The 113337-nt window shown below is 73.2% G+C and carries 107 protein-coding genes, 7 tRNA genes and 1 pseudogene (1 of these 115 only partly in view); 89 read left to right on the top strand and 26 right to left on the bottom strand.

What is annotated here, in order from left to right; translation table 11 throughout:
• From RM572_RS10380 to RM572_RS10370, 3 genes are all read left to right on the top strand, one after another.
• Positions 1-458: the 3' portion of an HlyD family efflux transporter periplasmic adaptor subunit gene (locus tag RM572_RS10380; protein WP_311672974.1), read on the top strand. It extends 349 nt beyond the left edge of the window; only the last 458 of its 807 coding nucleotides appear in the window; the start codon falls outside the window, past its left edge; it ends in the stop codon at positions 456-458.
• A 197-nt stretch (positions 459-655) separates the two neighbouring features.
• Positions 656-2773, top strand: coding sequence for an NHLP family bacteriocin export ABC transporter peptidase/permease/ATPase subunit (locus tag RM572_RS10375; RefSeq protein WP_394813579.1), 2118 nt, complete (start codon positions 656-658; stop codon positions 2771-2773).
• A 103-nt stretch (positions 2774-2876) separates the two neighbouring features.
• Positions 2877-5756 carry an NHLP bacteriocin export ABC transporter permease/ATPase subunit gene (locus RM572_RS10370; protein ID WP_311673084.1) on the top strand — a complete coding sequence of 960 codons (2880 nt, stop codon included), beginning with the start codon at positions 2877-2879 and terminating at the stop codon, positions 5754-5756.
• A gap of 84 nt (positions 5757-5840) precedes the next feature.
• Here the strand turns inward: RM572_RS10370 and RM572_RS10365 are convergent, their stop codons facing one another.
• Entirely contained in the window at positions 5841-7385 is a 1545-nt protein-coding gene (locus RM572_RS10365; RefSeq protein WP_311672972.1) for an MFS transporter, read from the bottom strand.
• Positions 7386-7515: 130 nt separating this feature from the next.
• Complete coding sequence (locus tag RM572_RS10360) at positions 7516-8376, bottom strand: 3-hydroxybutyryl-CoA dehydrogenase (RefSeq protein WP_311672971.1); 861 nt, start codon at positions 8374-8376, stop codon at positions 7516-7518.
• A gap of 274 nt (positions 8377-8650) precedes the next feature.
• On the opposite strand from RM572_RS10360, the gene RM572_RS10355 reads away from it, so the two are divergent.
• The gene (locus RM572_RS10355; protein ID WP_311672970.1) at positions 8651-9916 is read left to right on the top strand and encodes a glycoside hydrolase family 10 protein; all 1266 of its coding nucleotides are present in this window, start codon (positions 8651-8653) and stop codon (positions 9914-9916) included.
• A gap of 70 nt (positions 9917-9986) precedes the next feature.
• Here the strand turns inward: RM572_RS10355 and RM572_RS10350 are convergent, their stop codons facing one another.
• Positions 9987-10190: a DUF1918 domain-containing protein gene (locus tag RM572_RS10350; RefSeq protein WP_311672969.1), complete on the bottom strand. Its 204-nt coding sequence runs from the start codon at positions 10188-10190 to the stop codon at positions 9987-9989.
• A gap of 144 nt (positions 10191-10334) precedes the next feature.
• Here RM572_RS10350 and RM572_RS10345 point away from each other — a divergent pair, with 144 nt between their 5' ends.
• A complete protein-coding gene (locus RM572_RS10345; RefSeq protein ID WP_311672968.1) occupies positions 10335-10901 on the top strand; it encodes a histidine phosphatase family protein in 567 nt (188 codons plus the stop codon).
• A 24-nt stretch (positions 10902-10925) separates the two neighbouring features.
• On the opposite strand, the gene RM572_RS10340 is transcribed toward RM572_RS10345, so the two are convergent.
• On the bottom strand, positions 10926-11258 hold the full coding sequence (locus RM572_RS10340; RefSeq protein WP_311672967.1) for a hypothetical protein: 333 nt from the start codon (positions 11256-11258) through the stop codon (positions 10926-10928).
• A 120-nt stretch (positions 11259-11378) separates the two neighbouring features.
• Here RM572_RS10340 and argC point away from each other — a divergent pair, with 120 nt between their 5' ends.
• The 13 genes from argC (at position 11379) to RM572_RS10275 (ending at position 22792) form a co-directional block, all read left to right on the top strand.
• Positions 11379-12407, top strand: coding sequence for an N-acetyl-gamma-glutamyl-phosphate reductase (argC, locus tag RM572_RS10335; protein ID WP_311672966.1), 1029 nt, complete (start codon positions 11379-11381; stop codon positions 12405-12407).
• Positions 12404-13555 (top strand): bifunctional glutamate N-acetyltransferase/amino-acid acetyltransferase ArgJ, encoded by a 1152-nt coding sequence (gene argJ, locus RM572_RS10330; RefSeq protein ID WP_311672965.1) that lies wholly within the window; start codon positions 12404-12406, stop codon positions 13553-13555. Before argC ends, argJ begins: the two co-directional genes overlap by 4 nt.
• Positions 13552-14484, top strand: a complete 933-nt coding sequence (argB, locus tag RM572_RS10325; RefSeq protein ID WP_311672964.1) for an acetylglutamate kinase — start codon at positions 13552-13554, stop codon at positions 14482-14484. The genes argJ and argB overlap by 4 nt, the downstream gene beginning before the upstream one ends.
• Before the next feature lie 44 nt (positions 14485-14528).
• A complete protein-coding gene (locus RM572_RS10320) occupies positions 14529-15671 on the top strand; it encodes an acetylornithine transaminase (protein WP_394813578.1) in 1143 nt (380 codons plus the stop codon).
• A 29-nt stretch (positions 15672-15700) separates the two neighbouring features.
• The gene (locus tag RM572_RS10315) at positions 15701-16228 is read left to right on the top strand and encodes an arginine repressor (protein ID WP_027762691.1); all 528 of its coding nucleotides are present in this window, start codon (positions 15701-15703) and stop codon (positions 16226-16228) included.
• A 69-nt stretch (positions 16229-16297) separates the two neighbouring features.
• A complete protein-coding gene (locus tag RM572_RS10310) occupies positions 16298-16669 on the top strand; it encodes a DUF488 domain-containing protein (protein ID WP_311672962.1) in 372 nt (123 codons plus the stop codon).
• Positions 16670-16788: 119 nt separating this feature from the next.
• The gene (locus RM572_RS10305; RefSeq protein WP_311672961.1) at positions 16789-17988 is read left to right on the top strand and encodes an argininosuccinate synthase; all 1200 of its coding nucleotides are present in this window, start codon (positions 16789-16791) and stop codon (positions 17986-17988) included.
• A gap of 100 nt (positions 17989-18088) precedes the next feature.
• Positions 18089-19522, top strand: a complete 1434-nt coding sequence (argH, locus tag RM572_RS10300) for an argininosuccinate lyase (RefSeq protein ID WP_311672960.1) — start codon at positions 18089-18091, stop codon at positions 19520-19522.
• Between the two features lie 64 nt (positions 19523-19586).
• The gene (locus RM572_RS10295) at positions 19587-20138 is read left to right on the top strand and encodes a TetR/AcrR family transcriptional regulator (RefSeq protein ID WP_311672959.1); all 552 of its coding nucleotides are present in this window, start codon (positions 19587-19589) and stop codon (positions 20136-20138) included.
• The gene (locus tag RM572_RS10290) at positions 20135-21679 is read left to right on the top strand and encodes an MFS transporter (RefSeq protein WP_394813572.1); all 1545 of its coding nucleotides are present in this window, start codon (positions 20135-20137) and stop codon (positions 21677-21679) included. Before RM572_RS10295 ends, RM572_RS10290 begins: the two co-directional genes overlap by 4 nt.
• Positions 21680-21782: 103 nt before the next feature.
• Entirely contained in the window at positions 21783-22217 is a 435-nt protein-coding gene (locus tag RM572_RS10285) for a phage holin family protein (RefSeq protein WP_311672958.1), read from the top strand.
• Positions 22214-22513: a DUF3618 domain-containing protein gene (locus RM572_RS10280; RefSeq protein ID WP_311672957.1), complete on the top strand. Its 300-nt coding sequence runs from the start codon at positions 22214-22216 to the stop codon at positions 22511-22513. The genes RM572_RS10285 and RM572_RS10280 overlap by 4 nt, the downstream gene beginning before the upstream one ends.
• Before the next feature lie 12 nt (positions 22514-22525).
• Entirely contained in the window at positions 22526-22792 is a 267-nt protein-coding gene (locus RM572_RS10275; protein WP_311672956.1) for a DUF4235 domain-containing protein, read from the top strand.
• A gap of 84 nt (positions 22793-22876) precedes the next feature.
• Here RM572_RS10275 and RM572_RS10270 read toward each other — a convergent pair whose 3' ends face one another.
• Positions 22877-23557: a lysophospholipid acyltransferase family protein gene (locus RM572_RS10270; RefSeq protein ID WP_136184971.1), complete on the bottom strand. Its 681-nt coding sequence runs from the start codon at positions 23555-23557 to the stop codon at positions 22877-22879.
• A 246-nt stretch (positions 23558-23803) separates the two neighbouring features.
• On the opposite strand from RM572_RS10270, the gene RM572_RS10265 reads away from it, so the two are divergent.
• From RM572_RS10265 to RM572_RS10255, 3 genes are all read left to right on the top strand, one after another.
• Positions 23804-24958, top strand: a complete 1155-nt coding sequence (locus RM572_RS10265) for a glycerophosphodiester phosphodiesterase (protein WP_311672955.1) — start codon at positions 23804-23806, stop codon at positions 24956-24958.
• A gap of 168 nt (positions 24959-25126) precedes the next feature.
• Positions 25127-25696 (top strand): RNA polymerase sigma factor, encoded by a 570-nt coding sequence (locus tag RM572_RS10260; protein ID WP_311672954.1) that lies wholly within the window; start codon positions 25127-25129, stop codon positions 25694-25696.
• Between the two features lie 85 nt (positions 25697-25781).
• Positions 25782-26291 (top strand): GNAT family N-acetyltransferase, encoded by a 510-nt coding sequence (locus RM572_RS10255; protein WP_311672953.1) that lies wholly within the window; start codon positions 25782-25784, stop codon positions 26289-26291.
• Between the two features lie 51 nt (positions 26292-26342).
• Here the strand turns inward: RM572_RS10255 and RM572_RS10250 are convergent, their stop codons facing one another.
• Together RM572_RS10250 and RM572_RS10245 are read right to left on the bottom strand one after the other, a co-directional pair.
• The gene (locus tag RM572_RS10250) at positions 26343-26777 is read right to left on the bottom strand and encodes a hypothetical protein (RefSeq protein ID WP_311673082.1); all 435 of its coding nucleotides are present in this window, start codon (positions 26775-26777) and stop codon (positions 26343-26345) included.
• 31 nt (positions 26778-26808) lie between these two features.
• Complete coding sequence (locus tag RM572_RS10245) at positions 26809-27177, bottom strand: hypothetical protein (protein ID WP_027762680.1); 369 nt, start codon at positions 27175-27177, stop codon at positions 26809-26811.
• Positions 27178-27528: 351 nt separating this feature from the next.
• Between RM572_RS10245 and RM572_RS10240 the strand changes: the two genes are divergently transcribed.
• The 6 genes from RM572_RS10240 (at position 27529) to RM572_RS10215 (ending at position 36567) form a co-directional block, all read left to right on the top strand.
• Positions 27529-28167, top strand: coding sequence for a GNAT family N-acetyltransferase (locus tag RM572_RS10240; RefSeq protein WP_311672952.1), 639 nt, complete (start codon positions 27529-27531; stop codon positions 28165-28167).
• Positions 28168-28330: 163 nt separating this feature from the next.
• Positions 28331-29554, top strand: coding sequence for a precorrin-6y C5,15-methyltransferase (decarboxylating) subunit CbiE (gene cbiE / locus RM572_RS10235; protein WP_311672951.1), 1224 nt, complete (start codon positions 28331-28333; stop codon positions 29552-29554).
• Between the two features lie 281 nt (positions 29555-29835).
• Positions 29836-33102 (top strand): nicotinate-nucleotide--dimethylbenzimidazole phosphoribosyltransferase, encoded by a 3267-nt coding sequence (cobT, locus tag RM572_RS10230; RefSeq protein ID WP_311672950.1) that lies wholly within the window; start codon positions 29836-29838, stop codon positions 33100-33102.
• 238 nt (positions 33103-33340) lie between these two features.
• Positions 33341-34555 (top strand): uroporphyrinogen-III C-methyltransferase, encoded by a 1215-nt coding sequence (gene cobA / locus RM572_RS10225; protein WP_311672949.1) that lies wholly within the window; start codon positions 33341-33343, stop codon positions 34553-34555.
• Between the two features lie 7 nt (positions 34556-34562).
• Positions 34563-35381 (top strand): TrmH family RNA methyltransferase, encoded by an 819-nt coding sequence (locus tag RM572_RS10220; RefSeq protein WP_311672948.1) that lies wholly within the window; start codon positions 34563-34565, stop codon positions 35379-35381.
• A gap of 70 nt (positions 35382-35451) precedes the next feature.
• On the top strand, positions 35452-36567 hold the full coding sequence (locus tag RM572_RS10215; RefSeq protein ID WP_311672947.1) for a MerR family transcriptional regulator: 1116 nt from the start codon (positions 35452-35454) through the stop codon (positions 36565-36567).
• 90 nt (positions 36568-36657) lie between these two features.
• On the opposite strand, the gene RM572_RS10210 is transcribed toward RM572_RS10215, so the two are convergent.
• Positions 36658-37896 (bottom strand): serine/threonine-protein kinase, encoded by a 1239-nt coding sequence (locus tag RM572_RS10210; RefSeq protein ID WP_311672946.1) that lies wholly within the window; start codon positions 37894-37896, stop codon positions 36658-36660.
• 581 nt (positions 37897-38477) lie between these two features.
• Between RM572_RS10210 and RM572_RS10205 the strand changes: the two genes are divergently transcribed.
• The 3 genes from RM572_RS10205 to RM572_RS10195 all read left to right on the top strand — a co-directional run bounded on the left by RM572_RS10205 (position 38478) and on the right by RM572_RS10195 (position 40265).
• Entirely contained in the window at positions 38478-38690 is a 213-nt protein-coding gene (locus RM572_RS10205; RefSeq protein WP_027762673.1) for a hypothetical protein, read from the top strand.
• Between the two features lie 216 nt (positions 38691-38906).
• The gene (locus RM572_RS10200) at positions 38907-39947 is read left to right on the top strand and encodes a phosphotransferase (RefSeq protein WP_311672945.1); all 1041 of its coding nucleotides are present in this window, start codon (positions 38907-38909) and stop codon (positions 39945-39947) included.
• A gap of 45 nt (positions 39948-39992) precedes the next feature.
• Positions 39993-40265 carry a TFIIB-type zinc ribbon-containing protein gene (locus tag RM572_RS10195; RefSeq protein ID WP_311672944.1) on the top strand — a complete coding sequence of 91 codons (273 nt, stop codon included), beginning with the start codon at positions 39993-39995 and terminating at the stop codon, positions 40263-40265.
• A 55-nt stretch (positions 40266-40320) separates the two neighbouring features.
• Here RM572_RS10195 and RM572_RS10190 read toward each other — a convergent pair.
• The 5 genes from RM572_RS10190 to RM572_RS10170 all read right to left on the bottom strand — a co-directional run bounded on the left by RM572_RS10190 (position 40321) and on the right by RM572_RS10170 (position 40764).
• Positions 40321-40392, bottom strand: a tRNA-Val gene (locus RM572_RS10190).
• Positions 40393-40402: 10 nt separating this feature from the next.
• Positions 40403-40474: transfer RNA gene (locus RM572_RS10185), tRNA-Val, on the bottom strand.
• A 46-nt stretch (positions 40475-40520) separates the two neighbouring features.
• Positions 40521-40592: transfer RNA gene (locus RM572_RS10180), tRNA-Val, on the bottom strand.
• Position 40593: 1 nt separating this feature from the next.
• Positions 40594-40664 (bottom strand) — tRNA-Cys (locus RM572_RS10175).
• Positions 40665-40691: 27 nt separating this feature from the next.
• A tRNA-Gly gene (locus RM572_RS10170) sits at positions 40692-40764 on the bottom strand.
• A gap of 152 nt (positions 40765-40916) precedes the next feature.
• On the opposite strand from RM572_RS10170, the gene RM572_RS10165 reads away from it, so the two are divergent.
• From RM572_RS10165 to RM572_RS10155, 3 genes are read left to right on the top strand one after another with little or no spacing between them, the layout of a single operon-like run.
• A complete protein-coding gene (locus tag RM572_RS10165; RefSeq protein ID WP_311672943.1) occupies positions 40917-42020 on the top strand; it encodes a chorismate-binding protein in 1104 nt (367 codons plus the stop codon).
• Positions 42017-42838 carry an aminotransferase class IV gene (locus RM572_RS10160; RefSeq protein WP_311672942.1) on the top strand — a complete coding sequence of 274 codons (822 nt, stop codon included), beginning with the start codon at positions 42017-42019 and terminating at the stop codon, positions 42836-42838. Before RM572_RS10165 ends, RM572_RS10160 begins: the two co-directional genes overlap by 4 nt.
• A 4-nt stretch (positions 42839-42842) precedes the next feature.
• Positions 42843-43700, top strand: coding sequence for a GNAT family N-acetyltransferase (locus RM572_RS10155; protein ID WP_311672941.1), 858 nt, complete (start codon positions 42843-42845; stop codon positions 43698-43700).
• 28 nt (positions 43701-43728) lie between these two features.
• Here the strand turns inward: RM572_RS10155 and RM572_RS10150 are convergent, their stop codons facing one another.
• Positions 43729-44247, bottom strand: a complete 519-nt coding sequence (locus RM572_RS10150) for a DsbA family protein (RefSeq protein WP_311672940.1) — start codon at positions 44245-44247, stop codon at positions 43729-43731.
• A gap of 117 nt (positions 44248-44364) precedes the next feature.
• Here RM572_RS10150 and RM572_RS10145 point away from each other — a divergent pair, with 117 nt between their 5' ends.
• Positions 44365-44913 (top strand): hypothetical protein, encoded by a 549-nt coding sequence (locus RM572_RS10145; protein WP_311672939.1) that lies wholly within the window; start codon positions 44365-44367, stop codon positions 44911-44913.
• Positions 44914-44982: 69 nt separating this feature from the next.
• Positions 44983-45246 (top strand): hypothetical protein, encoded by a 264-nt coding sequence (locus tag RM572_RS10140; protein ID WP_311673090.1) that lies wholly within the window; start codon positions 44983-44985, stop codon positions 45244-45246.
• A gap of 40 nt (positions 45247-45286) precedes the next feature.
• Here RM572_RS10140 and RM572_RS10135 read toward each other — a convergent pair whose 3' ends face one another.
• Together RM572_RS10135 and RM572_RS10130 are read right to left on the bottom strand one after the other, a co-directional pair.
• Entirely contained in the window at positions 45287-45850 is a 564-nt protein-coding gene (locus tag RM572_RS10135; RefSeq protein WP_311672938.1) for a CGNR zinc finger domain-containing protein, read from the bottom strand.
• A gap of 175 nt (positions 45851-46025) precedes the next feature.
• The gene (locus tag RM572_RS10130) at positions 46026-46439 is read right to left on the bottom strand and encodes an SsgA family sporulation/cell division regulator (RefSeq protein WP_311672937.1); all 414 of its coding nucleotides are present in this window, start codon (positions 46437-46439) and stop codon (positions 46026-46028) included.
• Positions 46440-46635: 196 nt separating this feature from the next.
• Here RM572_RS10130 and RM572_RS10125 point away from each other — a divergent pair.
• The 6 genes and pseudogenes from RM572_RS10125 to RM572_RS10100 all read left to right on the top strand — a co-directional run.
• Positions 46636-46931: pseudogene (locus RM572_RS10125) on the top strand (TIGR02611 family protein); the annotation flags it as partial.
• A gap of 85 nt (positions 46932-47016) precedes the next feature.
• A tRNA-Val gene (locus RM572_RS10120) sits at positions 47017-47088 on the top strand.
• A 79-nt stretch (positions 47089-47167) separates the two neighbouring features.
• Positions 47168-47662 carry an SRPBCC family protein gene (locus RM572_RS10115; protein WP_311672936.1) on the top strand — a complete coding sequence of 165 codons (495 nt, stop codon included), beginning with the start codon at positions 47168-47170 and terminating at the stop codon, positions 47660-47662.
• A 60-nt stretch (positions 47663-47722) separates the two neighbouring features.
• A tRNA-Val gene (locus RM572_RS10110) sits at positions 47723-47794 on the top strand.
• A 181-nt stretch (positions 47795-47975) separates the two neighbouring features.
• Positions 47976-49949, top strand: a complete 1974-nt coding sequence (gene thrS, locus RM572_RS10105; protein WP_311672935.1) for a threonine--tRNA ligase — start codon at positions 47976-47978, stop codon at positions 49947-49949.
• Positions 49950-50031: 82 nt separating this feature from the next.
• A complete protein-coding gene (locus RM572_RS10100) occupies positions 50032-50595 on the top strand; it encodes an HIT family protein (protein ID WP_027762663.1) in 564 nt (187 codons plus the stop codon).
• A gap of 48 nt (positions 50596-50643) precedes the next feature.
• On the opposite strand, the gene RM572_RS10095 is transcribed toward RM572_RS10100, so the two are convergent.
• Positions 50644-52320 (bottom strand): hypothetical protein, encoded by a 1677-nt coding sequence (locus RM572_RS10095; RefSeq protein WP_311672934.1) that lies wholly within the window; start codon positions 52318-52320, stop codon positions 50644-50646.
• A gap of 140 nt (positions 52321-52460) precedes the next feature.
• Entirely contained in the window at positions 52461-54659 is a 2199-nt protein-coding gene (locus tag RM572_RS10090; protein WP_311672933.1) for an elongation factor G-like protein EF-G2, read from the bottom strand.
• Positions 54660-54892: 233 nt separating this feature from the next.
• Here RM572_RS10090 and pgsA point away from each other — a divergent pair, with 233 nt between their 5' ends.
• The 15 genes from pgsA to RM572_RS10015 all read left to right on the top strand — a co-directional run bounded on the left by pgsA (position 54893) and on the right by RM572_RS10015 (position 70263).
• The gene (gene pgsA / locus RM572_RS10085; protein WP_311672932.1) at positions 54893-55588 is read left to right on the top strand and encodes a phosphatidylinositol phosphate synthase; all 696 of its coding nucleotides are present in this window, start codon (positions 54893-54895) and stop codon (positions 55586-55588) included.
• Positions 55588-56577 (top strand): phosphatidylinositol mannoside acyltransferase, encoded by a 990-nt coding sequence (locus RM572_RS10080; protein WP_311672931.1) that lies wholly within the window; start codon positions 55588-55590, stop codon positions 56575-56577. The genes pgsA and RM572_RS10080 overlap by 1 nt, the downstream gene beginning before the upstream one ends.
• A complete protein-coding gene (locus tag RM572_RS10075) occupies positions 56574-57737 on the top strand; it encodes a glycosyltransferase family 4 protein (RefSeq protein ID WP_311672930.1) in 1164 nt (387 codons plus the stop codon). The genes RM572_RS10080 and RM572_RS10075 overlap by 4 nt, the downstream gene beginning before the upstream one ends.
• A gap of 7 nt (positions 57738-57744) precedes the next feature.
• Positions 57745-58302: a hypothetical protein gene (locus tag RM572_RS10070; protein WP_311672929.1), complete on the top strand. Its 558-nt coding sequence runs from the start codon at positions 57745-57747 to the stop codon at positions 58300-58302.
• Between the two features lie 154 nt (positions 58303-58456).
• On the top strand, positions 58457-59380 hold the full coding sequence (pdxS, locus tag RM572_RS10065) for a pyridoxal 5'-phosphate synthase lyase subunit PdxS (RefSeq protein WP_311672928.1): 924 nt from the start codon (positions 58457-58459) through the stop codon (positions 59378-59380).
• Between the two features lie 78 nt (positions 59381-59458).
• Positions 59459-60049: a pyridoxal 5'-phosphate synthase glutaminase subunit PdxT gene (pdxT, locus tag RM572_RS10060; RefSeq protein WP_311672927.1), complete on the top strand. Its 591-nt coding sequence runs from the start codon at positions 59459-59461 to the stop codon at positions 60047-60049.
• 59 nt (positions 60050-60108) lie between these two features.
• Positions 60109-60861, top strand: coding sequence for a YebC/PmpR family DNA-binding transcriptional regulator (locus RM572_RS10055; protein WP_311672926.1), 753 nt, complete (start codon positions 60109-60111; stop codon positions 60859-60861).
• Positions 60862-61022: 161 nt separating this feature from the next.
• Complete coding sequence (gene ruvC, locus RM572_RS10050; RefSeq protein ID WP_311672925.1) at positions 61023-61589, top strand: crossover junction endodeoxyribonuclease RuvC; 567 nt, start codon at positions 61023-61025, stop codon at positions 61587-61589.
• Positions 61586-62215, top strand: coding sequence for a Holliday junction branch migration protein RuvA (gene ruvA, locus RM572_RS10045; protein WP_311672924.1), 630 nt, complete (start codon positions 61586-61588; stop codon positions 62213-62215). Before ruvC ends, ruvA begins: the two co-directional genes overlap by 4 nt.
• A 72-nt stretch (positions 62216-62287) precedes the next feature.
• The gene (gene ruvB, locus RM572_RS10040; RefSeq protein ID WP_027762653.1) at positions 62288-63370 is read left to right on the top strand and encodes a Holliday junction branch migration DNA helicase RuvB; all 1083 of its coding nucleotides are present in this window, start codon (positions 62288-62290) and stop codon (positions 63368-63370) included.
• Between the two features lie 172 nt (positions 63371-63542).
• Positions 63543-64007: a preprotein translocase subunit YajC gene (gene yajC / locus RM572_RS10035; RefSeq protein WP_311672923.1), complete on the top strand. Its 465-nt coding sequence runs from the start codon at positions 63543-63545 to the stop codon at positions 64005-64007.
• A gap of 135 nt (positions 64008-64142) precedes the next feature.
• Positions 64143-65918, top strand: a complete 1776-nt coding sequence (gene secD, locus RM572_RS10030; RefSeq protein ID WP_311672922.1) for a protein translocase subunit SecD — start codon at positions 64143-64145, stop codon at positions 65916-65918.
• A complete protein-coding gene (gene secF, locus RM572_RS10025) occupies positions 65919-67031 on the top strand; it encodes a protein translocase subunit SecF (protein ID WP_311672921.1) in 1113 nt (370 codons plus the stop codon).
• A gap of 5 nt (positions 67032-67036) precedes the next feature.
• Positions 67037-67588, top strand: a complete 552-nt coding sequence (locus RM572_RS10020; RefSeq protein ID WP_311672920.1) for an adenine phosphoribosyltransferase — start codon at positions 67037-67039, stop codon at positions 67586-67588.
• A 143-nt stretch (positions 67589-67731) separates the two neighbouring features.
• Positions 67732-70263 carry a RelA/SpoT family protein gene (locus tag RM572_RS10015; RefSeq protein WP_311672919.1) on the top strand — a complete coding sequence of 844 codons (2532 nt, stop codon included), beginning with the start codon at positions 67732-67734 and terminating at the stop codon, positions 70261-70263.
• A 71-nt stretch (positions 70264-70334) separates the two neighbouring features.
• On the opposite strand, the gene RM572_RS10010 is transcribed toward RM572_RS10015, so the two are convergent.
• Together RM572_RS10010 and RM572_RS10005 are read right to left on the bottom strand one after the other, a co-directional pair.
• Positions 70335-71564 carry a DUF349 domain-containing protein gene (locus RM572_RS10010; protein ID WP_311672918.1) on the bottom strand — a complete coding sequence of 410 codons (1230 nt, stop codon included), beginning with the start codon at positions 71562-71564 and terminating at the stop codon, positions 70335-70337.
• Positions 71565-71763: 199 nt separating this feature from the next.
• The gene (locus RM572_RS10005) at positions 71764-72582 is read right to left on the bottom strand and encodes a peptidylprolyl isomerase (RefSeq protein ID WP_311672917.1); all 819 of its coding nucleotides are present in this window, start codon (positions 72580-72582) and stop codon (positions 71764-71766) included.
• Between the two features lie 146 nt (positions 72583-72728).
• On the opposite strand from RM572_RS10005, the gene RM572_RS10000 reads away from it, so the two are divergent.
• The 4 genes from RM572_RS10000 (at position 72729) to RM572_RS09985 (ending at position 76944) form a co-directional block, all read left to right on the top strand.
• Positions 72729-73445, top strand: coding sequence for an MBL fold metallo-hydrolase (locus RM572_RS10000; RefSeq protein ID WP_311672916.1), 717 nt, complete (start codon positions 72729-72731; stop codon positions 73443-73445).
• A 14-nt stretch (positions 73446-73459) separates the two neighbouring features.
• The gene (hisS, locus tag RM572_RS09995; RefSeq protein ID WP_311673081.1) at positions 73460-74719 is read left to right on the top strand and encodes a histidine--tRNA ligase; all 1260 of its coding nucleotides are present in this window, start codon (positions 73460-73462) and stop codon (positions 74717-74719) included.
• A gap of 76 nt (positions 74720-74795) precedes the next feature.
• Positions 74796-75443, top strand: a complete 648-nt coding sequence (locus RM572_RS09990) for a vitamin K epoxide reductase family protein (RefSeq protein WP_311672914.1) — start codon at positions 74796-74798, stop codon at positions 75441-75443.
• Positions 75444-75534: 91 nt separating this feature from the next.
• Positions 75535-76944: a replication-associated recombination protein A gene (locus RM572_RS09985; RefSeq protein ID WP_311672913.1), complete on the top strand. Its 1410-nt coding sequence runs from the start codon at positions 75535-75537 to the stop codon at positions 76942-76944.
• Positions 76945-76978: 34 nt separating this feature from the next.
• On the opposite strand, the gene RM572_RS09980 is transcribed toward RM572_RS09985, so the two are convergent.
• Positions 76979-77746 carry a DUF2470 domain-containing protein gene (locus RM572_RS09980; protein WP_394813571.1) on the bottom strand — a complete coding sequence of 256 codons (768 nt, stop codon included), beginning with the start codon at positions 77744-77746 and terminating at the stop codon, positions 76979-76981.
• A gap of 169 nt (positions 77747-77915) precedes the next feature.
• Between RM572_RS09980 and rpsD the strand changes: the two genes are divergently transcribed.
• A complete protein-coding gene (rpsD, locus tag RM572_RS09975) occupies positions 77916-78530 on the top strand; it encodes a 30S ribosomal protein S4 (protein WP_311672911.1) in 615 nt (204 codons plus the stop codon).
• A 119-nt stretch (positions 78531-78649) separates the two neighbouring features.
• Here rpsD and RM572_RS09970 read toward each other — a convergent pair whose 3' ends face one another.
• Genes RM572_RS09970 through ureA form a run of 4 tightly spaced genes read right to left on the bottom strand, consistent with a single transcriptional unit; the run spans position 78650 to position 83968 of the window.
• A complete protein-coding gene (locus RM572_RS09970) occupies positions 78650-79987 on the bottom strand; it encodes an MFS transporter (protein WP_311672910.1) in 1338 nt (445 codons plus the stop codon).
• Complete coding sequence (locus tag RM572_RS09965) at positions 79984-81687, bottom strand: amidohydrolase (RefSeq protein WP_311672909.1); 1704 nt, start codon at positions 81685-81687, stop codon at positions 79984-79986. Before RM572_RS09965 ends, RM572_RS09970 begins: the two co-directional genes overlap by 4 nt.
• A 17-nt stretch (positions 81688-81704) precedes the next feature.
• On the bottom strand, positions 81705-83393 hold the full coding sequence (locus RM572_RS09960; protein WP_311672908.1) for an urease subunit alpha: 1689 nt from the start codon (positions 83391-83393) through the stop codon (positions 81705-81707).
• The gene (gene ureA / locus RM572_RS09955) at positions 83390-83968 is read right to left on the bottom strand and encodes an urease subunit gamma (protein ID WP_311672907.1); all 579 of its coding nucleotides are present in this window, start codon (positions 83966-83968) and stop codon (positions 83390-83392) included. The genes RM572_RS09960 and ureA overlap by 4 nt, the downstream gene beginning before the upstream one ends.
• Positions 83969-84097: 129 nt before the next feature.
• On the opposite strand from ureA, the gene RM572_RS09950 reads away from it, so the two are divergent.
• From RM572_RS09950 to nusB, 15 genes are all read left to right on the top strand, one after another.
• Complete coding sequence (locus RM572_RS09950) at positions 84098-85333, top strand: PucR family transcriptional regulator (protein ID WP_311672906.1); 1236 nt, start codon at positions 84098-84100, stop codon at positions 85331-85333.
• A gap of 161 nt (positions 85334-85494) precedes the next feature.
• Positions 85495-85929, top strand: coding sequence for a DUF948 domain-containing protein (locus RM572_RS09945; RefSeq protein WP_311672905.1), 435 nt, complete (start codon positions 85495-85497; stop codon positions 85927-85929).
• 7 nt (positions 85930-85936) lie between these two features.
• Positions 85937-86272 carry a DUF6167 family protein gene (locus RM572_RS09940; protein ID WP_311672904.1) on the top strand — a complete coding sequence of 112 codons (336 nt, stop codon included), beginning with the start codon at positions 85937-85939 and terminating at the stop codon, positions 86270-86272.
• Positions 86272-88938 carry an alanine--tRNA ligase gene (gene alaS, locus RM572_RS09935; protein ID WP_311672903.1) on the top strand — a complete coding sequence of 889 codons (2667 nt, stop codon included), beginning with the start codon at positions 86272-86274 and terminating at the stop codon, positions 88936-88938. The genes RM572_RS09940 and alaS overlap by 1 nt, the downstream gene beginning before the upstream one ends.
• Positions 88938-89402, top strand: a complete 465-nt coding sequence (gene ruvX / locus RM572_RS09930) for a Holliday junction resolvase RuvX (protein WP_027762633.1) — start codon at positions 88938-88940, stop codon at positions 89400-89402. Before alaS ends, ruvX begins: the two co-directional genes overlap by 1 nt.
• Positions 89403-89527: 125 nt before the next feature.
• Positions 89528-91396: an endolytic transglycosylase MltG gene (gene mltG / locus RM572_RS09925; RefSeq protein WP_311672902.1), complete on the top strand. Its 1869-nt coding sequence runs from the start codon at positions 89528-89530 to the stop codon at positions 91394-91396.
• Positions 91393-92232 (top strand): shikimate dehydrogenase, encoded by an 840-nt coding sequence (locus RM572_RS09920; RefSeq protein WP_311672901.1) that lies wholly within the window; start codon positions 91393-91395, stop codon positions 92230-92232. The genes mltG and RM572_RS09920 overlap by 4 nt, the downstream gene beginning before the upstream one ends.
• Before the next feature lie 120 nt (positions 92233-92352).
• Positions 92353-93537: a chorismate synthase gene (gene aroC, locus RM572_RS09915; protein WP_311672899.1), complete on the top strand. Its 1185-nt coding sequence runs from the start codon at positions 92353-92355 to the stop codon at positions 93535-93537.
• Positions 93534-94049 carry a shikimate kinase gene (locus tag RM572_RS09910; RefSeq protein ID WP_311672898.1) on the top strand — a complete coding sequence of 172 codons (516 nt, stop codon included), beginning with the start codon at positions 93534-93536 and terminating at the stop codon, positions 94047-94049. Before aroC ends, RM572_RS09910 begins: the two co-directional genes overlap by 4 nt.
• Positions 94046-95140, top strand: a complete 1095-nt coding sequence (gene aroB, locus RM572_RS09905) for a 3-dehydroquinate synthase (RefSeq protein ID WP_311672897.1) — start codon at positions 94046-94048, stop codon at positions 95138-95140. Before RM572_RS09910 ends, aroB begins: the two co-directional genes overlap by 4 nt.
• A complete protein-coding gene (gene aroQ, locus RM572_RS09900) occupies positions 95137-95583 on the top strand; it encodes a type II 3-dehydroquinate dehydratase (protein ID WP_311672896.1) in 447 nt (148 codons plus the stop codon). Before aroB ends, aroQ begins: the two co-directional genes overlap by 4 nt.
• Before the next feature lie 138 nt (positions 95584-95721).
• Positions 95722-96549, top strand: coding sequence for an AAA family ATPase (locus tag RM572_RS09895; RefSeq protein ID WP_311672895.1), 828 nt, complete (start codon positions 95722-95724; stop codon positions 96547-96549).
• Between the two features lie 85 nt (positions 96550-96634).
• Positions 96635-97750, top strand: a complete 1116-nt coding sequence (locus RM572_RS09890) for a M24 family metallopeptidase (RefSeq protein ID WP_311672894.1) — start codon at positions 96635-96637, stop codon at positions 97748-97750.
• 52 nt (positions 97751-97802) lie between these two features.
• A complete protein-coding gene (efp, locus tag RM572_RS09885; RefSeq protein WP_027762624.1) occupies positions 97803-98369 on the top strand; it encodes an elongation factor P in 567 nt (188 codons plus the stop codon).
• 2 nt (positions 98370-98371) lie between these two features.
• Positions 98372-98797, top strand: a complete 426-nt coding sequence (gene nusB, locus RM572_RS09880; protein WP_311672893.1) for a transcription antitermination factor NusB — start codon at positions 98372-98374, stop codon at positions 98795-98797.
• Between the two features lie 85 nt (positions 98798-98882).
• Here the strand turns inward: nusB and bldD are convergent, their stop codons facing one another.
• Positions 98883-99383, bottom strand: coding sequence for a transcriptional regulator BldD (bldD, locus tag RM572_RS09875; RefSeq protein WP_015661809.1), 501 nt, complete (start codon positions 99381-99383; stop codon positions 98883-98885).
• A 210-nt stretch (positions 99384-99593) separates the two neighbouring features.
• Between bldD and pyrR the strand changes: the two genes are divergently transcribed.
• From pyrR to RM572_RS09810, 13 genes are all read left to right on the top strand, one after another.
• On the top strand, positions 99594-100208 hold the full coding sequence (gene pyrR, locus RM572_RS09870; protein ID WP_311672892.1) for a bifunctional pyr operon transcriptional regulator/uracil phosphoribosyltransferase PyrR: 615 nt from the start codon (positions 99594-99596) through the stop codon (positions 100206-100208).
• A 102-nt stretch (positions 100209-100310) separates the two neighbouring features.
• Positions 100311-101315, top strand: a complete 1005-nt coding sequence (locus tag RM572_RS09865; RefSeq protein ID WP_311672891.1) for an aspartate carbamoyltransferase catalytic subunit — start codon at positions 100311-100313, stop codon at positions 101313-101315.
• Positions 101312-102604 (top strand): dihydroorotase, encoded by a 1293-nt coding sequence (locus tag RM572_RS09860; protein WP_311672890.1) that lies wholly within the window; start codon positions 101312-101314, stop codon positions 102602-102604. The genes RM572_RS09865 and RM572_RS09860 overlap by 4 nt, the downstream gene beginning before the upstream one ends.
• Positions 102601-103200 carry a PH-like domain-containing protein gene (locus RM572_RS09855; protein WP_394813570.1) on the top strand — a complete coding sequence of 200 codons (600 nt, stop codon included), beginning with the start codon at positions 102601-102603 and terminating at the stop codon, positions 103198-103200. The genes RM572_RS09860 and RM572_RS09855 overlap by 4 nt, the downstream gene beginning before the upstream one ends.
• A complete protein-coding gene (gene carA, locus RM572_RS09850) occupies positions 103197-104357 on the top strand; it encodes a glutamine-hydrolyzing carbamoyl-phosphate synthase small subunit (protein WP_311672889.1) in 1161 nt (386 codons plus the stop codon). The genes RM572_RS09855 and carA overlap by 4 nt, the downstream gene beginning before the upstream one ends.
• Complete coding sequence (carB, locus tag RM572_RS09845) at positions 104350-107661, top strand: carbamoyl-phosphate synthase large subunit (protein WP_311672888.1); 3312 nt, start codon at positions 104350-104352, stop codon at positions 107659-107661. Before carA ends, carB begins: the two co-directional genes overlap by 8 nt.
• Before the next feature lie 8 nt (positions 107662-107669).
• Entirely contained in the window at positions 107670-108788 is a 1119-nt protein-coding gene (locus RM572_RS09840; protein WP_311672887.1) for a quinone-dependent dihydroorotate dehydrogenase, read from the top strand.
• The gene (pyrF, locus tag RM572_RS09835; RefSeq protein ID WP_311672886.1) at positions 108785-109642 is read left to right on the top strand and encodes an orotidine-5'-phosphate decarboxylase; all 858 of its coding nucleotides are present in this window, start codon (positions 108785-108787) and stop codon (positions 109640-109642) included. The genes RM572_RS09840 and pyrF overlap by 4 nt, the downstream gene beginning before the upstream one ends.
• Positions 109643-109884: 242 nt before the next feature.
• Positions 109885-110202, top strand: a complete 318-nt coding sequence (locus tag RM572_RS09830) for an integration host factor (protein ID WP_027762615.1) — start codon at positions 109885-109887, stop codon at positions 110200-110202.
• 45 nt (positions 110203-110247) lie between these two features.
• Positions 110248-110805 (top strand): guanylate kinase, encoded by a 558-nt coding sequence (gene gmk, locus RM572_RS09825; protein WP_136185043.1) that lies wholly within the window; start codon positions 110248-110250, stop codon positions 110803-110805.
• Between the two features lie 80 nt (positions 110806-110885).
• Positions 110886-111161 (top strand): DNA-directed RNA polymerase subunit omega, encoded by a 276-nt coding sequence (gene rpoZ, locus RM572_RS09820; protein ID WP_136185044.1) that lies wholly within the window; start codon positions 110886-110888, stop codon positions 111159-111161.
• Positions 111162-111278: 117 nt separating this feature from the next.
• Positions 111279-112493 carry a bifunctional phosphopantothenoylcysteine decarboxylase/phosphopantothenate--cysteine ligase CoaBC gene (gene coaBC / locus RM572_RS09815; protein WP_311672885.1) on the top strand — a complete coding sequence of 405 codons (1215 nt, stop codon included), beginning with the start codon at positions 111279-111281 and terminating at the stop codon, positions 112491-112493.
• A 147-nt stretch (positions 112494-112640) separates the two neighbouring features.
• Positions 112641-113337, top strand: a 697-nt coding sequence (locus RM572_RS09810) for an S-adenosylmethionine synthetase N-terminal domain-containing protein (RefSeq protein ID WP_311672884.1), incomplete at its 3' end; no start/stop codon positions are given.

The following is a 113337-nucleotide window of genomic DNA, read 5'->3' as shown; positions in this document are numbered from 1 at the left end:
CCGTCGCCGCCGGGATCGGCTCCGTCGTCACCGCCGGAGCGGACGTCGCTCTCCTCGAACGCGTCCGCGGCCCCGATGACCCCCTCGTCGCCACCCTCTACGTACCCGGCGCCGAGTCGGAGGGCGTGTCCGAGGGCGACCCCGTCGACCTCACCGTCCAGTCGGTGTCCACCCAGCAGTACGGAGTGCTGCGCGGCACCGTCGAGTCCGTCGGCCGCAGTCCCCGCGGAGCGGAGCAGATCGCCTCCTTCGTCGGCGACGCCCGCCTCGCCGAGCAGTTCACCCGCGACGGCCCGCCGGTCGCGGTGCGCGTCCGCCTGGAGAAGTCTCCCGGCACGGAGTCCGGTCTGCGCTGGTCCGTCGACGGCGGCCCTCCCTTCGGGCTCGAATCCTCCACGACGGTCAGCGGCGCCGTCCGCCTCGACTCCCAGCACCCTGCCGAATGGCTTCTCCCGTGACCTCCTCCGAAGCCCCCGGCGGCATACGGCCGGACGCCGAGCCCGGCCGCCGCCGCAGCCGCTCCGCACCTGCGGGCGCCCGACGCCGCTCGGCCCCGGCCCCCGGCGGCCGGCGGCGACGGCCCACCCGCGCGCGACCCGGCCCGCCGCCGAAGGCCGGCCGGCAGCGGACCGTCCGCACGCCGTCCGTCCTCCAGATGGAGGCCGTGGAGTGCGGGGCCGCATCGCTCGCCATGGTCCTCGCCCACTACGGGCGGCACGTGCCCCTGGAGGAGCTGCGTATCGCCTGCGGCGTTTCCCGGGACGGATCCCGCGCCAGCAACCTGCTCAAGGCGGCCCGTTCCTACGGCCTCACCGCCAAGGGCATGCAGATGGAACCGGCGGGCCTCGCCGAGGTCCGTGCCCCGGCCATCCTGTTCTGGGAGTTCAACCACTACGTCGTGTTCGACGGCGTGGGGCGCCGCTTCGGCAGGACCGGCGTCCACATCAACGACCCCGCCAAGGGCCGGCGGTTCGTCTCCATGGAGCAGTTCGACACCAGCTTCACCGGTGTCGTGCTCACCTTCGAGCCCTCCGACGGGTTCCGCCGCGGCGGCAGGAAACCCGGGGTGGCCCGCGCCCTGCCCGCGCGTCTGCGCGGCACCAGCGGCACCATGCTCGCGGCGCTCGTGGCCAGCTTCCTGCTGGTCGTGGTCGGTGCGACGATTCCCGCGCTCAGCCGTACCTACATCGACATGTTCCTGCTCGGCGGCCAGACCTCGCTCCTGAGCGTGCTGTTCGGCGCGATGGGCGCCGCGGTGGTGCTCACCGCCGTGCTGACCGGGCTGCAACAGGCCAACCTGCTGCGCGGGCGCATCATCTCCTCCACCCTCAGCAGCGCCCGCTTCTTCCGCCACCTGCTGCGGCTGCCCGTCACCTTCTTCGCCCAGCGCAACCCCGCCGACCTCGTCCAGCGGCTGCGCTCCAACGACTCCGTCGCCGAGACACTGGCGCGCGACCTCGCCGCCGCCGGCGTGGACACCGTGGTCGTCGTGCTCTACGCGGTGCTGCTGTGGACCTACGACCCGCAGCTGACCGTGGTCGGCGTGTCGATCGCGCTGCTCAACGTCCTCGCCATGCGGATCGTCATCAGGCTGCGCGCCACCCGCACCCAGAAGCTGCGGGCCGACTCCGCCAAGCTCACCAACACCTCCTACAGCGGCCTCCAGCTCATCGAGACGATGAAGGCCACCGGCGGGGAGAACGGCTACTTCCGCCGCTGGGCGGGACAGCACGCCACCACTCTGGACGAGCAGCAGAAGCTGGGCGTCCCCACCGCCGTGCTGGCCATCGTCGCCCCCAGCCTGGCCGCCCTCAACAGCGCCATGATCCTCCTCATCGGGGGCCTGCGCGCGGTCGAGGGCGCCATCACCGTCGGCCTGCTCGTCGCCTTCCAGGCCCTGGTCACCAGCTTCACCGCGCCCATCACCCGGCTCAACGGCATCGTCGGCCGCATCCAGGACTTCGCCGCCGACGTCGCCCGGCTCAAGGACGTCGAGACCTTCCCCGCCGACCGTCTCTACACCCGCCGCGAACCCGAGGCGAGCACCCGCAGGCTCAAGGGCCACGTCAGCCTGGAGAACATCACCTTCGGCTACAGCCCGCTGGACGAACCCCTGCTCAAGGGCTTCTCGCTGAACGTCGGCCCGGGCCGGCAGGTCGCCCTCGTCGGCGGTTCGGGCAGCGGCAAGTCCACCGTCTCGCGCCTGATATCGGGCCTCTACAGCCCCTGGGACGGCATCATCCGCATCGACGGCCGCCGGCTGGAGGACATCTCCCGCAGCGAACTCGCCGCCTCCGTGTCCTTCGTGGACCAGGACGTCTTCCTCTTCGAGGGCACCGTCCGCGACAACATCGCCCTGTGGGACCCCTCCCTCCCCGACGACGCCGTGCACGCCGCCCTCGAGGACGCCGCGATCCTGGACGTCGTCGCCCGGCGCCCCGGCGGCATTCGCAGCCGTGTCGAGCAGGACGGCCGCAACTTCTCCGGCGGCCAGCGGCAGCGCCTCGAGATCGCCCGCGCGCTGGTCCGCCGTCCCAGCATCCTCGTCCTCGACGAGGTCACCAGCGCCCTGGACGCCGAGACCGAGGCCGTCATCATCGACAACCTGCGCCGCCGCGGCTGTGCCTGCATCGTCATCGCTCACCGGCTCAGCACGGTCCGCGACAGCGACGAGATCGTCGTCCTCGACCGCGGCTCCGTCGTCGAACGCGGCCGCCACCACGAGCTGGTCGCCGCCGGCGGCACCTACGCCGAGCTGGTCAAGGAGCACTGAGGTGACCCACGCACAGCAGCCTCCGGCCACCGGTGGGGCCCACGGGTCCGGCACCCCCGGGCCCGGCACCCACGGGCCCGGCACCCCCGGGCCCGGTGACGACGTGGTCGTCGGCCACCTCGGAGCCCTCGGGCAGCCGGTCGACGCCAGCGGCGTCCGCAGCCTCTCCCTCGAGGGTCCGCACGTCCTGTGGCTCGTCGTCCAGGGGGCCATGGACGTGTTCGCCGTCGACGTCGGCGAACACGGCCACTGGCACTTCCTCGGCCGGCTGGAGCCCGGCACCCTCCTCCTCGGCCCCGTCGAAGGCCCACGGCACACCCTCGTCGGCCGTCCCCTCGCCGACTGCGCGCTCCGCCGCATCCCGCTGCGCGAACTCCAGCACCCCTCCGACGGCCAGTGGAACGACACCGGCCAGTGGCCCGCCGCGGCGGGGTACGGCGACGACGGCACCGGGCAGTGGACGCAGTGGAACACCGGCCAGTGGAACCAGTACGGCGGGACCGGGCCGCTGGAGGACGCCTTCGCCCGCGGCGTCGGACGCGGCCTGCGCATCCTCTTCGAGGCCCCGCTCGACGGGCAGCCCGTGCAGCAGCCCGCCGGGAGTGTCCCCGGGCCGCAGGACCCCGTCGACGACGAGATCCTGTGGATGCCCGTCGCGGCCGGCTGCGTCCAGCACGCCGCGGCCTACGGCGACGGCTCCCACGACCTGCTGATCGACCCCGCGACCTGGCAGCACATGGTCAACCAGCAGTCCCGGCTGCTGCGCGCCCTGGACCGCTGGATCGAACGCCTCGAACGCGCCCACGAGGACCGCACCGCCGCCGGCATCGAGGCCGGCGAGGCGGTACGGGAACAGGCCGACCAGGCCCTGCTGGACTCGATGGGACGCCCCCGGGGGGAACCTTCCCGCACCGGCCGGGCGGGCGACGACGCCACACTGGCCGCCTGCCGCCTGGTGGCACGCGCCACCGGCATCACCCTCCCGGCCACCGTTCCGGACGGGCCGGGCAACGACCGGCTCAGCCCGGTGGAACGCATCGCCACCGCCGCCCGCGTTCGCACCCGGGTGGTGCGGCTGGACGGCGACTGGTGGCGGGAGAACGCCGGGCCGCTCGTCGGCCGCCGCGGCAACGGCGCCCCCGTCGCCCTGCTGTGGCGCCGCCGCCGGTACGAGGCGGTCGACCCGGAGACCGGCGAACGGACACCCGTCACCAGGCGCAACCAGGGCCGCTTCGAGCGGCGCGGCGTGATGTTCTACCGCCCGCTCCCCGACCGGCCGATGTCCAAGAAGCGGCTGCTGCTCTTCGCCGTGCGCGGCACCCGGCTGGATGTGCGCAACCTGATCCTCAGCTCGCTCGCCGCGGTCGGCCTGGGCGCCCTGGTGCCCATCGCCACCGGGCAGGTCCTCGGCGTCTTCGTGCCCAACGCGGAGACCAGCCTCATCGTGCAGACCTCGGTCGCCCTGGTGGCCGTCGTCACCGTGTCGGCCGCCTTCCTGCTGCTCCAGAACACCTCCATCCTCCGCCTGGAAGGGCGCCTGGAGGCCACGCTCCAACCCGCCGTGTGGGACCGCCTGCTGCGCCTGCCCACCCGCTTCTTCCAGCACCGCTCCACCGGCGAACTGGCCAGCGCGGCCATGGGCGTCAGCGCCATCCGCAAGGTCATCTCCGGCATCAGCTCCGTCGCCGTGCAGTCGGTCACCATGGCCGCCGTCAACCTGGCGCTGCTCCTCTGGTTCAGCGTCCCCCTCGCCCTGGTCGCCCTCGGCATGCTGGTCGTGGTGGCCTCGATCTTCCTCGTCGCCGGCCTGCTGCAGGTGCGCTGGCAGCGGCGGCTGGTCGCCCTGAACAACAAGCTCAACAACCAGGCGTTCCAGACCCTGCGGGGACTGCCGAAGCTCCGCGTCGCCGCGGCCGAGAGCTTCGCGTACGGCGCCTGGGCGGGCGAGTTCGCCCGCAGCCGCGAACTCCAGCGCCGTGTCGGCCGCATCCGCAACCTGAGTGCCGTACTCGGCGCGGTGCACCTGCCGTTGAGCATGCTCATCCTGTTCATGCTGCTCGCCGGTCCGGCCCGCGGCAGCCTCAGCCCGAGCGCCTTCCTCACCTTCACCGCCGCCGTGACCATGCTGCTGACCTCCGCCACCCAGCTGACCGGCGCGCTGATCACCGCCGTCGCCGCCCTGCCCATGTACGAGCAGCTGCGCCCCATCCTCGACGAACGGCCCGAGGTGGCCAGCGGCAGCACCCAGCCGGGCGTCCTCACCGGCGCCATCGAGGCGAGCGGCCTGTCCTTCCGGTACGGCGAGGGCGAGCCGCTGGTGCTCGACGACGTCTCCTTCCGCGTCGAGCCCGGCGAGTTCGTCGCCGTCGTCGGAGCCAGCGGCTGCGGCAAGTCCACCCTGCTGCGGCTGCTCATCGGCTTCGACAAGCCCACCTCCGGCGAGGTGCGCTACGACGGCCAGGACCTCGCCGCGCTGGACCAGGCGGCCGTCCGGCGGCAGTGCGGAGTGGTGCTGCAGAACTCCCAGCCGTTCACCGGCTCGATCCTGGAGTGCATCTGCGGCACCGAGACCTACACGCTGGAGGAGGCATGGCAGGCGGCCCGGATGGCTGGGCTCGCCGACGACATCAAGGCCATGCCGATGGGCATGCACACCATGCTCTCCGACGGCGGAGGCAGCGTCTCCGGCGGCCAGCGGCAGCGCCTGATGATCGCCCAGGCGCTGATCCGCCGCGCCCGCATCCTGTTCTTCGACGAGGCCACCAGCGCCCTCGACAACGAGACGCAGCGCATCGTCACCGACAGCACGCGGGAGCTGCACGCCACCCGCGTCGTCATCGCACACCGGCTGTCGACCGTGATGGATGCCGACCGGATCGTGGTGATGTCGCAGGGACGTGTGGTCCAGCAGGGCCGTCCTGCCGAACTGCTCGCGGACGCGGGCGGCCTATTCCGTGAACTGGTCCGCCGTCAGCTCCAGTGAGCCCGCGACCCGTCCGCCGGCATCCGGCCCGGCCCGCCGGGCCGGACCTCCGCCGTCACGTCGCCCCGCGCCGGGCCGGGTCGGTCACGGGCCCCTCGCGTCCCGGTCGCCCCGGAGCCGTTCCAGGTCGGAGGCGCGCACCTGGATCACGAACAGCGCGATCACCGCGGCCAGCCCGGCCATCACCGCCGCCACGACGAACGCCGCGCTGACGCCGGAGGTCAGCACCCGGTCGCCCCACACTCCCGGCAGCTCGCCGGTGCGCCGCAACTGTGCCTTCTCCTGCGGCGTGGCCTGCGCGAGGAACCGCGGCAGCACCGATTCCGTCTCGTTGCGGCCCGCCGTGCCGAAAGCCGTCACCAGGATGGACAGCCCGAGGGACCCGCCGACCTGCTGGCTGGCGTTGAGCAGCCCGGTGGCCGCACCCGACTCGCGTTCCGCGACCCCGGAGACCGCCATCAGCGTCAGTGACACGAATTCCATGCCCATCCCGAAGCCGAAGAGCAGCATCGGCCCCAGCACACTGCCCGCGTAGGTGCTGTCGATGTCGGTCAGCGTCAGCCACGACAGCCCGGCCGCGGCGAACAGTCCGCCGACCACCATGAACGGCTTCGGCCCCGTTCTGGGCAGCAGCTGCGACGCCAGGGCCGCGCCGACCGCGATGACCGCGCTCACCGGCAGGAACGCCAGCCCGGCGGCCAGCGGCCCGAAGCCCAGCACGTTCTGCACGTACAGCGTCAGGAAGAAGAACATCCCGAAGATCGCCGCGGCGAGACAGAGCATCATCGCGTACGTCCCGGCGCGGTTGCGGTCCCGGAACATCCGCAGCGGTGTGATCGGCTGCCGGGAACGCCGTTCCACCAGCAGGAACACCGACAGCAGCACCACGGCCACCGCGAACGCGGCAAGGGTGACCGGGTCGCGCCAGCCGTCCTCGGACGCCCGGATGAAGCCGTACACCAGCGACACCATGCCGAGCGTGGAGGTCAGTGCACCGATGACGTCGAAACGGCCCGGCCGGCGCTCGGACTCACGGATGACGCGAGGCGTGGCGAAGGCGATGAGCAGACCGATCGGCACGTTCACGAAGAAGATCCAGCGCCAGTCGAGCCATTCGACCAGCACCCCGCCCGCGAGCAGCCCGATCGCGCCGCCGCCCGCCGACACCGCCGCGAACACGCCGAACGCCCGGTTGCGTTCCGGGCCCTCGGTGAAGGTCGTCGCGATGAGCGCCAGCGCCGTCGGGGACGCGATCGCCCCGCCCATGCCCTGCACCGAACGGGCCGCGAGCAGCTCCCACGGGTTCTGCGCCAGCCCGCACAGCAGTGACGCGACGACGAACAGGACCACGCCCGTGACGAACATCCGCCGGCGTCCGAGGATGTCCCCGGACCTCCCGCCGAGCAGCAGCAGCCCGCCGAAGGTGAGCGTGTAGGCGTTGATCACCCACGACAGCCCTTCGGTGGAGAAGCCCAGCGACGTCTGGATGTGGGGCAGCGCGATGTTCACGATGGTGATGTCGAGCACCACCATCAGCTGGCACGAGGCGATGACCAGCAGTGCTGTGCCGCTGCCGCCCTTCCGGCGGGTGGAGGGGGAGACGGCGGGGGCGGGCTGAGGGTTCGTCATGGTGCGTCCCGTGGCCGTTGCCGCTGGTTGCCACTAGGACGACGGTAAGCCCGCCCCGAGGGCGCCACCACTCGGGTGAACCGCGGACGGGGCCGCCCGCGGTCCACGGGCCGGTGGAACCCGGCCGGCGTCAGCCGTACGCGTAGAAGCCCGCGCCCGCCTTGCGGCCCAGCCGCCCGGCGTCCACCATCCGCTGGAGCAGCGGCGGCGCGGCGTACAGCGGCTCCTTGAACTCGGCGTACATCGAGTCCGCGACCGAGGCGACCGTGTCCAGGCCGATCAGGTCCGCCAGCTTCAACGGGCCCATCGGGTGGGCGCAGCCCATCTCCATGCCGTTGTCGATGTCCTCGCGCGAGGCGATGCCCGACTCGAACATCCGGATCGCCGACAGCAGGTACGGGATGAGCAGCGCGTTCACCACGAAACCGGAGCGGTCCTGCGCGCGGATGGCGTGCTTGCCCAGCAGCGACGTCACCGCCGCCTCGGCGCGCTTGACGGTCTCCTCGCCGGTGGTCAGCGCGGGGATCAGCTCGACCAGCTTCTGCACCGGCGCCGGGTTGAAGAAGTGGATGCCGATGACCTGGTCGGGGCGGGAGGTCGCCACGGCCAGTTTCACCAGCGGAATCGAGGAGGTGTTCGATGCCAGGATGGCGTCCGGGCGCGTGACGACCTGGTCGAGCACCTGGAAGATCTCCGTCTTCACGTGCTCGTTCTCCACGACCGCCTCGACGACCAGGTCGCGGTCGGCGAACTCGCCGAGGTCGGTGGTGAAGGTCAGCCGGTCCAGTGTCGCGTCCCGCTCCTCGGCGGACATCTTGCCGCGGGCGGCGGCCTTGTCCAGCGAGTTCACCAGGCGGGTACGGCCCAGCTCCAGGGCCTCGCCGGTGGTCTCGGCGACCTTGACGTCCAGTCCGGCGCGCGCGCACACCTCGGCGATGCCGGCGCCCATCTGGCCGCAGCCCACCACTCCGACGTGTTCGATGTCGGTCACATCGTGCCTTTCGCAGATCTTCGGGTCCCGGGCGTGACGGCCGTGGGTTCCCGGGCCGCGCCGCCTCGCGAGAGCCGACGTTACCGCGCCGCGTCACCCGTCCGGCGGTCCGGGGCGGGCCGGAGTGGTCCACGCCTCACCCTCCGGTGCCGCACGGTGTCAAGAGGACGACCCGGAGCGACCGGCGGCCCCGGATGCGCCGTTTCGCCCGCTTGCCGGTGATCCGTCGGCGCAGGACGCTGCACCGGTCCACGGCGATCAGGAGGGGCACATCATGAGCCGTATCTCACGAAGACTCTTCAGCGCGGCGGCGGCCGGAGTTCTGTCCGGGGCGGCACTCGCCACCCCCGGCTGGGCGGTCCCGGGTCCTGCCGCCGCGCACCGGGACCCCGCACGCCGACGGCGCGGCCGTAGGGAACTGCGCGGCATGTGGGTCGCCACCGTCGCGAACATCGACTTCCCCAGCAGCCCCGGGCTTCCCGCCGCCGAGCAGCAGCGGGAACTCCTCGGCCTCCTCGACCTTGCCGTCGAGCGGCGGCTGAACGCCGTGATCCTGCAGGTGCGGCCCACCGCCGACGCGTTCTGGCCCTCGCCCCTCGAACCCTGGTCGGCCTTTCTCACCGGCCAGCAGGGTCGCGACCCCGGCTGGGACCCCCTCGGCTTCGCCGTCGAGGAGGCCCATCGGCGCGGCCTCGAACTGCACGCGTGGTTCAACCCCTACCGGATCGCCAACCACCAGGACCCCGCACGACTGGTCCCCGGGCATCCCGCGCGGCAGCACCCCGAATGGGTGGTGCCCTACGGCGGCAAGCTCTACTACAACCCCGGACTCCCCGAGGTCCGCGCCTTCGTGCAGGACGCGATGTTCCACGCGGTGGAGAACTACGCCGTCGACGCCGTGCACTGGGACGACTACTTCTACCCGTACCCCGTCGCCGGCCAGGTCTTCGACGACGACGCGGCCTACGCGCAGCACGGCGCGGGATTCCCCGACCGCGCCGCCTGGCGCCGCGACAACATCGACCGGCTCGTCGAGGAGACCTCCCGGCGGCTGCGCCGCACCCGCCCGGGGGTGCGCTTCGGTGTCAGCCCGTTCGCGATCTGGCGCAACGCCTCCACCGACCCCGACCGGGGTTCCGACACCCAGGGCGGCGTCGAGACCTATGACGACCTCTACGCGGACACCCGGAAGTGGGTGCGTGAGGGGTGGCTCGACTACGTCGTGCCCCAGGTGTACTGGAACATCGGCTTCACCGTCGCCGACTACGCCGTGCTGGTCCCCTGGTGGGCCGACGTGGTCCGGGGCACCGGCACCGACCTGTTCGTCGGGGAGGCCCTCTACAAGGTCGCCGACCCCGCGCAGGGCCCGCCGTGGCACGAGCCCGGGGAGCTGTCCGCGCACCTCACCTTCTGCGAGGACCATCCCGAGGTCCGGGGCCACGTGTTCTTCTCCGCCCGGCAGGTCGCGTCCGATCCCATCGGCGCCATGACCCGCGTGGTGGAGGACCACTACCGCTGCCGGGTCCGTCCGCCGCGCTGAGACGTGCCGGGGGCGTCCCCCGCGCCGAGGTGCGGGGGACGCCCCCGGCTGCGCCGGGCGGGGCCGCCGGTCAGACCGGCGGTCCGCTCCCCGGCTCGTGGCGCACGACCGAGTCCGGCCCCGGCGACATGACCGCCTCGTGACCGTCCTCGAAACGCACCCGGTAGGGCGGCTCCCCGTTCGCGCCCATCACCTCGACGATCTCCGCGACCCTGTCGTGCTGGCCGACGGTCCGGCCGTGGACCAGGAGCCGGTCACCCGTTTCCGCTTGCATCGGCGGCCCTCCTTCTGCGCGGGAGCTGGTCGGGAGCGACTGTGCCGCAGGTCACAAGTGTAGGCCCGGGCCGGTGCGCGCACCCGCGCGGACGGTTCCTGCACGGGCCTCCACGAACGGGGCTCGTCACCCTACGATCACCGGATGCACATACGCGTGACGCTGCTCGCCGCCGCACGCAGCTCCTCCGTGCTGGACGTGCGCTTCGACGACGACCGCCCGCTCGACGACGCCGGGCGGCTCGAGGTCCTGCGTACGGCCCCCGAGCTGGCCCCCCTCGCCTCCGCCGAACTGCGGTACTGCTCGCCCACCGTCCGCTGCCGGCAGACCTGCGACGCGCTCGGCCTCCCCGTCGTCGCCCAGCCCGCCCTGCGGGACTGCGACATGGGGCGCTGGCGCGGCAGCACGTTGCGGGAGGTGGCCGTCCGCGAACCCGACGCCGTCGACGCCTGGCTCGCCGACCCGCGCGCCGCGCCGCACGGCGGCGAGTCCCTGCTGAGCTTCATCTCCCGGGTCGGCGGCTGGCTCGACACCCGTCCGGCGGACGAGGGCGACCGGGTGGTGGCCGTCGCCGAACCCTCCGTCGTGCGGGCCGCCCTGTGCTACGTGCTGCGCGTGCCGCCCCACGCGTACTGGCGCGTCGACGCGCAGCCGCTGTCCACCGTCACCTTCACCGGCCGTGCGGGGGAGTGGTGCCTCAGCCTCGGCTGAGTGCCCCGGCTGAGCCGAGGGGTCTCAGGCGCCCGGGTCGGTTTCGCGGGCGATGCGGAGGTCGATCTCGTGCTCGTCCGGGCACGGCTGTGCGTCGACGGGGCAGATGCCTTCCAGGGCCGGGCCGTGGCCGGAGGTCATGGCCTCGACGGCCTCGACGCACATCGTGCAGATCATGTCGGGAACCGGATTGATGCGGTCCTCGTCCCGCGCCCCGCAGAACGCCTGCACCCAGGGTGTCTGGCGGCAGCACACGAGGTGGGTGATCTCCTCCGGGTCGGGCACCAGCCGGAGGCGTGCTGCGGTCCGGGGGGTGGGCGGCGCGTCGCGCAGGGGTTCCGTACTCGGGCTGGGCATGCGCGTGAGGCTAGAGCTCTCGGCGCTCTCTGCCCAGTGCTTATCGCGGCACCCCAGGACCAGCATTGCATAAACGTGCCATGCCTCGTATAGTCATGCCATCGAGGAGGAGGGTTGCCGATGGTGTGGCGAGTGGCCGTGGCGGGGGCGAGCGGATACGCGGGGGGCGAGCTGCTGCGCCTGCTCTGCGCGCATCCCGAGGCCGAGATCGGGGCGCTGACCGGCGGGTCGAACGCCGGGCGCCGGCTCGGGGAGCTGCAGCCGCAGCTGCTCCCGCTGGCCGAGCGGGTGCTGGAGCCGACCACCGCGGACGTGCTGAGCGGGCACGACGTGGTCTTCCTCGCGCTGCCGCACGGCCAGTCCGCCGCCGTGGCCGACGCACTCGGCGGCGACGTGCTGGTGATCGACTGCGGCGCCGACTTCCGGCTCACCGACGCCGGGGCGTGGCAGCGCTTCTACGGCACCCCGCACGCCGGCAGCTGGCCGTACGGTCTGCCCGAGCTGCCCGGGGCCCGCGACGCGATCAAGGGATCCAGGCGCGTCGCGGTCCCGGGCTGTTACCCGACGGCCGTCTCCCTCGCCCTCGCGCCCGCCTTCGCCGCCGGACTCGCCGAGCCGGAGGCCGTGGTCGTCGCCGCGACCGGCACCTCCGGCGCCGGCAAGGCGCTCAAGCCGCACCTGCTGGGCAGCGAGGTGATGGGCTCCATGAGCCCGTACGGCGTCGGGGGCGTGCACCGGCACACCCCGGAGATGGCACAGAACCTGTCCGCCGCGGCGGGCGAGAAGGTGACCGTGTCGTTCACGCCGACGCTCGCGCCCATGCCCCGCGGCATCCTCGCCACCTGCACCGCCGCCGCCCGGCCGGGCACCGGCGCGGACGACGTGCGCGCCGCCTACGAGAAGGCCTACCGCGACGAACCGTTCGTGCAGGTGCTGCCCGAAGGGCGGTGGCCCGCGACCGGAGCGGTGTACGGCTCCAACACGGTGCAGCTGCAGACCGCGCTGGACGAGGCCGCCCGCCGCATCGTCGTGGTCGCGGCCGTCGACAACCTGACCAAGGGCACCGCCGGCGGCGCGGTGCAGAGCATGAACCTCGCCCTCGGGCTCCCCGAGGAGACCGGACTTCCCACGATCGGAGTGTCGCCGTGAGTGTCACCGCACCCGCAGGATTCACCGCGGCGGGCGTCGCCGCCGGGATCAAGGACAGCGGCGGCCCCGATCTCGCCCTGGTCGTCAACGAGGGCCCCAGCCGGGCCGCGGCGGGCGTCTTCACCGCCAACCGCGTGAAGGCCGCCCCCGTCCTGTGGTCCGAGCAGGTCCTGCGCGGCGGCCTGGTCTCCGCCGTCGTGCTCAACTCCGGCGGCGCCAACGCCTGTACCGGCCCCGCGGGATTCCAGGACACCCACGCCACCGCGGAGAAGGCGGCCGAGGCGCTGGGGCACAGCGCCGCCGAGATCGCCGTCGCCTCCACCGGCCTCATCGGCAACCGGCTCCCGATGGACGAGCTGCTCGCCGGTATCGACACCGCCGCCGGCGAACTGTCCCGGCACGGCGGGGAGAAGGCCGCCCTCGCCATCAGGACCACCGACACCGTGCACAAGACGGCCGTCGCCGAACGCGACGGCTGGACGGTGGGCGGCATGGCGAAGGGCGCCGGCATGCTCGCCCCGAGCCTGGCCACCATGCTGGTCGTGCTCACCACCGACGCCGGCCTGGAGAGCGCCGAGCTGGACAAGGCGCTGCGCGCCGCCACACGCACCACCTTCGAGCGCGTCGACTCCGACGGCTGCCTGTCCACCAACGACACCGTGCTGCTGCTCGCCTCCGGCGCCTCCGGCGTCGCGCCCGGGCACGAGGCGTTCGCCGAGGCCGTACGGGAGGTGTGCGCCGACCTGGCGCGGCAGCTCGTCGGGGACGCGGAGGGGGCGTCCAAGGACATCCGTATCGAGGTGACGGGCGCCGCCACCGAGGACGACGCCGTCGAGGTCGGCCGCGCCGTCGCCCGCAACAACCTCCTCAAGTGCGCCGTGCACGGCGAGGACCCGAACTGGGGCCGTGTGCTCTCCGCGATCGGCACCACCTCCGCCGCCTTCGAGCCGGACCGGCTCGACGTGGCCATCAACGGCGTGTGGGTGTGCCGCGGCGGCGCGGTCGGCGAGGACCGCGACCTGGTCGACATGCGCTACCGCGAGGTCCGCATCACCGCCGACCTGGCCGCCGGAACCGAGTCCGCGGTGATCTGGACCAATGATCTCACCGCCGACTACGTCCACGAGAACAGCGCGTACAGCTCATGACCGCCCTGCGGACCTCGACGCGCAGGCACACGGCGCTGCCCAAGGCGCAGACCCTCATCGAGGCGCTGCCCTGGCTGACCCGGCACCACGGCAGGACCGTGGTGATCAAGTTCGGCGGCAACGCCATGGTCGACGACGAGCTGAAGGCCGCCTTCGCGCAGGACGTGGTCTTCCTGCGGCACGCCGGACTGCGCCCCGTCGTCGTGCACGGCGGCGGCCCGCAGATCAGCGCCCAACTCGACCGTCTCGGACTGGAGTCGGAGTTCCGGGCCGGGCTGCGGGTCACCACGCGGGAGACGATGGACGTGGTGCGGATGGTGCTGGCCGGCCAGGTGCAGCGGGAGCTGGTGGGGCTGCTCAACCGGCACGGGCCCTTCGCGGTCGGCATGACCGGCGAGGACGCGCACACCCTGACCGCGACCAAGCGGCTGGCCGAGATCGACGGCGAGCCGGTCGACCTCGGCCGGGTCGGCGACATCGTCGGCGTCGACGCCGGCGCCGTCGAGGCGCTGCTGGAGGACGGGCGCATCCCGGTCGTCTCCTCCATCGCCCGCAGCTCCGACGACGAACACGTCTACAACATCAACGCCGACACCGCGGCCGCCGCGCTCGCCGCGGCACTCGGGGCGGAGACCCTGATGGTCCTCACCGACGTCGAGGGCCTGTACGCGGACTGGCCCCACAGCGACGACGTGGTCAGCCGGCTCACCGCCAGCGAACTGGAGAAGCTCCTCCCGGACCTGGCCAGCGGCATGGTGCCGAAGATGGAGGGCTGCCTGCACGCCGTCCGCAACGGCGTGCACACCGCCCGGGTCCTCGACGGCCGCGTGCAGCACTCGATCCTGCTGGAGATCTTCACCGACGAGGGCATTGGCACCATGGTCGTGCCGGACCCGCCCGCCCCGACGCCCGAGGAGGCGGCATCGTGACCGGTCACAACGCCGCACAGCTGGACCGCTGGCAGCAGACCCTGATGGACAACTACGGCACTCCGCGCCTTCCGCTCACGCACGGTGAGGGAGTGCGGCTGTGGGACGCCGACGGCCGCGGTTACCTCGACTTCACCGGCGGTATCGCGGTCAACGCCCTGGGCACCGGTCACCCGTCCGTGGTCCGCGCCGTCTCCGACCAGATCGCCACCCTCGGCCACGTGTCCAACCTCTTCGCCGCGGAGCCGCCGCTCGCGCTGGCCGAACGGCTGCTGGAGATCGCCGGCCTGCCGGGGGGCCGGGTGTACTTCTCCAACTCCGGTGCCGAGGCCATGGAGGCCGCCTTCAAGATCGGCCGCCGCACCGGGCGGCCCCACATGGTGGCCACCGACGGCGGCTTCCACGGCCGCACCATGGGTGCCCTGGCCCTGACCGGCCAGCCCGCGAAGCAGGAGCCGTTCCTCCCACTGCCCGGCCGGGTCACGCACGTGCCGTTCGGTGACGCCGACGCGCTGCGCGAGGCCATCACCCCCGACACTGCGCTGTTCGTCGTCGAACCCGTCCAGGGTGAGAACGGCGTCGTGGTGCCGCCGGAGGGCTACCTCGCCGCGGCCCGCGAGATCACCCGCGCGACCGGCACGCTGCTGGTCGTCGACGAGATCCAGACCGGCATCGGGCGCACCGGCCACTGGCTGGAGTGCCGGGCCCAGGGTGTCGAACCCGATGTCCTCACCCTCGCCAAGGGACTTGGCGGCGGTCTGCCGATCGGCGCCACCCTCGCCTTCGGGCCGGCCGCCGGCCTGCTGACCCCCGGCCAGCACGGCTCCACCTTCGGCGGCAACCCGGTGTCCTGCGCCGCGGCCCTGGCCGTTCTCGACACCCTGGCGGCCGACGGCGTGCTCGAGAACGTCAAACGCGTCGGTACCCGGCTGCGGGAATCCCTCGCCGCACTCGGCCACCCGTTGCTCGACCACGTCCGCGGTGCCGGACTGCTGCTCGGTATGGTGCTCACCGAGCCCCTCGCGCCTCGCGTGCAACAGGCGGCTCAGGACGCGGGGTTCCTGGTGAACGCGGTCGCGCCGGACGTCGTCCGGCTCGCTCCGCCGCTGATCATCGGGGAGGACGACGCCGACGCGCTCGTCCGGGCGCTCCCGGCGGTCCTCGACACAGCCCGCGGCGCCGGCTGACAGCACCGCCCGAAGAGGAAACGGGGACGATGACCGAGGAGCAGCACAGCGGCCAGGCCGTGCCGCACACGCGCACGGCCCGGCACCGCCGCATCGTGGACATCCTGAACCGGCAGCCGGTCCGGTCGCAGAGCCAGCTCGCCAGGCTGCTCGCCGACGACGGCCTCTCCGTCACCCAGGCCACGCTCTCCCGCGACCTGGACGAACTGGGTGCGGTGAAGATCCGCAACACGGGGGGCGAGCTGATCTACGCCGTGCCCGGTGAGGGCGGCGACCGGAGGCCGCGTGCTCCGCTGGGGGAGTCCGCCAGCGAGGCGCGGATGGCCCGGCTGGCCGGCGAACTGCTCATCTCGGCCGAGGCATCGGCCAACCTGGTGGTGCTGCGCACTCCGCCCGGCGCCGCCCAGTTCCTCGCCTCGGCGATCGACCAGGGCGAGGTGCACCAGATCATCGGCACCATCGCCGGCGACGACACCCTGCTGCTGATCAGCCGGGACCCCGACGGGGGCCAGGCACTGGCCGACCACCTTCTGCACCTGGCCCAGAAGGAACGCTGACCCGCACCGGATGCCCCGGCGGACGGCTGCCGGGCGCCGGGCACGCCGTCCCTGTGCTGTGCTGGTCCCATGGGTGCACCACAGCGGAACGTGCGGATCCGGCGGATCTACGACGAGCCGGAGGAGGCGGACGGCGCCCGGGTCCTGATCGACCGCCTCTGGCCGCGCGGGATGTCCCGGGACAAGGCGCGGCTCGACGACTGGGTCAAGGACGTCGCACCGTCCGACGAGCTGCGCCGCTGGTACCGCCACGATCCCGAGCGCTACGCCGGCTTCGCCCGCCGGTACCGGGCGGAGCTGGCCGAGCCCGGACGCGCGGAGGCGCTGGACCGCTTGCGTGAGCGCGCCGCCACCGGACCCCTCACGCTGCTGACCGCCACCCGGGACGTCGGCCACAGTCACGCCACCGTCCTCGCCGAGGAGCTGTCGGCACCTCGCTGACCTGCGGATTCTCCACCAGGGCTCCGGATGCTGCGCCTGCGCCGCGCCGCGCCTTTGACGAACCATGCAGCCAGGTGCATACTTATACCTATCAGCGCATGCTTCCTAAGGAGACTCCCGTGACCGAGCGCGTCGTACTCGCATACTCCGGCGGCCTGGACACCTCCGTCGCCATCGGCTGGATCGCCGAGGAGACCGGAGCAGAGGTGGTCGCCGTCGCCGTGGACGTCGGCCAGGGCGGCGAGGACCTGGACGTCATCCGCAAGCGTGCGCTCGCCTGCGGTGCCGTCGAGGCCGAGGTCGCCGACGCCAAGGACGAGTTCGCCGAGGAGTACTGCCTCCCGGCGATCAAGGCCAACGCCCTGTACATGGACCGCTATCCGCTGGTCTCGGCGCTCTCCCGGCCGACCATCGTCAAGCACCTGGTCGCCGCCGCCCGGAAGCACGGCGCCTCCACCGTCGCGCACGGCTGCACCGGCAAGGGCAACGACCAGGTGCGGTTCGAGGCCGGCATCTCCTCCCTCGCCCCCGACCTGACGTGCATCGCCCCGGTCCGGGACTACGCGATGACCCGGGACAAGGCGATCGCGTTCTGCGAGGAGAAGGGCCTGCCCATCGCCACCTCCAAGAAGTCCCCGTACTCCATCGACCAGAACGTCTTCGGGCGGGCCGTGGAGACCGGATTCCTGGAGGACATCTGGAACGCGCCGATCGAGGACGTCTACGAGTACACCGAGAACCCGGCCGTCCCCCGGGAGGCCGACGAGGTGACGATCACCTTCGACAAGGGCGTCCCGGTCGCGATCGACGGCAAGCAGGTCACCGTGCTGCAGGCCATCCAGCAGCTCAACGAACGGGCGGGTGCGCACGGCGTCGGCCGGATCGACATGGTCGAGGACCGGCTCGTGGGCATCAAGTCGCGGGAGGTGTACGAGTCGCCCGGCGGCATCGCGCTCATCACCGCCCACCAGGAGCTGGAGAACGTCACCGTCGAGCGGGAACTCGCCCGCTACAAGCGGCAGGTCGAGCAGCGGTGGGCCGAACTCGTCTACGACGGCATGTGGTTCTCCCCGCTGAAGCGGGCCCTGGACGGCTTCGTCGAGCAGGCCAACGAGCACGTCAGCGGCGACATCCGGATGACGCTCCAGGGCGGCCGGGCCGTCGTCACCGGCCGGCGGTCGGCGAGCTCGCTCTACGACTTCAACCTGGCGACGTACGACAGCGGCGACACCTTCGACCAGTCCCTGTCCAAGGGCTTCATCGAGATCTTCGGCATGTCGAGCAAGATCGCCGCGAAGCGGGACCTGCACCAGGCGTAGCCTCGGGCCACCCCGTACCGACCTCTCGCGGTCCTCGGGCGCCCCGGCCGGTCCGCCGGCCCGGGCGCCCGAGGGCGCCGGCATCCTCAGGAGCAGAGCAGTGAGCACCAGCGACCACACCGACGACGTACGCCTCTGGGGCGGCCGGTTCGCGGACGGACCCTCCGAGGCGCTGGAGAAGCTCTCCGCCTCCGTCCACTTCGACTGGCGCCTCGCCCCCTACGACATCGCCGGCTCCCGTGCCCACGCCCGCGTGCTGCAGGCGGCCGGCCTGCTCACGGCCGATGAGCTGGAAAAGATGCTCGCCGGCCTGGACAGGCTCGAACGCGACGTCGCCGACGGCACGTTCACCGGCACCGTCGCCGACGAGGACGTGCACACCGCCCTGGAGCGGGGCCTGCTGGAACGGCTCGGTCCCGACCTCGGCGGCAAACTGCGCGCCGGCCGCTCCCGCAACGACCAGGTCGCCACCCTGTTCCGGATGTACCTGCGGGACCACGCCAGGATCATCGGCGGCCTGCTCGCCGACCTGAACGGGGCACTGACCGGTCTGGCCCGGGCCCACCCGGACGTCGCGATGCCCGGCCGCACGCACCTCCAGCACGCCCAGCCGGTGCTCTTCGCGCACCACGTACTGGCCCACGCGCAGGCACTTTCCAGGGACGCCGAACGCCTCCGGCAGTGGGACGAGCGCACCGCGGTCTCGCCCTACGGTTCGGGTGCCCTGGCCGGGTCCTCCCTCGGCCTGGACCCGGAGGCCGTGGCGGCCGAGCTCGGCTTCGAGCGCGGCTCGGCCGGCAACTCGATCGACGGGACCGCGTCACGCGACTTCGTCGCGGAGTTCGCCTTCGTCACCGCCATGATCGGCGTGGACCTCTCCCGCATCGCGGAGGAGGTGATCCTGTGGAACACCAAGGAGTTCTCCTTCGTGACGCTCCACGACGCGTTCTCCACCGGTTCCTCGATCATGCCGCAGAAGAAGAACCCGGACATCGCCGAACTGGCCCGCGGCAAGTCCGGGCGGCTGATCGGCAACCTGACCGGCCTGCTCGCCACCCTCAAGGCGCTGCCGCTGGCCTACAACCGCGACCTCCAGGAGGACAAGGAGCCGGTCTTCGACTCCTGCGACCAGCTGGAGATCCTGCTGCCCGCCTTCACCGGCATGATGGCCACCCTCACAGTCAACCGGGAGCGCATGGCCGAACTCGCCCCCGCCGGCTTCTCACTGGCCACCGACATCGCCGAGTGGCTGGTCAAGCAGGGCGTGCCCTTCCGCGTCGCGCACGAGGTCGCGGGGGAGTGCGTCAAGGTCTGCGAGCAGCAGGGCATCGAGCTGAACGAACTGACCGACGAGCAGTTCGCGAAGATCTCCCCGCACCTGACGCCCGCGGTCCGGGCCGTACTCGACGTGCCCGGCGCGCTCGCCGCCCGGGACGGCCGCGGCGGCACCGCTCCGGCGGCGGTCGCACGTCAGCTGGCCGAGGTCACGGCCGACCTGGCCGTGCAGCGTGAGTGGGCCGCCGCCCGCGACTGACGTCCCGTGCGCCATCGATGTCTCCGGTGAGACACGCGTGTCTCACCGGAGATAGACTCGTGTCATGCTCCCGGACCGAGAAGCGCTCCTCCACGACGCGGCCGCCCACCTCGGCCGTCACCCGACCGCGTCGATGGACGACATCGCCCGCGCCGCCGGCATCAGCCGTGCCACACTGCACCGCTGGTTCGCCGGCCGCGACGCGCTGGTGCGCGGTCTGGAGCAGCTCGGCATCAGCCGGGTGCGCGCCGCGGTGGACGCCGCCCGGCTGGAGGAGGGCGACCCGGGCGACGCGCTGCGCCGCCTGATCGCCGAGGCGGAGTCCTTCGCCGGCTTCCTCGGCTTCCTGATGTCCGAGAGCCAGCTCTTCGAGCCCGGAGCCGTCGACCCGGGCTGGACCGAGGCAGACGAGCGGATCGCCGCGTTGTTCCGGCGCGGCCAGGAGACCGGCGTCTTCCGCGTCGAGCTCACCGCCGCCTTCCTCACCGAAGCCCTGTACGCCCTGGTCACCGCATGCGCCTGGGCGGTGCAGGAGGGCCGCGTCGCCGAACGCGACGCGGGCCCGATGACCGCCGAGCTGCTGCTCGGCGGCCTGCTGCGGAGGGACGCCCGGTGACCGCGCGGACGGACAAGGCCGTCGGCGACGACCGCACGGGAGCCCGTGAACTCACCCGGCGGCAGCGCTGGCTGGCGCTGTCCGTGCTCGCCCTCGCCGTGCTGCTGGTGTGCATCGACGCCACGGTCCTCGCTCTCGCCACGCCCTTCCTGAGCGAGGACCTCGACCCCTCCAGCACCCAGCTGCTGTGGATCGGCGACGTGTACTCGTTCGTCATCGCGGGCCTGCTGGTCTCGATGGGCTCCCTGGGTGACCGGGTCGGCCGGAAGCGGCTGTTGCTCACCGGCTCGGTGATCTTCGGCGTCCTGTCCGCCCTGACGGCCTACGCGCACAGCGCCGAGGCCATGATCGCCTGGCGGGCGCTGATGGGCGTCGCCGGAGCGACCCTGATGCCCTCCACGCTGGCCCTGATCCGCAACATCTTCTCCAACCCCCGCGAGCGCAGCGTCGCCATCGGCATCTGGGGCGCCATGGCCTCGGCCGGTGCGGCGGTCGGCCCGGTGGTCGGCGGTTTCCTGCTGGAGCACTTCTGGTGGGGGTCGGTCTTCCTGCTGAACCTCCCGGTCATGGCGGTGCTCGTGGTCGTCGGACTCCGGCTGCTGCCCGAGTCCCGCGACCCGGCCCCCGGCCCGTGGGACCTGCCCAGCGTCGCCCTCTCCATGATCGGCATCATCGGTGTGGTCTACGCCGTGAAGGAGGCGGCCGCGTACGGCCTGCGCTGGGACGTCGCCACCGCGGCCGCTCTCGGAGCCCTTTCGCTCGCCGCCTTCGTCCGCCGCCAGCTGCGCCTCCCCAAGCCGTTGCTGGACATGCGCCTCTTCCGCCGCCGCGGCTTCTCAGGAGCCGTACTGGCCGACCTGCTGACCATCTTCGGACTCGCCGGCCTGGTGTTCTTCCTCTCCCAGTTCCTCCAGCTGGTACAGCTGCGCTCGCCCTTCGAGGCCGGGCTCGCGGAGCTGCCCGCCGGTGTCGGTGCGATCGCCGCGGGCCTGGTCGCCGGGCTGGTGGCCCGGCGCACCTCGGTGCGCGGCGCCGTCTCCGGGGGCCTGGCCGCTGTCGCCCTCGCCCTGGGCGCCGTCGTCGGACTGCGCCCCGTCAGCGACTACTGGGTGCTCGGGCTGCTGCTGCTGGTGCTCGGCCTGGGCGCCGGGCTGTCCTTCACCGTCACGGCCGACATCATGCTGTCCACCGTGCCCAAGGAGCAGGCCGGAGCGGCCTCCGCCGTCTCCGAGACCGCCTACGAGCTGGGCTCGGCGCTCGGCATCGCCCTCCTCGGGTCCGTGGTCACCGGCTTCTACCGGGGCCACGCGGTCCCCGAGGGCATCCCCGCGGAAGCCGCCGAACAGGCCAGATCCTCCCTCGGAGGGGCGGTGGAGGCCGCCCGCGGCCTGCCCGGTCCGACGGGGGAGCGGCTGCTCACCACCGCACAGGACGCCTTCACCGAAGGGTTGCGCGCGGGAGCCTCCGTCGCGGCGGTGGTGCTGCTGGCCGCGGCCGCGGCCTCCTGGCGCCTGCTCCGCGACCAGCGCCTGGAAGACTGACGGGCCCTGCCGGAAGGCCCCGGCGAGGCGCGACGCGTAGTTCCCCCGAAGCGGGGCACCCGCCGCTCGTCCCACACGTGAGACGTGAGACGAGGAGAGACCCATGGCCACCACCGTGCGCCACCGAACGGACCACCACCCGGACCACCACCCGGAGCAGGCCCCGGTCGGAGAGCTGGTCAAGCGGGCATCCGAGCAGCTGTCGGAGATCGTGCGCAGCGAGATGCGGCTCGCCCAGGCGGAGATGAAGGAGAAGGGGAAGCGGGCCGGCCTCGGCGGCGGCATGTTCGGCGGCGCCGCGCTGTTCGCCCTCCTCGCCCTCCAGGTACTGGTCGCGGCCGCTGTGGCGGCCGTCGCGCTGGTGCTGTCCGTGTGGCTTGCCGCTCTGGTCGTCGCGGCCGGTCTGCTGCTGATCGCCGGACTGCTGGCGCTGATCGGCAGGACCGAGATCCGGCGGGCGACGCCGGCGAAACCCGAGCGGACGATCGGCAGCGTACGCGCCGACGTGCAGGCGATCAGGGAAGGAGCGCACCGATGAGCCGCGCATCCCACAACGGAGGACAGACCACCACGGCCTCCCCGGCGGAACTGCGGGCCGAGGTCGAGCACGCCCGCGAACAACTCGCCGACACCGTCTCCCAGCTCGCAGCCAAGGCCGACATCAAGTCCCGCGCCCAGCGGAAGGCCCACGACGCCCGCGCCCGGATGCAGCACCACGGCCGGCACGCCGCCGACCAGGGGGGCGGACGACAGGGGGCGATGGCCGCGGCCGGAGGCGGCGTGCTGCTCCTGGCCGTCGTCGCCGCGCTGCTCCACAAGCGGCGCCGGACCTGAGAGGCGGGCCCCATGCAGACGGATCAGGCCCTCTACAGGCCGTTCACCATGGTCGTCACGCTGACCAGCGGCATGCTGGCCGGAGCGGTCTTCCAGAAGGTCTGGAAACTGGCGGCGCACGAGGACGACGCTCCGGACGCGACCGACGAGGAGCGCGCCTGGGCCGAGATCCTCATGGCCGCGGCACTCCAGGGCGCACTCCTCGGGCTCACCAAGGCGATCCTCAACCGCGGCGGGGCCAAGGGCGTCCGCAAGCTGACCGGCACCTGGCCGGCCTGACCTCCGCCCGCCGTTCCGCCCCGGCCGGGCGCAGCCGCGACGGGCCGGGGCCGGGAGCAGGCACCGTGCGCCGCGTCCGCGGGGTCAGGCCGCCCGCGCCTTGGTGGCGTACATGTCCACGTACTCCTGACCGGACAGCTCCCTGACCTCGCTCATCACCTCGTCGGTCACGGCGCGCAGCACGTAGCGGTCGCGGTCCATGCCCTCGTAGCGGGAGAAGTCCAGCGGCTCGCCGAAGCGCACCCGGATGCGGCGGCCGCCGCCGACGCGCGGCAGCCCGCTGCCGCCGGGCTGCACCCGATCGGTGCCGATCATCGCGAACGGCACCACCGGCGCGCCCGTCATCAGCGCCAGCCGGGCGATCCCGGTGCGGCCCCGGTACAGGCGGCCGTCGGGGGAGCGGGTGCCCTCCGGGTAGATGCCGAAGACGTTGCCGCCGTCCAGCACCCGGCGCCCGGTCATCAGCGCCGCGACACCGCCGCGCCCGCCGTCCCGGTCCACCGGGATCATCCCCACGCCGGTGAAGAACCACGCCATGAGACGGCCCTTGAGCCCCTTGCCGGTGACGTACTCGTCCTTCCCGATGAAGAAAACCTGACGGCGGGTCACCACCGGCAGGATCATCGAGTCGATGAACGTCAGGTGGTTGCCCGCCAGAATGACCGGCCCGCTGCCGGGGATGCGCTCCGCGTTCTCCACCTGCGGCCGCAACAGCAGGCGCAGCACCGAGCCGAGCACCGTCTTGATCAGCAGGAAGCGGGACAACGGATCCTCCGGTCGACGTCTGTGACGCGGCCCGTCCGATGGCGCCACGCAGGTGAGGACGATACTCGCCGAGGGCCCCGCGAGCCGAACCGGCCCGTGCCCGGCGCCGGTCCGCCCGTGCTGTTTCCGCCATGTTCGGCCCGCCGTCTCCCGCCGGGACCCCGCCGCCCCTACCATCGGCCCGCCGCCCGCGACCGAAGCGGACGACGTGCACCGACGGAAGACCGACGCAACAGGGGAGAGCGCATGGACGACCACCAGCGTCCCGGCCGCAGAAGCGTGTTGGGCGCCGCGGCCCTCGGAGCCGGGGCGGCGGCCCTCGGCGCCGCCGGCACCGCGCGGGCCGACGACCGCGGAACGGACCGCTCCGGCCGTGGCGGACGGCACCGCCTGCCCGTGCCCGCGGTCGTCGCCCACCGCGGCGCCAGCGGCTACCGGCCCGAGCACACCCTCGGGGCCTACCAGCTCGCCCTGGACATGGGCGCCGACGTCATCGAGCAGGACCTCGTCGCCACGCGCGACGGCCACCTGGTGTGCCGCCACGAGAACGACATCACCGGCACCACGGACGTCGCGGACCACCCCGAGTTCGCGGGCCGCCACACCACCAAGTCCATCGACGGCACCGAGATCACCGGCTGGTTCACCGAGGACTTCACCCTCGCCGAGCTCAAGACCCTGCGCGCCGTGGAACGTCTCCCGGAGCGGCGGCAGCACAACACCCTCTACGACGGCCGCTGGCAGGTGCCGTCCTTCGAGGAGGTGCTGCGCTGGGCCGAGGAGGAAGGCCGGCGCCGTCGCCGCCCGGTGTGGCTGCACATCGAGACGAAGCACCCCTCCTACTTCCGCTCCCTCGACCTCGGTCTGGAGGAGCGTCTCGCCCGGCTGCTGCGCCGCTTCGGCCGCCACCGGCGCCACGCCCCCAACTTCGTGCAGTCCTTCGAGCCCAGCAGCATCGAGCGGATGCACCGCCTGGTGGACTGCTCCGGTGTGGTGCTGCTGTGGACGGCGGACTCCCGGCCGTGGGACTTCGAGCAGGCCGGCGACCCGCGCACGGTGGCCGACCTGGTCACGCCCGAGGGCCTGGAATGGATCGCGGGCTTCGCCCGCGGCATCGGCCCGGTCGCCGACCTGGTCATCCCGAAGAACGCGGACGGCTCCCTCGGGGAGCCCACCACCCTCGTCCGCGACGCCCACGCGCAGGGACTCGTGCTGCACCCGTACACCATGCGGAACGAGAACGCCTTCCTGCCCACGGAGTTCCGCCGGGGCGAGGACCCGAACGCGTACGGCGACGCGTTCGGCGCCTTCCGTGCCTACTTCGCGACCGGCATCGACGCGATCTTCACCGACAACCCCGACACGGGCCTGCTCGCCGCAGAGGACTTCCGCGACCGCTGAAGCCGGGCGACCACCGAAGTCCCTGACGGCGGCGGCCGGTTCCTCGCCGGCGTCCGGCGTCACCCCCGGCGTGTGCGGTTCGCCCGTACGCGCCGGGGAAGGCCACCCGCGGGAGTGAGCGCGCCCGGCGGCGGAAACCGCGGCGGGTGCCCGGCCGTCACGGCGGACATGACCACCCGCGAACTCCCCGCGCATCTCGACGTCCTGCTGGCGGCGGAGTGCACCGCCGAGTCGCACGGCACCGGCGCCGATCCCGACGACGTGCGCCAGGCGGTGCGCCTGCGCTGGCTGGAGCACGTCCGGGAGGGCGCCCCGCCGTCCGCCCCCGCCGTCTGGCTCCGCACCGCCGTGCGGGCCGAGATGCGGCAAGCCCGGCGGCGCAGCCGCCGCGAAGTGCCCCTGCACGAGCAGCCGTACGGCCCTCCGTCCCCGCCCGGCCCCGCCTCCGTGCTCGCCGCCGACGGCTACCACGACCCCGCGACCGCCGCGGAGGCACCGCTCCTGGCCTCCGAACGACGGCACGTGCTGCACACGGCCGTCGCCCGGCTGCCCGGCCGCTGCCCCCAGGTGCTCGCGGCACTGCTGGACGACGGCGACCGCACCTACCGGGAGATCGCCGCCGCGTCGGGAATCTCACAGGGCAGCATCGGCCCGCTGCGTTCCCGCTGCCTGGCCTGCCTGCGCAGAATGCTCAGCGCGGAGGTTGCCGCCCCGGCCGTCCGGGGAAGGGTGCGGTAGGCGACCTGGGCCACCAGGGCACGGGCGTGGGCGCGGCTCCCGCACCGCGCGCCCCGCCGACACCAGCGATCGGGAGGGCATGCGCATGGGCACGAGCGTGACCATCTCGGCGGCGACCGACGACGACGCCGAACAGATCCTCAAACTCCAGTACCTCTGCTACCAGTCGGAGGCCGAGCTCTACGGGGACTGGCGCATCGAGCCGCTCACCCAGACCCTCGCCGACCTGCGCGGCGAACTGTCCGGCGGCTGCGTACTCGTCGCGAGACTGGGCGACGAGGTCGTGGGCTCCGTGCGGGCCACCGTCGACGCCGACTCCACCGCCGCCATCAGCAGGCTCTGTGTGCACCCCCGGATGCGCCGCCACGGCCTGGGCGGCAGGCTGCTCACCCGGATCGAGGAACGGCTGGCCGCCGAGCGCGCCGCGAAGCGCTACCGGCTGCGTACCGGGCGCCGCAGCGAGCTGAATCTGCGCCTCTACCGGCGCTGCGGTTACGCGGCCGTCGGCACCGAGACCGACACCGGGCCGGGGCGCGTCACCCTGGTCACGATGGAGAAGGAGGCCTCCGCGCAGGCCTTCACCACCGGAGCCTGAGCCGCGCGGTCCGACCGTCTCCGGCCGTGCCCGCCGGACGGCACGCGACGGTCAGACCGCGCGGCCCTGCCGCGAGCGGCGCAGCCACAGCATGCCGGTCACCGGCAGGGCCAGCGGCAGGAAGAGGTAGCCCATGCCGTAGTCCGACCACACGGTGCTGTCCGGGAAGGCGGCCGGATCCACGAGCGTCCAGGTGCCCACCACGAGGACCCCGAGCAGTTCCGCCGAACAGCAGACCAGCGCGAGGCGGCGGGCGCCCTCCCCGCCGCGGACCAGCGAGAAGGTGATGAACACGTACACCACCGCCGCCACCGCCGACAGCACGTAGGCCAGCGGCGCCTCGCCGTACTTCGTGGTCAGCTCGAAGACCGCGCGCGAGGTGGCGCCGACCGCGAAGATCGCGTAGAGGGTGACCAGCAGCCGGCCCGGGCCGGTGCCGATGCCCGGCAGACCGCGCCCGCGCCCGGCCGTACGCCGTCGCCACAGCTGTTCGGCGCGCGTGCCGCGGTCCGCGCGGTCAGGCACCGCCGCCTCCCCACACCTCGTGCAGCCGTGCCTGGAGCACCGCCAGCACCACCGCACCCGCCGCCACGGTGACCGAGCCCCAACGGGTCCGCTCCGACAGCGACACCACCGCCACCGCGGGGACGCAGCACAGCACCCCCACCAGGTAGGCCACGAAGACCGCTGTACCGCCGACGGGCTCGCCCCCCGTCGCCAGCTGGACGACGCCGATCACAAGCTGGACCAGCGCGAGCAGCGTCACCACCGCCATGCCGATGAAGTGCCAGTCCTTGGTCGGTTGGTCGCGGTAGGCCGCGTGACCGCACCAGGCGGCCAGCAGCAGCGCGGCCACGGCGAGCGTGACCGTCAGCGGGGTGAGCATGCTCCGAGTCTAGGAGCCGTCCCCGGCCGGCCACCCGCGACCCCTGCCCGCCCCGAGCGGAATCCGACGCGGCGTTGCTTACGGACGGCCGGTGCCGGGGCCTCCTGTCCCTGCGTCCACGTCACCGACGGTGACGGTCCGTGGCGACGCGTGGGGCGCCACGGGCTCGGGGCGGTCCCGGACCCATCCCGCACCGCCAGTCGCGACGTCGACAAGTCGACCCGAGGCGCCGGACCCCGCCCCCAACCCGGGCCCGGCGCTGCACAACCGCCGCCGCATGCTGCATGCTTGTGCACTGCTGCAACCCCTGGGACCCGCCCAGATCCCCAAGGCATCGGCATGGAGCGGCGCATGACACCCACCTTTCCGGACATCTCGATCAGCACGGAACGGCTGGTGCTGCGCCCCTTCGACGAGGCCGACGTTCCCGCGCTGACCGAGATGATGAACGACGAACTCGTCGCCTCCCGGAACTCCGCACCCGCCCCCTACACCGACGCCGACGCCCGGGACTGGGTCACCCGCCGCGCCCCCGCGTCCCGCACCCGCGGCGACGGGATCGTCTTCGCCGTCACCGAGTTCCTCACCCAGCGCCTGGTCGGCAGCGTCCGGCTCAAGCGCACCGACTGGCGGCTGCGCACCACCGAGGTCACCTACGCCACCGCGCCCTGGGCACGCGGCGAGGGCTACGCCTGCGAGTCCGTCCTCGCCCTCGTCCAGTGGCTCTTCCAGGACCAGAAGTTCGAACGGCTGGAACTGCGCACCGCCGCCGACAACACCGCGGCCCAGCAGGTCGCGCAGAAGCTGGGCTGCGTCAGCGAGGGCGTGCTGCGCAATGCCTGGATCACCCGCGCCCGCGACGCCGACACCGGCTGGACCGAGGCCCGCACCGACCTCATCGTGTGGAGCCTGCTCCCCGAGGACCTGGACGGGCTGCCCGAGCGCATGGCCGAGGCGGGCGGAACGGTTCCCTACGCCGACTGGAGCTGAGCCTCCCCTGTGCGGGCGGCCTCCGGGCCCCCGGCCTCTCCGCCCGGCGCTCCACGCCCGCGCCCGTCCGGGCCCGCCCGCACCCGGCGGGTCCGCGACGGGCTCCCGGCGGTAGTCTTCGGCACGCCCCCGCCTCCGCGCCCACACCAGGAGTGACCCGCCGATGGCCGACCGCGTCACCGTGATCGGTTGGGACGGTTCCCCGCTGAGCGACTCCGCGCGCGCCGCACTCGGCGCGGCCACCCTCGTCGCCGGCGCCGCCCACCACCTCGCTCTCCCGGAGGTCCCGGAGAAGGCGGAACGGATCCGGCTCGGCAGCGTCGCCCTCGCCGCCCGCCGGATCGCCCGGCACCGCGGCACCGCCGTCGTGCTCGCCGACGGCGACCCCGGCTTCTTCGGCGTCGTGCGGACGCTGCGCGCTCCCGAGTACGGCCTCGAGGTCGAGGTCGCGCCCGCCGTGTCCGCGGTGGCCTCCGCGTTCGCGCGCGCCGGCATGCCCTGGGACGACGCGCAGGTCGTCGTCGCCCAGAGCCGCACCCTGCGACGCGCCGTCAACGTCTGCCGTGCGCACGCCAAGGTCGCGGTGCTCACCTCGCCCGGAGCCGGCCCCGCCGAACTCGCGCTGATGCTCGGCGACGTGCACCGCACCTTCGTGGTCTGCGAGGCCCTCGGGACCGATGCGGAAGAGGTCAGCGTGCTGACCTCCGACAAGGCGGCCGACCACACCTGGCGCGACCCCAACGTCGTCATCGTGGTGGGCGGAAGCCCGGCGGGGGAGAGCGGCGACCAGGACGGCGCGTGGCGCGCCGGCCAGGAGCCCGGCCACCAGCGCGGACCGCGCGGCTGGGCGCTGCCGCCCTCGGCCTTCCCCGAGCAGGAGACGCCGCCCTCCGCCGGTGCCTCGGACCGGCTGCGCGCCGCTCAACTCGCCCGGCTGGGCCCCCGCCCCGGCGACCTGGTGTGGGACATCGGCTGCGGCACCGGCGCCCTCGCCGTCGAGGCCGCGCGCTTCGGTGCCGCCGTCATCGCCGTCGACCGGGACGCGCGCGCCTGCGCCCGCGTCACCTCTGCCGCGCGCCGGTTCGGAGTGCAGGTGCAGACCGTCTCCGGCGCGGCCCCGCAGATCCTCGAGGAACTGCCCGAGCCGGACGTCGTCCGGGTGGGCGGCGGCGGCATCCGTACGGTCGCCGCGGTCGCCGACCGGAGGCCGGCCCGCATCGTCACGCACGCCGCCACGCGCGACGAGGCGGAGGCCGTCGGCCGCGCCCTCGCCGACGGCGGGTACACCGTCGAGTGCGCCCTGCTCCAGTCCGTCGAACTGGACACCGAACGCTGGCAGGAGACCGAACGCACGGTCGTCTTCCTGCTCTCGGGCGTACGCGGCTGACCGCCGGCCGCCGCCACCGCCCGTGCCCCGTACCGCACTTGGCGAGGCACCGGCGGCGAAGTGCCGCTTCTCACTCACCCGTGGCCGGTTCGGCCGCCCGCGGCAGGTAGGCTGATGGACCGTTGTACCGCCCCGGACACGTGAGGATTCGTCCAGCGATGTCCGGCGGGCGCCGGCGGAGACACGTGCCGCAACGAGCGCGCGCTCGTTCTTCCTCCTGGGGCGCGGCGGTCATCCGCCGGGTGGGTGATGAGGGACTACGGATGGGGCGAGGGGTACGCATGACCGACAGCGGCCAGGTCCCCGGCGAGGAACTGCCGGGGTACGCGGACGCACAGCCGGAGCAGCCGCAGCCCACGGCGGCCGTCCACGGCGGATACGCCTACGCCGACCACGACCCGCACGCGGTCCACGACCCGCACGCGGTCCACGCCGAGGCGCTCGGGGACGACGAGGACCTGCTGATGCCGGGTGCGCAGAGCGCGTGGAGCGACGGGCAGTCCTCCTCGGGTCAGTACGACGTCCAGCACGCCGTGCATCCGCCCCAGCAGCCTGCCGCGCAGCAGAACCAGCCGCGCCGCCCGCTGCACCTCGGCCCGCCGGTGCCCGAGCAGTCCGGCGCCGTGCGCACGCTCGCCGACCGCGGCCCCAGCTCCCCGCCGCCGGCCCAGCCGTCCGTCCACGTCACGCCGCCCGTGCCGTACCCCGGGGAGCAGGCGGCCCCCGCCGCCCCCGGTCCGGAGTACCTGGATGCGGGCTACCCCGCCGGCGAGACGCTGCCGGGCCCCCAGCTCGGCCAGGAGCCCTCCCAGAGCGAGCCGTGGACCGCCGCTCCCGCGCAGGAACCGTTCGCGGCCCCGGCGCAGGAGCCCGCCGCCGGCTACGACGCGGCCGCCGAGCCGCTCCCGGGCCCCGACCTGGCCGCCGTGCCGCTGCCGGGCCCCGACCTCGCCGCCGTGCCCGAGCCCCCCGAGCAGCCCGCCCCCGCGGTGGCGGAGCCCCCGGCGCCGGTCGTCGCCGCACCGGAGCACCCCGTCGTCGCACCGGACGCACCCGAGCAGGACGCGGCCACCGGGGCGGAACGGGCCGGCCGTGCCGGCACCGAGGAGGCGGCCGCTTCGGCGGCGGCATCCACCGAGGCGCAGCCCGAGGCAGCAGAGCAGACCGCAGAGCAGGGTGCGGACGCGCAGTCCGGGCCCGCCGAGACCGCGGCGCCGCACGGCGCCGAGGACGCGGCAGCCCATGCCGACGTCGCGCAGACCGGCGCGCCGGCCGACGTGCCGTCGACGGGGACGGCCGGGGAACCCGCGCTCGAGCAGGCCGGGCCGGTCGTCCCCCCGCCTCGCGCACACGGGGACGACCTGCTGGACACCCCCGGGCCCGGCCCGGCACCCGCCGCCGACGATCCCGGCCCGGCGGCCGCAGACGAGACCGCCACCGCGCCGGAGGCGCCCGTCGCCCCCGTCGGTGAGGCACCGGCCGACGACGCCGTCGCGGAAGAGCCCGCGGCGGTCATCGTCCCGGCGGCGACCGGCGGCGAAGAACCGCCCGCGGAACCGGTCGACCCGCCCTCCCCGGCGGAACCCGCCGCGGCAGCCGATCCCGAGGTCCCGGCCGACACCGCTCCGCCCATAAGCGAGGACGGTACGGCTTCCGACGCCACGCCGTCCGACGGGGGTGCTCCCACCGACGAGCCGACCGTCCAGGAGCCCCCGGCCGAGGCCGCCGAGGACACGGAGGATCCGGCCGCCGACCCCGCCACCGATCCCGCAGAGGAGCCGCCCGCCGAGGCCGCGCCCGCGGCCGACCGCGGGCCCGCCGCCCCCGGCTACGACGAGGCGGACCGCGAGGCCGTGCACCGCCTCATGCGCGAACGCCGCGACATCCGCAACGGTTTCCGGCCCGACCCGATCCCGCACGAGGTGCTGCTCCGCGTCCTGGAGGCGGCGCACACCGCACCCAGCGTCGGCCACAGCCAGCCCTGGGACTTCGTCGTGATCCGCTCGGAGGAGACCCGGCGGACCATGCACGAACTCGCGCAGCGCCAGCGGGAGGCGTACGCCAGGACGCTGCCCAAGGCGCGCGCCAAGCAGTTCAAGGAACTGAAGATCGAGGCGATCCTCGACACGCCGGTCAACATCGTCGTCACCGCCGATCCCACCCGCGGCGGCCGGCACACCCTCGGGCGCCACACCCAGCCCCAGATGGCGCCCTACTCCTCCGCCCTCGCGGTGGAGAACCTGTGGCTCGCCGCCCGCGCCGAGGGCCTCGGTGTCGGCTGGGTCAGCTTCTTCGACGAGCGCGAGATGGTCCGCACCCTCGACCTGCCCGAGCACCTCGACGTCGTCGCCTACCTGTGCATCGGCTACGTCGACGAGTTCCCGGCCGAACCCGAGCTGATGCAGGCCGGCTGGTCCAAGCGCCGCCCGCTGTCCTGGGTCGTGCACGAGGAGTCCTACGGCCGCCGCGCCCTGCCCGGGGCCGAACCCCACGACCTGCTCGCCGAGACGCTCCAGAAGATCCGCCCGCTGGACGCCAAGGCGCTCGGCGAGGCGTGGGAACGCCAGAAGCGGATGACCAAGCCCGCCGGCGCGCTGGGCATGCTGGAGATCATCTCCGCGCAGCTCTGCGGGCTGTCCCGGCAGTGCCCGCCGCCCGTGCCCGAGCCCGCCGCCGTCGCCGTCTTCGCGGGCGACCACGGTGTGCACGCCCAGGGCGTCACCCCCTGGCCGCAGGAGGTGACGGCGCAGATGGTCGCCAACTTCCTCGGCGGCGGCGCCGTCTGCAACGCCTTCGCCGGCCAGGTCGGTGCCGAGGTCTGCGTCGTCGACGTGGGCGTGGCGGCCGAACTCCCCGCCTCGCCCGGCCTGCTGCCGCGGAAGGTCCGCCCCGGGACCGCCGACATGACACAGGGCCCGGCCCTCACCCACGAGGAGGTGCTGCGTGCCCTCGAGGTCGGTATCGAGACCGCCCGCGACCTCGTCGCCGCCGGCAACAAGGCGCTCGTCACCGGCGAGATGGGCATCGCCAACACCACGGCCTCCGCAGCCCTGATCGCCGCCTGCACCGGTGCCGACCCCGCCGACGTCACCGGACGCGGCACCGGCATCGACGACGAGACGCACACCCGGAAGATCGACGTCGTCCGGCGGGCGCTCGCGCTGCACCAGCCCGACCCGGCCGACCCGATCGGCATGCTCGCCGCCGTCGGCGGACTCGAACACGCCGCGCTGACCGGCATGATCCTGGGCGGCGCCTCGCTGCGCACCCCGGTCGTCCTGGACGGCGTCAGCGCCGGAGCCGCCGCCCTGGTCGCCCGGCAGATCGCACCCGAGGCCCTCGCCGCCTGCATCGCCGGCCACCGCAGCGCCGAACCCGGGCACGTCGCCGCACTCACCAAGCTCGGCCTGCGCCCGCTGATCGACCTCGACCTGCGCCTCGGCGAGGGCACCGGGGCGCTGCTCGCCCTTCCCATGGTGCAGAGCGCCGCCCGCGCCATGCACGAGGTCGCCACGTTCGACTCGGCGGGCGTCACCGAGAAGAACTGACCCCTCCGACGGGTCCGGAGCGCCGCACCTCTCCGGCGCCCGGACCCGTCGGCGAGTGATCCGCGGTACAGCACCCCGAGCCGCCCCGCCATAAGCTGTGTCCCACGCGTTCCCGCAGGCCGGGACCATCCGGCCGGGCGAGCACCGCCGGGAGCGCGCGGCACCGCCCGACCGCACCTCACCCGCCGCTCCGACGCCGCAGCGGCACCGCGCCATCCCGCAAGGAGAGCCGCACGCGATGCCCGACACTCCCGCCTACCCCGTCGGCCTGCGCCTGGCCGGACGCCGCGTCGTGGTCCTCGGCGGCGGCACCGTCACCCAGCGCCGTCTTCCCGCGCTGGTCGCGGCGGGCGCGGACATCACCGTGATCTCGCCCTCCGCCACGCCCTCCGTCGAAGCCATGGCGGAGGCCGGCGAGATCACCTGGGAGCGGCGCCGCTACCGCGAAGGCGACCTCGCCGACGCCTGGTACGCGCTCATCGCCACCGACGACGACGCCGCCAACACCCGCGCCTCCGCCGAGGCCGAGGCCCACCGCGTGTGGGCCGTGCGCAGCGACGACGCCGAGGCCGCCACCGCCTGGACGCCCGCCACCGGACGCACCTCAGGTGTCACCGTCGCCGTCCTCACCGGCCGCGACCCGCGCCGCTCCGCCGCGCTGCGCGACGCCATCGTCGACGGCCTCCGGGACGGCAGTCTCGGCGCGCCGCACCGCCGTGCCCGTTCCGGCGGCGTCGCCCTCGTCGGCGGCGGCCCCGGCGACCGCGACCTCATCACCGTGCGCGGCCGCCGCCTGCTCGCCGAGGCGGACGTCGTCGTCGCCGACCGCCTCGGCCCGCGCGACCTGCTCGACGAACTCCCGCCGCACGTCGAGGTCATCGACGCCGCGAAGATCCCCTACGGCCGCGCCATGGCGCAGCAGGCCATCAACGACGCCCTCGTCGCACACGCCCGCGCCGGACGCTTCGTCGTCCGGCTCAAGGGCGGCGACCCCTATGTCTTCGGCCGCGGCATGGAGGAGGTCCAGCAGCTCACCCGTGAAGGCATCCCGGTCACGGTGGTGCCGGGCATCTCCAGCTCCGTCAGCGTCCCCGCGGCCGTCGGCATCCCCGTCACCCACCGGGGCGTCGCCCACGAGTTCACCGTCGCCAGCGGTCACGTCGCCCCCGACGACCCGCAGTCCCTCGTCGACTGGGAAGCCCTCGCGCGGCTGCGCGGCACCCTCGTGCTGCTCATGGCCGTCGAGAAGATCGGCGCCATCGCCGCCACCCTCGTGCGGCACGGCCGCGCCCCGGACACGCCCGTCGCCGTCGTCCAGGAAGGCACCATGGCCGCCGAGCGGCGCGTCGACGCCACGCTGGCGACCGTGGCCGGCGTCGTCGAGGCCGAGGGCGTACGGCCGCCCGCCGTCATCGTCGTCGGTCCGGTCGTCGGCGTCGGCGCGGAGGGCTGACCGGCCGATGCCCGAACCACTCACTCTCACCCGCGCCGACGACCCCCGTCTGCACGACTACGTCTCCCTCACCGACGTCGAACTGCGGCGCCGCCGCGAACCCGCCGAGGGCCTCTTCATCGCCGAGGGCGAGAAGGTCGTCCGCCGCGCCCTGCAGGCCGGCTACCGCATGCGGTCGATGCTGCTGACGCCCAAGTGGGCCGACGCGATGGCCGACGTCATCACCGCCGCGACCGCCCCCGTGTACGTCGTCAGCCCCGAACTGGCCGAACAGGTCACCGGCTACCACGTGCACCGCGGCGCCCTCGCCTCCATGGAACGCAGACCGTTGCCCGCACCGGCCCGGCTCCTCGACGGCGCGCGGCGCGTCGCCGTGATGGAGGCCGTGAACGACCACACCAACATCGGTGCGATCTTCCGCAGCGCGGCGGCCCTGGGCATGGACGCGGTGCTGCTGTCGCCGTCCTGCGCGGACCCGCTGTACCGGCGTTCGGTGAAGGTCTCGATGGGCGCGGTCTTCTCCGTCCCCTACGCCCGCCTCGACGCCTGGCCGCAGGGCCTCGACACGGTGCGCGCCGCGGGGTTCGAGGTGCTCGCCCTCACGCCGGACGGCGGCGCGGAGCCGCTCGGCGAGGTCGCCTCCGTCCGGGCCGGCGCGCGGGTCGCGCTGCTGCTCGGCGCCGAGGGCGACGGCCTCACGCAGCGCGCCCAGCGTGCCGCGGACCGGCGCGTGCGCATCCCCATGGCGGCCGGCGTGGACTCCCTCAACGTCGCCGCGGCCGCCGCCGTGGCCTTCTACGCGGTGGCCTCCGGCTCCCCCGGGTGACACCGTCGCGGCCGCCCGGTCGGGTCATCCGCTTGACCCTCACGCGGCGTGATGCCGCATCGTCGTCGGCATGGAGGAACACCTAACCGTGGGCCGCGTGGCCGAGCTGGCCGGCGTGAGCGTGCGCACGCTGCATCACTACGACGAGATCGGCCTCGTGCCGCCGTCCGCGCGGACCGCGACCGGGTACCGGGCCTACTCGGCGGGCGACGTGGAGCGGCTGCGGGAGGTGCTCGGCTACCGGCGGCTGGGCTTCGGCCTGCGGGAGATCGCGGACCTGGTGGACGACCCGACCACCGACGCGGTCGCCCGCCTGCGCCGGCTGCGCGGCCTGCTGCAGGAGCAGCGCGACCGCCTGGCCGCCACGGTGGCGGCCATCGACGAGGAGCTGGAGGCACGAGCGATGGGGATCCGGACGGAGCCGGAGGATCAACTGAAAGTGTTCGGCGCGCAGTTGTACGAGTCCATCGGGTCCGCCTACCCGGCGACGCGGCGCACGGAGCGGCGGATCGCCGCGAGGATCTGGGACGCGCTCGGAGAAGCCCGTACGGTCCTGAATGTCGGGGCCGGCACCGGCTCCTACGAGCCCCCGGACCGCGAGGTCACAGCGGTGGAACCGTCGGCGGTGATGCGGGCGCAGCGCCCCGCGGGTGCGGCGCCGTGCGTGGCCGCCGGAGCGGAACGCCTGCCTTTCGCCGATCAGTCGTTCGACGCCGCGATGGCGGTCAGCACCGTTCACCACTGGGCGGACCCGATCGCCGGGCTGCGCGAGATGCGGCGAGTGGCCCGGCGCGTGGTGGTGTTCACCTACGACGCCGGCTCGCCGGGCCGACTCGACCGGTTCTGGCTGACCCGCGATTACCTGCCCGAGTTCGCCGGCCTCCTCGTCGGCTGGCCCTCACTGGCCGACATGACCCGCGCGATCGGGGGCCGCGCCCAGCCGGTGCTGATCCCGTGGGACTGTGCCGACGGCTTCTTCGAGGCCCACTGGCGCCGGCCCGAGGCGTACCTGGAGGACCCTGTGCGCCGTGCGGTATCGGTATGGACCAGGGTCGGGCCTCAGGCTGAGCAGCGGGCGGTGGACAGCCTCCGTGACGACCTCTCCTCGGGCCGCTGGGCCGCACGTAACCGGGACCTCGTCTCCCTCGACGCGGCAGAGCTGGGCCTGCGCCTGCTCGTGGCCTGAGCCCGTGCGCCGGCACGGCACGAGTCGCCCCACGGCTTCACCGGCCACCCCACGGCCATGGCCGGGACGCCGCCGTGCGCGTGGCGGGGGTCAGTGGGGTGCGGAGGACGGGGCGGGCCGGGGGGCGCCCAGCGCGTCGAGGGAGCTCTCGCAGCCCTGGGCCGCCGCGATGCCCAGAGCGACCAGCAACGTCACCGTGACGAAGACGAAGAGCCGCTGCCGCAGCAGCCGCCGGTCGGGGCCGCTGCCCCGGCCCGCCGGTGCGGGCCGGCCGGCCGAGCGGCCGGCGGTGGCCGGCTTCCGTGCCGGGCCCCCGCGCTGCGCGGACGGCCGCTGCGCCGGACGCCGGGCCCCCGTGCGCGGCGACGCACCGGTGCGCGACGCCGGACCGCCCCCGTCGTGCTCGGTGCGCTGCCGCGCGTACTCCTCCGCCCGGGACCCCGTCGGGCGGCGCGGAGCCCGCGCCGCCGCGGCCGGCTCCGCCGGCACGGCGGCGTCCGGCAGACCGCGTGCCTCGCGGGCGGCGATCTCCTTGAGGCGCAGCGAGAGCTGCAACGTGCTCGGCCGCTCCTCGGGGTTCTTCACCAGGCACGCCTCGATGAGCGGAGCGAGCGCCGCGTGCACCCCGTGCAGGTGCGGCTCCTCGTGGACGACGCGGTAGAGCATGACCTCCGAACTGCCCTGGCCGAAGGGGGAGTCCGCGGTCGCGGCGTAGGCGAGCGTCGCACCGAGCGAGAACACGTCGGTGGCCGGGGTCACCGCCGCGCCCCGCACCTGCTCGGGAGCGAGGAAACCGGGCGATCCGACGGCCGTGCCCACGTGGGTGAGGGTGCTCGCTCCCGTGGCCCACGCGATGCCGAAGTCGATGATGCGCGGGCCCTTGGGGGACAGCAGGATGTTGGACGGCTTCACGTCGCGGTGCACGACCCCCGCTTCGTGCACGGCGACCAGCCCTTCCGCGAGGGCGGCGCCGATGGACGCGACCTGCGAGGCGGGCAGTGGGCCCTCCTCGGTCACCTTGTCGTGGAGGGAGGGGCCGGGCACGTACTGCGTGGCGAACCAGGGCCGGCCGGCGTCCAGGTCTGCGGCGACCAGCCGGGCCGTGCATCCCCCGCGGATCCGCCGCGCGGCGGACACCTCCCGGGCGAACCGGGACCGGAACTCCTGGTCCTCGGCCAGGTCGGGCCGGATGACCTTCAGCGCCACGCGCTGGCCCCGCTTGTCGGACCCCAGGTAGACGACGCCCATGCCGCCGGCCCCCAGCCGCCGGTGCAGCCGGAACGAGCCGACGACTCGCGGGTCCTCGCGCCGGAGCCGCATCATCGCCATGTCGTTCCCCTACCTCCGGTGGGAGACCCCAACCGCCGCCGTCCTGCTGACGAGGACAGCTTACGGACTACGGGCGCCCGGCAACGAGAGGCGGCACACGTGCCGTCAGACTCCGTGTCAGTACGGGCCGGTGGCCGTCTCCGCCGTTCTCCGGTCCGGCGGAGCCACCCCCGCACCACCCTGTTCCCCAACTACCGTGCGCGTCGCTCCTTCTGACAGGCCGTCGGCCCGTCGGCGCGTGACCCCGGTGTCTCCGTACCGCCGGGCCCTGCGGGCCGTCCCAGCGGCACTGCTCCGCCTCCTCCGTGAGCGACGTCACCGGCAGCCCCCGACGGCAGCAGGTGACCCGTACGTCCCGGCCCCGCCCCCTCCGGGAGACCCCCGACCTGGCGCGACGCGACTCCACCCAGGGGAGTAGTCCGGCGCCTGCGCCGTCATCCTGCGGGAGGCCCCGCAGTCGGTACGCGGGCATGACGCACCTGCTCCCTCCCGCGCCTAGTGTGGTTTTCCAGCGGCGGGCGAACGCACTCGTCCCCCGAGGTCAGACGCCCGCCGCCCCGAACCGGACAGGAGCTGGAGCCATGGCGCACACAGCAGGGCGTACCGCGTCCCGGGTGCAGGGACGACTGGCGGCGGCGACGTCCGCCTTCGGCGCCCGCCCCGGCGGCCGCCGGCATCCCGTCGCCGCCGCCGTCATGGTCCTTCCGATGGCCCTGCTCCTCGCCGTCGTCTTCGGCGGCGTGGAGGCGGTCGTCACCCAGGCGTCGTCCGTGGCCGGAATACTGGGGCGCTGAGGCGCCCCGGGGCTCGGGAGAGCGGCCCGAGCCGGGGACAGCCGGCCATCAGCCCCGTGGGGACGGGGGTGCGGCGGACGGCAGATGAGCCCGGGCAGCTGGGGAGCTGCCCGGGCTCCACGCCGTCCAGGCCCGCGCCGTCCGGTCCGGCTGCGCACCGCCCGTGCCGCACCGCCCAGTGCCGTCCGTCGCGACCGCCGCGTACGATCCGTGCGCATGCAGCAGCACGCCCCGCCTCCTCCGCCGTCCGGGCCGTCGCCGGCCGCGGAGCTCGCCGCCCTTCTGCCCCCGCCGCGCCGGGAGCCCGTGCTGCTCGCCGACCGCGCCGACGGCACGGTGGTTCGCGCCGGGGGAGCGGTGGCGAAGGCCCACGCACCCGACGTGGACCCGGCCGCGCTCGCCCTACGGCTGCGGGTCGCCGCCGACCCCGCCCTGCGCGGCGTCCTGCTGCCTCCGCTGCGCCCCGAACCGGCCGGCCTGCTCCACGACGGGCGTCCGGCCACGGCCTGGCCGTACGGCGTCCCCGTCGACCCGGCCGATCCGGAGGCGGCGCCGTGGGAGGAGGCCGGGACGCTCCTCGCCCGGCTGCACACCGCGCCGCACGACGAGATCGCCCGCCGCAACGGCCCGCTGCCGCCCATGCGCGGCCCCCTCAAGGCCGCGGCCGCCGTGAGACGGATGCGTCGCGCCGCCCAGGCGGCTCCCGACGCGCCCGCGGCTCCCGACGCTCCCGTCGGCGGGACGACGGGTCGTGCCGCACCGGAGGATGCGCACGCCTCGCTGGACGCCGCGCGCCACGCGGTCGAAGGCGCCTGGGCGCGGTTGCCCGCCTGGTGCCGCGCGGAGGACGCGCCGCCCCCGGAGCGCCCCCGGGCGCTGTGCCACGGCGACTTCCACCTCGGTCAACTCGTCCGCCACCCCCCGCCGGAGGGCCGGTGGCAGCTCATCGACATCGACGACCTCGGACTCGGAGACCCCGCCTGGGACCTGGCACGGCCCGCCGCCTGGTTCGCCGCCGGGCTGCTGCCGCCCGCCGCCTGGGAGCGGCTGCTCGTGGGCTACCTCGCCGTCCGCCGCCCGCCGGTGGACGACCTGTGGGACTGGCTCGACGAGCCCGCGCGGGCTCTCACGGTGCAGACCGCGGCGGTTGCCGTGGCCAAGGCGACACCGGAGGCGCGGACCCTCGACCCGGACGAGCGCGCGCTCGTCGAGGCTTGTTGCAGAATCGTCGAACTCCCCGGCCCCGCCCGGCCGTAGGCTTAAGGAGCCAGTGAAACGACAGGCGAGGAGTTGACGCAGACGATGCAGTGTCCCAAGTGTCGTGCGCCGATGCAGACCTACAACCGCAACGGCGTGCAGATCGAGCAGTGCAGCGGATGCCGGGGGATCTTCCTCGACTACGGGGAGCTCGAGGCGCTGAGCCGCTTCGAGTCGCAGTGGTCGGGCCAGGCGCCGCCGCCGGCGCCGCCCGCCGCCCCCGTACCGCAGTCCTACCCGGCCGCACCCGCCTGGGGCGCTCCGCACCACGGTCACCACGGCCACCGCGGCTTCGGCAGGATGCTCTTCTCCTCCTGACGCCCGGAACGACGTCAGCCCCCCGGCCGGAAGGCAGGGGGGCTGACGTGGCGCGTGGACGATACTGGGATTGAACCAGTGACCTCTTCCGTGTCAGGGAAGCGCTCTCCCGCTGAGCTAATCGTCCGGGACGTGCGTGCGCGATACTGGGATTGAACCAGTGACCTCTTCCGTGTCAGGGAAGCGCTCTCCCGCTGAGCTAATCGCGCGGGGCCGTGCCTCCCACCGCCCCGAGGGCGGTGGAGTGCGGGCCAGTGGACGATACTGGGATTGAACCAGTGACCTCTTCCGTGTCAGGGAAGCGCTCTCCCGCTGAGCTAATCGTCCGAGGTGGAGACGGGATTTGAACCCGTGTAGACGGCTTTGCAGGCCGTTGCCTCGCCTCTCGGCCACTCCACCATGGCGGGGACACAGGGCCCCCATCCGAGCGGACGACGAGATTCGAACTCGCGACCCTCACCTTGGCAAGGTGATGCTCTACCAGCTGAGCCACGTCCGCGTGGGTCTCCGCCGGGACGTGCGCCCGGAAGTCACCCGTCTCCGGCCCACTTCCGCGACCCGGCGACGTGTGAACTCTATCGGATTCCGGGCCAGGCTCAAATTCCGTTTGCGCAGCGTGGCCGCTCAGGCGGGCCTCCTACACTCGTACGCGTGCACGATCTGCCGCCTCTCGCCCGCTTCGGCGGTCTCCTCGCCACCGACCTGCGCGAGGTGACCGGTGACCCCGAGGCCCTCGACTCCCGGGGCTGGTGGGCCGTCGTCGCGGACTTCGAGGGCGGGCTGACCTGCGCCCGCTTCGGCGACGTCCGGCCCGATCCGGCCCGTTCCCGGCGCCCGCACGACGCCCGTTGGCGGGGGCCCGCCCCCGGCGACTGGACCAGCTCCCTGGACCGCGCCGGCTACACCGCGGGCGTCCGCCGCATCCGCGAGTACATCGCCGCCGGCGACGTCTACCAGGCCAACCTCTGCCGCGTCCTGACCGCCCCGCTCCCCGACCCGCGGCCCGAGGCATCCGACGTCGACGCCTTCGGCGCGCTGCTCGCCGCCGGCAACCCGGCGCCGTACGCGGGCACCGTCCGCCTCCCGGCCCACGGCGTCGAGGTCGCCACCGCCTCCCCGGAGCTCTACCTGCGGCGCGAGGGGGACACGGTCACCTCCGGCCCGATCAAGGGAACCGGCCGCACCTCCGCCGACCTGCTGGAGAAGGACCACGCGGAGAACGTGATGATCGTCGACCTGGTCCGCAACGATCTCGGCCGGGTCTGCGCCACCGGTTCGGTGACCGTCCCCGACCTGTGCGCGGTAGAAGCGCACCCCGGGCTCGTCCACCTGGTCTCCACCGTCCGCGGGCGGATCGCCGCCGCCGGTGACGGCCGCACCTGGGCCCGGCTCCTGGACGGCACCTTCCCGCCCGGCTCGGTCACCGGCGCCCCCAAGCGCAGCGCACTGGGCGTCATCCGCTCTCTGGAGACCGTGCCGCGCGGCCCGTACTGCGGCGGCGTCGGTTGGGTCGACGCCGACCGGGGGACGGGTGAACTCGCCGTCGGCATACGTACGTTCTGGATCGACCGCGCCCACCCGGCCGGGCCCGTGCTGCGCTTCGGCACCGGGGCCGGCATCACCTGGGACTCCGACCCGGAGCGGGAATGGGCGGAGACCGAGCTCAAGGCCTCCCGGCTGCTCGCGGTAGCGTCGGGGACAGACCCGGCGGAACCCGTACCGGGCAACCGGCAGGAGGAGAGGACCACCACGTGAGGATCTGGCTCGACGGCTCCCTGCGGGAGGTCGACGACGCACGCGTCTCCGTGTTCGACCACGGCCTGACCGTCGGCGACGGCGTCTTCGAGACGGTCAAGGCCACCGACGGCGTCCCCTTCGCCCTCACCCGCCACCTCGACCGGCTCGCCGTCTCCGCCCGCGGGATGGGCCTGCCCGCACCCGACCTGGACGAGGTCCGGCGTGCCTGCGCGGCCGTCCTCGACGGCAACCCGATGCCGCTCGGCCGCCTGCGCATCACCTACACCGGCGGACACTCGCCGCTCGGCTCCGACCGCGGCGACGCCGGCCCCACCCTGGTCGTCGCGCTCGGCGAGGCCGCACGCCGGCCGGACACCACGGCCGTCGTCACCGTCCCCTGGACGCGCAACGAGCACGGCGCCCTGGCCGGCCTCAAGACCACGTCCTACGGCGAGAACGTCATCGCCCTCGCCCGTGCCCGGCAGGACGGCGCCACCGAGGCGCTGTTCGCCAACACCGCAGGCCGGCTGTGCGAGGGGACCGGTTCCAACGTCTTCGTCGTCCTCGACGGCGAACTGCACACTCCGCCGCTGACCTCCGGCTGCCTGGCGGGCATCACCCGCGCCCTGGTCGCCGAGTGGTCCGGCGCCCGCGAGACCGACCTGCCGATGGACGTCCTGGACCGCGCCGACGAGATCTTCCTGACCTCCTCCCTGCGCGACGTGCAGGCCGTCCACCGCGTCGGTCCCCGCACCCTGGGCGACGCCCCCGGGCCGGTCACCGCCAAGGCCATGCGGCTCTTCGAGGAGCGCTCCGCCGCCGTCCCGGAGCCGTGAGCACGTGACCACCACCCTCCGCCCCGCAGGCCCGGAGGAGCCCGGCGACGACGCGTCCCCGGGCACCTTCCGCAGCCGCCGCTACGACATCTGCGTCAACGGGCGCCGGGTCGGCGGTCTCCACGTCACCGCGGCCGACGAGCACGGGCTCCGCACCGGCCGCATCGCCGCGATCGAGGTGGACGAGCCCGACCGGCACCGGGGCCGCGCGACCGTCGCCGCCCTGGCCGCCGAGGAACTCCTGCGCGGCTGGGGCTGCGTACGCCTCGCCGTCGCCGTCCCGGCCGCCGCACGGCCCGCACTGCGGCTGGCCGCGGCCCTCGGCTACACCGAGCGGGCTCGCCACCTGCTCACGGAGCTCCACCCGCACGGCCCGCCGGCCGTCCCGCCCGACGGCGTCCGCCTGCGGCCGATGACGGACGACCACTACCGGGATTGGAGCGCGCGCGACCTGGCCCAGCTCGCCGCCGCGCTGACCGCCGACGGCGCCGCACCGGAACGCGCCGCCCGGGACGCCGAACACGCCCAGCGCGCCCTGCTGCCGGACGGCCCCGCCACGCCGGGGATGTCCTTCCACCGGCTGCTGCACTCGGACACCGCGGTCGGAGTCCTCTGGCTGCGTCTCGACGGCGCGCCGCGCCCGGACGCCGACGCCTGGGTGTACGCGGTCGAGGTCGACCCGGAGCACCGCGGCCACGGCCACGGCCGCACCCTGATGCGGGCCGCCGAGGACGTGTGCCGCGAGGCGGGTGCGCGGGTGCTCGGCCTCAACGTGCACAGCGGCAACGCGCCGGCCCGCAGCCTGTACGCGTCCCTCGGCTACCGGCCCGTGGAACACCACCTGGCCAAGCCGCTGCTGTGACCGGCCGGAGCCGGGCCGGGCCTGTGACTCACGACCGGGCGCGTCCGAGGAGCCGGTCGGCGATCTCCTCGATGCGCTCCCGCAGGCCCTCCTGGCTCTTCCCGCCGTCCATCCGTTCACCGTCGATGACGTACGTCGGCGTGCCGGTGACGCCGATCGCCTGCCCCTCCGCCTGGTCGGCGTCCACCACCAGCAGGTGCCGGCCGTCCACCAGGGAGGTCGCGACCTCGTCGGGGTCCACCCCCACCTCGGCGGCGACCTCCAGCAGCAGCTCCTCGCCGCGCCGGCCCAGCTCCTCGGCACGCTCCAGCACCGCCGCCACGAACGTGTCGCCCCTGCCCTGCACGTAGGCCTCCTCCGCCGCCTGCGCCGCCGCAAAGGCGTGCTTGTGCTTCTCCAGCGGGAAGTGCCGCCACCTGATCTCCAGGGCGTCGCCGTACCGCTCGCGCAGGGCACGCAGATCGTCCTGGGCGCGGCGGCAGTCCGTGCACTGGAGCTCGCACCACACGTCGAGCACCGGGGGGATGGCGGGGGAGGAAGCGTTCATGGCGGACAGTCTCGCACCCCGCGGGCGGCGCCCCGGACCCTGACTTCCCCCGGATTCCGCTCCCGGCGTTCCCTGGAGGCATGGCCGCTCGGGCGGTCCGAGGTGCACGATGGAGACATGCTCACCACGACCGTGTGCGCCGCCCTCTCCGCGGCCGGCCTCGCCATCGCCCTCCTCACGGCCTACCGGCGCCGGTTCGCCGCCGCGACGCGCATCGCGGCATTCGCCCTGGTGCCGATCGGGCTTGCCATGGCGGGCCTGATCAGCCTCGCCGGGAAGGTGGGCCGGGCCGTCGGCGGCTGGGCGACCGACCTGGTGCTCGACCCGGAGGTCTGGGCCGGCTTCGGCGTGCTCGCCCTCGCGGTCGTCCTGTACGTGGTCGCCCGCGTCGCCGCCGGCCGGAGCTCCGGCCGGGAGCGGCGGCCGTCCCGCCGGGAGCGGCGCGCCGCGGCCCGCGCCGAGCGGAAGGGGCTCGGCACGGCGAGTGCCCCGCAGGCGTCCACCGGAGCGCTGGGCGCCGGGTCCGGCACCACAGCCGGCGCACAGGCGGCCGGCCGTGCGGCGGAGCCGGCCACGGCTTCCGGCGGAGCACGGGGCGGCCGTCCGGCGGGGGGCGAGGACGACTTCTCCGACATCGAGGCGATCCTGAAGAAGCACGGCATCTGACGAACCCGCCGCGGCACCGGGCGTGTTGACCGGCGCCGCGGGGGCCGTCTGCGTCATCATCGGCGCGAGATGCAGCGCACCCCGCACGCCCCTCCGGGCGACCTCAACGACCCGGGACGAGCCCTTGCGCCGGTCCCCGCCCCCGCCGCGACGCCGGTCCCCGTCCCGCCGTCCGCTGCGCTCCCCGTCCCGCGCGAGGCCGTCGGCCGGGAGCCGGGGGAGGAGCCGCGGGGCTGCCTCTTCGCGCTCTCCCAGCCGCCGCTGATGCTCTTCCTCGCCGTGATCGGCGCGCTGCTGGGCCTGTGCGGGGTGCACGACCTGCTGATCCTGTGACCGTGGTGGGGCCGGACGGCTTTCGGCGCCGTCCGGCGGGTCAGCCGGCGTCCGCGGACTCCCGCTGCCGCGCCCGGTACGCGGCCACGTGCAGCCGGTTCCCGCAGGTACGGCTGTCGCAGTAGCGGCGGGAGCGGTTGCGGGAGAGATCGATGAAGGCCCGCCCGCAGTCCGGGGCCTCGCACCGCCGCAGCCGCTCCCGCTCTCCGGCGACGAGGATGAACGCCAGCGCCATCCCGCCGTCCGCGGCAAGGTGGTCCGCCACGGAGGCGCCGGGCGCGAAGTAGTGCACGTGCCAGTCGTAGCCGTCGTGGTCGGTGAGCTGCGGCGTCGTGCCGGCCTCCGCGACCAGGGCGTTGATCAGCTTCGAGGCAGTGCGGGCGTCGGGCGCAGCGAAGACGCCGGCGAAGCGGTCCCGCACCGAGCGGACCGCCGCGAGGTCGTCCTCTCCGAGCGTGCCGACGTCGCTGACCGCGTTGCGGTCCACGTATGCGCGCAGTTCCTCGACGGAGAGCAGACCGTCGGGCGTGTCACCGTCCGGCGCGGTGTTGAGCAGGTCGACGACGTCGTCGAGTGCGCACCGGGTGTCGTGGTTGATCTGCACCGTCGCTCCTGGCCTTCGGCGGGTGTCCGATGCCGCCCGAGCCTAGCCGCTGCCGGCACGCGACGGCGCCGCCTCCGCGCGGTGCGCGCGGCGGCGGCGCCGTCGGGCCGGATCCGGCCACCGGCCACCGCAGCCGTCGCCCCGAGTCGGACGGCTGCGGCGGACCGGCGGAGTCTCAGCTCTCCGCGAGGATGTGCGAGAGCTCGGTGTCCAGGTCGAAGTGGCGGTGCTCCGTGCCGGGCGGCACAGCGGTGTCGGTCCGTTTGAGAAACGACTCGAGCGCCCGGGCGGGCGCTTCGAGCAGGGCTTCTCCCTCCGGGGAGCTGAGGGCGATGCAGACGACTCCCTGACCGTGGCTGCGGGACGGCCAGACGCGGACGTCACCGGTGCCCGTGGGCCGGTGCAGGCCCTCGGCCAGGAGGTCGCGGGCGAAGACCCACTCGACGGTCTCCTCCGCGCCGGTGTGGAAGGTGGCGTGCACGGCGTAGGGATCGGCCGTGTCGTACCGCAGGCCCGCGGGTACAGGCAGTGAGGACTCGCTCGAAACAACGAGGCGCAGGTGCAGCTCGCAGCTGACCGTGGTGTTCATAAGCGCCAGGGCCTTTCGCTCAGTGTGCGCTCGGGGGTTCGCACGTCGGCGCAATCGACATGCCACCTACCGGCCGGTTGTAAACCCCTCTGACCGATTTGTAAGGCTTGAGGTCGTTCGCGTGGCCGATCGGCATTTTCCTCGTACGTCCATTCGGGTGACGTGTGGGTGAGCGGCGTCCGGTAGGTTGGCGCCCCTGCATGGGGAGCAGGATGCCGGGCCCGGGTCCGGGTCCGGGGCGAGGATCGAGCGGCCGCTGGGCTCCCGTGCCCCCCCGCTTCGTCCGCGAGCGGCGCCCGCTCCACCTGAGCTGGCAGGTCGGAGTCTTCCTGGTCGGCCTGGCCGTGGTGATCGCCGGAGCCGTCATGCTGGTGGTTCCGGGGCCCGGGCTGGCTCACCGTCTTCGCGGGCATGGCCATCTGGGCGACCGAGTTCGTCTGGGCCCGGCTGGTGATGCGCTGGACCCGGAGGAAGCTCCACGAGGGCAGGGAGTGGCTCAAGCGCCGCCGGGCGGCACGTGCGGCTCGCACGCGGTCATGAGCACCCCCTGACATGCGGTAATGTGGGCGCCGCACCCGGGCGATTAGCTCAGCGGGAGAGCGCTTCGTTCACACCGAAGAGGTCACTGGTTCGAACCCAGTATCGCCCACAGTGGAGGCCGGGTGGCCGGAATGGAAGGTTCCGGCCACCCGGCCTTTCTCTGCCGTCTCCACGTCCCGGAGGGCGCCGTGACGAGACCCTGGCACCGCTTCCGTTTCCGCAGCTCCTGGCGCCGCATGCCGGGCCCGCCCGCCCGGGTCTACGCCGAGCTGCAGCGGGTCGAGGACTACCCGGCCTGGTGGCCGCAGACCCGGGCGGCGTCACCGGCGGTCGCGGCGCGTGACGGGGAGACGGCCGAGATCCGCCTGCGCTCCTTCCTGCCGCTGGAGCACCGGGTCACGCTGCGGGCCGGCCGACGGGAGCCGCGCCCGCCCGGACCCGGCGGCGGTGACCTTTCCGTGGTCATGGACGGGGACCTGCGGGGCTGGGTCCGGTGTACGGTGCGCGCCGATTCCGGCGGGGGGAGCCGCGTGGACTTCGAGCAGTACACCGAGGTGGCGACGCCCCTGCTGCGGCTCGTCGCGCTGCCCGCCCGCCCCCTGCTGCGCGCCAACCACGCATGGATGATGCGCGCCGGACGCCGTGGACTCACCGCCCGGCTAAGGGGTTTGGACGAAGGGTGACCAGCGGGGTATGGTGCTGCTCGTGCCGGACGCCGGAGCACCTCCGGGCCGCACTTCGAGGGGCGATTAGCTCAGTGGGAGAGCGCTTCGTTCACACCGAAGAGGTCACTGGTTCGAACCCAGTATCGCCCACCCTCAGCCGAAGGCCGGTCCCGTTGTCCGACGGGCCGGCCTTCTCGCGTACCGGGACCGCGTACGGCGCCCGGCGGGGTCCTGTGGGGCTTTCGCAGTGCGCCCCCGGCGCTCGGTACGATTCCCGCGGCGGCCGGTGAGCGTTCCGGCGCCGTCACGTCGAGACATTCAGGAGAGACCGGTGACAGACGTCCGTGTGATCATCCGACGCGATTCCGAGCGGGAAGAACGCGTGGTGACCACGGGCACCACGGCCGCCGCGCTCTTCGAGGGCGACCGCACGGTCGTCGCCGCCCGCGTCGCCGGCGAGCTGCGCGACCTGACTCACCCCCTCGCCGACGGTGACGAGGTCGAGCCGGTCCTCCTCGGCAGCGACGACGGACTGGACATCCTCCGGCACTCCACCGCGCACGTCATGGCTCAGGCGGTCCAGGAGCTCTTCCCGGAGGCCAAGCTGGGCATCGGCCCGCCCATCAAGGACGGCTTCTACTACGACTTCGACGTCGACCAGCCGTTCCACCCCGACGACCTCAAGCGCATCGAGAAGAAGATGCAGGAGATCGTCAAGCGCGGCCAGCGCTTCTCCCGCCGCGTCACCACCGACGACGACGCCCGCGAGGAGCTGGCCGGCGAGCCGTACAAGCTGGAGCTGATCGGCCTCAAGGGCGCCGCCGCGGACGCCGCCGAGGGCGCCTCCGCCGAAGTCGGCTCCGGCGAGCTGACCATCTACGACAACCTCGACGCCAAGACCGGCGAGCTGTGCTGGAAGGACCTCTGCCGCGGTCCGCACCTGCCCACCACCCGCCTGATCCCCGCCTTCAAGCTGATGCGCAGCGCCGCTGCGTACTGGCGGGGCAGCGAGAAGAACAAGCAGCTCCAGCGCATCTACGGCACCGCCTGGCCCACGAAGGACGAACTCAAGGCCCACCTGGAGTTCCTTGCCGAGGCCGAGAAGCGCGACCACCGCAAACTGGGCGCCGAACTCGACCTGTTCTCCATCCCGGAGGAGCTGGGCAGCGGCCTCGCGGTCTTCCACCCCAAGGGCGGCATCGTCCGCCGCGTGATGGAGGACTACTCGCGCAGGCGGCACGAAGAGGCCGACTACGACTTCGTCAACACCCCGCACATCAGCAAGAAGGGTCTCTTCGAGACCTCCGGCCATCTGCCGAACTACGCCGAGTCGATGTTCCCGCCCATGGAGTTCGAGGGGCAGGACTACTACCTCAAGGCCATGAACTGCCCGATGCACAACCTGGTCTTCCGCTCCCGCGGACGGTCGTACCGGGAACTGCCGTTGCGCATGTTCGAGTTCGGCACGGTCTACCGGTACGAGAAGTCCGGCGTCGTGCACGGCCTCACCCGCGCCCGGGGCTTCACCCAGGACGACTCGCACATCTACTGCACCAAGGAGCAGATGGCCGACGAGCTGGACGGGCTGCTCACCTTCGTGCTGAACCTCCTGCGCGACTACGGCCTCACCGACTTCGAGCTGGAGCTGTCCACCCGCGACGAGTCGGACAAGTTCATGGGCGAGCCGGCGGAGTGGGAGGAGGCCACCGAGGCGCTCCGCCAGGCCGCCGACAAGCAGGGGCTGCCGCTCGTCCCGGACCCCGGAGGCGCCGCCTACTACGGGCCGAAGATCTCGGTGCAGGCCAAGGACGCCATCGGCCGGAGCTGGCAGATGTCCACCATCCAGGTCGACTTCCAGCAGCCCAAGAGGTTCGAGCTGGAGTACACCGCTGCCGACGGCTCCCGGCAGACGCCGGTGATGATCCACCGTGCCCTGTTCGGCTCGATCGAGCGGTTCTTCGCCGTCCTGCTGGAGCACTACGCCGGTGCCTTCCCGGCCTGGCTCGCCCCCGTCCAGGCCACCGGCATCCCCATCGGCGACACCCACGTCCCGTACCTGGAGGCCTTCGCCGCCGAGGCCAAGCGGCAGGGGCTCCGGGTCGAGGTCGACAGCTCCTCCGACCGGATGCAGAAGAAGATCCGCAACGCGCAGAAGTCGAAGGTCCCCTTCATGATCATCGCCGGCGACGACGACGTCGCCGCCGGCGCCGTCAGCTTCCGCTACCGCGACGGTTCGCAGAAGAACGGCGTGGCCCGCGAGGACGCCCTCGCCGAGCTGCGCGCCGCGGTGGAGCAGCGGGCCTGACCGCAGCGCACCGGCACGCGTGCCGGGCACACGCGCCGAGCACCGTGAGGGCCCTGGGGCATTCCCCCGGGGCCCTCGCCATATGCTGGCACCCATGAGCAGCGAGCAGCCCGAGCAGCAGATCGGAGTGGGCGCGCCGGACGCGTTCCAGCGCATGTGGACCCCGCACCGCATGGCCTACATCCAGGGGGAGAACAAGCCCAGCGGGCCGGGCTCCGGGGACGGCTGCCCGTTCTGCTCGATCCCCTCCAAGAGCGACGAGGACGGGCTGATCGTCGCCCGCGGCGAGCAGGTCTACGCCGTCCTCAACCTGTACCCGTACAACGGCGGTCACCTGATGACCGTCCCCTACCGGCACGTCGCGGACTACACCGGACTCGACCGTGAGGAGACCGCCGAACTCGCCGAGTTCACCAAGCGGGCGATGACCACGCTGCGGAAGGTGTCCGGCGCGCACGGCTTCAACATCGGCATGAACCAGGGATCCGTCGCAGGCGCGGGGATCGCCGCGCACCTGCACCAGCACCTGGTGCCGCGCTGGGGCGGCGACACCAACTTCATGCCGGTCGTCGGCCACACCCGCATCCTGCCGCAGCTCCTCGCCGACACCCGGCGGTTGCTCGCGGAGGCCTGGCCCGGGGCGTGACCACCGGGCGGGGCCCGCCTCCGACGGCCACGGCCCCCGCCCGCGCGCTCAGGCGTCGTAGACGTCCGCGTGCCTGGGCTCCACGCCCTGCACCAGGCCGCTGAGGACGTCCGAGCGGGTGCCGAACTGCTGCGTCGCGCAGCCCTTCTCCTCGAGCAGGCGGATCGTCGCCGCGTGCACCGCCCGCAGTACGGGGGTCGCCGCACGCAGCGCGTCGTCCGCCATGAAGCGGTGCCGCCACGGCTTGTCCGCCCAGGTGTGGCGCAGCCCGAACGGCTCCGGCAGCGTGAGCTTGCCGCCGAGGAAGTCCAGCAGCGGCGGGTACCAGGTGAACGGAGCGCGCGCGGCCAGGCGCACCACCTCCTTCGTCTCCACCAGCGGCAGGGTGACCTCCTTGGTCTCCCAGAAGCGCACGCTCTTGGAGACCTCCTTGGTCCGCGCCTTCGGCTTGGTGGTGAACAGCGGGTGCACGGGCCCGAGGGCGTGGCCGGTCACCTCGATCCGCAACGTGTGGTGCAGCATCGTCACCGTGATCAGCATGGTGATCACCAACTGGCCGTCCCAGAGCACGAACTGCACGCCCAGGTAGTGCCGGTCGCCGCTGCCGAACTGCTGCTGGTCGCAGATCCGCTGGATCTCGAAGTCCTTGATGCGGAACGCCTCGACCTCCTGGCCCTCCCGGCGCTCCACCTCCGTGGCCTTCTCGCCGATGGGCGAGACGACCCAGTGCCGGATCGTCGGCGGGGGGAAGCCTCCGGTGTGCAGGGGGCTGCGCTCCAGCATCCGCAGCCGGTCCTGGATCGCGCGGACCACGTCCCAGCTGCGGAAGGGGTCGATGTCCTTGGCCGGGTCGGACGGCCGCAGCTCCTCCGCGAGCTGCCAGCTTCCCCAGCGGGTGCCCATGCCGAGGATCCCCTTGGGGCCGGCGTAGAAGACCAGGTTGCTGGCCTGCTCGGCGCTGAGCTTTTGCAGGGCCAGCCGGATGCGTTCGGCGCCGGCGTCACCCGGGGTGCGTGGCACCGCCTCGGGGATCTTCGCGCCCACGCCACCGCCGGAGAGCAGGCCCGCCCAGCGGCCCTGAAGGTCCTTGGCGTACCGCTCGCAGATCCGCTTGGCCCAGAGCCAGCCGAGCACCGGAGCCACCAGCATCACCCGCAGGTACAGCGCCCAGAACCCGTCCAGCGGCAGCCGGAGCAGGAAGACCACGGCGAGCACGCCCAGCGCGACCATCGCCGCCACGCCGAACGCGCCGACCCGCTTGTTCTGCGCCCCGGCCAGGGACCGGCGCAGCTGGAACACCAGCAGCCACAGCAGCACGCCGGGCAGGAACAGCAGCCCGGACACCAGCATGACCACGGTCAGGTGGGCGTCCCGCTCCTTGCGGATGCGGGTGGCCGCCAGACAGTGCTCGACCACGACGGCCGGCTCGCTGCCGAACGACTGGATGATCGCCTTCCGCGCGCCCCCGAGCAGCCGGGTCTGCACCGCCCGGGAGAACGCCTCGCCCAGGTTGGGTTCGAAGAGCGACAGCTTCGGCGGCTTCACCTTGGTGTCCGGGTTGGCCGCCAGCAGGTCCTTGACATCCCGGTCCCGATAGGCGGCCGAGGCCAGCGCATGCGTGGCGACCGTACCGCCGGAGGAGCCGGTGAGAGGGATCTCCGCCCCGGGGGAGAAGTCGTACCCCGTCGCGCTGGTGCTCTCGCTGCGGTCGTCGAAGCCCGCCACCGTGCCCCCACCCTTGCCGTGTGCTGAAGCGTGCCGGCTCCCGCCGTTCTACCCGGCGCCGGGGCCGTCACACCTGATGTCCGGTCAGCACCCCAGCGTACGGGCTGGGTCGGGGGCGGCGAAGCGGAAACCGTACGGATTCAGCCCTCGTTCGTCTGCTCGGACCGGACGCGGTCGGCGACCTGCTGGGGCATCGGCTCGTGCCGGACGTAGGTGCGGGCGAACCGTCCCGTCCCGTGCGACAGGGACCGCAGGTCCACCGCGTACCGGCCGATCTCGACCTCCGGCGCCTCTGCCCGCACCAGCGTGTGGCCGCCGGCGATCTGCTCGGTGCCCATCACCCGGCCCCGCCGTCCGGACAGGTCGCTCATCACCTGGCCCACGTAGTCGTCGGCGACCACCACGCGCAGCTCGAAGACGGGCTCCAGCAGGTGGATGCGCCCCGCCCCGGCGCACTCGCGCAGCGCCAGGGCGCCCGCCGTCTGGAACGCCGCGTCGGAGGAGTCCACCGAGTGCGCCTTGCCGTCCAGCAGCGTCACCCGCACGTCCACCAGCGGGTATCCGGCCGTGACGCCGCGCGCGGCCTGCGCCCGTACGCCCTTCTCCACCGACGGGATGAACTGCCGCGGCACCGCGCCGCCCACCACCTTGTCGACGAACTCGATGCCCGAACCGCCGGGCAGCGGCTCGACCGTGATCGCGCAGACCGCGAACTGCCCGTGCCCGCCCGACTGCTTCACATGCCGCCCCCGGCCCTCCGACGGCTCCGCGAAGGTCTCCCGCAGCGCCACCCGGTAGGGCACCGCGTCGACCTGCACCCCGTAGCGGGTCCGCAGCCGCTCCAGCGCCACGTCCCGGTGCGCCTCGCCCAGGCACCACAGCACGACCTGGCGGGTGTCCGGATTCTGCTCCAGCCGCATCGTCGGGTCCTCGGCGACCAGCCGGGCCAGACCCTGCGACAGCTTGTCCTCGTCCGGCTTGCTGTGCGCCACCACGGCCACCGGCAGCAGCGGGTCGGGCATCACCCACGGCTCCATCAGCAGCGGGTCGCCCTTCGCCGAGAGGGTGTCGCCCGTCTCGGCGCGGGTCAGCTTCGCCACGCAGGCCAGGTCGCCGGCGATCGCGTGGCTCAGCCCGCGCTGCTGCTTGCCGAACGGCGCGGACAACGCGCCCACGCGCTCGTCGACGTCGTGGTCCTCGTGCCCCCGGTCCTCCAGGCCGTGCCCGCTCACGTGCACCGTCTCGTCCGGCCGCAGCGTCCCGGAGAACACCCGCACCAGTGACAGCCGGCCCACGTACGGGTCGGAGGAGGTCTTGACCACCTCGGCAGCCAGCGGGCCGTCGGGGTCGCAGGTCAGCGGGGGGCGCGGGGCGCCGTCCGGCGACGTCACGGCCGGCACCGGGTGCTCCTCGGGCGTCGGGAAGCCGCCGGTGACCAGCTCCAGCAGCTCCAGCGTGCCCAGCCCCTGCCGTCCGCCGTCGGCCGCGGGCGCCGCCGCCAGCACGGGATGGAAGGTGCCGCGGGCCACGGCCTTCTCCAGGTCCGCGACGAGCGTCTTGACGTCGACCTGCTCGCCGCCCAGGTACCGGTCCATGAGGGACTCGTCCTCGCTCTCCGCGATGATGCCCTCGATCAGCCGGTTCCGCGCCTCGGCGATCAGCGGCAGGTGCTCCGCGTCCGGCTCCCGGTCGGTCCGTTCACCGGAGGAGTAGTCGAAGATCCGCTGCGACAGGAGGCCGATCAGACCCGCCACCGGAGCGTGGCCGTCATGTCCCTCCTCCCCGTGCAGCGGCAGATACAGCGGCAGCACCGCGTCCGGGTCGTCACCGCCGAAGACGCGCCGGCAGACGGCGACCATCTCGTCGAAATCGGCCCTCGCCGCGTCCAGATGGGTGACGACGAGGGCGCGCGGCATCCCCACCGCGGCGCACTCCTCCCACACCATGCGGGTCGACCCGTCCACGCCGTCCGCCGCCGAGACCACGAAGAGGGCCGCGTCCGCCGCACGCAGACCGGCCCTCAGCTCCCCGACGAAGTCCGCGTAGCCGGGGGTGTCCAGCAGGTTGACGCGGATCCCGTCCCACTCCACGGGCACCAGCGACAGCTGTACGGACCGCTGCTGCCGGTGCTCGATCTCGTCGTGGTCGGAGACGGTGCCCCCGTCCTCGACCCTGCCCGGCCGTTTCACCGCGCCCGTGGCCTGGGCCAGCGCCTCGACCAGCGTCGTCTTGCCGGAGCCGCTGTGGCCGACCAGGACCACGTTCCTCAGGGAGGAGGGCCGGTCGGCCGCCGTCGCCCTGCCGGCGGCCCCGGGGTGTGTGCTCGCCTTGTCGCCCATGTGTCCCGCCTTCCGGTCGACACCTGCCGGCTACCTGTCCGCGCCCGGGCCCCGCGCGAGATGCGCGGAAATTCCAGCTTTCCACCGGTACCGGTGCGCGTCCATATGTCGCACGCCGCACCCCGTGTCCGCGCGGTCACCGGGCACCGGGACCCGGGCCGGGAGCACTGGCTACGATGGGCGCCCGGGGGCGTCTCGGCCGCCCGGTCACGCTTCGAACCTTCGGGAAGGCCATGCTGAACACGTACGCGCGTGCTTTCTTCACGCGTGTTCTCACACCGTTCGCCGCTCTCCTGCTGCGCCTGGGTGTCAGCCCCGACGCGGTGACCCTGGTCGGGACGGGCGGGGTGATGGCGGGAGCGCTGGTCTTCTACCCGCAGGGCGAGTTCTTCTGGGGCACCGTCGTCATCACCCTCTTCGTCTTCTCCGACCTGGTGGACGGCAACATGGCGCGCCAGCTCGGGCGGGCGAGCCGGTGGGGAGCCTTCCTCGACTCCACGCTCGACCGCGTCGCCGACGCCGCCATCTTCGGCGGGCTCGCGCTCTGGTACGCGGGCGGCGGCAACGACCTGACGCTCTGCGCGGTCAGCCTCTTCTGCCTGGCCAGCGGCCAGGTGGTCTCCTACACCAAGGCCCGCGGCGAGAGCATCGGCCTGCCGGTCGCCGTGAACGGCCTGGTGGAACGCGCCGAGCGGCTGGTGATCTCCCTCGTCGCGGCCGGCTTCGCCGGGCTGGAGACCTTCGGAGTGCCCTACATCGAGTGGCTGCTGCCGATCGCCCTGTGGGTGGTGGCCGTGGGCTCCCTGGTGACCCTCGGCCAGCGTGTGGTGACGGTGCGCCGGGAGGCCGCGGAGGCCGACGTGGCGGCGCGGCCGGGCGGGACCTCCCCGCAGCGCGGGAACTCCTCCTCCCCGCAGGGAGAGGCCTGATGAGCGGCCTCGGCGGGCGCGTCACGGACGCGCTGTACGGGGCCGGCTGGAGCGGCGTGAAGCGCCTGCCCGAGCCGGCCGCGAACGCACTGGGCCGCCGCATCGCCGACACCGCCTGGCAGCGCCGGGGCAAGGGCGTGCTGCAGCTGGAACGCAACCTCGCGCGCGTCGTGCCCGACGCCCCGCCGGAGCGGCTGCGCGCGCTGTCGCAGGCCGGCATGCGCTCGTACCTGCGGTACTGGATGGAGTCCTTCCGCCTGCCCGCCTGGAGCCCGGAGCGGGTGCGGGACTCCTTCGTGCCGGACGACGTCCACCACCTCACCGACGGCATCGCCTCCGACCGCGGGGTCGTGCTCGCCCTGCCCCACCTGGCCAACTGGGACCTGGCGGGCGCGTGGGTCACCACCCATCTCGGCACGCCCTTCACCACCGTCGCCGAACGCCTCCGCCCCGAGTCGCTGTACGACCGGTTCGTCGCCTACCGGGAGAGCCTCGGCATGGAGGTCCTGGCCCACCAGGGTGCCGAGGCGTTCGGCACCCTGGCACGCCGTCTCCGGGCCGGCGGTCTGGTCTGCCTGGTCGCCGACCGCGACCTGTCCGCCTCCGGGGTCGAGGTCACGTTCTTCGGCGAGGCGGCACGCATGCCCGCCGGTCCCGCCATGCTCGCGCTCCAGACGAACTCCCTGCTGCTCCCCGTCACCCTCTGGTACGACGACACGCCCGTGCTGCGCGGCCGCGTCCACGCACCGCTCGAACCGCCCGCCACCGGAACCCGCCGGGAGAAGGCGCAGGCCATGACGCAGGCCATGGCGGACGCGTTCACCCACGGGATCGCCGCTCACCCGCAGGACTGGCACATGCTGCAACGGCTGTGGACCGCCGACCTGCCACCCCGCCCGGAACCCCCGACGGAGCCGGATGCCGAGCCGGCGGGCGCCGGGCCTGCGCGCAGGAAGACCACGGGTACGGGGACGGAGGAGCGCCGGTGAGGATCGGCATCGTCTGCCCCTACTCCTGGGACGTCCCCGGCGGAGTCCAGTTCCACATCCGCGACCTCGCCGAACACCTGCTGCGCCGCGGCCACCAGGTGTCCGTGCTCGCCCCGTCCGACGACGACACGCCGCTGCCGCCCTACGTGGTGTCCGCCGGCCGCGCCGTGCCCGTGCCGTACAACGGCTCGGTGGCCCGGCTCAACTTCGGCTTCCTCTCCGCGGCCCGCGTCCGGCGCTGGGTGCATGACGGCGACTTCGACGTGCTCCACATCCACGAGCCCGCCACCCCGTCGCTCGCGCTGCTGACCTGCTGGGCGGCGCAGGGCCCCATCGTGGCCACCTTCCACACCTCCAACCCGCGCTCCCGCGCCATGATCGCCGCGTACCCGATCCTCCAGCCCGCGCTGGAGAAGATCAGCGCCCGCATCGCCGTCAGCGAGTACGCCCGGCGCACCCTCGTCGAGCACCTGGGCGGCGACGCGGTCGTCATCCCCAACGGGGTGGACGTCGGCTTCTTCGCCCGCGCCGAACCCGAGCCCGCGTGGCAGGGCGGCACGATCGGCTTCATCGGCCGGATCGACGAACCCCGCAAGGGCCTTCCGGTACTGATGAGGGCACTGCCCCGCATTCTGAAGGAACTCCCCGGCACCCGCGTGCTCATCGCCGGACGCGGCGACACCGACGAGGCCCTCGAACACCTGCCGGACGAAGGACTGCGCGACCGCGTGGAGTTCCTCGGCATGGTGAGCGACGAGGACAAGGCGAGGCTGCTGCGCAGCGTCGATCTGTACGTCGCGCCCAACACCGGCGGCGAGTCGTTCGGCATCATCCTCGTCGAAGCCCTGTCCGCCTCCGCGCCGGTGCTCGCGAGCGACCTGGACGCCTTCGCCCAGGTGCTCGACGGGGGAGAGGCCGGCGCACTCTTCCCCGCCGGCGACGCCGACGCCCTCGCCGCCGAAGCGGTACGGCTGCTGGGCGACCGCGAACGGCTCGCGGAGCTGCGCGCGCGCGGTGAACGCCACGTCCGCCGCTTCGACTGGGACACCGTCGGCGCGGACATCCTCGCCGTCTACGAGACGGTCGCCGACGGCGCCGCCTCCGTCGCCCCCGACGAACGCACCGGCCTGCGCGCCCGGTTCGGCCTGGCCAGGGACTGATGCCGTGATGCCCGCACTCGCCACCCTGCTCTGGACCGTCGTCGCCCTGGCCCTCGTCGGCATCTACCTCAGCTGGACCGCCGGACGGCTGGACCGCCTGCACGCCCGCATCGACGCAGCGAAAGCGGCGCTGGACGCCCAGTTGCTGCGCCGGGCCTCGGTCGCGCAGGAACTCGCCACCGCCGGCGTCCTGGACCCGGCGGCCTCCATCGTGCTCTACCAGGCGGCCCACGACGCCCGGCAGGCCGAGGAGGACCACCGGGAGGTCGCGGAGAGCGAGCTGAGCCAGGCCTTGCGCGCCGTCTTCGCCGACCGCGCCCAGATCGACGCAGTCCGGGAGGCGCCGGGCGGCGAGGAGTCCGCCGCCGAACTCGTCGCCGCGGTGCGGAGGGTGCCGATGGCCCGCCGCTTCCACAACGACGCGGTCCGGGCCGCGCGGGCCCTGCGCCGTCACCGCAAGGTCCGCTGGCTGCGGCTGGCGGGCCACGCCCCCTTCCCGCTGGCCTTCGAGATGGACGACGAGCCGCCGCCCGCCCTCACCGCCCGCGCCGACGACGCGGCGTGACCTGACATCCCTGGTGGCCGCCGAGCGTGCCCGCCCGCCCCGGCAGGCCACCGCCTCGGATTGGCCCTTTCCCCCCGACGCCCGATCGGAGAGTGTGAGACGGCGGGCCTACCATGGTCCGGTCGCACTTTTACCGTCGAGTGAGGTCACCACCGTGTCGAGCACGTCTTCCGCCACGTCCGCCGCCAGCCCGTCGCCCGAGACCGGCACCGCCCGCGTCAAGCGCGGCATGGCCGAGCAGCTCAAGGGCGGCGTGATCATGGACGTCGTCACGCCCGAGCAGGCCAAGATCGCCGAGGACGCCGGCGCCGTCGCCGTCATGGCGCTGGAGCGCGTCCCCGCCGACATCCGCAAGGACGGCGGGGTGGCCCGCATGTCCGACCCGGACATGATCGACGGCATCATCGAGGCCGTCTCCATCCCGGTCATGGCCAAGTCCCGCATCGGCCACGTCGTCGAGGCGCAGATCCTCCAGGCCCTCGGCGTCGATTACATCGACGAGTCCGAGGTCCTCACCCCGGCCGACGAGGTCAACCACAGCGACAAGTTCGCCTTCACCACCCCGTTCGTCTGCGGCGCCACCAACCTGGGCGAGGCGCTGCGCCGCATCGCCGAGGGCGCGGCCATGATCCGCTCCAAGGGTGAGGCCGGCACCGGCAACGTCGTCGAGGCCGTGCGGCACATGCGTCAGATCCGCGGCGAGATCGGCCGGCTGAAGGCCCTGGACAACAACGAGCTGTACGCCGCCGCCAAGGAGCTGCGCGCCCCGTACGAGCTGGTCGAGGAGGTCGCCGCGCTGGGCAAGCTGCCGGTCGTCCTCTTCTCCGCCGGCGGCGTGGCCACCCCGGCGGACGCCGCGCTGATGCGCCAGCTCGGCGCCGAGGGCGTCTTCGTCGGCTCCGGCATCTTCAAGTCCGGCGACCCGGCCAAGCGCGCCGCCGCCATCGTGAAGGCCACCACCTTCTACGACGACCCGAAGATCATCGCGGACGCCTCCCGCGGTCTGGGCGAGGCCATGGTCGGCATCAACTGCGACACCCTCCCCGAGAGCGAGCGGTACGCGTCCCGCGGCTGGTGAAGCCCTCCCGCGCGGTGGTCCGGGTCCCCGGACCACCGCGCGCGGTACTTCCCTAGAGTCCTGAAGAGGTAACGACACGTGAGCTCACCCGTCATCGGAGTCCTCGCCCTGCAGGGGGACGTGCGCGAGCACCTCGCCGCCCTCGCCGGCGCGGGAGCCGAGGCCGTGCAGGTACGGCGCCCCGAGGAACTCGCGCGCGTCGACGGCCTGGTGCTGCCCGGCGGCGAATCCACCACCATGTCCAAGCTGGCGCACGCCTTCAACCTCATGGAGCCGCTGCGCGCCCGCGTCCGCGCGGGCATGCCCGCCTACGGCTCCTGCGCCGGTATGATCATGCTCGCGGACAAGATCCTCGACCCGCGGTCCGGGCAGGAGACGGTCGGTGGCATCGACATGATCGTGCGCCGCAACGCCTTCGGCCGGCAGAACGAGTCCTTCGAGGCGGCCCTGGACGTCGCGGGCGTCCCCGGCGGCCCCGTCGAGGCGGTGTTCATCCGGGCGCCCTGGGTGGAGTCCACCGGTGCGCAGGTCGAGATCCTCGCCCGCTACGAGGAGCACGCGGTGGCCGTGCGCCAGGGGAACCTGCTCGCCACCTCGTTCCACCCCGAACTCACCGGCGACCACCGCGTGCACGAGGCCTTCGCCGACCTCGTGCGGACCGCCCGGTGACCGCAGGACGGTAGGATCCCGGAACACGTTGTTGTTGGAGACTGTGAAGGAGCAAGGCTGTGTCCGGCCACTCTAAGTGGGCAACCACCAAGCACAAGAAGGCCGTGATCGATGCCAAGCGCGGCAAGCTCTTCGCCAAGCTGATCAAGAACATCGAGGTCGCCGCGCGGATGGGCGGCGCCGACATCGACGGCAACCCCACGCTGTACGACGCGATCCAGAAGGCGAAGAAGAGCTCCGTCCCCAACAAGAACATCGACAGCGCGGTCAAGCGCGGCGCCGGCCTCGAGGCGGGCGGCGCCGACTACGAGACGATCATGTACGAGGGCTACGGCCCCAACGGCGTGGCCGTGCTCATCGAGTGCCTGACCGACAACCGCAACCGCGCTGCCTCCGACGTGCGCGTCGCGATGACCCGCAACGGCGGTTCGATGGCCGACCCCGGCTCGGTCTCCTACCTCTTCAACCGCAAGGGTGTCGTGATCGTCCCCAAGGCCGAGCTGTCCGAGGACGACGTGCTCGCGGCCGTTCTCGACGCGGGTGCCGAGGAGGTCAACGACCTCGGTGAGAACTTCGAGGTCATCAGCGAGGCCACGGACCTCGTCGCGGTGCGCACCGCCCTGGTGGACGCCGGCATCGACTACGAGTCGGCCGACCAGAACTTCCTCCCCAGCGTGCAGGTCGAGCTGGACGAGGAGGGCGCCCGCAAGATCTTCAAGCTGATCGACGCCCTGGAGGACAGCGACGACGTGCAGAACGTCTTCGCCAACTTCGACGTCGACGACGACACGATGGCCAAGGTCGACGCCTGACCCCCGGCGCCCGGCACGTGTTGCCCGACGTCCCGACGGGGCCGCGCGGCGGCACTCGGGCATCCCGTGTGCGCCCCTTCTCCGCGCGGCCCGTCGGCGTTGTCGGTCCCGGCCGATAACCTGCCGTCACGGCCAGGTCGAGCGGGGAAGGGGAGACGCAGGTGCGTGTGCTGGGGGTGGACCCGGGACTGACCCGCTGCGGTCTCGGCGTGGTGGAGGGAAGCGCCGGGCGCCCGCTGCGGATGGCCGCTGTCGGCGTCGTCCGTACCCTCGCGAACGCGCCCGTCGCCGAGCGCCTGGTCCTCGTCGAGCGCGGCATGGAGGAGTGGCTGGACGCACACCGGCCCGACGTCGTCGCCGTCGAACGGGTCTTCAGCCAGCACAACGTGAGCACGGTGATGGGCACCGCCCAGGCCAGCGCGGTCGCCATGCTCTGCGCCGCCCGGCGCGGCCTGCCCGTCGCCCTGCACACCCCCAGCGAGGTCAAGGCCGCTGTCACCGGCTCCGGTCGCGCGGGGAAGGACCAGGTCGGCGCGATGGTGACCCGCCTCCTGCGGCTGGACGCGCCGCCGAAGCCCGCCGACGCGGCGGACGCCCTGGCACTCGCCATCTGCCACATATGGCGGGCGCCCGCACTCGACCGTCTCCAGCAGGCCCGAGCCGCCGCCGTCTCCCGCGCGCCCCGCCGAAAGGCAGGGCGCGGACCGTCGAAAGGCCGCACCGCATGATCGCCTTCGTCTCCGGACCCGTGGCCGCCCTGGCGCCCGACTCCGCCGTCATCGAGGTGGGCGGCGTCGGTATGGCCGTCCAGTGCACCCCGGACACCCTCTCCGGGCTGCGCACGGGAGAAGCCGCACGGCTCGCGACGTCCCTCGTCGTCCGGGAGGACTCCCTCACCCTCTACGGCTTCGCCGACGACGACGAACGGCAGGTCTTCGAACTGCTGCAGACCGCCAGCGGCGTCGGTCCCCGGCTCGCGCAGGCGATGCTCGCCGTCCACCGGCCCGACGCGCTGCGCACCGCCGTCGCCACGGGGGACGAGAAGGCGCTGACCGCCGTGCCCGGCATCGGCCGGAAGGGCGCCCAGAAGCTGCTGCTGGAACTCAAGGACCGGCTCGGCGAACCTCTCGGCACCGCAGCCCGCCCGTCCGGCCGCCGCGCCGCCGCCGGACCGCTTCCGTGGAGCGATCAGCTGCACGAGGCCCTCGTCGGTCTCGGATACGCCACCCGCGAGGCCGAGGACGCCGTCGAGGCCGTACGCCCGCAGGCGGAGGCAGCCGCCGCGGACGGCGGTACCCCCGCCGTGCCGCAGCTCCTCCGCGCCGCGCTGCAGACCCTGAACCGCGCACGCTGACGTGCCGCCGCCGCGCCGGTCCGCCGATCACCCCGAAACCCCGAACGTCCGAACGACTCCGAGGCACACGCGATGAACTGGGACGACGCCGAAGCCGCCGGCACCGACACCGACCCCGCCGGCCGCCTGGTGGGAGCCGACGCGGACGGCGAGGACTCCGCGGTGGAGGCCGCCCTGCGCCCCAAGGACCTGGCCGAGTTCGTCGGCCAGCCCAAGGTGCGCGAACAGCTGGACCTGATGCTCCGCGCCGCCCGGGCACGCGGCGCGGCGGCCGACCACGTGCTGCTCTCCGGCGCCCCCGGACTCGGCAAGACCACCCTCTCCATGATCATCGCAGCCGAGATGGGCGCCCCGATCCGCATCACCTCCGGGCCCGCCATCCAGCACGCCGGCGATCTCGCCTCGATCCTGTCCTCCCTCCAGGAGGGGGAGGTGCTCTTCCTCGACGAGATCCACCGGATGTCCCGGCCCGCCGAGGAGATGCTGTACATGGCCATGGAGGACTTCCGGGTCGACGTGATCGTCGGAAAGGGCCCCGGCGCCACCGCCATCCCACTCGAACTGCCGCCGTTCACCCTGGTCGGCGCCACCACCCGGGCCGGGCTGCTGCCCCCGCCGCTGCGCGACCGCTTCGGCTTCACCGCGCACATGGAGTTCTACGAGCCCGGCGAGCTCGAGCAGGTCGTCCACCGGTCCGCCCGGCTGTTGGACGTCACCACCGACCGCGACGGCGCCGTGGAGATCGCTGGCCGCTCCCGCGGCACCCCCCGCATCGCCAACCGCCTCCTGCGCCGGGTCCGCGACTACGCCCAGGTCCGGGCCGACGGGCGGATCACCCGCGAGATCGCCGCCCGCGCCCTGGAGGTCTACGAGGTGGACCAACGGGGCCTGGACCGCCTGGACCGCGCCGTGCTCTCCGCCCTGCTGAAGCTCTTCGGCGGCGGCCCGGTCGGCCTGTCCACCCTCGCCGTCGCCGTCGGCGAGGAGCGCGAGACCGTGGAGGAGGTCGCCGAGCCGTTCCTGGTGCGCGAGGGACTGCTCGCCCGCACGCCGCGGGGCCGCGTGGCGACGCCCGCCGCCTGGGCCCACCTGGGCCTCGCCGCGCCGCAGAACGCTCCGGGAGCAACCGGGCAGACCGGGCTCTTCGAAGCGTGATCGGATGGTGATGACCTGCATGGTCGCCGGACCCGGAACCCGAGTGCCATGCTTGACGTTGTTCCATCGGCGACAGCTCGCTTAGACTCCGCCGATGCCGTACCTCCGGGACGGCATACCCACCCCCGCACAGCAGGCCGCGCACAGGCGGTCGCAAGAAGGATTACCCGCCGTGAATGGACTCGTCACCCTCCTCCCCTTCATCGTGCTCATCGGGGTCATGTTCCTGATGACGCGCTCGGCGAAGAGGAAGCAGCAGCAGGCCGCCGCGATGCGCGACCAGATGGAGCCGGGCACCGGCGTGCGTACCATCGGCGGCTTGTACGCCACCGTCAAGGAGGTCCGCGAGGACACGGTCCTCCTCGAGGTCGCCCCCGGTCAGCACTCCCTCTTCGCCAAGAACGCGGTCGGCGCCGTCCTGGAGCCCGAGGAGTACGAGCGCATCGTGCACGGCGGCACCTCCGGCGACCTCAAGAGCGGCAGCGCCCCGGTCGTCCCCGACGACGCGTCCGAGCTGGCGGACGCCGACGAGCAGGCCGGGGACGGCAAGCTCGACCTCGGCAAGGACTCCGGGGCGAAGGCGGACGAGGACGCCGGGACCGACGCCAAGCGCGACGGCGACACCGACTCCAAGTAACACCCGCCGTCGCCGGGGCCGGGCCGTCGCGGCCGGGCCCCGGCGCGCGGGCTCGACCAGACCACTTCGCGCCTCGCGCCGCGGTCCCGGCACGGGCCGGGCCGGTGCGGGCGGCCGGACAGGAGAGACGACAAGGTGGCAGCACCGAAGAAGGGCCGCAGGTCCCCGGGCGCGCAGGGAAAGCCGGGGCGGTCCCTGGTCATTCTGCTGATCGCCGTCGTGGGCCTCACCGGGGGGATGTTCCTCTCCGGGACCACGACTCCGCGCCTGGGCATCGACCTGGCCGGAGGGACCAGCATCACGCTCACCGCGCGGGAACAGCAGGGCGCGGAGAACGCGATCACCCCGACGAGCATGAACACCGCCGTGGGCATCATCGAGCGGCGTGTGAACGGCCTCGGCGTCTCGGAAGCCGAAGTGCAGACCCAGGGCGGCAAGAACATCGTCGTCAACATCCCGGAGGGCACCGACGAGGAGCAGGCCCGGGAGCAGGTCGGCACCACCGCCCGGCTCAACTTCCGCCCGGTGCTCGCCGTGGCGCCCGGCACGAAGCCGGACGCCGGTCAGCCCAGCCCGTCTCCCTCCGCCGGCGACCCGGAGCAGTCCGGTGAGGAGGGCAAGCCCGGTGACGATCCCTCCCAGGGGGCCGAGGCGAGCCCGTCCGGTGAGCCCCAGGGCCGCGCGGTGACAGACGGCCTCACGGCCGACGACCCCTCCGGGTCTCCCAGCCCCTCCGGCGCCGCCGACCCCGAGCCCTCACCGAACGCACCGGCCCCGCCGGGCGGGGTACCGGCCGACGTGGCCGAGAAGCTGCAGAAGCTGGACTGCTCCACGGCGGAGAAGCGCGCCAAGGCCAACCGGGCCGCCGCCCAGGCCAAGCCCGGCGAGGCGAGCGTGAACTGCGGGGCCAAGGAGAAGGACCAGCCCCTGTTCAAGTACGCCCTCGGCCCGGTGGCGGTGAAGGGCAAGAACGTGGACGACGCCGGCGCCGTGTTCGACAGCCAGCAGGGCTCGGGCTGGATCGTCAACATGTCGTTCAACGGCAAGGGTCAGGACTCCTTCGCCGACATCACCGGCAAGCTCTCCAAGAACCCGCAGCCGCAGAACCAGTTCGCCATCGTGCTGGACGGCGAGGTCGTCTCCGCACCCAGCGTGCGGGAGCGGCTCGCCGGGGACGCCCAGATCTCGGGCAGCTTCACCCAGCAGTCCGCCGAGGACCTGGCGAACATCCTGTCCTACGGCGCTCTCCCGCTGACCTTCGAGGAGAGCAACGTCACCACCATCTCGCCCTCGCTCGGCTCCGACCAGCTCCAGGCGGGGCTCATCGCCGGCGCCATCGGACTGGCACTGGTGGTGGCCTACCTGATGTTCTACTACCGCCTGCTGGGCCTGGTCGCCATCGGGAGCCTGGTGGTCGCCGCCATCCTCACGTACACGATCATGACCCTGCTGGGCCCGGCCGTCGGCTTCGCGCTGAGCCTGCCCGCGGTCTGCGGCGCCATCGTGGCCATCGGCATCACCGCCGACTCGTTCATCGTCTACTTCGAGAGAGTGCGGGACGAGGTCAGGGACGGGCGCGGCGTCCGCTCCGCCATCGCGCGGGCCTGGCCGCACGCGCGGCGGACCATCGTCGTCTCGGACGTGGTCTCGGTGCTCGCGGCCGTCGTGCTCTTCGCGGTCTCCGTGGGCTCCGTGCAGGGCTTCGCCTTCGTGCTCGGGCTCACCACGGCGATCGACGTGGCCGTCGTCTTCCTGCTGACCAAGCCGCTCATGGTCATCCTGTCGGGGCGGAAGTACTTCGCTCAGGGACGTCCCTGGTCCGGGCTCGACCCCAAGCGGCTCGGCGCACGGCCGCCGCTGCGCGGCCGCGGCCGTCGTTCCACCACTTCCGCCGAACCGAAGGAGGCCTGAATGTCCAGGCTGGGTAACCTCGGCGCCAAGCTGTACCGGGGAGAGACCTCCTACGACTTCGTCGGCCGGCGCAAGCTCTGGTACGGGATCACGCTGCTCCTCGTCGTCACCGCCCTGATGGGCCTCGGCGTCCGCGGGCTGACGATGGGTATCGACTTCCAGGGCGGAGCGGTCCTCACCACGCCCCCCACCTCGCTCTCGGAGGCGGACGCGCGGGAGGTCGCCGAGGGCACCTCGGGCCGCAGCGCCGACGTCCAGAAGCTGGGCAGTGGGGCCCTGCGCATCCAGGTGACCGGGCTGGACACCGAGGAGTCCGGAGAGACGCGGGCGGCGCTCGCCGAGGAACTCGGCGTCCCGACGCAGCAGGTCAACGCCGACCTGGTCGGGCCCAGCTGGGGCGAACAGGTGACCGACCAGGCGGTCAAGGGCATCCTGATCTTCCTGGCGCTGGTCACGCTCTATCTGGCCTTCGCGTTCGAGTGGCGGATGGCGGTCGGCGCCCTCGTCGCCCTGCTCAACGACCTCATCGTCACCATCGGCGTCTACGCCTTCGTCGGCTTCGAGGTGACGCCGGGCACGGTGGTCGGCATGCTGACGATTCTCGGCTACTCGCTCTACGACACGGTCGTGGTCTACGACAAGGTCAAGGAGAAGACCAAGAACCTCACCAAGCAGGACCGCTACACCTACGGGGAGCTGGCGAACCTGGGCATCAACGCCACCGTGGTCCGCTCGGTCAACACCTCGATCGTCGCCCTGCTGCCCGTCGCCGGCCTGCTGTTCATCGGCAGCGGTCTGCTGGGCGGCGGTACGCTCACGGACATCTCGCTCCCCCTGTTCATCGGCCTCGCCGCCGGAACGCTCTCCTCCATCGTGCTCGCCACACCGGTGGCCACCGAGCTGAAGCTGCGCCAGCCGGAGATCAAGGACCACGACCGCCGGATCCTCGCCCGCCGCGCCCGCGCCGACGCCCGCGGCGGCGCCGACGAGCGTGAGGACACCGCGGCCGGCGGCGGAGCCGCCGGAGCGGGAGGTTCCGGCCGTACGGGCATCGCGGAGCGCCGCGTGGCCGGAAGCCACGGAGCCGGTTCCGCCACGGGCCGGGGAAGGTGAGCCGCATGAGCGCCCTGACACGGGACGATCGCGACCTGCTCCTCAGCCGCATCCGGGACGTCGCGGACTACCCCAAGCCCGGCGTGATGTTCAAGGACATCACGCCGCTGCTGGCGGACCCCGAGGCGTTCTCCGCACTCACCGACGCCCTGGCCGCGCTGTGCGAGAAGCACGGCGCGACGAAGGTCGTCGGCCTGGAGGCGCGCGGCTTCATCCTCGCCGCTCCCGCGGCCGTACGGGCCGGGGTGGGCTTCATCCCGGTCCGGAAGGCCGGCAAGCTGCCCGGCGCCACTCTGGGCCAGGCCTACGAGCTGGAGTACGGCACCGCCGAGATCGAGGTGCACGCGGAGGACCTCGGCGCCGGCGACCGCGTGCTGGTGATCGACGACGTTCTCGCCACCGGTGGCACGGCCGAGGCCTCGCTGGAGCTGATCCGGCGGGCCGGGGCCCAGGTCGCGGGCGTCGCGGTGCTCCTCGAGCTCGGCTTCCTCGAGGGCCGCTCCCGGCTGGAGCCCTCCCTCGACGGCGCCCCCCTGGAGGCCCTGGTCACCGTGTAGGGCGGGCCGTACACGCGCGCGGGCCGGTCACGGAGGCAGCTCCGGGCCGGCCCGCGGTCGTCCCCGGCCGGGCCGTCCTCGCGGCGCGCCGCGGCCGGATCGCTACCATGGCATTCCGACCTGGTGTCCAACGAGGAGTGCACGTGCCAGACGAGGCCCAGCCGCTCACCGCCTCCCAGGGCCGGGACGCGCAGGCCGCCGACGCCGCCGCGTCCCCCGCGGAGGTGCCGGCGAAGGGCGGCGGCGCCGACCGGACCGCCCCGCAGACCGGCCGCGAGGAGGCCCCGGCGGGCACGGCCGCGTCCGGGCGCGCGGGTGACGGTTCGCGCGGCCGGAACGCCCCGCCCCGGCCGGTCTCCGGCGTCTCCGGCCGCTCCGGCTCCTCCAACCGGGTCCGCGCCCGCCTGGCCCGCCTCGGCGTCCAGCGCTCCAGCCCCTTCAACCCTGTCCTGGAGCCGCTGCTGCGTATCGTCCGCGGCAACGACCCCAAGATCGAGTCGGCCACGCTCCGTCAGATCCAGCAGGCCTACCAGGTCGCCGAACGCTGGCACCGCGGCCAGAAGCGCAAGAGCGGCGACCCGTACATCACCCACCCGCTCGCCGTCACGACCATCCTCGCGGAGCTGGGCATGGACCCCGCGACGCTGATGGCCGGCCTCCTCCACGACACCGTCGAGGACACCGAGTACGGCCTGGACACGCTGCGCCGGGACTTCGGGGACTCGGTGGCGCTGCTGGTCGACGGCGTCACCAAGCTGGACAAGGTCAAGTTCGGGGAGGCCGCACAGGCCGAGACCGTCCGCAAGATGGTCGTTGCCATGGCCCGTGACCCGCGGGTGCTGGTCATCAAGCTCGCCGACCGGCTGCACAACATGCGCACCATGCGCTACCTGCGCCGGGAGAAGCAGGAGCAGAAGGCCCGCGAGACCCTCGAGATCTACGCACCGCTCGCCCACCGGCTGGGCATGAACACCATCAAATGGGAGCTGGAGGACCTCGCCTTCGCGATCCTCTACCCCAAGATGTACGACGAGATCGTCCGCCTCGTCGCCGAGCGCGCCCCGAAACGGGACGAGTACCTCGCCATCGTCACCGACGAGGTCCAGACCGACCTGCGCGGCGCCCGCATCAAGGCCACCGTCACCGGCCGCCCCAAGCACTACTACAGCGTCTACCAGAAGATGATCGTGCGGGGCCGCGACTTCGCCGAGATCTACGACCTGGTCGGCATCCGCGTCCTGGTCGACACCGTCCGCGACTGCTACGCGGCGCTCGGCACCGTCCACGCCCGGTGGAACCCGGTGCCCGGACGGTTCAAGGACTACATCGCGATGCCCAAGTTCAACATGTACCAGTCGCTGCACACGACGGTCATCGGGCCCGGCGGCAAGCCGGTCGAGCTGCAGATCCGCACCTTCGACATGCACCGCCGCGCCGAGTACGGCATCGCCGCGCACTGGAAGTACAAGCAGGAAGCGGTCGCCGGCGCCTCCAAGGTGCGCACCGACGTCCCGAAGAAGGCCGGCAAGGGCGGTGACAAGGACGCCGTCAACGACATGGCCTGGCTGCGGCAGCTGCTGGACTGGCAGAAGGAGACCGAGGACCCCGGTGAGTTCCTGGAGTCCCTGCGCTTCGACCTGTCGCGCCACGAGGTCTTCGTCTTCACCCCCAAGGGCGACGTGATAGCGCTGCCCGCCGGCGCCACGCCCGTCGACTTCGCCTACGCCGTGCACACCGAGGTGGGGCACCGCACCATAGGGGCCCGGGTCAACGGCCGCCTGGTGCCGCTGGAGTCGACGCTCGACAACGGAGACCTGGTGGAGGTGTTCACCTCCAAGGCGGCCAACGCCGGCCCCTCCCGGGACTGGCTCGGCTTCGTCAAGTCCCCCCGCGCGCGCAACAAGATCCGTGCCTGGTTCACCCGGGAGCGCCGCGACGAGGCCATCGAGCAGGGCAAGGACGCCATCGCGCGCGCGATGCGCAAGCAGAACCTGCCGATCCAGCGCATCCTCACGGGCGACTCCCTCGTCACCATCGCGCACGAGATGCGCTACCCCGACATCTCGGCTCTCTACGCGGCGATCGGCGAGGGCCACGCCGACGCGGCCAACGTCGTCAAGAAGCTGGTGCACGCGGTCGGCGGGGAGGAGGCCGCCAACGAGGACATCGCGGAGACCACGCCGCCGCTGCGCAAGCGCAGCAAGCGCCGCTCCGCGGACCCGGGCGTGGTGGTCAAGGGCGTCGACGACGTGTGGGTCAAGCTCGCCCGCTGCTGCACCCCGGTGCCCGGCGACCCGATCATCGGGTTCGTCACCCGCGGCAGCGGCGTCTCCGTGCACCGCGCCGACTGCCAGAACGTCGACGCGCTGTCCCGGGAGCCCGAGCGCATCCTGGACGTGGAATGGGCGCCCACCCAGTCCTCGGTGTTCCTGGTCGCCATCCAGGTCGAGGCGCTGGACCGGTCCCGGCTGCTGTCCGACGTCACGCGCGTGCTGTCCGACCAGCACGTCAACATCCTCTCGGCGGCCGTCCAGACCTCCCGCGACCGGGTGGCCATCTCCCGCTTCACCTTCGAGATGGGCGACCCCAAGCACCTCGGACACGTACTGAAGGCCGTGCGGGGCGTGGAGGGCGTCTACGACGTCTACCGCGTGACCTCCGCACGCCGGCAGTAGCCGGGCGCGCCGCACACGAGAGAGGGGCACGGTCCGCCCGGACCGTGCCCCTCTCTCCTGTCTGTCAGGCGTCAGCCGCCGAACTCCTCCAGGCCCTTCTGCGCCTGGTCCAGCAGCGCCTGCCGCCCGGCGAGCTCCTGCTCGAGCTTCGCCGCCCGCGCGTCGTTGCCGGACGCCCGGGCCTTCTCGGCCTGCTCCCGCAGCTTGTCCACCGCGTCCTGCAGCTGACCGGTCAGTCCGGCCGCCCGCGCCCGGGCCTCCGGGTTGCTCCGGCGCCACTCGGAGTCCTCGGCGTCCTGGATGGCCCGCTCCACCGCGTGCATCCGGCCCTCGATCCGCGCCTTGGAGTCCCGCGGCACGTGCCCCACGGCGTCCCACCGCTCGTTCAGCGCGCGGAACGCCGACCGGGCCGACTTCAGGTCCGACACCGGCAGCAGCTTCTCCGCCTCGGCCGCGAGCTCCTCCTTGCGGGTCAGGTTCTCCCGCTGCTCGGCGTCCCGCTCGGCGAACACCTCGGAGCGTGCCTGGAAGAACACGTCCTGCGCGCCGCGGAAGCGGCTCCACAGGTCCTCCTCGTGCTCCCGCTGCGCCCGGCCCGCGGCCTTCCACTCCTGCATCAGGTCGCGGTACTTGGCGGCCGTCGGCCCCCACTCACGGGAACCGGACAGCGACTCCGCCTCGGAGACCAGCTTCTCCTTGCGCTGCCGTGCCTCCTCGCGCTGCGCGTCGAGCTGGGCGAAGTGCGCCTTGCGCCGCTTGGAGAAGGCGGAACGTGCGTGCGAGAAGCGGTGCCAGAGTTCGTCGTCCGACTTCCGGTCGAGCCGGGGCAGGCCCTTCCAGGTCTCCACCAGGGCACGCAGCCGTTCGCCGGCCACCCGCCACTGGTCGCTGTCCGCCAGTTGCTCCGCCTCGGCGACGACCTCCTCCTTGGCCCGGCGGGCCTCCTCGGACTGCTGCGCCTTCCTGGCCCTGCGCTCCTCGCGTCGCTTGTCCACCGCCTCGGTGAGCCGGTCCAGGCGCTCGCGCAGTGCGGCCAGGTCGCCGACCGCGTGATGCGCGTCGACCTGCTCCCGCAGGTGCTCGATGGCCGTCGACGCGTCCTTGGCGGACAGGTCGGTCGTCTTCACCCTGCGTTCGAGGAGGCTGATTTCGACGACCAGGCCGTCGTACTTGCGCTCGAAGTAGGCCAGGGCCTCCTCGGGCGAGCCCGCCTGCCACGAGCCGACGACCTTCTCGCCGTCCGGCGTACGCACGTACACGGTCCCCGCCTCGTCGACGCGGCCCCACGGATCGCTGCTCACAGCGCCTCCTCCACATGACGCCCGCACCGGGTCCGATCCCAGGGGCGTCGTCCACATATTTCGTCACGCCCAACATAAGCGAACGCCGGGTGTGCTGTCCGCATCCAGCGCGGTCCGAATTGTTCGCGGGCCCGGCCGATCGCGCTGATCAGCCGGGCCCGCGCTGCCGGCGCACCCGCCGGCGGAGGAGTGGCGGGGGTCAGGACTTCCGCACCGTCGCGTCGTCGATCGTCGCGGTGGCGACCGGGCGGCCGTCCTCGGCCTGGCCCTTCACGCCGGCCTTCGCGATCTTCTTCAGCACCTTCATGCCGGAGTCGGTGACGGTGCCGAAGGGGGTGTAGCTCGGCGGCAGCTTGCTGTCCCGGTAGACGAGGAAGAACTGGCTGCCGCCGGAGTCCTTCTGCCCGGTGTTGGCCATCGCGACCGTGCCGGCCGGGTACACGCCGTCCTTCACCCGCTCGTCGTCCAGGTTCTCGTCCGGGATGGTGTAGCCGGGGCCGCCCATGCCGGAGCCCTGCGGGTCGCCGCACTGCAGCACGAAGATGCCCTCGGTGGTCAGGCGGTGGCACTCGGTGTGGTCGAAGAAGTCGTTCTCGGCCAGGAAGGCGAACGAGTTCACCGTGTGGGGCGCCTTGCCCGCGTCCATCTCGACACCGATCTTCCCGCAGGCGGTGTCCAGCGCCATGGTGTACGTCGCGGACTCGTCCACGGCCATCTCGGGCTCCTTCTTCCACTGCTCGCCGTCCGGCTTGCCCTTCGCGGGCTCGGCGCAGGGGTCGGGAGCGTCCTTCTGTGCGGACGGCGTCGCACTCGGCTGGGGGTCGGAGGCGGTGTCCTCCTTGCCCTCCAGTCCGCCGGACAGGGCGTACGCGGTGCACAGCACGAGCACGACCGCCACGCCGGCCGCGATGGCCGCGTTGCGGATGCGGGCCTTGCGCCGCGTCTCCGCGCGGCGCTCCTGCTGGCGGAGGTACTTCTCGCGTGCGAGCTGCTTCCGCCGCTGCTCACTGGTGACCACGGGGACGTCTCCTTCAGAACGTGCGTGCGTACATGCGTACGGCCGGGAACCTGGCCCGTACCGTATACGCATTCGCGGCGCCCGTACCGGCGCCGGTAGGCTTCCGGGCAGCCGTTATCCATCTGCCGGACGACCGAAGGACGAATGTGCTCGTAGCCGGGTTCCCCGCCGGGGCCTGGGGGACCAATTGTTATCTGGTCGCCCCCGCCGCCGGCGAGGAGTGCGTGATCATCGACCCCGGCCACCAGGCCGCCGAGGGCGTACGGGAGGCCGTGGCCAAGCACCGGCTGAAGCCCGTCGCGGTGATGCTCACCCACGGGCACATCGACCACGTCGCCTCGGTCGTCCCGGTCTGCGGGGCGCACGACGTGCCGGCGTGGATCCATCCCGAGGACCGCTTCATGATGAGCGACCCGGAGAAGGCCATGGGCCGTGTCATCGGCAGGCCGCTGATGGACGAGCTGACCATCGGCGAGCCGGACGACCTGCGGGAGCTGTTCGACGGCGCGGCGCTGGAGCTGGCCGGCCTCGAACTCACCGTCGCGCACGCGCCGGGCCATACCAGGGGGTCGGTGACCTTCAGGATGCCCGAGCAGGCCGACATCCCGCCGGTCCTCTTCTCGGGCGACCTGCTGTTCGCCGGCTCCATCGGACGCACCGACCTGCCCGGCGGCGACCACGCCGAGATCCTCGACTCGCTGGCACGCGTGTGCCTGCCCCTGGAGGACTCGACCGTGGTGCTGTCCGGCCACGGCCCCCAGACCACCATCGGCCGCGAACGCGACACCAACCCCTTCCTGCGGGAGGTGGCCGCGGGCGGCCGCGGCGGCGGCCCGAGCGCCCCGCCACGACGAGGAATGTGACGAAGACGCACGCGATGAGCACCTTCTCCGCCCCCAAGGGCACCTACGACCTGATCCCCCCGGAGTCCGCGCAGTTCCTGGCCGTGCGCGAGGCGTTCTCCGCCCCGCTGCGCCGCGCCGGCTACGGCTACGTGGAGACGCCCGGCTTCGAGCAGACCGGCCTCTTCTCCCGCGGTGTCGGCGAGTCCACCGACATCGTGACCAAGGAGATGTACACCCTCACCACCCGCGGCGGCGACGAGCTGGCGCTGCGCCCCGAGGGCACCGCCTCCGTGCTGCGCGCCGCGCTCCAGGCCGGCCTGCACCGCGGCGCCCTGCCCGCCAAGCTCTGGTACTCCGGCTCCTACTACCGCTACGAGCGCCCGCAGGCCGGCCGCTACCGGCACTTCTCCCAGGTCGGTGCGGAAGCCCTCGGCGCCGAGGACCCGGCACTCGACGCCGAGCTGATCATCCTCGCCGCCGACGCGTTCCGCGCCCTGGGCCTCAGGCAGGTCCGGCTGCTGCTGAACTCGCTCGGCGACAAGGAGTGCCGCCCCGCCTACCGCGCCGCCCTCCAGGACTTCCTCCGCGCCCTCGACCTGGACGAGGACACCCGCCGGCGCATCGAGATCAACCCCCTGCGGGTGCTCGACGACAAACGGGAGAGCGTCCAGCAGCAGCTCACCGGCGCACCGATGATGCGCGACCACCTGTGCGAGGGCTGCAAGGCCTACCACGAGCAGGTGCGCGAACTGCTCACCGCGGCCGGCGTCGCCTTCGAGGACGACCCCCGGCTGGTGCGCGGCCTGGACTACTACACCCGCACCACCTTCGAGTTCGTGCACGACGGGCTGGGCTCCCAGTCCGCCGTCGGCGGCGGCGGCCGGTACGACGGCCTGTCGGAGATGATCGGCGGGCCGGAGCTGCCGTCGGTGGGCTGGGCGCTGGGCGTGGACCGCACCGTGCTCGCGCTGCGGGCCGAGGACGTGGCGCCGCAGACGCCGGCGGGGGCGCAGGTCTTCGCCGTCCCGCTCGGCGAGGACGCCCGTCGCGCCCTCTTCGCGGCGGTCACCGAGCTGCGCCGGGAGGGCGTCGCCGCGGACTTCGCCTACGGCGGCAAGGGCATGAAGAACGCCATGAAGTCCGCCAACCGCTCCGGGGCGCGGTTCGCCCTGGTCCTGGGCGACCGGGACCTGGCCGAAGGCGTCGTCCAGCTCAAGGATCTGGAGAGCGGCGAGCAGAGCCCGGTGCCACTCGAACGAGTGGTGGCCGCGGTTCGGGCGAAGCTCGGCTGACCCTTGCGGCGTTGGGGCAGAATGAGTGACAGCCCGACACCACCGACCCCGGCCGACGAGTAGGACGCGACACGTGATGACGACCACGGCACCCCCCGACAACGCTCGCACCCCCACGGACGAGCCGCCGGAGGGTGCCGTGGGAGCCCGGCGCGGCTTCTCCTGGCTGCTGATCGTCACCGGCCTGATGGGGCTGCTCGCGGCCGTCGCCATCACCATCGACAAGACCAAGATCCTCGAGGCGAAGGCGCGAGGGGAGACCTACACCCCGGGCTGCAGCCTCAACCCGATCCTCTCCTGCGGCAACATCATGGAGAGCGCGCAGGCGTCCGCGTTCGGCTTCTCCAACCCGCTGATCGGCCTGGTGGCGTACCCCGTGGTCATCGCCATCGGCGTCACGCTGCTCACCGGGATCACCCTCCCCCGCTGGTACTGGCTCACCTTCAACGCCGGCTGCCTCTTCGGAGTGGGCTTCGTCACCTGGCTCCAGTACCACTCGCTGTACACCATCGGCGCCCTGTGCCTGTGGTGCTGCCTGGCCTGGGTCGCCACGATCTTCCTGTTCTGGTACGTCACCAGCCACACCCTCACCCGCGGCCTCCTGCCCGCACCGGCCGGCGTGCGGAACTTCGTCGAGGAGTTCCCCTGGGTCCTGCCCGTGATGCACACCGGCGTGATCGGCATGCTGATCCTCACCCAGTGGTGGAGCTTCTGGACCGGCTGACCCCTGCGCACACCTCTCCGCCGCCCGGTGGCCGCGTCCGTACGCGGTCACCGGGCGGCGTTGTCAGAGGGGTGACCTAAGGTGTGGCGACGTGGAGCCCGATCTGTTCACCGCCGCCGCCGAGGACCGCCAGGAGCGCGAGCCGTCCGCCAGCCCGCTGGCCGCACGCATGCGTCCGCGCACCCTGGAGGAGGTCGTCGGCCAGCAGCACCTGCTGCGTCCCGGGTCCCCGTTGCGCCGCCTGGTCGGCGAGGGGGCGGCGGGGGGCCCGGCGGGCCAGTCGTCCGTCATGCTCTGGGGCCCGCCCGGCACCGGCAAGACCACCCTCGCCCACGTCGTCAGCCGGGCGACCGACGCGCGCTTCGTGGAGCTGTCCGCCATCACCGCGGGCGTGAAGGAGGTGCGGGCCGTCATCGACGGCGCCCGCCGTTCGTCCGGGGCCTACGGCAAGGACACCGTCCTCTTCCTGGACGAGATCCACCGGTTCAGCAAGGCCCAGCAGGACTCGCTGCTGCCCGCGGTGGAGAACCGCTGGGTCACCCTGATCGCGGCCACGACGGAGAACCCGTACTTCTCGGTGATCTCCCCGCTGCTGTCCCGCTCCCTGCTGCTCACCCTGGAGCCGCTCACCGACGACGACGTGCGCGGCCTGGTCCGCCGGGCGGTCGCGGACCCGCGCGGCCTGGACGACGCGGTCACACTGCCCGAGGAGGCGGAGAACCATCTGCTCCGCGTCGCCGGGGGCGACGCCCGTCGCGCGCTCACCGCGCTGGAGGCCGGCGCGGGAGCGGCGCTCGCCAAGGGGGAGCGGGAGATCTCCCTGGCGTCCCTGGAGGAGGCCGTCGACCGTGCCGCCGTGAAGTACGACCGGGACGGCGACCAGCACTACGACGTGGCGAGTGCGCTCATCAAGTCGATCCGCGGCTCCGACGTCGATGCCGCGCTGCACTACCTGGCCCGCATGATCGAGGCGGGGGAGGACCCGCGCTTCATCGCGCGGCGGCTGATGATCTCCGCCAGCGAGGACGTCGGGATGGCGGACCCGACGGCGCTCCAGACGGCCGTCGCCGCCGCCCAGGCCGTCGCCATGATCGGCTTTCCGGAGGCGCGGATCACCCTCGCGCAGGCCACGGTGACGCTCGCTCTGGCGCCGAAGTCCAACGCCGCCTACCTGGCGATCGACGCGGCGCTGGCGGACGTACGTGCGGGGCTGGCCGGGCCGGTGCCGCCACACCTGCGGGACAGCCACTACAGGGGCTCCCAGAAGCTCGGCCACGGCCAGGGCTACCAGTACCCGCACGACCTGCCGGGCGGCGTCGCGGCCCAGCAGTACGCTCCGGACGCCGTGCACGGCAAGCGGTACTACGCCCCCACCCGCTACGGCGCCGAGGCACGGTACGCGGACGTCGCCGAGCGGGTGCGCGCGCGGCTCGCGGGCCGGCCCCTCCCCGCCGCCGAGGAGGCGGGTCCACCGGCGAAGGCGGAGGAGGGGAAGGGCTGACACCCGCCGCGCACGCTCTCCCCGTTCGCCCCCGTCACCGTGCGGTGGTCGCGGCTTCGAACAGCCGGTGCATGGCCCGCCGGAGCCCGCCCACGTCCCGCACGGGCTCGGCGAAGTCGAAGCGCGCGTCGTAGCAGGCGGTCCCGGCCCCGTCGCCGAACCGCACCCGGATGCCGAAGCGGTCCAGGGCCAGCGGCGTCACCCGGTCGAGCGCGACCGCCGCGCACGAGGCGTCCCCCGAAGCGTCCTGCGGCGCGGGGAAGGCGTCGAGCAGTGTGCACAGGCCGCGTACCTGGTCGCCGTGGGCGGCGGCGAGGTGTTGGAGCAGCTCCGCCTCGTGCCGGGCCAGGGGATCCGCCGTCGCGGCGGCGAACGCGTCGGGTTCGACGGCGTCCTCGCCCCACAGGTCGTCCACGTGCGCCTCGCCGACCTCCAGCCGGAGCAGCAGCCGTCCGTCGTCAGGCACCGGCCCGCCCGTGGAGCGTTCGGCCAGCAGCCGTGCGGCGGCGGGCCTGTCCGGCGCCGCCACCGGCGTCAGCCAGCCGGCCACCCAGGCCCGGCCGCGGACCCGGTGGGGCACCGCGACGGGTGCGACGTCGGTGATCTCCATCACGGCGCACAGCTCGTCGTCCCGGGCCCGCGCGGCCGCGCGGGCGGCCGGGTGTGCGGCGCCGACCAGCAGGAGCACGTCCCCGTCGGCGTCCACGGCACGGGCGACGGGCGCGTCGTCCGGGAGCCCGAGTCCGCCCGTCTCCGACTCGATGCCGGGAACGAGCAGACGGGCGGATACGCTGGACTCCACGAGAGTACGTACGCGCTCGGCGGCCGAAGGGCCTCGGGCGTCTTCCACGGGACGCGGCTGCCCCGCTTCCGTACCGTCACCGGTGCCGTCGTGGGGGTTCCGAGGTCGAAACATGCGTACTCCTCCGCTAAGGTAAGCCTCACCTAACTTACACGGAGGTCCGTTCAACGTGAACCAGTCGCGTCCCAAGGTCAAGAAGTCGCGGGCGCTCGGCATCGCGCTGACCCCGAAGGCCGTCAAGTACTTCGAGCAGCGCCCCTACCCGCCGGGCGAGCACGGCCGCGGCCGCAAGCAGAACAGTGACTACAAGGTCCGCCTGCTGGAGAAGCAGCGGCTGCGCGCCCAGTACGACATCAGCGAGCGCCAGATGGTCCGCGCCTACGACCGTGCCCGCAAGGTCAAGGAGGGCAAGACCGGCGAGGCGCTGATCATCGAGCTGGAGCGCCGCCTGGACGCGCTCGTGCTGCGCTCCGGTCTGGCCCGCACCATCTACCAGGCCCGCCAGATGGTCGTGCACGGTCACATCGCGGTCAACGACCGCAAGGTCGACCGGCCCTCCTACCGGGTCCGCCCGGACGACGTGGTGCAGGTCCGTGAGCGCAGCCGCGCCAAGCACCCGTTCCTGGTGGCCCGCGAGGGCGGCTACGCCACCGACGGCGAGACCCCGCGTTACCTCGAGGTCAACCTCGAGGCGCTGGCCTTCCGCCTCGACCGGGACCCGCAGCGCAAGGAGGTCCCCGTGGTGTGCGACGAGCAGATGGTCGTCGAGTACTACGCCCGCTGAGCCCGGGGCCGGTTCCCGCCGGCCGTCACGGACCCCGGCTTCCGCGCCCGCGTCACGCGGGGCGCGGAAGCCGGGGTCCGTCGTCGTCGGTCGTGCGGGGCGCCGTCCGGCCGCCGCCGTCAGGCCGTTGCGACCGGGTCCGTGACGCGCATCCGACCGCCGAGTACGCCGCCCACCAGTGTGATCAGCGACAGTCCGACCATCAGCAGCGCCACCGGCCAGGATGCGCCGCCGCCCGCGTCCAGCAGGGCGGTGGCGAGGGCCGGCAGGAATCCGGTCAGGGCGCCCGCCAGGTTGTACGCCAGTGCGACACCGCTGTACCGCAGCCGCGCCGGGAAGAGCTCGGTGAGCAGCGCGCCGGTGACCGCGTACGCCACCGACACCACCGCGATGCCGGCCGTCACCGCGAGGACGACCACCACCGGGTTCTCCGTCTCGATCAGCCAGAACAACGGGAAGGCGAAGAGCGCGCTCGCCAGGCCGCCCCACATCGTGACCCTGCCCGGGCCCAGCCGCTCCGCCAGCCGGCCCATCACCAGGATGACCGCGATCTCGGCGACGGCCGCGACGAGCGTCGCGTTGACCATCAGCCCGCGGTCCAGGCCGAGCGTGTCCGCGCCGTAGGAGATCATGAAGGTGGTCAGCAGGTAGAAGCCGCCGATGCCGAGCAGGGCGGACGCCATCGCGACCAGCAGCGGCAGCCACGCCGTGCGGAAGACCTCCAGCGCCGGGACCTTGGCCCGGTCGTCGTGCCGCAGCAGCTCGTCGAACAGCGGTGACTCCTCCACCCGGCGCCGGATGTAGACGGCCACGAGGAGCATCGGGAAGGCCGCGAGGAACGGCAGCCGCCAGCCCCAGGCGTCGAAGGACTCCTCCGGGAGCAGCAGCACCAGGGCGAACGCGCCGGACGAGAGGAGCGTGCCGACGGGCGAGCCGACCTGCGGCAGCGCGGCGTAGCGGCCCCGTTTGCCGGGGGGCGCGTGTTCCACCGCGAGGGTGACCGCGCCGCCCCACTCGCCGCCGACCGCGACGCCCTGGAGCAGCCGCAGCAGCACCAGCAGCGCGGGCGCGGCCAGGCCGATCGAGGCGTGCGTGGGCAGGAAGCCGATCAGTCCGGTGGCCACGCCGATGGCCACCACGGTTATCAGCAGGGCGGGCCGCCGGCCGATCCGGTCGCCGAGCCAGCCGAAGAGCACGGCGCCGAGCGGGCGGGCGGCGAAGCCGACGCCGAACGTGGCGAACGCCGCCAGGGTCGCGGCCGTCGGGTCGAGCGAGGTGAAGAACAGGCGGTTGAAGACGAGAGCCGCCGCGGTGCCGAAGAGGAAGTAGTCGTACCACTCCAGGGCAGTACCGACGAACGCGGCGAAGGCGACCTTCCCGGCCTCCTCGCCGGTGACCACCGCCCTGCCGTCGGCCGGTCCCTCACCGGGGAGCGTACTGGGGTCCGTCTGTTTCATCGGGTGCTCCTTGCCTGCTGCGGTGCCTGTCCGCCGGTCACGGGGACGGTTCCGGCGGGGGTGGTGCGCTGCTCCAGCACGTCCGCTCCGTGGACGCACCGCCCCGCCACGAAGGTGGCGAGGACGTCGATGGCGCCGATGCGGCTGCTCTCGGTGCGGACCGGGTCGTCGGCGAGCAGGACGAAGTCCGCGAGTTTGCCGGGGGAGAGGCTGCCGCGGCGCTGTTCGTCGTGCCCGGCCCAGGCGGCGTCCAGGGTGTACGCGCGCAGCGCCTGCTCGGCGGTGACGCGGTCGTCGGCGCCCAGCACGCGGCCGTCCCGGCTCAGACGTTCGACCATGGACTGCATGCCGAGGAGCGGGGCGCCGGGGGCGACGGGGCGGTCCGAACTGCCGGGCACCCGCAGGCCGTGCCGCAGGAAGGTCCCGTGCCGGTACAGCCAGTCGACCCGGGCCGGGCCCAGCGCGTCGGCCATGGTGTCGCCGATGGCGTGCAGGAAGTGCGCCTGCGGTACGGGGACGACACCCAGGGAGGCGTAACGTTTCAGCTGATCCGGCCGTACGACCGCGGAATGCTCCACACGGTGCCGGACGCCGGGGCGCGGCGCGTCGCGCTGCGCCTCCTCGAACGCGTCCAGAGCCAGGTCGACGGCCTCGTCGCCGATGGCGTGCGCCGCCACCCGCCAGCCCGAACGGTGGGCCTCGACGATCAGCCGCCGCATGTCCTCCGGCTCGTCCTGGTAGACGCCCCCGGCATGCGGGTGCCCGCAGGCCGCCTCCGTCAGTGCGGCAGTACGGCCCACCAGGGAGCCGTCGAGCCAGATCTTCATCGGGCCCAGACGCAGCCACGCGTCGCCGAAGCCGGTGCGCAGACCCAGATCGATGCCGGCGGTGATGCCGTCGTCGGTATGGGCGCCCAGCGGGTGCAGGTTGTCGGCGGCCGTCATCAGCTCCACCCGCGTGCGCAGCGTGCCGCGTTCACGGGCGAGCTGGTAGGCGGCCGCCTCGGCCGGGCTGCGCCCGATGAGCCCGGCGCCGATCCCGGCCTCCGTGACGTGGGTGAGGCCCTCGGCCGCGTAGACCGCGCTCGCCCGGCCGATCGCCCCGGCCAGCTCCTCCACGGGGTACGGCATCACCAGGGCGGTCACCAGCGACTGCGCCCGCTCCTGGAGGAGTCCCGTCGGATCGCCGTCCGGCCGGCGCACGACCACGCCCCCGGCCGGCTCGGCGGCCGTGCCGTCGAGTACGCCGCAGCGCCGCAGCACGTCGCTGCTGACCGTGCACATGTGCCCGGAACGGTGCGTGAGCCACACCGGCCGGCCCCCGCCGGCCCGGTCCAGCGCCTCGCGGTGCGGGTGCGCGCCCATGACGGTGTCGTCGTAACCGGAGCCGACCACCCAGCCGTCGGAGGGCAGTCCGGCGGCCTTCCGGGCGACGGCCCCGTACACGTCCTCCGTCGTCCGGGCCGCCGTCAGGTCGAGCTGGTCCAGGGACTGCCCGAACCACGCCATGTGGTTGTGCGCGTCCCCGAACCCGGGCACGACCGTCGCGCCGCCGCAGTCGAGCACGGTCCGGGCCGGCAGGTGCGCCACCGCCTCGTCGAGGCCCACCACCACGTCCCCGAGGACGCCGAGGGTGCGGGCGTGCGGGCGGGCGTCGTCGACGGTGCGGATGCAGGCGTCGGTCAGCTTCAGGTCGAGCATCGTCGCGTGTGCCTCCCTCAGGCCAGGTTCTGCAGCCGGGTGAGCGGCAGTTCGGCGGCGCGGTGGACGGGCACGGCACGGCCGTCGACGAGCACCGGGTCCGGCGTGGTGGGCACCGCCACCTGCGGCACGGCGGTGTTGGCGACCATGTCGGCGCGGGTGAGGCCGCGGCTGCCGGCGAGTGCGGAATAGCGCACCCCGCCCGGCAGCGCTCCGGCCGCCCGGCCGTCCTCCAGGCACTCGCGGGAGACGAACACGGTCGACAGCCTGCGCGGCGCACCGCCCATGCCGCCGAAGTACGGCTTCATCACCCGCGGTTGGGTCAGCCGCGTCGAGCCGGAACCCGAGCCGCTCTGCCCCCACGCCACGAACCCGGACTTCAGCACCAGCTCCGGCTGGGCACCGAAGTACTGCGGACGCCACAGCACCAGGTCGGCGAGCGCGCCCGGCCGCAGCGCGCCGACCTCCCGGGCCATGCCGTGCGCGACGGCCGGGTTGAGCGTGATCTTCGACAGGTAGCGCAGCACCCGCCGGTTGTTCACCACGTCCGGGCCGCTCTCGCCCGCCAGCTCCGCCTGCACGTGTGCCAGCTGCCAGGTGCGCCGCGCGGTCTCCGCGATCCGTCCCATGCCCATCGAGTCGGAGTTGACGATGCTGATGGCGCCCAGGTCGTGCAGGGCGTTCTCGGCCGCGATGGCGTGCTCGCGCACCCGGCTCGCCGCGATCGACACGTCGCTGCTCACGCCGTGGTGGCCGCGGTGCACCGTCATGGTCATCGGCAGCAGCTCGGCGACGGTCGCCGGGGTCAGCGGCAGCGTCGGCGTCGTGGACGAGGTCAGCACGTGCGGCCGGGAGACGATCTCCAGCAGGTCGGGGTGACCGCCGCCGCCCTCCACGTGGTAGGCGTGCACGGTCCGGCCGCGGGTCGCGTCCAGGGTGTCCGCCAGGTAGCCGGACTCGTTGAGGGTGTCGGTGTGCAGCGCGACCGGCAGGTCCGCGTCCTCGGCGACACCCAGGCAGGTGTCGACGATCCGGGGGGTGGCGCCCCAGTCCTCGTGGATCTTGAACCCGCCGGCGCCGGCCAGCACCGCCCGCTCCAGCAGCTCCTGCGACGAGGACGAACCGCGCGCCAGGAACGCCACGTTGACCGGCGCGTCCCGCCAGCCCTCGATCAGGCTGTGCAGGTTGTACGCCGGGTTGGCGCCCACGTCCCACACGCCGCCGATGCCCATGCCGACCATCGTGGTGACCCCAGCGGCCAGCGCTGCCGGCACCACCTCGGGGCTGGACAGGTGCACGTGGGAGTCGACGATGCCGGGTGTCGCCAGCAGGCCCTCACCGGTGATCATCGCGGTGTGCGAGTCGACCACCAGCTCCACGCCGTCGGCGGTGTGCGGGTTCCCGGCTCGGCCGGTGCCCACCACCCGACCGTCCTTGATGCCGATGTTGGTCTTGCGGACGCCGAGCAGCGGGTCCAGCACCACGACGCCGAGGACCACCATGTCCAGTGCGCTGTCGCGCGGCGCGCGACCGGCGACCAGCAACCCGTCGCGGGCCGTCTTCCCGCAGCCGCCCAGCATCTCCTCGCCGGGCTCGGTGTCGTCGCCCTCGACCTCCACCCACAGCCCCGTGTCGGCCAGGCGGACCCGGTCGCCGGTCGTGGGGCCGTACAGGGACGCGTACGCGCTCCGCGGCATGCGGCTCATTGTTCTCCTCCTCGCGCGACGACGGTGACGGTCCTGGCGGCCCCCGGGGCGAACTCCACGGACGTGCCCGCGGGAACGTCCAGCCGGTGCCCGCGGGCCGCCTCCCGGTCGAACTCCAGCGCCCGGTTGGCCTCCTCCAGCGGGAAGTGGGAGGAGACCCAGACCGGCCGCGGGCCGGTGTTGAGGACCGTCAGCGGGCGGCGCGGACGGCCCGGCGCCAGGTCAGCGTCCTCACCGGCCGTGAGCACGCCGCCCGGCCCCGTGTCGGAAGCGGGCCCGAAGGGCTCCGCGACGTGCACCAGCGTGGTGCCGTGCGGGAACAGCGCCTCCACCTGCACGGCGGGCACCGCCTCCGGGACGCCCGGCAGCAGGCGGTCCCGCGGCACCACGCCCGCGGCGCGCTCGACGACGTCGGCCAGCGCCACGCCGTCCCAGGCCCACTCCTGGATCTCGTCGCAGACCAGCGCCACGGCCTCGGCGGCCCCCAGCCGGGCGCCGCGTGCCAGCCGTCTGCGGGCCAGTTCGGCCGCGGAGAAGAGCAGGAGACGTTCCTGTTCCCGTGGGGTGAGATGCATCGGCCTTCTCTCGGCGGTCCGGGTGCGGACGGGGCGGGCGGTGCTCCGGGCGTTCCTGGCAGCGTGCCCGCCGCCCGGCGGGCCGACAAGGCCCGAATCGCTCCGCGCTGCGGGGCGCATACTGTGCACATGCACAACACGCCGCCTCCCCGGGGCGGGGCCGGGGACACCGCCGCCCCAGGTCCGCCGTCCGCCGGGCTGCGCGCCCTGGTGCGGGACTGCCTGGACGACGTCGACGCCCTCGTCGACCGCTACACCGCCGAGGTCTCCGCCTTCGACGACTACCGCGCCACCGTCTCCGCGCAGGACCTGCGCGACACCGCCCGGGCCTGCTTCGAGATGCTGCTGCGGATGATCGGCGGACTCCCCGTCACCCGCGAACTGCGCGAGACCCCGCAGCGGCTCGGCCATCGGCGCGCCCGCCAGGGCGTCCCCCTGGAACGCATGCTCCAGGCCGTACGGATGGACTTCCGCATCCTGTGGGAGGCGTTCACCGAACGCACCCCGCCCGAAGGCCTGCCGCAGCTGACCCTCTCGGCGGTGCGCGTCTGGGAAGCGGTCGAGTTCCACACCGTCGAGGCGCACGCCGCCTACCTGGACGAGGTCGCCGTCCAGGCCCGCGAACGGGAGCGGGCGAAGGCAGCGCTGCTCGGCCGCCTGCTCTCCTCCGACGGCCGCGACCAGCAGCTGGTCTCCCAGGCCGCGACCCTCCTCCAGGCCGACGTCCAGGACGCCTTCGGCGTCGCCGCCGCACTGCCGGAGAGCCCGCAGGAGCTCCGGCGGGCGGCCGCCCGCCTCGGTCCCGACATCGCCCATCTGCACCAGCACCACGGCACGCTGCTGCTCCTGGCCCGCCTCCCCGCGGGCGCCGGCGGCCTGCCGCCGGGCTGGCCCGCCGACGTGCCGTGCGCCGTGGCGCCGGTGGCGCACGGCCTCGCCCGCGTGCCCGCCATGGTCCGGGTCGCGTCGGCCGTCGCCGCCGCCCTCGACGACGAGGCCGCCGGTCCGGTGCCGCTCAGCGACGCATGGATGCCGCTGGCCGCGGCACGCCTGGGGGAGACGGGCGCGCTGCTGGCCGAGAGCGTCCTCGCGGGCCTGGAGCCGCTCTCCGCCCACGAACGCGAGCGGCTGCTGGAGACCGTGACCGCGTACTGCGACTCCGGCTCCGTCGCCGAGACCACCCGCCGGCTGTACTGCCACCGCAACACCGTGCTGAACCGCCTGGGCCGTTTCACCGAGCTGACCGGCCTGCGGGTGACCAGGCCGGTCGAGGCCGCCACCGTCCTGTTCGCCCTCCGCTGCGCCCGGCTGCACGCCGGATGGGCGGCTGCACAGGACGGTCCGGCCCCGCCCGCGGCGGGCTGACCGCGCCGCGACCGCCTCCCGTGAGGCCGCCCGCGCCGGTAATCGGGTTCAGCGGTGCCTCCCCGGCGCGATAGGCTCGGTACCTGCCGTAACGCCCGGAGCGGACCGCACCCACCGGGCGACGGCCGACCCAGAACGAGACCCGAGGGAAGCGGTGCAGCGTGTCCGGTGGTGAAGTGGCCGGTCTGCTGGTGGCGGTCTTCTGGGCGATCCTGGTGTCGTTCCTCGCCGTGGTGCTGGTGAGGCTCGCCCAGACGCTCAAGGCGGCGACCAAGCTGGTGACGGGCGTGACCGAGCGAGCGGTTCCCCTGCTGTCCGAGGCGTCGGAGACGGTGCGCTCCGCGCAGTCGCAGCTGGAGCGGGTCGACTCGATCGCGTCCGACGTCCAGGAGGTCACCTCCAACGCCAACGCGCTGTCCACCACGGTCTCCTCGGTCTTCGGCGGGCCGCTGGTCAAGGTGGCCTCGTTCGGCTACGGCGTGCGCCGTGCCCTGGGGCGCCGCGGCGAGCCCGCGCCGCCGCCCCGCACGGTCGTCCCCGGCCGTACGCTGCCCGCCGCGCGCAAGGGCGGCCGCTCGACCCGCCGAAAGGGCTGATCACGCCATGTTCCGACGCGCCTTCTGGTTCACCACCGGCGCCGCAGCCGGCGTGTGGGCCACCACCAAGGTCAACCGCAAGCTGCGCAGCCTCGCGCCCGACTCGCTCGCCGCCCGCGCCGCGGACAAGGCGGTCGAGACCGGCCACCGCGTCCGGGAGTTCGCGCTCGACGTGCGTGCGGGCATGGCGCAGCGCGAGGACGAACTCACCGACGCGCTCGGCCTCCAGGCGTCCCCCGACGCCGACCACCCCGAACTTCCCGCCCCCACCGCCCGCACCGTCCGCAGGCCGCTGCCGGGCACGCCCACCGTCCACCGTTACGACCGGAATGAGGACCACTGATGGAGTCGGCTGAAATCCGCCGCCGCTGGCTGCGCTTCTTCGAGGAGCGGGGGCACACCGTCGTGCCGTCGGCGTCGCTGATCGCGGACGACCCGACGCTGCTGCTCGTCAACGCGGGCATGGTCCCCTTCAAGCCGTACTTCCTCGGCGAGTCCACCGCGCCGTACAACCGCGCCGTCAGCGTGCAGAAGTGCGTGCGGACGCCGGACATCGAGGAGGTCGGGAAGACCACCCGGCACGGCACCTTCTTCCAGATGTGCGGCAACTTCTCCTTCGGCGACTACTTCAAGCAGGGTGCCGCCACGCTCGCCTGGGAACTCCTCACCTCCTCCGTCGAGGACGGCGGCTACGGGCTGGACCCGGAGCGGCTGTGGATCACCGTCTACACCGACGACGACGAGGCCGAGCGCATCTGGCGCGAGGACGTCGGCGTGCCGGCCGAGCGCATCCAGCGTCTCGGCATGGAGGAGAACTACTGGTCCATGGGCGTCCCCGGCCCCTGCGGACCCTGCTCGGAGATCAACTACGACCGGGGCCCGGAGTTCGGGGAGGAGGGCGGCCCGGCCGTCAACGACGAGCGCTACGTGGAGATCTGGAACCTGGTCTTCATGCAGTACGTCCGCGGCGAGGGCACGGGCAAGACCGACTTCGAGATCCTCGGCGAGCTGCCCACCAAGAACATCGACACCGGCCTCGGCCTCGAACGCCTGGCGATGATCCTGCAGGGCGTGCACAACCTGTACGAGATCGACACCTCCCGCATGGTCATCGACAAGGCCGGCGAACTCACCGGCACGACCTACGGGGAGAAGGACGCCGCCGACGTCTCGCTGCGCGTGGTCGCCGACCACGTCCGCACCGCCGTCATGCTCATCGGCGACGGCGTCACCCCCGGCAACGAGGGCCGCGGCTACGTGCTGCGCCGCATCATGCGCCGCGCCATCCGCAACATGCGCATCCTCGGTGCCACCGGCCCCACCGTCGGCGAGCTGACCGACACCGTGATCAAGGCCATGAGCCCGCAGTACCCGGAGCTGGCCGAGGACCGCAGGCGGATCGAGACCGTCGCCCTCGCAGAGGAGGCCGCCTTCCTCAAGACCCTCAAGGCCGGCACCAACATCCTGGACACCGCCGTCACCGAGACCCGTGCCGGCGGCGGGAAGGTGCTGGCCGGCGACAAGGCGTTCCTGCTGCACGACACCTGGGGCTTCCCCATCGACCTCACCCTGGAGATGGCCGCCGAGCAGGGCCTGTCCGTGGACGAGGACGGCTTCCGCCGCCTGATGAAGGAGCAGCGGGACCGCGCCAAGGCCGACGCCCGCGCCAAGAAGACCGGTCACGCCGACCTGTCCGCGTACCGTGCCGTCGCCGACGCCTCCGGCACCACCGTCTTCACCGGCTACACCGACACCGAGGGCGAGTCCACCGTCGTCGGCCTGCTCGTCGACGGCGCCTCCGCCCCCGCCGCACACGAGGGCGACGAGGTGGAGGTCGTGCTCGACCGCACCCCGTTCTACGCCGAGGGCGGCGGCCAGCTCGCCGACACCGGGAAGATCCGCCTCGGGACCGGCGCCGTCGTCGAGGTCCGCGACGTGCAGCAGCCGGTGCCCGGAGTCAGCGTGCACAAGGGCGTCGTCCAGGTCGGCGAGGTCACCGTCGGCGCGTCGGTCTACTGCGTCATCGACCTCGCGCGCCGCCGGTCCATCGCCCGCGCCCACAGCGCCACCCACCTCACCCACCAGGCGCTGCGCGACGCCCTCGGCCCGACCGCCGCCCAGGCCGGTTCGGAGAACTCACCGGGCCGCTTCCGCTTCGACTTCGGCTCGCCGAACGCCGTGCCCGGCACGGTGCTCACCGACGTCGAGCAGAAGATCAACGAGGTGCTGGGCCGCGAACTCGACGTCACCGCCGAGGTGATGTCGATCGCCGACGCCAAGAAGCAGGGCGCACTGGCCGAGTTCGGGGAGAAGTACGGCGAGCAGGTCCGCGTGGTGACCATCGGTGACTTCTCCAAGGAGCTGTGCGGTGGCACCCATGTGCACAACACCGCCCAGCTCGGACTGGTCAAGCTGCTCGGCGAGTCCTCCATCGGCTCCGGCGTGCGCCGCGTGGAGGCCCTCGTCGGCGTCGACGCCTACCGCTTCCTCGCCCGCGAGCACACCGTGGTCTCGCAGCTCACCGAACTGGTCAAGGGGCGGCCGGAGGAGCTTCCGGAGAAGATCTCCGGCGTGCTCGGCCGGCTCAAGGACGCCGAGAAGGAGATCGAGCGCTTCCGCGCCGAGAAGGTGCTCCAGGCCGCCGCCGGGCTGGCCGAGGGCGCCAAGGACGTCCGCGGCACCGCGCTGGCCGTCGGACGGGTGCCGGACGGCACCACCGCCGACGACCTGCGCACCCTCGTGCTGGACGTGCGGCAGCGCCTGGCGGGCCGGCCCGCCGTCGTCGCCCTGTTCACCGTGACGAACGGCCGCCCGCTGACCGTGGTCGCCACCGACGCCGCCGCCCGCGACCGCGGGCTGCGCGCGGGCGACCTGGTCCGCGCCGCCGCCAAGACCCTCGGCGGCGGAGGCGGCGGCAAGCCGGACGTCGCCCAGGGCGGCGGGCAGAACCCGGAGGCCGTCACCGAGGCCATGGCCGCCGTGGAGCGGCTGGTCGCCGAGGCCGGCTGATGCGGCGCGGCAGGCGCCTCGCCGTCGACGTCGGCGACGCCCGGATCGGGGTCGCCTCGAGCGACCCCGACGGGCTGCTGGCCACGCCCGTGGAGACCGTGCCGGGGCGCGACGTCCCGGCGGCCCAGCGGCGGCTCGCCGCGCTCGTGGCGGAGTACGAGCCGCTCGAGGTCGTCGTGGGCCTCCCGCGTTCGCTCAGCGGAGGCGAGGGGCCCGCTGCGGCCAAGGTCCGTGCATTCGCCACGCAGCTGGCCGGGAACGTCCACCCGGTGCCGGTGCGGCTGGTCGACGAGCGGATGAGCACCGTCACCGCCGCGCAGGGCATGCGTGCCTCCGGGGTCAGCGCGAAGAAGGGCCGCTCCCGGATCGACCAGGCGGCAGCCGTGGTCATCCTCCAGAGCGCCCTGGAGACCGAACGGACGTCGGGCGGGCCGCCGGGGCAGTGCGTCGAAGTGGTCATCTGATCGCGATACGGTAACGTGCGGCGCGACGCCGGACGTTCGAACACCGTCTCTCCGGACGGACCGACGAACGGACCGCGCGCCGATCGCGCACACCACCGCAGCCGCTTCGCGGCGCAAGGGGATCGATGACTGACTATGGCCGGGGCCCCGGCTCCGAACCGTGGCACCCCGAAGACCCCCTCTACGGGGACCAGGGATGGCACGGTGGGCAGCAGGCCGGCCCTTCCGGCGGCTGGGATCAGCAGGCCGACCCGTACGCGGACCCCTACGCCACCGGGCAGTACGGCCAGGGCGGCTACCCGGGCGATCCCTACGCCGCCGGGGGCCACCCGGCCGGCGGTTACCCGGACGCGCCGTACCCCGACCCCGGGTTCCCCGGGCCGCACTACGGCGGTCACCCGGGCGGCGGACCGCAGGCGCACGCGCAGCCCGGTTACGGCGGCCAGGGCGGGCCCGGACACCAGCAGCCCGGCCCGCACGACACCGGCTGGCAGCAGCCGGTGTCGCCGGCCGACCCCTACCAGCAGGGCGGACAGCCCTACACCGCGCCCGGCGGCCACCCCGGGCACGGCGCCTGGGACACCGGTTCTCCGCACGGCCCGCGCGCAGGTCGGCCCGGTGACCCGCACGACCTGGGCGCCACCGACCCGTACGGCATGCAGGCCGTCTCCCCGGAGTCCGGCCCCGGCGGCCCCGCCGGGGCCCCCGTCGGCCGCGGCAGCGGCCTCCCACGCACCGGCCCCGATCCGGAGACCGGCTGGGACCCCGGCCCCGACCAGGGCGAAAGCGCCTTCTTCAGCGGAGACGAAGAGGACGACGACCGCTACGCAGACGACGACTCCGGCACGGGCCGGGGCGGCGGCCGCAAACGCGGCGGCACCAAACGCGGCGACACCAAGCGCGGCGACACCAAGCGCGGCGGCACCAAGCGCGGCGGCACCAAGCGCCGCAGCGGCGCCGCCTGCCTCGTGGTGATCCTGCTGCTGGGCGGGGTGCTCGGCGTCGCCGCCTGGTTCGGCTACGGCTTCTACCAGTCGCACTTCGCCGCCGCCCCCGACTACAGCGGCGACGGCACCGGCCAGGTCCAGGTGGAAATCCCGGACGGCTCCTCCGTCGCCGACATGGGCACCGCGCTCAAGGAGGCCGGGGTCGTCAAGAGCGGCCAGGCGTTCGTCGAGGCCTCCGCCGCCGACGGCGACAAGGCCCAGTCGGTGCAGCCCGGCTTCTACACACTGCGCAAGGAGATGTCCGCCGACGCGGCCATCGACATGATGCTCGACCCGGCCAGCCAGAGCAGCCTGATCGTCCCCGAAGGGCTGCGCGCCTCCCGCGTCTTCGAGATGATCGACGAACGAACCGGCTCCGAGAAGGGCACCACCGAGAAGGCGGCCGAATCCGGCGAACTGGGTTTGCCCGAGTGGGCCGACGGGCGCGTCGAGGGCTTCCTCTACCCCTCCCGGTACAGCGTGACCGAGGACTCCGATCCCGCCGACGTCCTGCGCAAGATGGTCGCGCGCGCCGACGCCCACTACGAGAAGGCCGATCTGAAGGGCCAGGCGGACACCCTCGGGCTGGACTCCCCGCTGGACGTCCTCACCGTCGCGAGCCTGGTGCAGGCGGAGGGCAAGTACCAGCGCGACTTCGTGAAGGTGTCCCGCGTCGTCTACAACCGCCTGAAGCCCGACAACACCGAGACCAACGGCTACCTGCAGTTCGACTCGACGTACAACTTCGCCAAGAACCAGTCCACGCTGCACGTGCCGTCGCCGAGCACCATGGCGAAGTTCGACCACCCGTACAACACGTACGCCAAGAAGGGCCTGCCGCCCGGCCCCATCAACAGCCCCGGCCAGGAGGCGATCGACGCCGCGCTCGACCCGGCCGAGGGCGACTGGTTCTACTTCGTCTCGATCACCGAGGACAACACCGTCTTCTCGGACACCTACGAGGAGCACCGGCGCAACGTCCGGAAGTACGAGGAGGCCCAGCAGTGACGGTGCGGCGGGCGGCCGTGCTCGGCACGCCGATCGGGCACTCCCTCTCGCCCGAGCTGCACCGGGCCGCCTACGCCGCCCTCGGGCTCACCGACTGGACCTACGACCGGTTCGAGGTGGGCGAGGAGGACCTGCGATCCTTCCTCGCCGGCCTCGGCGAGGAGTGGGCCGGCCTGTCGCTGACCATGCCGCTGAAGCGGGCGGTGATCCCTCTGCTCGACGAGGTCAGCGCCACCGCAGCATCGGTGGAGGCCGTCAACACGGTGGTCTTCCGGGCCGACGGCCGCCGCGTCGGCGACAACACCGACATCCCCGGCATGGTCGCCGCCCTGCGGGAACGCGGCGTCGGCCGGATCGAACGGGCCACCGTGCTCGGCGCGGGTGCCACGGCCTCCTCCGCACTCGCCGCGCTGTCCCGTGTGTGCACCGGGCCCGTGGCGGCCTACGTGCGCAGCGACGCCCGCGCGGAGGAGATGCGCGGCTGGGGCGAACGCCTCGGCGTCGACGTGCGGCCCCGGCCCTGGCGCGACGCGGCCGAGGGGCTGGACGCACCGCTGGTCGTCGCCACCACCCCGGCCGGCGCCGCCGACCACCTGGCGGCCTCGGTGACCGAGCACCCCGGGGCCCTCTTCGACGTGCTCTACGCCCCCTGGCCCACCCCGCTCGCCGCGGCCTGGGACAAGGCCGGCGGCACCGTCGTCGGCGGACTCGACCTCCTCGTGCACCAGGCGGTGCTGCAGGTCGAGCAGATGACCGGTCGCGCTCCCGCGCCGCTCGCCGCGATGCGTGCGGCGGGCGGGGCCGCCCTCGCCCGGCGCGGGGCGCCAGGGAGCTGACACGCCCGTCGTCCGGCACCCGGACCGGCACTCGCCGGACGGGCGGGGCGTGGGAGGATCAAGGCGAGGACGACGTGAGCGCCCGGACACGGCTCCGGGGCGCGAGACGGAGGAGCACCGTTGAGCAGGTTGCGCTGGCTGACGGCCGGGGAGTCGCACGGACCCGCACTGGTGGCGACGCTGGAGGGTCTGCCCTCCGGCGTGCCCGTGACCACGGACATGGTCGCGGACGCCTTGGCGCGCCGCCGCCTCGGGTACGGACGAGGCGCCCGGATGAAGTTCGAGCGCGACGAGGTCACCTTCCTCGGCGGCGTCCGGCACGGCCGCACCCTGGGCTCCCCGGTCGCGATCATGGTCGGCAACACCGAGTGGCCCAAGTGGGAGAAGGTGATGGCCGCCGACCCGGTCGACGCCGAGGAACTCGCCGCACTCGCCCGCAACGCCCCGCTGACCCGGCCCCGCCCCGGCCACGCCGACCTGGCCGGCATGCAGAAGTACGGCTTCGACGAGGCACGGCCCGTACTCGAGCGGGCCAGCGCCCGGGAGACCGCCGCACGCGTCGCACTCGGCACCGTCGCCCGCTCCTACCTGAAGGAGACCGCCGGCATCGAACTGGTCTCCCACGTGGTCGAACTCGGCGCCGCCCGGGCCCCGTACGGCGTGGTCCCCGTGCCCTCGGACGTGGAACGGCTCGACGCCGACCCCGTGCGCTGCCTCGACACCGCGGCGAGCGAGGCGATGGTCGGCGAGATCGACCAGGCGCACAAGGACGGCGACACCCTCGGCGGCGTCGTCGAAATCCTCGCCTACGGCGTGCCCGTGGGCCTCGGTTCGCACGTGCACTGGGACCGGCGCCTGGACGCCCGGCTGGCCGGCGCGCTGATGGGCATCCAGGCCATCAAGGGCGTCGAACTCGGCGACGGCTTCGACCTCGCCCGCGTCCCCGGCTCCCAGGCGCACGACGAGATCACCCGCACCGACCAGGGCATCCGCCGCACCTCCGGCCGCTCCGGCGGCACCGAGGGAGGCCTGTCCACCGGCGAACTGCTGCGCGTGCGCGCGGCGATGAAGCCCATCGCGACCGTGCCCCGCGCCCTGGCGACCGTGGACGTCACCACCGGCGAGCCCGCCGTCGCCCACCACCAGCGTTCCGACGTGTGCGCCGTGCCCGCCGCGGGCATCGTCGCCGAGGCCATGACCGCCCTGGTCCTCGCCGACGCGGTGGCGGAGAAGTTCGGCGGCGACAGCGTCGCCGAGACCCGCCGCAACGTCACCGGCTACCTCGACAACCTGGAGATCCGGTGACCGGGCCCGTCGTCGTCCTCGTCGGCCCGCCCGGCGCCGGCAAGTCCACCGTCGCCGCCGTCCTCGCCGCACGCCTCCAGGTCGCCCTCCGCGACACCGACGACGACGTCGTACGGCAGGCCGGCAAGGAGATCCCCGAGATCTTCTTCGACGACGGCGAACCGCACTTCCGCGCCCTCGAACGCGCCGCCGTCGCCGCCGCCCTGGCCGAACACGACGGCGTGCTCTCGCTCGGCGGCGGCGCGGTCCTCGCCGAGGAGACCCGCGCGCTGCTCGCCGGGCTGCCCGTCGTCTTCCTCGACATGTCCCTCGCCTCGGCGGTGCGCCGGGTCGGCCTCGACGCGCCCCGCCCGCTGCTCACCGTCAACCCGCGCAAGCAGTGGCGCGAGCTGATGGAGAAGCGCCGCCCCCTCTACACCGAGGTCGCCCGCGCCGTCGTCGGCACGGACGAACGCACCCCCGAAGAGGTCGCGCAGGCCGTCCTCGACGCATTGGAGCTCAAGCAGGCATGAACACCGACGACACGCAGCGGATCACCGTCGGCGGCAGTGCGGGGACCGAGCCCTACGACGTGCTCATCGGCCGGCAGCTGCTCGGCGAACTCCCGAAGCTGATCGGGGAGAAGGCGAAGAGGGTCGCCGTCATCCACCCCGAAGCGCTCGCCGAGACCGGCGAGGTGCTCCGGCAGGACCTCGCCGACCAGGGCTACGAAGCGGTCGCCGTCCAGGTGCCGAACGCGGAGGAGGCCAAGACCGCCGAGGTCGCCGCCTACTGCTGGAAGGCCCTGGGGCAGACCGGCTTCACCCGCACCGACGTCATCGTCGGCGTCGGCGGCGGCGCCACCACCGACCTGGCGGGCTTCGTCGCCGCCAGCTGGCTGCGCGGCGTGCGCTGGATCGCCGTGCCCACCACCGTGCTCGGCATGGTCGACGCCGCCGTCGGCGGGAAGACCGGCATCAACACCGCCGAGGGCAAGAACCTCGTCGGCGCCTTCCACCCGCCCGCCGGCGTGCTGTGCGACCTCGCCGCCCTGGAGTCCCTGCCCGTCCACGACTACGTCAGCGGACTCGCCGAGATCATCAAGGCCGGCTTCATCGCCGACCCGGTCATCCTCGACCTCATCGAGAAGGACCCGGAGGCCGCCCGCACGCCTGCCGGGCCGCACACCACGGAACTGCTGCGCCGCTCCATCCAGGTCAAGGCCGACGTCGTCTCCGGCGACCTCAAGGAGTCCGGCCGCCGCGAGATCCTCAACTACGGCCACACCCTCGCGCACGCCATCGAGAAGAACGAGCGCTACGAGTGGCGGCACGGCGCCGCCGTCGCCGTCGGCATGGTCTTCGCCGCCGAACTCGGCCGGATCGCGGGGCGGCTGGACGACGCCACCGCCGACCGGCACCGCGCGGTCCTCACCTCCGTCGGACTGCCCGTCACCTACCGCGGCGACCAGTGGCCCCGGCTGCTGGAGACCATGAGGGTCGACAAGAAGTCCCGCGGCGACCTGCTGCGCTTCATCGTCCTGGAGGGTCTCGCGCGGCCCGCGGTGCTCGAAGGCCCCGATCCGGCGATGCTGCTCGCCGCGCACGCGGAGATCGCCGCATGAGCCCGGCGCGCGAGGTGCTCGTCCTCAACGGGCCGAACCTCGGCCGCCTCGGCTCCCGTGAACCCGACGTCTACGGCACCACCTCCTACGCCGGGCTGGTGCGCCGCTGCACCGAACTGGGCGGGGAACTGGGCCTGGCGGTGGAGGTGCGGGAGACCAACGACGAGGGGGAGATGATCCGCTGGCTGCACGAGGCCGCGGACCGCGCCACGCCCGTGGCGCTCAACCCCGGGGCGTTCACCCACTACTCCTACGGTGTGCGGGACGCCGCCGCACAGCGCACCGCACCGCTGGTCGAGGTGCACCTCTCGAACCCGCACGCCCGGGAGGAGTTCCGGCACACCTCGGTCGTGGCGGCCGTGGCCGACGGCACGGTCGCCGGCTTCGGCATCGGCTCCTACGAACTCGCGTTGCGCGCCCTCGCGGACCTGCTCCGCGACTGACCGCGCCGCACGTGACCCCGGCCGCGCGGCGGCCGCAAGGACGCCCGCCCACACCCGCGGGCGACGGGGGAGGGTACCGTTCGGTATCCGACAATCAAACACCTGTGACAATCACAGAGATGACGGACAGGGGAGCGGATGCAGCAGTACGGGACGCAGCAGCCGTTTCCACCGTCCGGGACGCCCACGCCGGGTCACCCGCACGGCGGACAGGTGCCGCACCCCGGCCACCCGCCCGTGCCGCCGCCACCCCAGCCCGGCTGGTCCGGCGCACCGGCGCAGCCCCCGCCGCCGCCCGCCCCCGCCCCACCCGCCGCCGACGGCGCCACCGGCCATGTACGCCTGCCCTCCGGCGACCCCGTCCCGCTGCCGCCTCCCGGCCGTGACCCCGCTGCACTGGACGCCGCCCGCGCGGCGGTCGCCGTGCTGCTCATCGGACCCGCCGGCGCGGGCAAGACCACCGTGGCGCGCCACTGGGCCGACAGCCGGCCCGTCCCGACCGCGCACATCAGCCTCGACGACGTCCGCGAATGGGTCCGGTCCGGGTTCGCCGACCCCCAGTCCGGCTGGAACGACCACTCCGAGGCGCAGTACCGGCTCGCCCGCCGCACCTGCGGATTCGCCGCCCGCAACTTCCTGGCCAACGGCATCTCCTGCATCCTCGACGACGCCGTCTTCCCCGACCGGCCGGTCGTCGGCCTCGGCGGCTGGAAGCGCCACGTCGGGCCCGGGCTCATTCCGGTCGTGGTCCTTCCCGGCCTGGACGTCGTGCTGGAACGCAACGCCGAACGCACCGGCAACCGGCGGCTCAGCGACGAGGAGGTCGCCCACATCCACGGCCGCATGGCCGGCTGGTACGGCTCCGGACTGCCCATCATCGACAACTCACGGCAGGACGTCGCCACCACCGCGCGGATGCTGGACGACGTGGTCGCCCGCAGCCTGGCAAGCCCGCCCTCCTGGTAGCCGCGCGCTCCGGGGCCTCAGCGTCCGTCGCCCGCACGGCCCCTCCCGGACGGCCCCGCGCCGCCCTGAACCGTAGGCTCGCGGTATGTCCGACGTGCACCTGCTCCGGCGCTCCCGACTGCGGGAGCGCTGCGCGGCGCACGGCGGCGCGGCGTGCGCGGTCCTCATCACCCGCGTGGCCAACGTCCGCTACCTGACCGGCAGCGCCGTCCCGGGCGCCGTGCTGCTCCTCGCCCCCGGCGGGCGCGACACGCTCGTCGTCCCCGCCGACCTCGCTCCCGCCGGTCAGCCCGCCTCCGGGGAGCGCAGCCTCCAGGTACGCGCCCCGGCCGCCGCCGACGAGGACGGCGCGGTCACCGCCGCCGCCCTCGCGGCCCGGGCCGGAGCGGACTCGCTGGCCGTCGAGGAGCACGACCTGACGGTGGCCCGCCACCGTGCTCTGGCCACCGCCGCCCCCGGCCTCGGCCTGACCGCGCTGACCAGCACCGTCGAACAGCAGCGGCTGGTGAAGGACGAGGAGGAGATCGCCGCGCTCCGGATCGCCGCGGAGATCACCGACCACGCTCTCGGCGAACTGCTCGAGTCCATTCTCGTCGGCCGTACCGAACGCCACCTCGCCCTGGAACTCGAACGCCGGCTCATCGACCACGGCGCCGAGGGCCCGGCCTTCCCCACCTCCGTGGCCACGGGCGGCCACGCCGGTCTCGCCGGCCACCTGCCCACCGACCGGCGCGTCGAGGAGGGCGACTTCCTGTCGGTGTGCCTCGGCGCCCGCTACCGCGGCTACCGCTGCCGGATCGGGCGCACCTTCGTCATCGGGACGGCACCCTCCGACTGGCAGATCGAGCTGTACGAGCTGGTCTTCGCCGCTCAGCGCGCCGGGCGGGAGGCGCTGCTGCCCGGCACACCCTGCCGCGAGGTCGACCGCGTCACCCGCCAGGTCCTCGACGCCGGCGGATACGGCGACGCCCTCGGCCCCGCCACCGGCCACGGGGTGGGACTGGAAATCGGAGAGGACCCTCGGCTGGCCCCCGCCGTCATGAGTAAACTGGACGATCGTGTGCCGGTCACCGTCGAACCGGGAGTCCACCTCCCGGGACGGGGCGGAGTCCGGCTCGACGACACACTCGTCGTCCGCCCGCAGGCGGACGGCGGGCCCGAGTTGCTCACGATCACGACCAAGGAGCTGCTGGCCCTGTAGTGCTGGGCCCGCGCTCGCGCACCCGCAGCAGTCTGTAGGAGATTCCGCCACCGTGGCCACCACGAACGACCTCAAGAACGGCATGGTGCTCAAGCTCGAAGGCGACCAGCTCTGGTCCGTCGTCGAGTTCCAGCACGTCAAGCCCGGCAAGGGCCCCGCTTTCGTCCGCACCAAGCTGAAGAACGTGCTCTCCGGCAAGACCGTCGACAAGACGTTCAACGCCGGCACGAAGGTCGAGACGGCCACCGTGGACCGCCGCGGCATGCAGTTCTCGTACATGGACGGCGAGTACTTCGTCTTCATGGACATGGACACCTTCGACCAGATCCACATCACCCGCGAGGTCGTCGGCACCGCCGCGAACTACCTCATCGAGGGCTTCGAGGCCACCGTGGCGATGTACCAGGGCAACCCGCTCTTCGTGGAGCTGCCCGCCGCCGTCGAGCTGGTCATCGAGCACACCGAGCCCGGTGTGCAGGGCGACCGCTCCACCGGCGGCTCCAAGCCCGCCCGCCTGGAGACCGGTTACGAGGTCGGCGTGCCCCTGTTCATCACCACGGGTGAGAAGATCAAGGTCGACACCCGCACCGGCGACTACCTCGGCCGGGTGAACAGCTAACCGTGGCAGCCCGCAACAAGGCGCGGAAACGCGCCTTCCAGATCCTCTTCGAGGCCGACCAGCGCGGCAGCGCCGTGACGGACGTCCTCGCCGACTGGATCCGGCATGCGCGGTCCGACCCCCGGCAGCCGCCGGTCGGCGAATACACCATGGAGCTGGTCGAGGGATACGCCGAGCACGCGGAGCGCATCGACGAGCTCCTGTCGACCTACTCGGTGGGCTGGACCCTGGACCGCATGCCGGACGTGGACCGCAGCATCCTGCGGCTCGGCGCGTACGAGCTGCTGTGGTCGCAGGAGACGCCCGACGCGGTCGTGCTGGACGAGGCCGTGCAGCTCGCGAAGGAGTTCTCCACCGACGACTCGCCGTCGTTCGTCAACGGGCTCCTCGGCCGGCTGAAGGACCTCGGCCCGAGCCTGCGCCGCTGACGGGAGCACGGAGGCCGTCACACGCCGCACCGGATACGCGTGGGGCCCGGGAAGCCACCGGCTTCCCGGGCCCCACGGTGTCTGCTCAGGCCTCCTCGTGCGAGACCGCGCGCCGCGCGTCCGCATCCAGCACGCCCCAGCTGATCAGCTGCTCGGTCAGCACCGAGGGGGACTGGTCGTAGATCACCGCGAGAGTGCGCAGGTCGTCCTGCCGGATCGACAGGACCTTGCCGTTGTAGTCACCGCGCTGGCTCTGGATGGTGGCCGCGTACCGCTGCAGCGGGCCGGCCTTCTCCGCCGGCACGTGGGCCAGCCGCTCCAGGTCGAGCACCAGCTTCGGCGGCGGTTCTGCGGCCCCGCCCGGTGTGGTGCCCGGAAGCAGCTCCTGCACCGGGACGCCGTAGAAGTCCGCCAGCTCGGCGAGACGCTGCACGGTCACGGCGCGGTCGCCGCGCTCGTACGAGCCGACCACGACGGCCTTCCAACGCCCCTGGGACTTCTCCTCGACACCATGGAGCGAGAGGCCTTGCTGAGTGCGGATGGCCCGGAGCTTGGCTCCGAGCTGTTTGGCGTATTCGCTGGACATAGGGCTCCCCGGACGAAGTCTTGGTAACTCACTGTGAGATTACGCAGCGTAATGTGCGCCGTCAAGCCGAACGGAGCCCGCTGCGTCCGATCAGGTCGAATACCCGCCCCCGACAGGACAGCGCCGGCAGGACTGCTACTCTGGGCGGCGCACAACCTCAGACGTCCTTTAAGAACCGTCCCGTGAGGCGGAGAAGGAGGTCCTTTTCGCATGGACACCACCACCGGTCCGACGCCGGCGGGCGACGACGGCCCCGACGAACGCCCCCCAGCGCCGCGCCCCGTCCTCGAGGCGCCGGACATCGCGCGGGTCCTCACCCGCATCGCGCACGAGATCGTCGAACGCGCCAAGGGCGCCGAGGACGTCGTGCTGCTCGGCATCCCCACCCGCGGCGTCTTCCTCGCCCGCAGGCTGGCCGCCAAGCTCGAGGAGATCACCGGCCGCACCGTGCCCGTCGGCTCCCTCGACATCACCATGTACCGCGACGACCTGCGGATGCGGCCCGCGCGTGCCCTCGCGCGCACCGAGATCCCCGCGGACGGCGTCGACGGACGTCTCGTCGTCCTGGTCGACGACGTGCTCTTCTCCGGCCGCACCATCCGCGCCGCGCTCGACGCCCTCGGCGACATCGGACGGCCGCGCGCCGTGCAGCTCGCCGTGCTCGTGGACCGCGGCCACCGCGAGCTGCCGATCCGCGCCGACTACGTGGGCAAGAACCTCCCCACCTCGTTGCGGGAGACCGTCAGAGTCCAGCTCACCGAGGAGGACGGCCGCGACGGCGTGCTCCTGGGCACCCGCGCGCCCGCCCCGGCCCGCGAGCGCTAGCACCCCGCCGGACGTCTCCCGCGGACGGCGCGCGGCCCACCCCCGCCCCGCGCTGCCCGCAACCGCTCCGCCCGGCACCTCCTCACCCAGACAAGGCAACCGATGAAGCGTCATCTCATCTCGGCCGCCGACCTCACCCGCGACGACGCCGTACTGATCCTCGACACCGCCGAGGAACTCGCCCGCGTCGCGGACCGGCCGGTCAAGAAGCTCCCCACGCTGCGCGGCCGCACCGTGGTCAACCTCTTCTTCGAGGACTCCACCCGCACCCGGATCTCCTTCGAGGCCGCGGCCAAGCGGCTGTCCGCCGACGTCATCAACTTCTCCGCCAAGGGCTCCTCGGTCTCCAAGGGCGAATCCCTCAAGGACACCGCGCTCACCCTGGAGGCCATGGGCGCCGACGCCGTCGTCATCCGCCACCACGACTCCGGCGCCCCGCACCGCCTCGCCACCTCCGGATGGATCGGCGGCAGCGTCGTCAACGCCGGCGACGGCACCCACGAGCACCCCACGCAGGCGCTGCTCGACGCCTTCACCATGCGCCGCCGCCTGACCGAGGGCGAGGGCACCGGACGCGACCTGGCCGGACGCCACATCACCGTCGTCGGCGACATCCTGCACAGCCGCGTCGCCCGCTCCAACGTCCACCTGCTCAGCACGCTCGGCGCACACGTCACCCTCGTCGCGCCGCCCACGCTGGTCCCGGTCGGCGTCGAGCACTGGCCCTGCGAGGTCAGCTACGACCTGGACGCCGTCCTGGACAAGACCGACGCCGTGATGATGCTGCGCGTCCAGCGCGAACGGATGAACGCCGCCTTCTTCCCCACCGAGCGCGAGTACGCCCGCCGCTACGGCCTCGACGGGCAGCGCATGGCCCGGATGCCGGCGCACGCCCTGGTGATGCACCCCGGCCCGATGAACCGCGGCATGGAGATCACCGCCGAGGTCGCCGACTCCCCGCGCTGCACCGCCGTCGAGCAGGTCACCAACGGCGTCAGCATCCGGATGGCCGTCCTCTACCTGCTGCTCGGCGGCAGCGAGCCCGCCGTCGCCACCCAGCCCAGCACGACACCGCCAGCACCCACCGCCGAGGAGAACGAACGATGAGCAAGACCCTGATCCGCGGCGCCCGCGTGCTCGGCGGCGAGCCGGCCGACGTACTGATCGAGAACGGCAGGATCGCCGCCACCGGCACCGGCACCGGCCTGGACGGCACCGGCGCCCGGGTGATCGACGGCGACGGGCAGATCCTGCTCCCCGGCCTCGTCGACCTGCACACCCACCTGCGCGAACCCGGCCGGGAGGACTCCGAGACCGTGCTCACCGGCACCCGGGCGGCGGCCATGGGCGGCTTCACCGCCGTGCACGCCATGGCCAACACCTTCCCCGTCGCCGACACCGCCGGCGTGGTCGAGCAGGTGTGGCGCCTCGGCCGCGAGTCGGGCTACTGCGACGTGCAGCCCGTCGGCGCCGTCACGGTGGGCCTGGAGGGCAAGCAACTGGCCGAACTGGGCGCCATGCACGACTCCGCCGCCGGGGTCCGCGTCTTCTCCGACGACGGCAAGTGCGTCGACGACGCCGTGATCATGCGCCGGGCACTGGAGTACGTGAAGGCGTTCGACGGCGTCGTCGCCCAGCACGCCCAGGAGCCGCGGCTCACCGAGGGCGCCCAGATGAACGAGGGCGTCGTCTCCGCCGAACTCGGCCTCGGCGGCTGGCCGGCCGTCGCCGAGGAGTCGATCATCGCGCGGGACGTGCTGCTGGCCGCCCACGTCGGCTCACGGGTGCACATCTGCCACCTCTCCACCGCGGGCTCGGTGGAGATCGTGCGCTGGGCCAAGTCCAAGGGCTGGGACGTCACCGCCGAGGTCACCCCGCACCACCTGCTGCTCACCGACGAGCTGGTCCGCTCCTACGACCCGGTCTACAAGGTCAACCCGCCGCTGCGCACCGAGGCCGATGTCCGCGCACTGCGCGAGGCCCTCGCCGACGGCACCATCGACTGCGTGGCGACCGACCACGCCCCGCACCCGCACGAGGACAAGGACTGCGAGTGGGGCGCCGCCGCCATGGGCATGGTCGGCCTGGAGACCGCCCTGTCCGTGGTGCAGCACACCATGGTCGACACCGGCCTGCTGGACTGGTCCGGCGTCGCCGACCGGATGTCCTCCCGGCCCGCGGCCATCGGCCGCCTGGCCGGACAGGGCCGGCCCGTCTCACCGGGCGAGCCCGCCAACCTGACCCTCCTCGACCCGGCATACCGTGGTCAGGTGGACCCCGCGGGCTTCGCCTCGCGCAGCCGCAACACGCCCTACCAGGGCCGTGAGCTGCCCGGACGCGTCACCCACACCTTCCTGCGGGGAACGCCGACGGTCGTCGACGGAAAGCTGCAGTGAGCCCCTTGAACCACCCCAACGTCCTCACCCACCTGAACCACCTGGCCGGCCTCGCCGCGGCGGAGCCGAAGTCCCAGGAGGTGACGAACTGGCCCGCGCGCATCGGCTGGACCGTCGGGCTGCTGCTGTTCGTCGCCCTGCTGTACTGGCTGATGCGGCAGGGCTGGAAGTGGCGCGGCACCCTCCAGGGCGACCTGCCGCCGCTCCCCGCCGCCCCCGCCGACCCCGGCGCGGAGCGCCTGGCGCTCACCGGCCGCTACCACGGCTCGACCACCGCCGGGCAGTGGCTGGACCGCATCGTCGCCCACGGCCTCGGCGTCCGCAGCCGGGCCGAGGTGACCCTCACCGACCGGGGGCTCGACGTCCGCAGGCCCGGCGCCGAGGACTTCTTCGTCCCCGCCGGGCGGCTGCGCGGCGCACGGCTCGACAAGGGCATCGCCGGCAAGGTCCTCACCGAGGGCGGCCTGCTGGTGATCACCTGGGAGCACGGCGACCGCCGCATCGACTCCGGCTTCCGCTCCGACCGCGCCGCCGACCACCCCGCCTGGGTGGACGCGGTGAACGCCCTGACCGACGCCCAGGAGAGTGCACGATGACGACCCCCGCCCAGCGCACCCGGACCGACGGCGCGATGCTCGTCCTGGAGGACGGCCGCGTCTTCCGCGGACGCTCCTACGGCGCGGTGGGGGAGACCTTCGGCGAGGCCGTCTTCAACACCGGCATGACCGGCTACCAGGAGACCCTCACCGACCCCTCCTACCACCGCCAGGTGGTCGTCATGACCGCCCCGCACGTCGGCAACACCGGCGTCAACGACGAGGACCCCGAGTCCGGCCGCATCTGGGTCGCCGGCTACGTGGTCCGCGACCCCGCCCGGGTGCCCTCCAACTGGCGCTCGGTACGCAGCCTCGACGAGGAGCTGACCGCCCAGGGCGTCGTGGGCATCAGCGGCGTCGACACCCGTGCGCTCACCCGTCACCTGCGCGAACGCGGCGCGATGCGCGTGGGCATCTTCTCCGGCACCGGGCTCGGCGAGGAGGCCGCGCTGCTGGAGAGGGTCCGGTCCGCTCCGCAGATGAAGGGGGCCGACCTGTGCGGCGAGGTCGCCACCGACGCGGTGTACGTCGTCCCCGCCCAGGGCACGAAACGTTTCACCGTCGCCGCCGTCGACCTCGGGATCAAGGGCATGACCCCCTACCGGATGGCCGAACGCGGCATCGAGGTCCACGTCCTCCCCGCGACGGCCACCCTGGACGAGATCTACGCCGTGGCGCCCGACGGCGTGTTCTTCTCCAACGGCCCCGGTGACCCCGCCACCGCCGAACACCCCGTCGCACTGATGCGCGGCGTGCTCGAGCGCCGGACCCCGCTCTTCGGCATCTGCTTCGGCAACCAGATCCTCGGCCGCGCCCTGGGCTTCGGCACCTTCAAGCTCAAGTACGGCCACCGAGGCATCAACCAGCCCGTCCAGGAACGCAGCGGCGGGGGCACCTGGACCGGCGGCAAGGTCGAGGTGACCGCGCACAACCACGGCTTCGCCGTCGACGCCCCGCTCGACGGACCCGCCGACACCCCGTACGGGCGGGCCGAGGTCTCCCACCGCTGCCTCAACGACGACGTCGTCGAAGGTCTGCGCCTCCTCGACCGCCCAGCCTTCAGCGTCCAGTACCACCCCGAAGCGGCCGCCGGCCCCCACGACGCCGCCTACCTCTTCGACCGCTTCGTGACCCTTATGGAGGGCCAGCGTGCCTAAGCGCACCGACATCGCCTGCGTCCTGGTCATCGGCTCCGGCCCGATCGTGATCGGCCAGGCCGCCGAGTTCGACTACTCCGGCACCCAGGCGTGCCGGGTCCTGAAGTCCGAGGGCCTGCGCGTCGTCCTGGTGAACTCCAACCCGGCGACGATCATGACCGACCCGGAGATCGCCGACGCCACCTACGTCGAGCCGATCACCCCCGAGTTCGTCGAGCGGATCATCGCCAGGGAACGGCCCGACGCGCTGCTGCCCACCCTCGGGGGGCAGACCGCGCTCAACACCGCCATCGCCCTGCACGACTCCGGGGTGCTCGCCGAGTACGGCGTCGAGCTGATCGGCGCCGAGGTCGACGCCATCCACAAGGGCGAGGACCGCGACCGCTTCAAGGAGGTCGTCGAGGCGGTCCGCGCGAAGACCGGACACGGCGAGTCCGCCCGGTCGGTCATCTGCCACACCATGGACGACGTCCTCGCCGGGGTGGAAACCCTCGGCGGCTACCCCGTCGTCGTCCGGCCGTCCTTCACCATGGGCGGCGCCGGCTCCGGCTTCGCCCACGACGAGGACGAGCTGCGCCGCATCGCCGGCCAGGGCCTGACGCTCTCCCCGACCACCGAGGTGCTCCTGGAGGAGTCCATCCTCGGCTGGAAGGAGTATGAGCTGGAGCTGATGCGCGACCGGCACGACAACGTCGTGGTGGTCTGCTCCATCGAGAACTTCGACCCGATGGGCGTGCACACCGGCGACTCCCTCACCGTCGCGCCCGCGATGACCCTGACCGACCGCGAGTACCAGATCCTGCGCGACGTCGGCATCGCCGTCATCCGCGAGGTCGGCGTGGACACCGGCGGCTGCAACATCCAGTTCGCCGTCAACCCCGAGGACGGCCGGGTCGTCGTCATCGAGATGAACCCGCGCGTCTCCCGGTCCTCCGCCCTCGCCTCCAAGGCCACCGGCTTCCCCATCGCGAAGATCGCCGCTCGGCTCGCCATCGGCTACACCCTGGACGAGATCCCCAACGACATCACGGAGAAGACCCCGGCGTCGTTCGAGCCGACCCTCGACTACGTCGTCGTCAAGGCGCCGCGCTTCGCGTTCGAGAAGTTTCCCGCCGCCGACAGCACGCTGACCACCACCATGAAGTCGGTCGGCGAGGCGATGGCCATCGGCCGCAACTTCCCCGAGGCCCTCAACAAGGCGCTGCGCTCCCTGGAGAAGACGGGCTCCCAGTTCGACTTCACCGGCGCGCCCGGCGACAAGACGGCCCTCCTCGCCGAGGCCGCACGCCCCACCGACGGCCGGATCAACACCGTCATGGACGCCATCCGGGCCGGTGCCACACAGCAGGAGGTCTTCGACGCCACGAAGATCGACCCCTGGTTCACCGACCAGCTCTTCCTCATCCACGAGATCGCCCAGGAGGTCGCCGCCGCCGAACGCCTCGACGCCGGTCTCCTCGACCACGCCAAGCGGCACGGCCTCTCCGATGCCCAGATCGCCGCCGTCCGCGGCCTGCGTGAGGACGTCGTCCGCGAGGTGCGGCACGCGCTCGGGGTCCGCCCGGTCTACAAGACCGTCGACACCTGCGCCGCCGAGTTCGCCGCCCGCACCCCGTACTTCTACTCCTCCTACGACGAGGAGACCGAGGTCGCGCCCCGCGAGAAGCCGGCCGTGATCATCCTCGGCTCCGGTCCCAACCGCATCGGACAGGGCATCGAGTTCGACTACTCCTGCGTCCACGCCTCCTTCGCCCTGCACGACGCGGGCTACGAGACCGTCATGGTCAACTGCAACCCGGAGACCGTCTCCACCGACTACGACACCTCCGACCGGCTCTACTTCGAGCCGCTCACCCTGGAGGACGTCCTGGAGATCGTGCACGCGGAACAGCAGGCCGGACCGGTCGCGGGCGTCGTCGTCCAGCTCGGTGGGCAGACCCCGCTCGGGCTCGCCCAGGCGCTGAAGGACAACGGGGTGCCCATCGTCGGCACCTCCCCGGAGGCCATCAACCTCGCCGAGGAGCGCGGAGCCTTCGGCCGCGTCCTCACCGACGCCGGCCTGCCCGCCCCCAAGTACGGCACCGCCTACTCCTTCGACGAGGCCAAGGGCATCGCCGCCGAGATCGGCTACCCGGTCATGGTGCGGCCCTCCTACGTCCTCGGCGGACGCGGTATGGAGATCGTCTACGACGAGCCCTCCCTCGCCGAGTACCTCACCCGGCACGCCGGGCTGATCTCCGAACACCCGGTGCTGGTGGACCGGTTCCTCGACGACGCCATCGAGATCGACGTGGACGCCCTCTACGACGGCCACGAGCTCTACCTCGGCGGCGTCATGGAGCACATCGAGGAGGCCGGCATCCATTCCGGCGACTCCGCCTGCGCGCTGCCGCCCATCACCCTCGGTGGCCACGACATCAAGCGCCTCCGCGCCTCCACCGAGGCGATCGCGGCCGGAGTCGGCGTCCGCGGACTGATCAACATCCAGTTCGCCATGGCCGGGGACATCCTCTACGTGCTGGAGGCCAACCCGCGCGCCTCCCGCACCGTGCCCTTCACCTCCAAGGCCACCGCCGTGCCGCTGGCCAAGGCCGCCGCCCGCATCTCGCTGGGCGCCACCGTGGCCGAGCTGCGCGCCGAGGGGATGCTGCCGGCCGAGGGCGACGGCGGCACCCTGCCGATGGACGCGCCGATCTCCGTCAAGGAGGCCGTCATGCCGTGGACCCGGTTCCGCGACGTGCACGGCCGGGGCGTGGACACCATCCTCGGCCCGGAGATGCGGTCCACCGGTGAGGTGATGGGCATCGACTCCGTCTTCGGCACCGCCTACGGCAAGTCCCAGGCCGCCGCCTACGGCGCGCTGCCCACCAAGGGCCGTGCGTTCGTCTCGGTCGCCAACCGCGACAAGCGGTCGCTGATCTTCCCCGCCCGGGAACTGGTCGCGCTCGGCTTCGAGCTGCTCGCGACCTCCGGCACGGCCGAGGTCCTGCGGCGCAACGGCATGCACGCCACCGTGGTGCGCAAGCACAGCGAGGGGGAGGGCCCGAACGGCGAGAAGACCATCGTCCAGCTCATCCACGACGGCCAGGTCGACCTCATCGTCAACACCCCCTACGGCACCGGCGGCCGCCTGGACGGCTACGACATCCGCACCGCCGCCGTCGCCCGCTCCGTGCCGTGCCTCACCACGGTCCAGGCGCTCGCCGCCGCCGTGCAGGGCATCGACGCGCTCGGCAGGGGAGAGGTCGGAGTCCGTTCCCTCCAGGAGCACGCCGGCCACCTGACCGCTGCCCGCGGCGCCTGAGGGGGGACATGTACCGGCTGCTCTTCCGCACGGTCCTGAGCCGGATGGACGCCGAGCGCGCCCATCACCTGGCCACCGCCTGGATCGCCCTCGCGGCCCGCGTCCCCGTGCTGCGCACCTTCCTCGCCGCCTACCTCGCGCCGCGCCGCCGCGCGCTGCGCACCGAGGCGCTGGGCCTGCGCATGCACGGCCCGTTCGGGCTCGCCGCGGGCTTCGACAAGAACGCGACCCTGATCGACGGCATGGCGATGCTCGGCTTCGACCACGTCGAGACCGGCACCGTGACCGCGCGGCCGCAGCCCGGGAACCCCGGGCCGCGGCTGTTCCGCCTGGTCCCGGACCGTGCGCTGGTCAACCGGATGGGATTCAACAACGACGGCTCGGCGTCCGTCGCCGCACGCCTGGCCCGCCGCGCCGCCCGCGGCCCGGCGTTCCGCACCACCGTCGGTGTCAACATCGGCAAGACCAAGGCCGTCCCCGAGGCGGAGGCCGTCGCGGACTACGTCACCTCGGCCGAGCGACTGGCGCCCTACGCCGACTACCTGGTCGTCAACGTCTCTTCGCCCAACACCCCCGGGCTCCGGAACCTGCAGGCCGCGGAGCAGCTCCGCCCGCTGCTGGCGGCCGTACGGGAGGCTGCCGACCGGACGGTGCCGGGCCGCCGGGTGCCGCTGCTGGTCAAGATCGCCCCCGACCTGGCCGACGAGGACGTCGACGCGGTCGCCGACCTCGCCCTCGACCTGGGACTGGACGGCATCATCGCCACCAACACCACCGTCGCCCGCGACGGACTCGGGCTCACCGCCGACCCGGCCGTCGTCGCCGAGACCGGCGGCCTGTCCGGCGCTCCCCTGAAGCAGCGCTCCCTGGAGGTGCTGCGCCGCCTGTACGAGCGGGTCGGCGACCGCATCGTCCTGGTCGGCGTGGGCGGCGTCGAGGACGCCGAGGACGTCTGGCGGCGCATCCTCGCCGGCGCCACCCTGGTCCAGGGGTACAGCGCGTTCGTCTACCGCGGCCCGCTGTGGTGCCGCTCGGTCCACAAGGGCCTGGCCGCCCGCCTCGCCGCCAGCCCGCACGCCACCCTCGCCGAAGCCGTCGGCGCAGACACCCGGAAGGCCACCCCATGAGTCGCGCACCCGCCCGGGAACCCTTCGGCGCCCGCCTCCGCGCCGCGATGGACGCCCGCGGCCCCCTCTGCGTCGGCATCGACCCGCACCCCTCGCTGCTCGCCTCCTGGGGCCTGGCCGACGACGTCGGCGGCCTGGAGACCTTCACCCGCACCGTGGTCGAGGCGCTGGCCGACCGCGTCGCCGTGCTCAAGCCGCAGTCCGCGTTCTTCGAACGCTTCGGCTCCCGCGGCGTCGCCGTCCTCGAACGCGCGGTGGCCGAGGCCCGCGGCGCCGGAGCGCTGGTGATCACGGACGCCAAGCGGGGCGACATCGGCTCCACCATGGCCGCCTACGCCGCCGCCTACCTGGAGAAGGGCTCCCCGCTGTTCTCCGATGCCGTCACCGTCAGCCCCTACCTCGGCCTCGGTGCGCTGCGGCCCGCCCTGGAAACGGCCCGGGACAACGGATGCGGCGTCTTCGTCCTGGCCCTCACCTCCAATCCGGAGGGCGCCGAGGTGCAGCACGCCCGCGGCGAGGACGGCCGCGCCGTCGCCGCTGCCGTGCTGGAGCAGCTCCGTGCGGAGAACGCCGGGGCGGAGCCGTTCGGCTCGTTCGGCGCGGTCGTCGGCGCCACTCTCGGCGACGTCCCGGAACGCCTCGGCGCGCCGCTCGCGATCAACGGGCCGCTGCTGGCGCCCGGGATCGGTGCGCAGGGCGCCGCCGCCGAGGACCTGCCCCGGGTCTTCGGGACCGCCGCCTCCCACGTGCTGCCCAGCGTGAGCCGTGGCGTGCTGCGGCACGGGCCCGGCGTGGAGGCCCTGCGTGCGGCCGCCGCGACACAGGCGGAGGAGCTCGCGCGCTTCCTCTCCTGAGTCATTCTGTGGTGGTATGTCCGTAAATTCCCCCAGGGGAATCAAGCTGACCAGGACTTTTCCGCAGTTATCGCTGACTGGAGCGCCCTCGGCCGCTAGTCTCCGTCGGGAGCACGTAGAAGTGGAGCCTCCCCAGGTCCGAAGGGGCAGGGGGACGCGTTGCTCGGTGCTCCGCGGGTGCGGAGCCGCAAGGCTCCACACCGATCCATATCCGACAGTTCGACATCCGAGGTGACGTAGGCGTGGCTCTTCCGCCCCTTACCCCTGAACAGCGCGCAGCCGCGCTCGAGAAGGCCGCCGCGGCTCGCCGGGAGCGCGCCGAGGTCAAGAACCGGCTGAAGCACTCCGGCGCTTCCCTCCACGAAGTCATCAAGCAGGGCCAGGAGAACGACGTCATCGGCAAGATGAAGGTCAGCGCCCTCCTGGAGAGCCTGCCCGGCGTCGGCAAGGTCCGCGCCAAGCAGATCATGGAGCGACTGGGCATCTCCGAGAGCCGCCGTGTGCGCGGTCTCGGGTCCAACCAGATCGCGGCCCTGGAGCGCGAGTTCGGCAGCGCCTGAATCCCCAGGTTTCCCGCCCCGGCGGGAAACCTGGATAATCGCTCCATGGCTCATCGTCCGCGGCTGACCGTGCTCTCCGGCCCCTCCGGGGTCGGCAAGAGCACGGTCGTCGCCCATCTGCGCAAAGAACATCCCGAGGTCTGGCTCTCGGTCTCCGCCACCACCCGTGCTCCCCGCCCCGGCGAGAAGCACGGCGTGCAGTACTTCTTCGTCGACGACGAAGAGTTCGACAAGCTCGTCGCCAACGGCGAACTGCTGGAGTGGGCCGAGTTCGCGGGCAACCGCTACGGCACGCCCCGGCGCGCCGTGCTGGACCGGCTGGAGGCCGGCGAGTCGGTGCTCCTGGAGATCGACCTTCAGGGCGCCCGGCTGGTCCGGGCCTCCATGCCCGAGGCCCGGCTGGTCTTCCTGGCCCCGCCGAGCTGGGAGGAGCTGGTGCGCAGACTCACCGGCCGCGGCACCGAGGCGCCCGAGGTGATCGAACGCCGGCTGGCCGCCGCCCGCACCGAGCTGGCGGCCGAGTCGGAGTTCGACACCACCCTGGTCAACACCTCCGTCCAGGACGTCTCCGCCGAGCTGCTAGCCTTGATGAACGACGAGTGACCTCAGCGGAGCCGGCCCGTGCCGACGGGAGAACCGCCCGCCACTCGTGAACCACCCTCGACACTCCGGAAGGTTTCAGCGTGTCCTCTTCCCTCACCACGCCCGAGGGCATCATCAACCCGCCGATCGACGAGCTGCTCGAGGCCACCGACTCGAAGTACAGCCTGGTGATCTACGCCGCCAAGCGCGCACGCCAGATCAACGCGTACTACTCGCAGCTCGGCGAGGGCCTGCTGGAGTACGTCGGCCCGCTGGTGGACACCCACGTCCACGAGAAGCCGCTCTCCATCTCGCTGCGGGAGATCAACGCGGGTCTCCTCACCTCCGAGGCCGTGGACGGCCCGGTCACCCCGTAGGCGCGGCACACAGCACGGGCCCGGCAGCGCGGCTGCCGGGCCCCTGGTGTGTCATGGAACCCTGACGCCGGGCGCCCGCGGACCGGGCCCCGGCCGGAGCACGAGTGGGGAGCGACGATGGACCGGGCCCGTACCGAGGTCGTGCTGGGAGTGAGCGGCGGCATCGCCGCCTACAAGGCGTGCGAGCTGCTGCGGCGCCTCACCGAGTCCGGGCACGCCGTCACCGTGGTGCCCACCGCCTCCGCGCTGCGCTTCGTCGGCGAGCCGACCTGGGCGGCGCTGTCCGGCCGCCCCGCCGCCACCGAGGTCTGGGAGACGGTGCACGAGGTGCCGCATGTGCGCATCGGGCAGCGCGCCGACCTCGTCGTCGTCGCGCCCGCCACCGCGGACCTGCTCGCGAAGGCCGCCCACGGCATGGCGGACGACCTGCTGACCAACACGCTGCTCACCGCCCGCTGCCCCGTCCTCTTCGCCCCGGCCATGCACACCGAGATGTGGGAGCACCCGGCCACCCGGGAGAACGTCGCCACCCTGCGCCGTCGCGGCTGCGTCGTCCTCGAACCGGCGGTCGGCCGCCTGACCGGCGCCGACACCGGCCGGGGCCGGCTGCCCGACCCGGACCAGATCTTCCAGGCCTGCCGGCACGTCCTGGCCCGCGGCGCCGCGCCCGCCGACCTGTCCGGACGGCACGTGGTGGTCAGCGCCGGCGGCACCCGCGAGCCGCTGGACCCGGTCCGCTACCTGGGCAACCGCTCCTCCGGCAAGCAGGGCTACGCCCTCGCCCGCACGGCGGCCGCGCGCGGCGCCCGGGTCACCCTGGTGGCCGCCAACACGGCGCTGCCCGACCCCGCCGGCGTGCACGTGGTCCCCGTCGGCACCGCCGTCGAACTGCGGGAACGGGTGCTCGAGGCCGCGGGCGACGCCGACGCCGTGGTGATGGCCGCCGCGGTCGCCGACTTCCGGCCCGCCGCCTACGCCACCGGGAAGATCAAGAAGCAGGAGGGCCGGGACCCCGAGCCGGTCGCCCTCGTGCGCAACCCCGACGTGCTCGCCGAAGTGGCCGGCGACCGGACCCGTCCGGGGCAGGTCGTCGTCGGGTTCGCCGCGGAGACCGACGACGTACTGGCCAACGGGCGCGCCAAGCTCGTCCGCAAGGGCTGCGACCTGCTGGTCGTCAACGAGGTGGGGGAGCGGCGCACCTTCGGCGCCGAGGAGAACGAGGCGGTGGTGCTCGGCGCCGACGGCAGCGAGACCCCGGTCCCGCACGGGCCCAAGGAGGCACTCGCCGACACGGTGTGGGACCTGGTGCGGGACCGCTTTCCGCGGTCCTGAGGTTTTCCCTGAATCATGTCGCAGTTCGAGACACCGCGATTGGATTCGGGCCGGCATGGATAAACTGGCCACGGATCGTCATCGGGCGCAGCCCCCGACGCATCCGGCCATGTTCAGCCAGCAGCCGCTGCAACCCCAGGGAGCGATGTGTCCCGCCGCCTGTTCACCTCGGAGTCCGTGACCGAGGGTCACCCCGACAAGATCGCCGACCAGATCAGCGACACCATTCTCGACGCCCTGCTCAAGGACGACCCGACCTCGCGCGTCGCCGTCGAGACGCTGATCACCACGGGCCTGGTGCACGTGGCCGGCGAGGTCACCACCAAGGCCTACGCGCCCATCGCCTCGCTGGTGCGCGGCAAGGTCCTGGAGATCGGTTACGACTCCTCGAAGAAGGGCTTCGACGGTGCGTCCTGCGGCGTGTCGGAGTCCATCGGAGCGCAGTCCCCGGACATCGCCCAGGGCGTCGACACCGCGTACGAGAAGCGCGTCGAAGGCGACGAGGACGAACTCGACAAGCAGGGCGCCGGCGACCAGGGCCTGATGTTCGGCTACGCCTGCGACGAGACGCCCGAGCTGATGCCGCTGCCCATCACTCTGGCGCACCGCCTCTCCCAGCGGCTCTCGGCCGTCCGGAAGAACGGCACCATTCCCTACCTGCGACCCGACGGAAAGACGCAGGTCACCATCGAGTACGACGGTGACAAGGCGATCCGCCTGGACACCGTCGTGGTGTCCTCGCAGCACGCGGCGGACATCGACCTCGACTCCCTCCTCGCCCCCGACATCCGCGAGTTCGTGGTGGAGCCGGAGCTGAAGCAGCTCGTCGAGGACGGCATCAAGA

It is taken from the genome of Streptomyces hazeniae (genome assembly GCF_031845485.1).
GTDB lineage: Bacteria > Actinomycetota > Actinomycetes > Streptomycetales > Streptomycetaceae > Streptomyces > Streptomyces hazeniae.
Note: the sequence above shows the minus strand (reverse complement) of the source record. Positions and strands in the feature narration are given on the sequence as shown.

What these genes read in the sequence shown, in the direction of transcription:
- RM572_RS10295 (WP_311672959.1), top strand. Translation starts at nt 19,587, where the DNA reads ATGCTCCCGGACCGAGAAGCGCTCCTCCACGACGCGGCCGCCCACCTC.
- gmk (WP_136185043.1), top strand. Translation starts at nt 110,248, where the DNA reads ATGGCTCATCGTCCGCGGCTGACCGTGCTCTCCGGCCCCTCCGGGGTC.
- RM572_RS09840 (WP_311672887.1), top strand. Translation starts at nt 107,670, where the DNA reads ATGTACCGGCTGCTCTTCCGCACGGTCCTGAGCCGGATGGACGCCGAG.
- bldD (WP_015661809.1), bottom strand. Translation starts at nt 99,383, where the DNA reads ATGTCCAGCGAATACGCCAAACAGCTCGGAGCCAAGCTCCGGGCCATC.
- RM572_RS10340 (WP_311672967.1), bottom strand. Translation starts at nt 11,258, where the DNA reads ATGCCCAGCCCGAGTACGGAACCCCTGCGCGACGCGCCGCCCACCCCC.
- RM572_RS10100 (WP_027762663.1), top strand. Translation starts at nt 50,032, where the DNA reads ATGCTGGCACCCATGAGCAGCGAGCAGCCCGAGCAGCAGATCGGAGTG.
- RM572_RS10215 (WP_311672947.1), top strand. Translation starts at nt 35,452, where the DNA reads ATGGAGGAACACCTAACCGTGGGCCGCGTGGCCGAGCTGGCCGGCGTG.
- RM572_RS10080 (WP_311672931.1), top strand. Translation starts at nt 55,588, where the DNA reads ATGAGCGGCCTCGGCGGGCGCGTCACGGACGCGCTGTACGGGGCCGGC.
- RM572_RS10130 (WP_311672937.1), bottom strand. Translation starts at nt 46,439, where the DNA reads ATGAACACCACGGTCAGCTGCGAGCTGCACCTGCGCCTCGTTGTTTCG.
- pyrF (WP_311672886.1), top strand. Translation starts at nt 108,785, where the DNA reads ATGAGTCGCGCACCCGCCCGGGAACCCTTCGGCGCCCGCCTCCGCGCC.
- RM572_RS10245 (WP_027762680.1), bottom strand. Translation starts at nt 27,177, where the DNA reads ATGCTCACCCCGCTGACGGTCACGCTCGCCGTGGCCGCGCTGCTGCTG.
- RM572_RS10070 (WP_311672929.1), top strand. Translation starts at nt 57,745, where the DNA reads ATGCCCGCACTCGCCACCCTGCTCTGGACCGTCGTCGCCCTGGCCCTC.
- RM572_RS10280 (WP_311672957.1), top strand. Translation starts at nt 22,214, where the DNA reads ATGAGCCGCGCATCCCACAACGGAGGACAGACCACCACGGCCTCCCCG.
- RM572_RS10220 (WP_311672948.1), top strand. Translation starts at nt 34,563, where the DNA reads ATGCCCGAACCACTCACTCTCACCCGCGCCGACGACCCCCGTCTGCAC.
- RM572_RS10255 (WP_311672953.1), top strand. Translation starts at nt 25,782, where the DNA reads ATGGGCACGAGCGTGACCATCTCGGCGGCGACCGACGACGACGCCGAA.
- RM572_RS10195 (WP_311672944.1), top strand. Translation starts at nt 39,993, where the DNA reads ATGCAGTGTCCCAAGTGTCGTGCGCCGATGCAGACCTACAACCGCAAC.
- RM572_RS09940 (WP_311672904.1), top strand. Translation starts at nt 85,937, where the DNA reads ATGTTCCGACGCGCCTTCTGGTTCACCACCGGCGCCGCAGCCGGCGTG.
- RM572_RS10240 (WP_311672952.1), top strand. Translation starts at nt 27,529, where the DNA reads ATGACACCCACCTTTCCGGACATCTCGATCAGCACGGAACGGCTGGTG.
- coaBC (WP_311672885.1), top strand. Translation starts at nt 111,279, where the DNA reads ATGGACCGGGCCCGTACCGAGGTCGTGCTGGGAGTGAGCGGCGGCATC.
- RM572_RS10275 (WP_311672956.1), top strand. Translation starts at nt 22,526, where the DNA reads ATGCAGACGGATCAGGCCCTCTACAGGCCGTTCACCATGGTCGTCACG.
- cbiE (WP_311672951.1), top strand. Translation starts at nt 28,331, where the DNA reads ATGGCCGACCGCGTCACCGTGATCGGTTGGGACGGTTCCCCGCTGAGC.
- RM572_RS09865 (WP_311672891.1), top strand. Translation starts at nt 100,311, where the DNA reads ATGAAGCGTCATCTCATCTCGGCCGCCGACCTCACCCGCGACGACGCC.
- RM572_RS10310 (WP_311672962.1), top strand. Translation starts at nt 16,298, where the DNA reads ATGGGTGCACCACAGCGGAACGTGCGGATCCGGCGGATCTACGACGAG.
- RM572_RS09860 (WP_311672890.1), top strand. Translation starts at nt 101,312, where the DNA reads ATGAGCAAGACCCTGATCCGCGGCGCCCGCGTGCTCGGCGGCGAGCCG.
- RM572_RS09950 (WP_311672906.1), top strand. Translation starts at nt 84,098, where the DNA reads ATGCACAACACGCCGCCTCCCCGGGGCGGGGCCGGGGACACCGCCGCC.
- ruvX (WP_027762633.1), top strand. Translation starts at nt 88,938, where the DNA reads ATGCGGCGCGGCAGGCGCCTCGCCGTCGACGTCGGCGACGCCCGGATC.
- ureA (WP_311672907.1), bottom strand. Translation starts at nt 83,968, where the DNA reads ATGCATCTCACCCCACGGGAACAGGAACGTCTCCTGCTCTTCTCCGCG.
- RM572_RS09960 (WP_311672908.1), bottom strand. Translation starts at nt 83,393, where the DNA reads ATGAGCCGCATGCCGCGGAGCGCGTACGCGTCCCTGTACGGCCCCACG.
- RM572_RS09970 (WP_311672910.1), bottom strand. Translation starts at nt 79,987, where the DNA reads ATGAAACAGACGGACCCCAGTACGCTCCCCGGTGAGGGACCGGCCGAC.
- RM572_RS10350 (WP_311672969.1), bottom strand. Translation starts at nt 10,190, where the DNA reads ATGCAAGCGGAAACGGGTGACCGGCTCCTGGTCCACGGCCGGACCGTC.
- RM572_RS09965 (WP_311672909.1), bottom strand. Translation starts at nt 81,687, where the DNA reads ATGCTCGACCTGAAGCTGACCGACGCCTGCATCCGCACCGTCGACGAC.
- aroQ (WP_311672896.1), top strand. Translation starts at nt 95,137, where the DNA reads ATGAGCCCGGCGCGCGAGGTGCTCGTCCTCAACGGGCCGAACCTCGGC.
- RM572_RS10205 (WP_027762673.1), top strand. Translation starts at nt 38,478, where the DNA reads ATGGCGCACACAGCAGGGCGTACCGCGTCCCGGGTGCAGGGACGACTG.
- mltG (WP_311672902.1), top strand. Translation starts at nt 89,528, where the DNA reads ATGACTGACTATGGCCGGGGCCCCGGCTCCGAACCGTGGCACCCCGAA.
- aroB (WP_311672897.1), top strand. Translation starts at nt 94,046, where the DNA reads ATGAACACCGACGACACGCAGCGGATCACCGTCGGCGGCAGTGCGGGG.
- RM572_RS10020 (WP_311672920.1), top strand. Translation starts at nt 67,037, where the DNA reads ATGAGCGCCCTGACACGGGACGATCGCGACCTGCTCCTCAGCCGCATC.
- RM572_RS10345 (WP_311672968.1), top strand. Translation starts at nt 10,335, where the DNA reads ATGCACATACGCGTGACGCTGCTCGCCGCCGCACGCAGCTCCTCCGTG.
- ruvA (WP_311672924.1), top strand. Translation starts at nt 61,586, where the DNA reads ATGATCGCCTTCGTCTCCGGACCCGTGGCCGCCCTGGCGCCCGACTCC.
- RM572_RS10365 (WP_311672972.1), bottom strand. Translation starts at nt 7,385, where the DNA reads ATGACGAACCCTCAGCCCGCCCCCGCCGTCTCCCCCTCCACCCGCCGG.
- alaS (WP_311672903.1), top strand. Translation starts at nt 86,272, where the DNA reads ATGGAGTCGGCTGAAATCCGCCGCCGCTGGCTGCGCTTCTTCGAGGAG.
- RM572_RS10140 (WP_311673090.1), top strand. Translation starts at nt 44,983, where the DNA reads ATGCAGCGCACCCCGCACGCCCCTCCGGGCGACCTCAACGACCCGGGA.
- RM572_RS09895 (WP_311672895.1), top strand. Translation starts at nt 95,722, where the DNA reads ATGCAGCAGTACGGGACGCAGCAGCCGTTTCCACCGTCCGGGACGCCC.
- RM572_RS10355 (WP_311672970.1), top strand. Translation starts at nt 8,651, where the DNA reads ATGAGCCGTATCTCACGAAGACTCTTCAGCGCGGCGGCGGCCGGAGTT.
- RM572_RS10090 (WP_311672933.1), bottom strand. Translation starts at nt 54,659, where the DNA reads ATGGGCGACAAGGCGAGCACACACCCCGGGGCCGCCGGCAGGGCGACG.
- pgsA (WP_311672932.1), top strand. Translation starts at nt 54,893, where the DNA reads ATGCTGAACACGTACGCGCGTGCTTTCTTCACGCGTGTTCTCACACCG.
- argB (WP_311672964.1), top strand. Translation starts at nt 13,552, where the DNA reads ATGACCGCCCTGCGGACCTCGACGCGCAGGCACACGGCGCTGCCCAAG.
- RM572_RS10260 (WP_311672954.1), top strand. Translation starts at nt 25,127, where the DNA reads ATGACCACCCGCGAACTCCCCGCGCATCTCGACGTCCTGCTGGCGGCG.
- RM572_RS10200 (WP_311672945.1), top strand. Translation starts at nt 38,907, where the DNA reads ATGCAGCAGCACGCCCCGCCTCCTCCGCCGTCCGGGCCGTCGCCGGCC.
- RM572_RS10320 (WP_394813578.1), top strand. Translation starts at nt 14,529, where the DNA reads ATGGACAACTACGGCACTCCGCGCCTTCCGCTCACGCACGGTGAGGGA.
- RM572_RS10315 (WP_027762691.1), top strand. Translation starts at nt 15,701, where the DNA reads ATGACCGAGGAGCAGCACAGCGGCCAGGCCGTGCCGCACACGCGCACG.
- RM572_RS10285 (WP_311672958.1), top strand. Translation starts at nt 21,783, where the DNA reads ATGGCCACCACCGTGCGCCACCGAACGGACCACCACCCGGACCACCAC.
- RM572_RS10375 (WP_394813579.1), top strand. Translation starts at nt 656, where the DNA reads ATGGAGGCCGTGGAGTGCGGGGCCGCATCGCTCGCCATGGTCCTCGCC.
- RM572_RS10210 (WP_311672946.1), bottom strand. Translation starts at nt 37,896, where the DNA reads ATGGCGATGATGCGGCTCCGGCGCGAGGACCCGCGAGTCGTCGGCTCG.
- cobT (WP_311672950.1), top strand. Translation starts at nt 29,836, where the DNA reads ATGACCGACAGCGGCCAGGTCCCCGGCGAGGAACTGCCGGGGTACGCG.
- pyrR (WP_311672892.1), top strand. Translation starts at nt 99,594, where the DNA reads ATGGACACCACCACCGGTCCGACGCCGGCGGGCGACGACGGCCCCGAC.
- argC (WP_311672966.1), top strand. Translation starts at nt 11,379, where the DNA reads ATGGTGTGGCGAGTGGCCGTGGCGGGGGCGAGCGGATACGCGGGGGGC.
- hisS (WP_311673081.1), top strand. Translation starts at nt 73,460, where the DNA reads ATGAGCACCTTCTCCGCCCCCAAGGGCACCTACGACCTGATCCCCCCG.
- ruvB (WP_027762653.1), top strand. Translation starts at nt 62,288, where the DNA reads ATGAACTGGGACGACGCCGAAGCCGCCGGCACCGACACCGACCCCGCC.
- RM572_RS09890 (WP_311672894.1), top strand. Translation starts at nt 96,635, where the DNA reads ATGTCCGACGTGCACCTGCTCCGGCGCTCCCGACTGCGGGAGCGCTGC.
- RM572_RS10150 (WP_311672940.1), bottom strand. Translation starts at nt 44,247, where the DNA reads ATGAACGCTTCCTCCCCCGCCATCCCCCCGGTGCTCGACGTGTGGTGC.
- carA (WP_311672889.1), top strand. Translation starts at nt 103,197, where the DNA reads ATGACGACCCCCGCCCAGCGCACCCGGACCGACGGCGCGATGCTCGTC.
- RM572_RS09990 (WP_311672914.1), top strand. Translation starts at nt 74,796, where the DNA reads ATGACGACCACGGCACCCCCCGACAACGCTCGCACCCCCACGGACGAG.
- RM572_RS10145 (WP_311672939.1), top strand. Translation starts at nt 44,365, where the DNA reads ATGCTCACCACGACCGTGTGCGCCGCCCTCTCCGCGGCCGGCCTCGCC.
- secF (WP_311672921.1), top strand. Translation starts at nt 65,919, where the DNA reads ATGTCCAGGCTGGGTAACCTCGGCGCCAAGCTGTACCGGGGAGAGACC.
- RM572_RS10265 (WP_311672955.1), top strand. Translation starts at nt 23,804, where the DNA reads ATGGACGACCACCAGCGTCCCGGCCGCAGAAGCGTGTTGGGCGCCGCG.
- cobA (WP_311672949.1), top strand. Translation starts at nt 33,341, where the DNA reads ATGCCCGACACTCCCGCCTACCCCGTCGGCCTGCGCCTGGCCGGACGC.